General features: G+C 59.7%; 75 protein-coding genes and 5 pseudogenes (1 of these 80 cut by a window edge). 41 read left to right on the top strand and 39 right to left on the bottom strand.

The features are described 5' to 3' along the window. From ACWKWE_RS20990 to ACWKWE_RS21020, 7 genes are all read left to right on the top strand, one after another. Positions 1–1,178 carry the 3' portion of a sensor histidine kinase gene (locus ACWKWE_RS20990; protein WP_483851577.1) on the top strand. It extends 250 nt beyond the left edge of the window, so the window shows 1,178 of its 1,428 coding nt (coding positions 251–1,428); the start codon falls outside the window, past its left edge; it ends in the stop codon at positions 1,176–1,178. Next, positions 1,175–1,795 (top strand): response regulator transcription factor, encoded by a 621-nt coding sequence (locus tag ACWKWE_RS20995; RefSeq protein ID WP_166597051.1) that lies wholly within the window; start codon positions 1,175–1,177, stop codon positions 1,793–1,795. Before ACWKWE_RS20990 ends, ACWKWE_RS20995 begins: the two co-directional genes overlap by 4 nt. 234 nt (positions 1,796–2,029) lie before the next feature. Continuing rightward, positions 2,030–3,658: a methyl-accepting chemotaxis protein gene (locus tag ACWKWE_RS21000; RefSeq protein ID WP_483851578.1), complete on the top strand. Its 1,629-nt coding sequence runs from the start codon at positions 2,030–2,032 to the stop codon at positions 3,656–3,658. 10 nt (positions 3,659–3,668) lie between these two features. Further along, positions 3,669–6,014, top strand: coding sequence for a putative bifunctional diguanylate cyclase/phosphodiesterase (locus ACWKWE_RS21005; protein WP_483851579.1), 2,346 nt, complete (start codon positions 3,669–3,671; stop codon positions 6,012–6,014). Between the two features lie 156 nt (positions 6,015–6,170). Continuing rightward, complete coding sequence (locus ACWKWE_RS21010) at positions 6,171–6,536, top strand: response regulator transcription factor (protein WP_483851580.1); 366 nt, start codon at positions 6,171–6,173, stop codon at positions 6,534–6,536. Positions 6,537–7,066: 530 nt separating this feature from the next. Beyond that, positions 7,067–8,065, top strand: a complete 999-nt coding sequence (locus ACWKWE_RS21015; RefSeq protein WP_483851581.1) for a response regulator — start codon at positions 7,067–7,069, stop codon at positions 8,063–8,065. 3 nt (positions 8,066–8,068) lie between these two features. Continuing rightward, a complete protein-coding gene (locus ACWKWE_RS21020; RefSeq protein WP_166597046.1) occupies positions 8,069–9,025 on the top strand; it encodes a sensor domain-containing diguanylate cyclase in 957 nt (318 codons plus the stop codon). Between the two features lie 165 nt (positions 9,026–9,190). On the opposite strand, the gene ACWKWE_RS21025 is transcribed toward ACWKWE_RS21020, so the two are convergent. The 9 genes from ACWKWE_RS21025 to ACWKWE_RS21065 all read right to left on the bottom strand — a co-directional run bounded on the left by ACWKWE_RS21025 (position 9,191) and on the right by ACWKWE_RS21065 (position 17,156). Further along, complete coding sequence (locus tag ACWKWE_RS21025; RefSeq protein ID WP_166597045.1) at positions 9,191–9,985, bottom strand: ABC transporter ATP-binding protein; 795 nt, start codon at positions 9,983–9,985, stop codon at positions 9,191–9,193. Between the two features lie 34 nt (positions 9,986–10,019). Then, positions 10,020–10,808 (bottom strand): ABC transporter permease, encoded by a 789-nt coding sequence (locus ACWKWE_RS21030; RefSeq protein WP_166597044.1) that lies wholly within the window; start codon positions 10,806–10,808, stop codon positions 10,020–10,022. After that, the gene (locus tag ACWKWE_RS21035) at positions 10,805–11,716 is read right to left on the bottom strand and encodes an ABC transporter permease (protein WP_483851582.1); all 912 of its coding nucleotides are present in this window, start codon (positions 11,714–11,716) and stop codon (positions 10,805–10,807) included. Before ACWKWE_RS21035 ends, ACWKWE_RS21030 begins: the two co-directional genes overlap by 4 nt. Positions 11,717–11,720: 4 nt before the next feature. Further along, positions 11,721–12,839 (bottom strand): ABC transporter substrate-binding protein, encoded by a 1,119-nt coding sequence (locus ACWKWE_RS21040; RefSeq protein WP_483851583.1) that lies wholly within the window; start codon positions 12,837–12,839, stop codon positions 11,721–11,723. Positions 12,840–12,873: 34 nt separating this feature from the next. Next, positions 12,874–13,785: a TauD/TfdA dioxygenase family protein gene (locus ACWKWE_RS21045; RefSeq protein ID WP_483851584.1), complete on the bottom strand. Its 912-nt coding sequence runs from the start codon at positions 13,783–13,785 to the stop codon at positions 12,874–12,876. Between the two features lie 322 nt (positions 13,786–14,107). Further along, entirely contained in the window at positions 14,108–14,869 is a 762-nt protein-coding gene (locus ACWKWE_RS21050) for a hypothetical protein (protein ID WP_483851585.1), read from the bottom strand. 274 nt (positions 14,870–15,143) lie between these two features. Beyond that, positions 15,144–16,034: an SMP-30/gluconolactonase/LRE family protein gene (locus tag ACWKWE_RS21055; protein ID WP_483851586.1), complete on the bottom strand. Its 891-nt coding sequence runs from the start codon at positions 16,032–16,034 to the stop codon at positions 15,144–15,146. A 68-nt stretch (positions 16,035–16,102) separates the two neighbouring features. Further along, positions 16,103–16,924: an NAD-dependent epimerase/dehydratase family protein gene (locus ACWKWE_RS21060; protein WP_483851587.1), complete on the bottom strand. Its 822-nt coding sequence runs from the start codon at positions 16,922–16,924 to the stop codon at positions 16,103–16,105. A gap of 16 nt (positions 16,925–16,940) precedes the next feature. Next, complete coding sequence (locus tag ACWKWE_RS21065; RefSeq protein WP_483851588.1) at positions 16,941–17,156, bottom strand: hypothetical protein; 216 nt, start codon at positions 17,154–17,156, stop codon at positions 16,941–16,943. Positions 17,157–17,325: 169 nt separating this feature from the next. On the opposite strand from ACWKWE_RS21065, the gene ACWKWE_RS21070 reads away from it, so the two are divergent. The 6 genes from ACWKWE_RS21070 (at position 17,326) to ACWKWE_RS21095 (ending at position 24,486) form a co-directional block, all read left to right on the top strand. Beyond that, positions 17,326–18,270, top strand: coding sequence for a substrate-binding domain-containing protein (locus ACWKWE_RS21070; protein WP_483851589.1), 945 nt, complete (start codon positions 17,326–17,328; stop codon positions 18,268–18,270). Positions 18,271–18,353: 83 nt separating this feature from the next. Further along, a complete protein-coding gene (locus ACWKWE_RS21075; RefSeq protein ID WP_483851590.1) occupies positions 18,354–19,865 on the top strand; it encodes a sugar ABC transporter ATP-binding protein in 1,512 nt (503 codons plus the stop codon). Between the two features lie 4 nt (positions 19,866–19,869). Then, a complete protein-coding gene (locus ACWKWE_RS21080; RefSeq protein ID WP_341964628.1) occupies positions 19,870–20,829 on the top strand; it encodes an ABC transporter permease in 960 nt (319 codons plus the stop codon). Positions 20,830–20,904: 75 nt separating this feature from the next. After that, positions 20,905–21,996, top strand: coding sequence for an alcohol dehydrogenase catalytic domain-containing protein (locus tag ACWKWE_RS21085; protein WP_166597035.1), 1,092 nt, complete (start codon positions 20,905–20,907; stop codon positions 21,994–21,996). A 217-nt stretch (positions 21,997–22,213) separates the two neighbouring features. Then, a complete protein-coding gene (locus tag ACWKWE_RS21090) occupies positions 22,214–23,746 on the top strand; it encodes an FGGY-family carbohydrate kinase (protein WP_483851591.1) in 1,533 nt (510 codons plus the stop codon). 2 nt (positions 23,747–23,748) lie between these two features. After that, on the top strand, positions 23,749–24,486 hold the full coding sequence (locus ACWKWE_RS21095; RefSeq protein WP_341959934.1) for an SDR family oxidoreductase: 738 nt from the start codon (positions 23,749–23,751) through the stop codon (positions 24,484–24,486). Between the two features lie 159 nt (positions 24,487–24,645). On the opposite strand, the gene ACWKWE_RS21100 is transcribed toward ACWKWE_RS21095, so the two are convergent. After that, entirely contained in the window at positions 24,646–25,662 is a 1,017-nt protein-coding gene (locus tag ACWKWE_RS21100) for a LacI family DNA-binding transcriptional regulator (RefSeq protein WP_483851592.1), read from the bottom strand. A 249-nt stretch (positions 25,663–25,911) separates the two neighbouring features. Here ACWKWE_RS21100 and ACWKWE_RS21105 point away from each other — a divergent pair, with 249 nt between their 5' ends. Continuing rightward, complete coding sequence (locus tag ACWKWE_RS21105) at positions 25,912–27,117, top strand: MFS transporter (protein ID WP_483851593.1); 1,206 nt, start codon at positions 25,912–25,914, stop codon at positions 27,115–27,117. A gap of 3 nt (positions 27,118–27,120) precedes the next feature. After that, positions 27,121–27,591 carry a metallophosphoesterase family protein gene (locus ACWKWE_RS21110; protein ID WP_483851594.1) on the top strand — a complete coding sequence of 157 codons (471 nt, stop codon included), beginning with the start codon at positions 27,121–27,123 and terminating at the stop codon, positions 27,589–27,591. A gap of 140 nt (positions 27,592–27,731) precedes the next feature. Here the strand turns inward: ACWKWE_RS21110 and ACWKWE_RS21115 are convergent, their stop codons facing one another. Then, entirely contained in the window at positions 27,732–28,523 is a 792-nt protein-coding gene (locus ACWKWE_RS21115; protein WP_166597029.1) for a substrate-binding domain-containing protein, read from the bottom strand. A 347-nt stretch (positions 28,524–28,870) separates the two neighbouring features. Between ACWKWE_RS21115 and ACWKWE_RS21120 the strand changes: the two are divergent. After that, positions 28,871–29,548: pseudogene (locus tag ACWKWE_RS21120) on the top strand (PAS domain-containing protein); the annotation flags it as partial. 105 nt (positions 29,549–29,653) lie between these two features. Then, positions 29,654–30,088, top strand: a pseudogene (locus tag ACWKWE_RS21125) (methyl-accepting chemotaxis protein); the annotation flags it as partial. A 200-nt stretch (positions 30,089–30,288) separates the two neighbouring features. On the opposite strand, the pseudogene ACWKWE_RS21130 reads toward ACWKWE_RS21125, so the two are convergent. The 3 genes and pseudogenes from ACWKWE_RS21130 to ACWKWE_RS21140 form a co-directional block, all read right to left on the bottom strand. Then, positions 30,289–31,060, bottom strand: a pseudogene (locus tag ACWKWE_RS21130) (methyl-accepting chemotaxis protein); the annotation flags it as partial. 39 nt (positions 31,061–31,099) lie between these two features. Beyond that, a pseudogene (locus ACWKWE_RS21135) lies at positions 31,100–32,119 on the bottom strand (methyl-accepting chemotaxis protein); the annotation flags it as partial. Positions 32,120–32,350: 231 nt separating this feature from the next. After that, complete coding sequence (locus ACWKWE_RS21140; protein ID WP_166597026.1) at positions 32,351–32,845, bottom strand: phage infection protein; 495 nt, start codon at positions 32,843–32,845, stop codon at positions 32,351–32,353. A gap of 388 nt (positions 32,846–33,233) precedes the next feature. Between ACWKWE_RS21140 and ACWKWE_RS21145 the strand changes: the two genes are divergently transcribed. Continuing rightward, the gene (locus ACWKWE_RS21145; RefSeq protein WP_166597025.1) at positions 33,234–34,412 is read left to right on the top strand and encodes an acyltransferase family protein; all 1,179 of its coding nucleotides are present in this window, start codon (positions 33,234–33,236) and stop codon (positions 34,410–34,412) included. 6 nt (positions 34,413–34,418) lie between these two features. On the opposite strand, the gene ACWKWE_RS21150 is transcribed toward ACWKWE_RS21145, so the two are convergent. After that, positions 34,419–35,693 carry a TIGR03862 family flavoprotein gene (locus tag ACWKWE_RS21150; RefSeq protein WP_483851595.1) on the bottom strand — a complete coding sequence of 425 codons (1,275 nt, stop codon included), beginning with the start codon at positions 35,691–35,693 and terminating at the stop codon, positions 34,419–34,421. A gap of 307 nt (positions 35,694–36,000) precedes the next feature. Beyond that, positions 36,001–36,918, bottom strand: a complete 918-nt coding sequence (locus ACWKWE_RS21155; protein WP_483851596.1) for a histone deacetylase family protein — start codon at positions 36,916–36,918, stop codon at positions 36,001–36,003. 139 nt (positions 36,919–37,057) lie between these two features. Here ACWKWE_RS21155 and ACWKWE_RS21160 point away from each other — a divergent pair, with 139 nt between their 5' ends. The 3 genes from ACWKWE_RS21160 (at position 37,058) to ACWKWE_RS21170 (ending at position 39,205) form a co-directional block, all read left to right on the top strand. Continuing rightward, positions 37,058–37,633 carry a GNAT family N-acetyltransferase gene (locus ACWKWE_RS21160; protein ID WP_483851597.1) on the top strand — a complete coding sequence of 192 codons (576 nt, stop codon included), beginning with the start codon at positions 37,058–37,060 and terminating at the stop codon, positions 37,631–37,633. Positions 37,634–37,748: 115 nt separating this feature from the next. Beyond that, positions 37,749–38,618 (top strand): acyl-CoA thioesterase II, encoded by an 870-nt coding sequence (gene tesB / locus ACWKWE_RS21165; protein ID WP_166597022.1) that lies wholly within the window; start codon positions 37,749–37,751, stop codon positions 38,616–38,618. Then, positions 38,615–39,205, top strand: coding sequence for an HAD family hydrolase (locus ACWKWE_RS21170; protein ID WP_483851598.1), 591 nt, complete (start codon positions 38,615–38,617; stop codon positions 39,203–39,205). Before tesB ends, ACWKWE_RS21170 begins: the two co-directional genes overlap by 4 nt. Positions 39,206–39,330: 125 nt before the next feature. Here the strand turns inward: ACWKWE_RS21170 and ACWKWE_RS21175 are convergent, their stop codons facing one another. The 5 genes from ACWKWE_RS21175 to ACWKWE_RS21195 all read right to left on the bottom strand — a co-directional run bounded on the left by ACWKWE_RS21175 (position 39,331) and on the right by ACWKWE_RS21195 (position 44,058). Next, on the bottom strand, positions 39,331–40,320 hold the full coding sequence (locus tag ACWKWE_RS21175) for an alpha/beta hydrolase (RefSeq protein ID WP_483851599.1): 990 nt from the start codon (positions 40,318–40,320) through the stop codon (positions 39,331–39,333). 4 nt (positions 40,321–40,324) lie between these two features. Further along, positions 40,325–41,212 (bottom strand): KPN_02809 family neutral zinc metallopeptidase, encoded by an 888-nt coding sequence (gene ypfJ, locus ACWKWE_RS21180; RefSeq protein ID WP_341959908.1) that lies wholly within the window; start codon positions 41,210–41,212, stop codon positions 40,325–40,327. A 141-nt stretch (positions 41,213–41,353) separates the two neighbouring features. Continuing rightward, positions 41,354–41,719, bottom strand: a complete 366-nt coding sequence (locus ACWKWE_RS21185) for a hypothetical protein (RefSeq protein ID WP_483851600.1) — start codon at positions 41,717–41,719, stop codon at positions 41,354–41,356. Then, complete coding sequence (locus ACWKWE_RS21190; protein WP_483851601.1) at positions 41,719–42,684, bottom strand: hypothetical protein; 966 nt, start codon at positions 42,682–42,684, stop codon at positions 41,719–41,721. The genes ACWKWE_RS21185 and ACWKWE_RS21190 overlap by 1 nt, the downstream gene beginning before the upstream one ends. 180 nt (positions 42,685–42,864) lie before the next feature. Continuing rightward, complete coding sequence (locus tag ACWKWE_RS21195) at positions 42,865–44,058, bottom strand: MFS transporter (RefSeq protein ID WP_483851602.1); 1,194 nt, start codon at positions 44,056–44,058, stop codon at positions 42,865–42,867. Between the two features lie 111 nt (positions 44,059–44,169). On the opposite strand from ACWKWE_RS21195, the gene ACWKWE_RS21200 reads away from it, so the two are divergent. Continuing rightward, positions 44,170–45,108 (top strand): LysR family transcriptional regulator, encoded by a 939-nt coding sequence (locus ACWKWE_RS21200; protein WP_483851603.1) that lies wholly within the window; start codon positions 44,170–44,172, stop codon positions 45,106–45,108. A gap of 59 nt (positions 45,109–45,167) precedes the next feature. Here the strand turns inward: ACWKWE_RS21200 and ACWKWE_RS21205 are convergent, their stop codons facing one another. The 3 genes from ACWKWE_RS21205 to ACWKWE_RS21215 all read right to left on the bottom strand — a co-directional run bounded on the left by ACWKWE_RS21205 (position 45,168) and on the right by ACWKWE_RS21215 (position 49,024). Continuing rightward, positions 45,168–46,460, bottom strand: a complete 1,293-nt coding sequence (locus ACWKWE_RS21205; protein WP_483851604.1) for an MFS transporter — start codon at positions 46,458–46,460, stop codon at positions 45,168–45,170. Positions 46,461–46,649: 189 nt separating this feature from the next. Beyond that, the gene (trmA, locus tag ACWKWE_RS21210) at positions 46,650–47,735 is read right to left on the bottom strand and encodes a tRNA (uridine(54)-C5)-methyltransferase TrmA (RefSeq protein WP_483851605.1); all 1,086 of its coding nucleotides are present in this window, start codon (positions 47,733–47,735) and stop codon (positions 46,650–46,652) included. Beyond that, positions 47,732–49,024 (bottom strand): NCS2 family permease, encoded by a 1,293-nt coding sequence (locus ACWKWE_RS21215; protein ID WP_166598422.1) that lies wholly within the window; start codon positions 49,022–49,024, stop codon positions 47,732–47,734. The genes trmA and ACWKWE_RS21215 overlap by 4 nt, the downstream gene beginning before the upstream one ends. A 352-nt stretch (positions 49,025–49,376) precedes the next feature. Here ACWKWE_RS21215 and ACWKWE_RS21220 point away from each other — a divergent pair, with 352 nt between their 5' ends. The 8 genes from ACWKWE_RS21220 (at position 49,377) to ACWKWE_RS21255 (ending at position 58,383) form a co-directional block, all read left to right on the top strand. Beyond that, positions 49,377–49,901 carry a (2Fe-2S)-binding protein gene (locus ACWKWE_RS21220; protein WP_483851606.1) on the top strand — a complete coding sequence of 175 codons (525 nt, stop codon included), beginning with the start codon at positions 49,377–49,379 and terminating at the stop codon, positions 49,899–49,901. Continuing rightward, the gene (locus ACWKWE_RS21225; RefSeq protein ID WP_483851607.1) at positions 49,898–50,884 is read left to right on the top strand and encodes an FAD binding domain-containing protein; all 987 of its coding nucleotides are present in this window, start codon (positions 49,898–49,900) and stop codon (positions 50,882–50,884) included. Before ACWKWE_RS21220 ends, ACWKWE_RS21225 begins: the two co-directional genes overlap by 4 nt. A gap of 11 nt (positions 50,885–50,895) precedes the next feature. Then, a complete protein-coding gene (locus ACWKWE_RS21230) occupies positions 50,896–53,103 on the top strand; it encodes a xanthine dehydrogenase family protein molybdopterin-binding subunit (protein WP_483851637.1) in 2,208 nt (735 codons plus the stop codon). A 240-nt stretch (positions 53,104–53,343) separates the two neighbouring features. Then, entirely contained in the window at positions 53,344–54,285 is a 942-nt protein-coding gene (choX, locus tag ACWKWE_RS21235; RefSeq protein WP_166598419.1) for a choline ABC transporter substrate-binding protein, read from the top strand. 176 nt (positions 54,286–54,461) lie between these two features. Then, positions 54,462–55,397 carry an alpha/beta hydrolase gene (locus tag ACWKWE_RS21240; RefSeq protein WP_483851608.1) on the top strand — a complete coding sequence of 312 codons (936 nt, stop codon included), beginning with the start codon at positions 54,462–54,464 and terminating at the stop codon, positions 55,395–55,397. A gap of 355 nt (positions 55,398–55,752) precedes the next feature. Then, positions 55,753–57,192, top strand: a complete 1,440-nt coding sequence (locus ACWKWE_RS21245; RefSeq protein WP_483851609.1) for a cytochrome ubiquinol oxidase subunit I — start codon at positions 55,753–55,755, stop codon at positions 57,190–57,192. Between the two features lie 3 nt (positions 57,193–57,195). After that, on the top strand, positions 57,196–58,203 hold the full coding sequence (gene cydB / locus ACWKWE_RS21250; RefSeq protein WP_483851610.1) for a cytochrome d ubiquinol oxidase subunit II: 1,008 nt from the start codon (positions 57,196–57,198) through the stop codon (positions 58,201–58,203). A 12-nt stretch (positions 58,204–58,215) separates the two neighbouring features. Continuing rightward, positions 58,216–58,383 carry a DUF2474 domain-containing protein gene (locus ACWKWE_RS21255; protein WP_166598415.1) on the top strand — a complete coding sequence of 56 codons (168 nt, stop codon included), beginning with the start codon at positions 58,216–58,218 and terminating at the stop codon, positions 58,381–58,383. A 290-nt stretch (positions 58,384–58,673) separates the two neighbouring features. On the opposite strand, the gene ACWKWE_RS21260 is transcribed toward ACWKWE_RS21255, so the two are convergent. Together ACWKWE_RS21260 and ACWKWE_RS21265 are read right to left on the bottom strand one after the other, a co-directional pair. Continuing rightward, on the bottom strand, positions 58,674–59,798 hold the full coding sequence (locus tag ACWKWE_RS21260) for a methyltransferase (protein WP_483851611.1): 1,125 nt from the start codon (positions 59,796–59,798) through the stop codon (positions 58,674–58,676). 157 nt (positions 59,799–59,955) lie between these two features. After that, positions 59,956–60,180, bottom strand: a complete 225-nt coding sequence (locus tag ACWKWE_RS21265; protein ID WP_256665454.1) for a helix-turn-helix domain-containing protein — start codon at positions 60,178–60,180, stop codon at positions 59,956–59,958. Positions 60,181–60,538: 358 nt separating this feature from the next. On the opposite strand from ACWKWE_RS21265, the gene ACWKWE_RS21270 reads away from it, so the two are divergent. Next, positions 60,539–61,315: a ferredoxin--NADP reductase gene (locus ACWKWE_RS21270; protein ID WP_166598412.1), complete on the top strand. Its 777-nt coding sequence runs from the start codon at positions 60,539–60,541 to the stop codon at positions 61,313–61,315. A gap of 171 nt (positions 61,316–61,486) precedes the next feature. On the opposite strand, the gene mscL is transcribed toward ACWKWE_RS21270, so the two are convergent. Then, a complete protein-coding gene (gene mscL, locus ACWKWE_RS21275) occupies positions 61,487–61,936 on the bottom strand; it encodes a large-conductance mechanosensitive channel protein MscL (protein ID WP_166598411.1) in 450 nt (149 codons plus the stop codon). Positions 61,937–62,206: 270 nt separating this feature from the next. Here mscL and ACWKWE_RS21280 point away from each other — a divergent pair, with 270 nt between their 5' ends. Both ACWKWE_RS21280 and radA read left to right on the top strand, forming a co-directional pair. Further along, positions 62,207–63,754: a catalase gene (locus tag ACWKWE_RS21280; RefSeq protein WP_166598410.1), complete on the top strand. Its 1,548-nt coding sequence runs from the start codon at positions 62,207–62,209 to the stop codon at positions 63,752–63,754. Positions 63,755–63,848: 94 nt separating this feature from the next. Next, the gene (radA, locus tag ACWKWE_RS21285) at positions 63,849–65,219 is read left to right on the top strand and encodes a DNA repair protein RadA (protein ID WP_166598409.1); all 1,371 of its coding nucleotides are present in this window, start codon (positions 63,849–63,851) and stop codon (positions 65,217–65,219) included. A 157-nt stretch (positions 65,220–65,376) separates the two neighbouring features. Here the strand turns inward: radA and ACWKWE_RS21290 are convergent, their stop codons facing one another. After that, positions 65,377–65,745, bottom strand: coding sequence for a PilZ domain-containing protein (locus tag ACWKWE_RS21290; protein ID WP_401149774.1), 369 nt, complete (start codon positions 65,743–65,745; stop codon positions 65,377–65,379). Between the two features lie 193 nt (positions 65,746–65,938). On the opposite strand from ACWKWE_RS21290, the gene ACWKWE_RS21295 reads away from it, so the two are divergent. The 3 genes from ACWKWE_RS21295 to yjiA all read left to right on the top strand — a co-directional run bounded on the left by ACWKWE_RS21295 (position 65,939) and on the right by yjiA (position 69,341). After that, a complete protein-coding gene (locus ACWKWE_RS21295; RefSeq protein WP_166598407.1) occupies positions 65,939–68,008 on the top strand; it encodes a carbon starvation CstA family protein in 2,070 nt (689 codons plus the stop codon). 26 nt (positions 68,009–68,034) lie between these two features. Beyond that, positions 68,035–68,232 carry a YbdD/YjiX family protein gene (locus tag ACWKWE_RS21300; protein ID WP_166598406.1) on the top strand — a complete coding sequence of 66 codons (198 nt, stop codon included), beginning with the start codon at positions 68,035–68,037 and terminating at the stop codon, positions 68,230–68,232. A gap of 137 nt (positions 68,233–68,369) precedes the next feature. Then, entirely contained in the window at positions 68,370–69,341 is a 972-nt protein-coding gene (yjiA, locus tag ACWKWE_RS21305) for a GTPase (RefSeq protein WP_166598405.1), read from the top strand. Between the two features lie 181 nt (positions 69,342–69,522). On the opposite strand, the gene glyA is transcribed toward yjiA, so the two are convergent. Both glyA and ACWKWE_RS21315 read right to left on the bottom strand, forming a co-directional pair. Beyond that, complete coding sequence (gene glyA / locus ACWKWE_RS21310) at positions 69,523–70,776, bottom strand: serine hydroxymethyltransferase (RefSeq protein ID WP_166598404.1); 1,254 nt, start codon at positions 70,774–70,776, stop codon at positions 69,523–69,525. 249 nt (positions 70,777–71,025) lie between these two features. Beyond that, on the bottom strand, positions 71,026–74,865 hold the full coding sequence (locus ACWKWE_RS21315) for a bifunctional diguanylate cyclase/phosphodiesterase (protein ID WP_483851612.1): 3,840 nt from the start codon (positions 74,863–74,865) through the stop codon (positions 71,026–71,028). A gap of 415 nt (positions 74,866–75,280) precedes the next feature. Here ACWKWE_RS21315 and ettA point away from each other — a divergent pair, with 415 nt between their 5' ends. Continuing rightward, positions 75,281–76,945, top strand: a complete 1,665-nt coding sequence (gene ettA, locus ACWKWE_RS21320) for an energy-dependent translational throttle protein EttA (RefSeq protein ID WP_166598403.1) — start codon at positions 75,281–75,283, stop codon at positions 76,943–76,945. Positions 76,946–77,175: 230 nt separating this feature from the next. Here the strand turns inward: ettA and ACWKWE_RS21325 are convergent, their stop codons facing one another. Next, complete coding sequence (locus tag ACWKWE_RS21325; protein ID WP_166598402.1) at positions 77,176–77,673, bottom strand: GreA/GreB family elongation factor; 498 nt, start codon at positions 77,671–77,673, stop codon at positions 77,176–77,178. 90 nt (positions 77,674–77,763) lie between these two features. Then, positions 77,764–78,123, bottom strand: a complete 360-nt coding sequence (locus tag ACWKWE_RS21330; protein ID WP_166598401.1) for a hypothetical protein — start codon at positions 78,121–78,123, stop codon at positions 77,764–77,766. Positions 78,124–78,353: 230 nt separating this feature from the next. On the opposite strand from ACWKWE_RS21330, the gene ACWKWE_RS21335 reads away from it, so the two are divergent. Together ACWKWE_RS21335 and ACWKWE_RS21340 are read left to right on the top strand one after the other, a co-directional pair. Continuing rightward, positions 78,354–79,562: a multidrug effflux MFS transporter gene (locus ACWKWE_RS21335; RefSeq protein WP_483851613.1), complete on the top strand. Its 1,209-nt coding sequence runs from the start codon at positions 78,354–78,356 to the stop codon at positions 79,560–79,562. Between the two features lie 674 nt (positions 79,563–80,236). Further along, a complete protein-coding gene (locus ACWKWE_RS21340) occupies positions 80,237–80,929 on the top strand; it encodes an ArsR/SmtB family transcription factor (protein WP_166598399.1) in 693 nt (230 codons plus the stop codon). 91 nt (positions 80,930–81,020) lie between these two features. On the opposite strand, the gene ACWKWE_RS21345 is transcribed toward ACWKWE_RS21340, so the two are convergent. Then, complete coding sequence (locus ACWKWE_RS21345) at positions 81,021–81,974, bottom strand: adenosine deaminase (protein ID WP_166598398.1); 954 nt, start codon at positions 81,972–81,974, stop codon at positions 81,021–81,023. Between the two features lie 239 nt (positions 81,975–82,213). Here ACWKWE_RS21345 and ACWKWE_RS21350 point away from each other — a divergent pair, with 239 nt between their 5' ends. Continuing rightward, a complete protein-coding gene (locus tag ACWKWE_RS21350; RefSeq protein WP_483851614.1) occupies positions 82,214–83,305 on the top strand; it encodes a calcium:cation antiporter in 1,092 nt (363 codons plus the stop codon). A gap of 84 nt (positions 83,306–83,389) precedes the next feature. Here ACWKWE_RS21350 and ACWKWE_RS21355 read toward each other — a convergent pair whose 3' ends face one another. The 6 genes and pseudogenes from ACWKWE_RS21355 to ACWKWE_RS21380 all read right to left on the bottom strand — a co-directional run bounded on the left by ACWKWE_RS21355 (position 83,390) and on the right by ACWKWE_RS21380 (position 90,113). Next, positions 83,390–84,745 (bottom strand): 8-oxoguanine deaminase, encoded by a 1,356-nt coding sequence (locus ACWKWE_RS21355; protein WP_483851615.1) that lies wholly within the window; start codon positions 84,743–84,745, stop codon positions 83,390–83,392. Between the two features lie 226 nt (positions 84,746–84,971). Continuing rightward, positions 84,972–85,657, bottom strand: a pseudogene (locus ACWKWE_RS21360) (SDR family oxidoreductase). 522 nt (positions 85,658–86,179) lie between these two features. Continuing rightward, positions 86,180–86,773 carry an IMPACT family protein gene (locus ACWKWE_RS21365; RefSeq protein WP_483851616.1) on the bottom strand — a complete coding sequence of 198 codons (594 nt, stop codon included), beginning with the start codon at positions 86,771–86,773 and terminating at the stop codon, positions 86,180–86,182. Between the two features lie 35 nt (positions 86,774–86,808). Further along, positions 86,809–87,468 carry a TetR/AcrR family transcriptional regulator gene (locus tag ACWKWE_RS21370; protein WP_166598393.1) on the bottom strand — a complete coding sequence of 220 codons (660 nt, stop codon included), beginning with the start codon at positions 87,466–87,468 and terminating at the stop codon, positions 86,809–86,811. Positions 87,469–87,552: 84 nt separating this feature from the next. Beyond that, positions 87,553–88,932, bottom strand: coding sequence for a uracil-xanthine permease family protein (locus tag ACWKWE_RS21375; protein ID WP_483851617.1), 1,380 nt, complete (start codon positions 88,930–88,932; stop codon positions 87,553–87,555). A gap of 260 nt (positions 88,933–89,192) precedes the next feature. Next, positions 89,193–90,113 carry a LysR family transcriptional regulator gene (locus ACWKWE_RS21380; RefSeq protein ID WP_166598391.1) on the bottom strand — a complete coding sequence of 307 codons (921 nt, stop codon included), beginning with the start codon at positions 90,111–90,113 and terminating at the stop codon, positions 89,193–89,195. 136 nt (positions 90,114–90,249) lie between these two features. Between ACWKWE_RS21380 and aptA the strand changes: the two genes are divergently transcribed. Beyond that, complete coding sequence (gene aptA, locus ACWKWE_RS21385) at positions 90,250–91,596, top strand: omega-aminotransferase AptA (protein ID WP_166598390.1); 1,347 nt, start codon at positions 90,250–90,252, stop codon at positions 91,594–91,596. Positions 91,597–92,009: the final 413 nt, after the last annotated feature.

Here is a 92,009-nt window from a genome sequence, read left to right on the forward strand (position 1 = left end):
CGATCACCGGCTTTCTGGCCCTGAAAAACAAAGCCTCCAAAGAGGCACTGCAAACGCAGGTTCGCTTGCTGCACCGCAGTGAAGTTCTGCTCGCGGGTGCTCAGCGTTTGAGCCTGACGGGCAGTATTGGCTTGAAGATGCCGAGCGCCGAAATGTGTTGGTCCGACGGCGCGCGGCGCATTTTTCAGGTGGATGAGGAGCTGAACCCCTCCTTGGAGTACGTGTTCAGTCGCGTTCATCCCGAGGACATTCATGGCTTCAAAGGCTTGATTCATGAGGCGTACGTTCAGCACGCCCCCGTTGATACCGAGTTTCGTCTGATCATGCCGGACGGCTCCTCCAAGTTCCTGCGAATGCTGGCTCAGCAGATCCATGACGCTTCCGGTGATTGTGAATACGTCGGCGCGTTGATGGATGTCACTGCGACCAAACTGGCTGAAGAAGCCCTGCACCGCTCCCAGGCTCAGTTGGCGCACGTCACCCGTGTGACGATGTTGGGGGAGATGGCGGCGTCTATCGCCCATGAGGTCAACCAGCCGCTGTCGGCGATGACCACCAATGCCGAGGCCGGGTTGCGTTGGCTTGATCGCGAGGTCCCGGATGTGGCGGAGGTGCGAAGTGCCATTGAGCGGATCAAGGGTGAGGCCCATCGTGCCAGCGAAGTCATCCGGCGTATTCGTGTTTTGTCACGCAAGACGGACCCCCGGCATGTCTCCACGAATTTGCAGGATGTCCTGGTCGAATCCATCGCGCTGGTGCGCAGGGAGCTCATGCGGCATCGCGTGATTCTCGACCTGAAGCCGGTGCAGGGGAGTGTGGAAGTCAAAGGGGACCGGGTGCAGTTGCAGCAGGTCATTATCAATCTGCTGATGAACGCCATGCAGGCCATGGCAGGCATGCATGGCAAGAACAGGACGCTGGCCGTGCACTTGACGGCTACGCCACAAGCCGATGTTTTGCTCAGCATTCAAGACAACGGGCCGGGTATCTCGGCCGCGAACCTCGCCAGCTTGTTCATTCCGTTTTTCACCACCAAGCCGGAAGGGATGGGCATGGGGTTGTCCATATGCCGTTCGATTATCGAAGCCCATGGCGGACGCATCTGGGTCGAAAGTGAGTTGGGGCATGGCGCGACGTTGAGTTTTTCGCTCCCCGCCAGTGAGCCCATTCGCTCATGAGTGCGGCTGAGATCACTCCGGTCGTTTTCGTCGTGGACGACGATCCTGCCATTCGGGTGGGGGTCGACAGTTTGTTGCGGTCCATGGGCATGCGGGTGCACACCTTCGCATCCGGGGCCGAGTTTCTGCAGCACCCGTTCGAAGACGTGCCTTCTTGCCTCATTCTCGATGTGCGCCTGCAGGGCGAGAGCGGCCTGGATTTTCAGGTGCGCCTCACGGAAATGAAGGTGCCGCTGCCCATCGTCTTTGTCAGTGGGCACGGCGATATCGCCATGTCGGTCAAAGCGATGAAGGCAGGGGCGCTGGACTTTTTAGTGAAACCTTATCGCGAGCAGGACTTGCTCGATGCCGTGACGCTGGCGTTGCAGAAAGACGCCAGGCGGCGCGAGGCGGGCAAGACGAGCAGCCAGTTGCAGGCTCGCCATAAAACGCTGACGGCTCGTGAGCAGGAGGTCATGGCGCTGGCCGTCACGGGACTGATGAACAAGCAAATCGCTGCAGAGATCGGGCTGAGCGAAATCACGGTCAAAATTCACCGGGGGCATGCCATGAAAAAAATGCAGGCCCGGACGTTCGCCGATTTGGTGAAAATGTCGCAAGCCCTCGAAGCGCGCTGATTTCCGCAGCCTGAGTCACATCAGCCGCCGCCCCTCGTATCCTTTCAAAATGCCGATCTTTCATCCGAACGGATGACCTCATACGTGAGTATGAGCGGGCCAACCTGATGGCTAATCGGTATTACTCATCAGCAGTGCTATTTTCCCCGCCGTTCCTGGAAATCCGTTTTCAGGCCGCCATCAATTCGTCAACCCAATGCCTAAAGCGCACCTGGACGATAAGGGGATACGCACGTGCTTTTGAGGACAATCAGCATTGGAACCCGCGCAGCGATCGGGTTCGCGATCATCACGCTGGCCATGTTGTTCGTCGGCGTCTTCAGCCTGATGCAAATGGCCAGATTGGACAGCGCGACTAATCGGGTCAATGACGTCTGGATGCCTGGCATCATCTCGGTTCAGAAGCTGTCGCTGAGTATCAATACGCTGCGCCTTGAAGGGCAGCGTCTTCGTGGCTCGAACGACCCTCAGGTGCGTGACAAGAGCAAGGCGTCGATCCGTCGCGTAGAAAAGGATCTCGACGATCAACAGGCTGAGTATCGCGCTCGTCAGGTGGGCCCGGATGAAGCGGTTTTGCTGGATTCGATCAAGGTGTCGCTCGACCGCTACATACCGGCATTGGACGAGGTGATTTCCCTGATCGACGCTCAGGTGCCTGATCAGGATCAACTTGAGCGTCTGAACACGACGCTGGCCACTCTGGGCGCTGACCTGACCCGCCACATGGATCAACTGGTGAAGGTTAACGAAGCAGGCGCGAATGCCGTTGCCCGGCAGAGCCGCGAGCTGTACGGCAATATGCAGTTGATCGTCGGTCTGGTCCTGACGCTGTCAGTGGCGGTTACGGTGGCGTTGGCCTGGCTGTTGACTCGCAGTATCGTCGGGCCGATCCGGGAGGCGGTGGCCGCGGCCCAGATGATCGCCCGTGGTGATCTGAGTGGCCGCATCGATGACGCCGGGGCGGACGAGCCAGCCGCGCTGCTCCAGGCCATGGGCGACATGCAACAGCACCTACGCTCGACCATCGAAGGCATCGGCGTTTCGGCCAGTCAACTGGCCGCTTCAGCTGAGGAAATGAGCGCCGTCATGGGCCACAGCTCCCAGGGTTTGCAGCAGCAATGTGCGCAGATCGAACAGGCAGCAACGGCAGTCACGGAAATGAGCAGCGCTGTTGACGAAGTCGCTCATAACGCCATCAGCACATCGGAATTGTCGCAAGCGTCCGATCATCAATCGCAGAAAGGCCACGAACAGGTCAGCGAAACCATCGCGCTGATTCAAGGGCTGGCGCAGGAGGTGCTGCAAGCTTCCGCTGAGGCCGAGAGTCTGTCGCGCTATACCGATCAGATCAGTTCAGTGCTGGGCGTGATTCACAGCATTTCCGATCAGACCAACCTGCTGGCGCTCAACGCGGCCATCGAGGCGGCCAGGGCCGGGGAGGCGGGGCGCGGGTTTGCGGTGGTCGCCGATGAAGTTCGCTCGCTGGCCAGGCGCACGCAGGCCTCGACCCTGGAGATCGCGACCATGATCCAGAGCATTCAGTCCGGGACCGGCGCCACAGTGTCTGCGCTGCAAAGCAGCGCCGCTAAAGCCGGGCAAACACTGGACCGCGCACGTGCCGCGGGGCATGCGCTGGAGCAGATCACGCTGGCCATTTCCAAGATCAACGAGCGCAATCTGTTCATCGCCTTGGCCACCGAGCAACAAGCGCTGGTGGCGCGGGATGTGGATCGCAGCCTGCTGACGATTCGTGATCTGTCGACCCAGTCTGCCGCCGGTGCCACACAAACCAGCAGCGCGAGCGGCGAGCTGTCGCGGCTGGCCATCAACCTCAACGGCATGATTGCCCATTTCGCGCTATGAGCGACGTGACATGACCGATTTCGTCGCAACGAATAACCCTCAACGCATTACCTGTTTGCTCCCGCCGGAACCCGAGCCCGCTTCGGCCAAGGCGGGCCATGACCCCGTTCAGGCGTGGCCGTGGGTGCTGCTGGCCGTGGCGATTGTGGGATTGCTCTGCGGTTTGCTGGGGTTGCTGTACCAACAGGCGCAGCGCCAGGCGATGTCGGACGTTGGCAACCTGAATCGCATCCTTGAGTCGCGGCTGAACGGCACTTTCTATGAAGCGCAAAGCGGCCTGCAAAGCATCGCGTCGCGCATGGATGAGGGGCCGCTTCATTCCGAGGGGAGTCCGGCGGTTCAGGCATGGCAGTTGCGCGGGCTGGTGCGCAGATTCCCGGCCGCGGGCCATTTCGATGTGCTTGGGGCGGATGGGCGGTTTTTGTTCGACTCCGACGGCAGCAGTTCAACGTCGCCGTCGTGCACCCAGCAATTTCGCGACTCGCTCCAGCACAAGACGCCTGCCGATTTGAAAGCCATGTCGATGGTGTTGGGCAGCGATGCGCGCAGGGAAATGTTGTACATGGCGGTGCCCATCCTGGACGCCCAGCAGCGGCTGACGGGATGGATTGCGGCGAGTCAGCCGCTGAAAAATATTCTCGAAGCCATCAACCAGCTGGACGTCGGCCCTCATGGCGTCATTACGTTGCGTCGAGCAGATCAGTCGGATGCGGTGTTACGTGTGCCCGCGGCCAAGCCGCATGTCTCTCCATACCCTGCCGACGACATCGACCGGCTCATGACGGAGGGCGCCCGAGAGGGCACGGTCGTCATGCGGTCTCGGGTGGACGGGGTCAGACGGCTGTACGGCTTCAAGCGGATCGGCAATTTCCCGCTGGTGTTGGTGGTGGGTCTGGCGGGGCAAGACTATTTGCTGGGATGGAAGTACACCGCCATTGCTTCTTCTTTGGTCTGTGGTGCGTTGTACCTGCTGATTCTCGGGCTGACCTTGCGCTTGCGGACCAACCGAATTCGTCGCCAGCACGTCGTCGATGAACTGCGCGACAGTGCTTACCACGATGATCTGACCGGGTTGCCCAATCGGCGTTACCTGCTGGAGCGGGTGAACCGCGCCATCAAGGATTGCGGGCGCGGCCAGCGGTTGACCCTGATTTATCTGGACCTGGATCACTTCAAGGTCATCAATGATTCGCTTGGGCATGTGGCGGGCGACTCAATCATTCAGCATCTCGCCCAGCGTCTTGTGGCGCTCAAGCCCTCGGTGGACACCGTCGCGCGGCTCAGCGGCGACGAGTTTCTGGTGCTGGTGGACGAAGACGACCACATGCTCCTGAACGAGTTGGTAGGGCGCATGCTGCGTGCGCTTCAGCAGCCGCTCGAATTGGCGGGCTACAACCTGTCGATGACCGCTTCAGCGGGCATCGCATCCCACATCGCCCATGGCCATGATTTCGGCTCACTGCTCAAGGCCGCCGATACCGCGTTGACGCAGGCCAAACGCAACGGGCGTAACACGTGGGTGTTCTACGAGGCTGCCATGGGGGCGCGGGAACTGCGTTATTTGCATGTCCAGACCGAACTGCGTCAGGCCTTCGAACAAAAAGAGTTGCAGGTCCACTACCAGCCCCAGATCGAGCTAAAAACCGGCGCCGTTATCGGGGCCGAGGCCTTGTTGCGCTGGAACCACCCCGGCGAAGGACCGATTGCTCCTGACGAGTTCATTCCCGTGGCCGAATCCAGCGGGTTGATACTTCCGATCAGCCGCTGGTTACTGAGCGAGGTCTGCCATCAAGCGGTGGCGTGGCAAGCGGCAGGTTTCGGCGAACTGACGGTGGCGATGAATTGCTCCGCCGTCCAGTTCCGTCAAGGCAGTATGGTTCAAGAGGTCCAGAGGGCGCTGTATGACAGCGGCCTGAAACCGGAACTGCTGGAGCTTGAGCTGACGGAGTCGATCCTGATCGAAGATTCCGCACGGGTGCTGGAAACCGTTCAGGGGCTGAAGGCGTTGGGCGTGCGCATGTCCATCGACGACTTTGGCACCGGCTATTCCAGCATGGCGTATTTGAAACGCTTTGCTGTGGACAAGCTGAAAATCGATCAGTCCTTCGTGCGGGGTCTGCTGAAGAACCCACACGATGCCGCCATCGTGCAGGCGGTGATTACGCTGGGGCACAGCTTCGACATGAAGGTGATTGCAGAGGGCGTGGAAGACGCTGCCATTCTCGCGGCATTGACAGCGAAGGGGTGCAACGAAGCACAGGGTTATCATTATTCCAAGGCACTCTCAGCGCCGGATTTCGACCTCTTCATGCAAGGTCGAATCGAAGCCAACTTTCTTGCGGAGCGTTGGGTGTAAGTGACATGCCCTCGCCTTGGCGCGTTTAATCTCTCATGGAATGGCTTTGATCTATTGCGGTCATACATTTGTATACTTCACCCACGTGGCCCGGCTGGGTAACGTGGTTTCCCCATTTGTCTCCTCATACGATTTACATCGGCATAGGTACTCCGTTTGTCCAGTTCTTCTCTGGTCGCCGTTGTCGATGATGACGCCGCCGTTCGCGATAGCCTCGACAGTCTTGTTCGTTCTCTGGGTTTTCAAGTCGCTGTCTTTTCTTCGGCCGAGGAGTTCCTGAGCACTGCTGAGTTGATTAACGTCGGCTGCCTGATTACTGACGTGCAAATGCCAAACATGAGTGGTGTTGAACTCCACGAGTACCTGACGGCAAAGAATATTCATATTCCCACCCTCTTCATCACGGCTTTTCCCGAAGAAACAGTGCGCAAGCGAGCCATGACCGGCAGTGCGCTGTGTTTCCTGGCCAAGCCTTTCCAGGCGCATGTGCTGATCGACCACTTGAGTCGGGCACTGAGCTGAGCCCCACGCCTCACACCGCGAGTGGCCGTGCTTCGGGGCAGTCAGCATCGGTGCGCACTGTCCTGGTTCACGTTGGTCGATATCACTCCACGACGTGGTGCGCGAGGCCGGGTAGGGGCAAGGACCTGGGCGTGAACCGCACCTTGGCGGGCGAATAACGCGGAACGCGTCGCAACTTAGAAATCTGACGCCTGTCGCCAACTCTTTGAAGTTAGAACAAAAAACCGTGACGGCCGCGCTTCAAAAAGTGGCGTTGAACCGCGTGAGTTAGATGGCGCGAGTAAATATTGACGCCATTTAATTAACGCGCGCTATCGCGCTGCTTAATCCCATGAAAAGCACTATCAGTGAGCACAGATATTGCATACTGCCATTACTTGCCGAAATGGGTGAAGATTCGACTCACTTTCTCTGCCAACAATCGGGTTGAGCGAATATTCGCTCGCGGCGGACATAAGTGAGTTACACGATGGGTTGCACAGATATTCCGGGCCATGCCTGAAACTCTTTTGCCGTGAGATTGAAAAGCAATGCCCACGATTCCCTTGTTGATTTGCGACGACTCCAACATGGCGCGCAAACAGCTGATCAGGGCCTTACCTGCCGATTGGGGGGTGTCGGTCACGACAGCGACCAATGGACATGAAGGCCTTGAAGCCATTCGCCAGGGGTTGGGTCAGGTGGTGTTACTCGACCTGACCATGCCGGACATGGATGGGTATCAGGCGTTGGCCGCGATTCGTGCGGAAAATCTTCGGGCCAAAGTCATCGTGGTGTCGGGCGACGTTCAGGAAGAAGCCGTGCGCCGCACGCTTGAACTGGGCGCCCTCGCGTTTCTCAAGAAGCCCGCCGATCCGGTCGAGTTACAGCTGACCCTCCAGCGCCTCGGGCTGCTGGATCATCCCGTCAAGACAGTTGCTGTTACGCCCAAGATCGAACAGACAGCCATCAGCTTTCAGGACGCCTTCCGCGAAACCATCAACGTTGCCATGGGCCGTGCCGCTGCTTTACTGGCGCGCGTGCTCGGCGTGTTCGTGCAACTGCCGGTGCCCAACGTCAATATGCTAGAGGTGGGGGAGTTGCACATGGCGCTCGCGGACGCCCAGGCCAGTGATCGGCTCACAGCGGTGTGTCAGGGTTACATCGGCGGGGGGATCGCCGGGGAAGCGCTGCTGATGTTTCACGACTCGGAAATCGGCGACATGGCGCAGTTGATGAAGATCCAGGACAGTGATTATTCCGAAAAGGAAATGCTGCTGGACCTGTCGTCGATCATCATCGGCGCCTGCCTGAGCGGCATTGCCGAGCAGATCGACATCGCGTTCTCCCAAGGGCATCCGCAGGTGCTCGGCGCTCAGAGTGGCATCGACGAGCTGATTCGCATCAACCAGCAACGCTGGAAGAAAACCCTGGCCGTGGAAATCAGTTACAGCCTGGAAGGCCACCATATTCACTTCGACTTGTTGATGTTGTTCACCGAAGACTCGGTAGAGCGGCTGTCGCGCAAACTCGCCTACCTGATGAGCTGATTCATGAACGATCGTATCGACATCAAAGAGCTGCATTGGCTGCTGACCATCACCCAGAGCATCGACGTCGGCGTGGTGGTGCTGGATCACGAGTACCGGGTCCAGGTGTGGAACACCTTCATGGAAAACCGTTCTGGCGTGTTGCCCTATGAAGCCGCCAACCGCTCGTTCTTCGAGCTGTTCCCGGAGGTGAATCGGGACTGGATGAAGAACAAGATCGACAGTGTGATTACCCTGGGAACTCCTGCGTTCACGATCTGGGAACAGCGGCCGTACCTGGTGCGTTTCAAGAGCTACCAGCCGATCACCGGGCAAGAAGATTTCATGTACCAGAACACCACGATGTTCCCGCTGCGCTCCACAAGCGGCGAAGTGTCTCATGTGTGCCTGGTGATCTACGACGTCACCGACGTGGCGACCAACCGCCTGCAATTGCAGCGCGCCAACAGCGAACTGCAAAAGCTGTCCAGTACCGACCGGCTGACCGGGCTGTACAACCGGGGTCATTGGGAAGAGGCGTTGCGGCTGGAATACGCCCGCCACGTGCGTTACGGCTCGTCGGCGGCGCTTGTGATGTTCGACATCGATCACTTCAAGCGGGTCAACGACACCTACGGTCACCAGTGCGGCGACAAGGTGATTCAGCGTGTGGCCGATGTGATTCGCGAGCACATTCGCGACTCCGATATCGCCGGCCGTTACGGCGGCGAAGAGTACGCGGTGCTGTTACCCGACACCGATAAATACGGCGGCGGGATGTTTGCCGAGCGATTGCGATTGGCGGTGGAAGCACAGGAAATCCTGCACGAAGGCGAAGTGATTCGCTGCACCATCAGCCTCGGCGTTGCCGACATGAACACCCCGCTCAGCGAACACAAGACCCTCATCGAATGGGCCGATCAGGCGCTGTATGCGTCGAAGAAGAACGGGCGTAATCAGGTGTCGTTGCATGAGGTGTGAGTCACTGCGACGCTCCCTACCCAAGCCAATGCCCCGGATGTAAACGGAACCTGTGGGAGCGAATTTATTCGCGAGACATAAGCACAGGCGACAGATGTGGGTCGGATGTACCACCGCCTCGCGAATGAATTCGCCCCCACAGAAAAGAGCCGCGTGTGCGCAGGGCTACGACAACTCCGCAAAATCACTCAACACATCATCGCGCAGGGCGATGAAACGGGCGTCGCTGCGGTTGCGCGGGCGGGGCAGGTCGATGTCGACGATGCGCCGAATGCGCCCCGGATGCGGCTGCATGACCACCACCCGATCCCCCAGGTAAACCGCCTCGTCCACGTCATGGGTCACGTGCACCATGGTGATCTTTTCCTGCTGCCAGATGTTCTGCAGCTCACGTTGCAGGCGTGTGCGCGTCAGGGCATCCAGCGCGCCGAACGGCTCGTCCAGCAGCAACACGCTCGGGCGATTCACCAGTCCGCGCGCGATGGCCACGCGTTGCGCCATGCCCCCGGAAATCTGGTGCGGGTAAGACTCGGTGAAGTCCTGCAGGCCCACCAGATGAATATGCTCGCGCACAGTGTCGCGTTTCTGCGCAGGCGTCAGGGGCGCGTTCTTCAACCCTACAGCGACGTTCTGTTCAACCGTCAGCCACGGAAACAAACGGTGATCCTGAAACACGATTCCGCGCTCCAGCCCTGTGCCCTTGATCGGCTTTTCGTCCAGCAGAATGCGTCCGTCAAACTCCTCATCCAGACCGAGGATCAGCCGCAACAATGTCGATTTTCCGCAACCGCTGGCGCCGACGATGGTGATGAATTCGCCGGGCGCGATGTCCAGCTGAATGTTGTCCAGCACCTGCAATTGGGTGTCGCTGCTGGCGCCGGAGAAGCGTTTGCTGATGTTCTCCAGACGCAGCCCGTTGCCTTGCTGGGTGGGGAGAGGGAGCGCTTGACTGGCGGACATTGGGGAATTCCTTTGAAAGTGTGAAAAGGGAAAACTAGCGCGGCGTGATGCCGTAGAGCCGTTGCATGCGTCGTTCGAGTCGGCGGGCGAGGACGTTCAGCCCCCAACCGACCAGACCGATGATCACCATGCCGAACAGCACAAGGTCCATCATGAAATGCTCGCTGCCGTCGATCAGCGTGTTGCCGATGCCGTCGCCGGACACCAGCAGGTATTCGGCGCCTATGGTGGCGAGCCACGAGTACACCAGCGCCAGGTAAATCCCGGTAAAGATCGAGGGCAACGCGGCGGGGAGCATGACGCCGATCACAGTCTGCCAGCGGCTGAAGCCGTACACCTTCGCCACCTCCAGAAACGCATTCGGCACGTTACGCAAACCGTCGCAGGTGTTGACCACCACCGGCACCAGCGCGGCGAGGGAGAGGAACACGACTTTCGCGACGTCGCCCAATCCGAACCACACTGAGATCAGCGGAATCCAGGCGAACAGGGAAATCTGCTTGAAGGTGTTGAAGCTTGGGCCGACCACGCGCTCGAAAATCCGCGAAAAGCCCAGCAAGCAGCCGAGGATCAACCCGAGCACCGTGCCAATGAAAAACCCGCTGAGGTTGCGCGCCAGACTCGACGAAATCGCCCGCCAGAATTGGCCGGAGGTCACCTGATCCCACGCCGTCACTGCGACCTTTTGTGGCGAGACCAACAGGCCTGAATCGCTCCAGCCCTGATTGGCCGCGAGCCACCAGATTGCGACGCCGACCACGGGCACGACCCAGCCGCGATAACGGTGTTGGCGAGGAACGTGTGTTGCCGTCAACGAACTCATAGCACCCTCACTGGCGTCACTGCCCGACCTTTGTTGAGACGACGCTCAATGACTTCGAACGCCCGGTCGATCAGCAGCCCGACCGTGCCGACCACGACCACCGCCGCCATCACCAGATCCAGCTGAAACAGCTGACGCCCGTAAGCGATCAGGTAGCCCAACCCTTCGCTGGAAGCCAGCAGCTCGACGACCACCAGCGACAGCCAGGCTTTGGTGAATCCCAGTCGCAGGCCGGTGAAAATGGGTGCGACAGCGGAAGGCAGCACGATGTCGGTGACGATCTGGCGCCGACTGAAGCCGTAAGCCTGTCCCACTTCCAGCAGGCGTTTGGGCACCTGATGAAAGGCCTGCAGTGTGCAGAGGGTGACCGGGACCAGCGCGGCGTGGGCGATCAGCACGTACTTCAGCGGCTCGCCGATGCCGAACAGCAGCAGCGCGAAGGGCATCCAGCCCAGCACCGGAATCTGCACCAGCGCGTTGAACGTCGGCAGCAGGTAATCCTCGACGGTTTTGGACAGGCCCATCATCAGACCCAGTGTCACGCCAAGGCCCGAGCCGATGAGAAAGCCCACCAGCACCCGTTGCAGACTCGCCGACGCGTTAAGCCACAGGTCGCCCGTGCTGAACAGATCCGTCAGTGTTTGCCAGACGTATGCCGGGGGCGGCAGGACTTGCTCGGACAGCCAGCCACGCTCGGTGCCCACGTACCAGAGACCGAGCAGTGCGATGGGCAGCAGCCAGGGCAGGGCAAGGTTCACGGCACGGGTTTGCCACGCCGGGGATGAGCGTTTGGCGGCCGCCACACGCCGTGGGGCGCGGGCGGGAAAGTTAGGCAGGCGTTCGACCGGCGCCAGCTTTTTCGCGGGCGCCCGGTCTTGGTCGAGTAAAGGTGCGGTGGCTCTGGCCATGACCTCAGCCTCCGTTGTTGACGGTTTTATCCGATGACGCCGTGGCCGTGTTCGCCGTGGCTTTGCCGTCTGCGCCGTAAGCGGTCCAGTAGCCTTGCAGCCCCTTGGCTTTCAACGCTGTTTCCAGGTATTTGGTTTCGAACCAGCCGTCGATGGTCACCGGACGTCGGATCATCTTCTCTTCCTTGGCCTGATCGGCGACGGCCTGATAACGCGCCTTGAGGAAGTCATCCACCAGCGGCGAGGCGCTGTCGCGCAGGGTGATGTGGCCGAAGTCCGCTTTGAGCGAGGCCAGCGGCTCATTGGTCTTGGCCCACTCGTTCAACACGGCGTCGCGGTTGCTTTCGTCGGACTCCCACTTGGCCGCATCGACCAGCGTGTTGACGACTTTTTGCACGTTGTCCGCGTGTTCCTTTTCATAGGCGCCGCGAACCACCAGCGCGCACTGCCGGGTGTAGCGCACGTCGTTGTTCGGGTTATCGAAAATGATGTCCACCAAGCCCTGATCCCGCAGCTTGAACAGCTCACGGCCGCCGAACGCGGCATCGACGCCCTTTGACGCCAGCGCGGCCTGACTGCTGCCGCTGTCGAGGTTGATCACTTTCAAATCGCGTTCGGTCAGGCCGTGGTCCGCCAGCAGATTGATCGACACCAGATGGCCGTTGGTACCACGGAAGACCGCGACTTTCTTGCCCTTGAGGTCTTCAATCGTCTTGATGTCGGAGCCCTTCGGCACCGCGAGATACACGTTCGAGCGCACGCCGATGGCGGCCAGCAGCTTGGTGTCCAGACCGTTGGCGCGACCGACGACTTGCGGCAGGTCGCCTTCGTAGGCGAAGTCCAGTTGCTGGTTCGACAGCGCTTCGTTGACCGCCGGACCCGCGCCTTTGAAGAAGAACCATTGAATCTCGGTGCCCGTGCCTTTGAAGGCTTTTTCCAGCAGTTGCTGGTTGCGCACGATGCCCAGCGGCGAGCCGCTGAAGGTCACGGGATCACCGCCCCCCGCGCTGGCCACGCCGATGCGCAAAACGTCGGCCTCGGCCAAGGGCATCATCAGCAGCGCCGCCAGTGCGGTAGCTACGCTTTTTGTGCTGAATACAGATGTTCGCTTGGCCTTTGCCATGACGGTTCTTCCTTAAAAATGGGGGGAGCGGGAATCAGGCGGCCAGGTGCTTTTTGTCGGCTTCTGTTCGCGGGGAGAGGGTGTCGGGCGTCGGCTTGATCGCCTGGCTGGAGCGCCCATCGACGCCCACCGGAATGTCGCCCGCCACGGTGGTGCGGCGCACGATGCGCTGTTCCTGGCCGTAGTCGTTGATCGCGATGTGCTGGGTGGCGCGGTTGTCCCAGATCACCACGTCGCCTTCGCTCCAGCGCCAGCGCACGGTGTTGTCGACCTGGGTGATGCGGTCGTGGAACAGGCGGATCAGCTGTTTCGAATCGTTGCTGCTGACGCCCTGAATGTGTTTCACGAAGTGGCCGAGGATCAGGCTGCGCTCACCGGTTTCCGGATGGACGCGCACCAGCGGGTGCTCGGTTTCGTAAATCTCGGCGGTGAACTGTTCGCGGTAACGCTTCACGCCCGCTTCGCCAGTGTCCTTTGGCGTCACATAGTCGTAGACGTTGGTGTGCAGGGCACGCAGGTTGTCGGCCAGCGCTTTCAGCGGCTCAGGCAAATCGGCGTAAGCGGCAGCGGTGTTGGCCCATACGGTGTCGCCCCCGTACGGCGGAATGACCACGCCCCGCAGGATCGAAACTTTTGGGTAGTCGGCGACGAACGTGACGTCGGTGTGCCAGGAGTTGGCGCGGGTCTCGCGGGAATCAAGGTTGAGAATCGCGTGGCTCTGCTCGGCGGAGCGGACGGTTGGGTGTGGCACTTGATCGCCGAAACGACGGGAGAAACTTTCGTGCTGGTCGTCGTTGAGGAACTGTTCGCGGAAGAACAGCACCTTGTGTTTCAGCAGTGCCTGATTGATGAACTCGAAGTCTTGCGCGGAAATGTCACCGGAAAGTTTGATGCCGCTCAACTCGGCGCCAATTTTCCCCGCCACGGGTTTGATCTGAATCGCCATGTCCTGAACTCCTGTTTAGGTTGCTGTGGCTCAGATCATAAAGATATAAATCAGCGATCCGCTAATCACTAATTGTCATAAATATAGAAGGAGAGTTTATGCGAGGTGTTTATGAAGATAACCAGACTTCATAAGCTTATTCAAAAGTTGGGCGCGATGAGTTCTGGCTCACCGCGGTAGAAAACTGTGGGAGCGAATTCATTCGCGAATACCTTACAGCCGATAAAGATGCGTGGGCTGTTACGACGCTTCGCGAATGAATTCGCTCCCACAGGGAGATTCATGTTCATGCCCTGACCCGGGGTGTCGCTTGGTTCAGCGATCAGGTTTGCGGCACATCGTCCTGCACATCCGGGCCTTTCAACGTTCCCAACGACTTGCGCAGCCGGCTCGCCAGCGAGCTGCTGCCATGCACGTTGTGGTAGTGAAAAACCGCCGTCGCGCGCAGGGCGTCTTCGGCAACGGGGAGGTTGGTGTGCAGCGAACGATAGCCCCAGAACAGGTACAGATGGCCCGGCTGCATGGCAATCCGGGTAAACGCCTGAGCGTCGCGGCGGAGTCGGTTTTTCAGGTAGCGCTGTACCCAGCGGTTGTCCACCAAAACCTTGTCGACGAGGTTGCGCAGGTAGCTTTGGCGCAGCGGCCGACGATTGGGCAGCATCAGCAGGTCGCCGCGCTCTCCCGTGTCCGGCATGCACACCGGCAGGATCGTGGTCAGGACGAACGAGTCGTAATGGAAAATCAGCGATTCGCGACGCCCGCCGTTGCCCGTGAGGCAGCGCAATGTCTGAGTCAACGTCGTGTCGCTGGAACGCTCTCCCGTGGCGCCTGCAACGATGCGGCGACAGAGGTCGATGAAATTCCGTGAATTTCCCCAGTCGGAGAGCGGTGTGCCCGCTACGGGCTGGCGGCCAGAAAGGGCGACATAATCGTTGCCCGCTTCCTCAACGGTGGCCTGTACGAGTGCTTGTAGCTCCATCAATTGCGCCGGACTGGCCCAGTCCGGGAGAACAGCGTATCCGTCACTGTCGATGGCCTTGATCAGGCTGCTGACCTGAGCGTCCGAGAAGGTCGAGTAAGGCATCGCGATAACCTCGTTGCGGGTATCTGAGTCGTTTGATGCCCTCGGACCCAATGCCAGAGATGTACCGATTCAGCGGGCGAGTCGACAGACTAGCAGCTAGCACAGGATTATCTACGTGCGTGGATTAAATATTTCAAAATGTGTGTTTTTTCGAGGATAACGTCGTTTTTCTGTCCGTTTTTGAAACAGATCGACGCAAAAAACCGTTTTGCAGAGCGCTCTCAGGGCGTAACGATTTTGTGTCACATTCTGTGTCGCCGCATGAGCTCAAAGGCTATTCCGGGCCAAAAAACGGCTCTTCAAGCCCTTTGACGCCGGGTTGCAGCGCGAACACCCCACCGGCCAGTGGCTGATCGGAAAGGTCGCCACCGGGACGGATCGAGGTCACGAACAACGTGTCCAGGTCACGGCCTCCAAACGCACACATGGACGGCTTTTTCACGGGAACAGACAGTGATCGATCCAGCGTGCCCGCCGGGGTAAAACGGTGGATGACCCCTTCGTCATTGCCGCAGATCCAATAGCAGCCGTCAGCGTCCACAGCGGCGCCATCGGGGCGACCGGGATAGAGGTTCATGTCCACGAACAGACGACGATCACGGGGCATCCCGGTGTCGATGTCGTAATCGAACGCCCAGATTTTCTGCACGTTAGGGTGAGAATCCGAGAGGTACATGATCTTCCCGTCGGGGCTGAAACCCAGGCCGTTGGGAACAATCAGGTCAGTGATTCGAGGCGTGAGCGGTTCGCGCTGATCGCGGCTGTAGCGATACAGCGCGCCGACCGACGACGCAGCGGCCATGTCCATGACCATCGTGCCCGCCCAGAAACGGCCTTGACGGTCACAGCGCCCGTCGTTGAAACGCATATTGGGGCGAGGGCGTTCGACGTCGATCAGTCGTTCGGACGTGAGCGTTCCATCCTCTGCGGGGCGAATCCGAAACAGGCCATCTTCCATACCCGCGAGCCAGGTGCCGTCGCCGTAACTGGCGATGCAGGCGAGCATCTGCGGCGCTTCCCAGCTGTCCGTGCGCTGGTCATCCAGCCGATAGCGATGGAGTTTTTTCGCTGGAATGTCCACCCAATAAAGCGCGTTGTCACGGGCGCTCCAGACCGGGCACTCGCCGGTGGCGTTGCGCGCGTCGAGGATCAGCTCAGCCTGCATCGGGAATATTCCAGAAGGTTGAAGAAGGGGCGAACGGCCAACGTCGGGCTGGCCGTTGCAGGGGGAAATCACTGATCGCCGAAAGGTCCGGACGCCACGAACGCGCCGCCCTGATACACCATCGCTGGGTCATCGGCAGCCGGCGCCGGTTGCGCCTCGACCTTGGCGCGGAACTGTTCGGAGCTGTCTTTGGGTTGGTAGTCCAGGTGATTGGCCAGACGGTTGTCCCACCAGACCTTCGCGTTGTTGGACGCGCCGTACACCACGGTGTGACCGACATTCGGCGTGAACAGACCGCGCTCGATCAGCTGGGTCAAGTCGTCGTAGCTCAGCCAACTGCTCAGCATTCTGCGGTTCTGCGCTTCCGGGAATGAAGAGCCGATCCGGATACTCACCGTTTCGATGCCGTAGCGATCGAAATAGAAACTGGCCAAGTCTTCCCCGTAGGATTTCGACAGGCCGTAGTAACTGTCTGGCCGCTTCACAGCGCTGGCGTCGATGGTTTCGTCCTGGCGGTAGAAGCCGATCACGTGGTTGGAGCTGGCGAAGATCACCCGTTTCACGCCGTGCCGACGCGCCGCTTCGTAGAGGTGATAGGTGCCGCAGATGTTCGGGCCGAGGATGTCTTCGAACGAGTGCTCAGTGGACACACCGCCGAAATGCACGATGGCATCGACGCCTTCGACCAGTTGATGAACGGCGGCTTTGTCCGCGAGATCGCAACGCTGCACTTCTTCGTGAGCGCCAGCAGGGGCCATGTCCGCAATGTCGGAGAGGCGAATGATCGTGGCGTAGGGGCGCAGGGTTTCGCGCAACACTTTGCCGAGGCCGCCAGCCGCGCCGGTGAGCAGCAGGCGATTGAAAGGGGAGTGGGCGTTGGATTCGGTCATCGTGAGAAGCCCTTGTTTACGATTTGTTGTTATTGATGTCGTAAGTTGTCGTATGACATAGCGAGGGATTATCGGCAGGGGTAACGAAATTTGTCAAACCGCCTGCCGGTTGCTCCGTTCTCTGGTTGTCGTACTGGTCTCTTTCCGACATGAAATCCGGACTAGGCAAAGATTCAGCAAACCATTCTTCCCAATCAACGTCGTCGATTTCGTCGTCTACATCTTCGCCCATCCTCCCATCCTCCCCGTTTAGCGCGTCCAATCGCGAAGCGGGAAGAGTAGTCGGCTGCGCATTTACTGTCTTCTTCATCCAGTTGCTAACCCCCATTTTCTCTGCTAATTTCAAAAATGTTAACGATGACATTTCCGCTTAAACAATAAAAACAACGGGATTTTTCGCTATGACAACTCGCCTCAAGAAAGGCTTTTCCACCGTTCTTTGCTCCCTCGCCGTGGCTGTGGCGTGCGCCGGTTCCTTCTCCGTTCAGGCGGCTGACGCCAAAAGCCGCCCGCTGAAAATCGGTGCCTCGTTCCAAGAGATCAACAACCCCTATTTCGTGACCATGAAGGACGCCCTTCAGGACGCCACCGGCAGCATCGGTGCGACGTTGTTGGTCACAGACGCACGCCACGATGTTTCCAAGCAGATCAGCGACATCGAAGACATGCTGCAAAAGGGCATCGACATCCTGATCATCAACCCGACCGATTCGGTGGGTGTGCAATCCGCCGTGAAGCAGGCCCATGACAAAGGCGTCGTGGTGGTGGCGGTCGACGCTCAGGCGGACGGTCCGCTGGATTCCTTCGTCGGTTCGAAGAACTACGACGCGGGTGTTCAGGCCTGTGAATACCTGGCCACGAACATCGGCGGCAAAGGCGGCGTCGGCATTCTCGACGGCATCGCCGTGGTGCCGATCCTCGAACGCGTTCGCGGTTGCAAGGACGCACTGGCCAAGCACCCGGACATCAAAATCGTCAGTATTCAAAACGGCAAGCAGGAGCGTGATCAGGCACTCAGCGTGACCGAGAACATGCTTCAGGCGCAGCCGAATCTGAAAGGCCTGTTCAGCGTCAACGACAACGGCTCACTCGGCGCTCTCGCTGCCATCGAATCCAGCGGCATGGACGTCAAGCTGACCAGCGTCGACGGCGCGCCGGAAGCGGTAAAGGAAATCCAGAAGCCGAACAGCAAGTTCATCGCGACCTCCGCTCAATACCCGCGTGACCAGGTGCGTCTGGCCCTGGGCATCGCACTGGCCAAGAAGTGGGGCTCGCAAGTGCCCAAGGCCATCCCCGTCGACATCCTGCTGGTGGATCAGGCCAAGGCGAAGACCTTCAGCTGGTGACGGAACCGTCGCTGTTCGCCTGACGTTTTTCAGGTCGGGCGAACAGCACGGGTCTGAGCAATTTCTGCTTTGACGAGGTGCCCATGAGCTGCCTTCTGCAACTGGAAAACATCTGTAAAAGCTACCCCGGCGTGCACGCGCTCAAGTCGATCAACCTGTCGGTCGAGCGCGGCGAGATTCACGCGTTGCTGGGGGAGAACGGCGCGGGCAAATCCACGCTGATGAAGATCCTCGCCGGTGTCGAGCATCAAGACAAAGGCAGCATCCTCATCGACGGCGCCGAACAGCATTTCGCGACCTACAACGAAGCCATCGCGGCGGGCATCGGCATCGTGTTTCAGGAATTCAGCCTGATCCCGTACCTCAACGCGGTGGAAAACATTTTCCTTGGTCACGAAATCGTCAACGGTTTCGGCCTGCTGCGCAAAGGCGAGATGCGCGAGAAAGCCATCGCGCTGTTCGACCGGCTCGGGGTGAAGATCAACCTCGATTGCTCGGTGCAGCACCTGAGCGTGGCCGAGCAGCAGTTCGTCGAGATCGCCAAGGCGCTGGCCCTCGAAGCGCGCCTGCTGATTCTCGATGAGCCGACCGCCACCCTGACGCCGTCCGAAGCCGAACTGCTGTTCGACATCATGCGCGAGCTGAAAAATCAGGGCGTTGCGGTGATCTTCATCTCCCATCACCTGGAGGAAATCTTTCAGGTCTGCGACCGCATCAGCGTCTTGCGCGACGGCGCCAATGTCGGCGCGCTGACCGTGGCCGACAGCGACATCGACACCCTCGTCGAGATGATGGTCGGGCGTCGTCTGGAAGCCAGTTTTCCGCCCAAACCCACCCAGCCGCGCGGCGCTGTAGTGCTGCAAGTGCGCGACATTCAGCTGACCCGCAACGGTCCGCACAACAGCTTCAACCTGCACAAAGGCGAGATTCTTGGTTTTGCCGGTCTGGTCGGTTCCGGGCGCACGGAGCTGGCGCTGGGCGTGATCGGCGCGCTGCCGGTGGTGAGCAAGGAGGTGCTGTTGCGTGGCCAGCCAGTCAACCTCAGCGACCCTGCCCATGCGCTCGCCAATGGCATCGGCCTGCTGCCCGAGAGTCGCAAGAGCGAAGGGCTGATCGTCGATTTCAGCATTCGCGAAAACATCTCGCTGAACAACCTGGGCAAGTACGAAAGCGCCGCGCACTTGCTCGACCGGCACAAGGAAGATGCCACCACCACCGAGCTGATGAAGCAGCTGTCGATCAAGGCGCCGACCTGCGAAAGCCGCGTGCTGAACCTCAGCGGCGGCAATCAGCAGAAGGTGGTGATCGCCCGCTGGATCAATCACCACTGCGACATTCTGATCTTCGACGAGCCGACCCGTGGCATCGATGTGGGCGCGAAAGCGGAGATCTACACCCTGATGCGCAAACTCACCGAACAAGGCTTCGCGATCATCATGATCTCCTCGGAACTGCCGGAAATCATCGGCATGTGCGATCGCGTGGCCGTCTTCAACAAGGGCGCCATCGTCAACGTGCTGCAGGCGAGCGACATCAATCCCCAGGAAGTGATGCGCCATGCCACCGGGAGTCTGAACAGTGAACACGTCCATTAAAACCATGACTGCACAACCCAACCGCATGAAGCTCAACTTCGCTCAACTGATCCGCTCACCGGCGTTTTACCCCTTCGTCGGGCTGGTGGTGGTGACGGTCTTCATGATCTTCGCCAGCGACAAATTCCTCACCGGCGCGAACCTGGAAAACATCGCGAGACAGGTGTCGATCAACGCGATCATCGCCGTGGGCATGACCTGCGTGATCCTCACCGGCGGCATCGATCTGTCGGTGGGGCCGGTTATGGCGCTGTCCGGCACGCTGACCACGGGCTTGATGGTCGCAGGCGTTCCGGCGCCGATTGCGATCCTCATCGGCTTGCTGATCGGCGTGGGTTTTGGCGTGGGCAACGGCATCTTTGTCGCTTACCTGAAAATGCCGCCGATCATCGTCACCCTCGCGACCATGGGCATCGCCCGCGGCCTGGGTTTGATGTACACCGACGGCTACCCGATTTCCGGGATGCCGGACTGGTTCGCCTGGTTCGGTCGCGGCACGTTATTCGGCATTCAGGTGCCGATCCTGATCATGCTGCTGACCTACTTCTTCGCGTGGGTGCTGCTGCAGCACACGCGCATCGGGCGCTACGTCTACGCCATCGGCGGCAACGAGGAAGCGGTGCGCCTGTCCGGCGTGCGGGCGTCGCGCTTCAAGCTGCTGGTGTACTCGATCAGCGGGCTCACGGCGGCGATTGCCGGTCTGGTGCTGTCGTCGCGTTTGATGAGCGGCCAGCCGAATGCCGGGGTCGGTTTCGAGCTGGACGCCATTGCCGCCGTGGTGTTGGGCGGCGCGTCGATTGCCGGTGGTCGCGGCGTGATCATCGGCACGCTGGTCGGGGCCATGCTGTTGGGTGTGCTCAACAACGGTTTGAACATGCTCGGCGTGTCGCCTTACGTGCAGAGCGTGATCAAGGGCGGAATCATTTTGCTGGCGATTTTCATCAGTCGGCAGCGGCATAAATAAACCGATTTTGAACATTCATACCGGCTCCCACACAAGAGCTGCGTACACATGACTTCTCTGAACAGGTGAACCGACATGGAACAAAACACAAAAACCACCATGCAAGCCGTCGTCTGCCACGCGCCAAAAGACTACCGTCTGGAGCGCATCACCAAACCGGTGGCGCGCATCAACGAGTTGGTCATCCGCATCGGCGCCTGCGGCATCTGCGCCAGTGACTGCAAATGCCATTCGGGCGCGGCGATGTTCTGGGGCGGCGAAAGCCCGTGGGTCAAGGCGCCTGTGGTGCCAGGCCACGAGTTCTTCGGCTACGTGGATTCAGTGGGCGAGGGCGCTGAAGAGCACTTCGGCGTGAAGGTCGGCGACAAGGTCATTGCCGAGCAGATCGTGCCTTGCGAGAAGTGCAAATTCTGCAAATCCGGCAAGTACTGGATGTGCGAAGTGCACAACATTTTCGGCTTCCAGAAAGACGTGGCCGAGGGCGGCATGGCGCAGTACATGCGCATCCCGAAAACCGCCATCGTGCACAAGATTCCCGAGTCCGTTTCGCTGGAAGACTCCGCACTGATCGAGCCGATGGCCTGCTCGATTCACACCGTCAATCGTGGCGACGTGCAGCTCGACGACGTGTTGGTGATTGCCGGGGCGGGCACGCTGGGTCTGTGCATGGTGCAAGTCGCCGCGTTGAAGACGCCGAAGAAACTAGTGGTCATCGATATGGTGGATGAGCGTCTGGAACTGGCGAAGAAATTCGGCGCCGACGTGGTGATCAACCCGAGCCGCGACAACGCCCGCGAGATCATCAATGGCCTCACCGACGGCTACGGCTGCGACGTGTACATCGAGACCACTGGCGTGCCGGTCGGTGTGACCCAAGGCCTGGACCTGATTCGCAAACTGGGGCGTTTCGTCGAGTTCAGCGTGTTCGGCGCCGAGACCAGCGCCGACTGGTCGATCATCGGCGACCGCAAGGAACTGGACGTGCGCGGCGCCCACCTGGGGCCGTATTGCTACCCGATTGCCATCGACCTGTTCGAGCGAGGGCTTGTGACCTCCGAAGGCATCGTCACCCACGACTTTGGCCTGGATGACTACGCTGAAGCGTTCGAACTGGCAAATTCGACCAAGTCGATCAAGGTGCTGCTCAAGCCGGTGGCAGGCGCCTGAGATCGGGGCGCGCCTTACACCGCTTCGCGAATGAGTTCGCTCCCACAGGAGAATGGCGATCCTCCCGTGAGAGCGAATGTGCCCGCAATTACATCGGTACGAATGTGCCCGTCAGGTTGGAACGCGATCCCCCTGTGGGAGCGAATTCATTCGCGATGACATCGGTACAAGCGCCGAAGATCCTCCGATTTACCCAATAACAAGAGAGCGCACGAAGATGAAATACGTCATTGGGGTCGACATCGGCACCCAGAGCACCAAGGCATTGCTGGTGGATGCTCAGGGCCGGATCGTCGCGCAGCACAGTCACGGCTACAAAGTCGATACGCCCAAACCGCGCTGGGCCGAGCAGTGGCCGCAGGTCTGGCTCGATGCGGTGGAAATCTGCGTCGCCGCCTGCATGACAAAAAGCGGCGTGCCGAAAGACAGCGTCAAATCCCTCTGCGTCAGCAGCCTGTATGGCGGCTCCGGCATCGCCGTCGATGCGCAGATCAAACCGCTTTACCCCTGCCTGATCTGGATGGACCGCCGCGCCGAAGAACAGGTTGCGTGGGTCAATCAGAATGTCGATCTCGAACGCCTCTACGCGATTACCGGCAACTCGGTGGACAGCTACTACGGCTTCACCAAAATGCTCTGGCTCAGAGACAAACAACCCCAAATCTGGGCCGACACCTGCTACCTGCTGCCGCCTAACAGCTACATCAATTACTGCCTCACGGGTGAAGTCGCGGTGGATCACAGCTCGGCGGGCAACATCGGCGGCGTCTACGACGTCGAAGCGCGAAGCTGGTCGGCGGAGATGCTCGACGCACTGGGTATTCCTCAGTCGATGATGCCCGAACGCCTCGTGCATTCCGGTGACGTGGTCGGTGACCTGCTGCCGGAATGGGCCGAACGTCTGGGCCTGCAAGCCGCCATCCCGTTGCTCGGCGGCGGCGTCGATGCAGCGATGGCGACCTTCGCGGCGGGCGTCACCCAAGCGGGCAACCACGTCGCCATGATCGGCACCAGCATGTGCTGGGGCTACCTCAACCAGCAGGTCGATGCGCGCCATGGTCTGGTGAGTTTTCCCCACGTCTTCAACGGCGCGAAAGACCTCTACATCTTTGGCGGCGCGATCACGGCAGGGGCTTCGGTCAGCTGGTTTCGCGAGCAGTTCTGCCAAGCCGAAGAACAGCAGGGCCGCGAGACCGGCGAGGACAGCCACGCCATCCTCGAACGTGCCGCGACGAAGATTCCCGCAGGCAGCGACGGCGTGCTGTTCCAGCCTTATCTGATGGGCGAGCGCAGCCCGGTATGGGACCCGAAAGCCAGCGGCAGCTTCGTCGGCCTGACCCTGTTCCACAGCCGCATTCATCTCTATCGCGCAGTGCTCGAAGGCGTGACCTTCGCGTTGCGGCACAACATCGAGGCGGGCACCAAAGGCGCGCAATCGCTGGACCCGCAGCTGATCGTGGTCGGCGGCGCGAGCCATTCGGACCTGTGGATGCAGATCATCGCCGACGTCACCAACTTCCCGGTCTACACCATCGTGCAGGAGGTCGAAGCTGCCCTCGGCGCGGCGCTTCTGGCTGCCCACGCGGTGGGGTTGGTGGACGACGCGCAAGTGCACAAAGGCTGGGTTCAACTGGAACGTCGCGCCGAACCGCAGGCGGAAAACGTCGCGCTGTACTCGCGGCTTTTCGCCGATTACGTGGCGCTGTACCCGGCGCTCAAACCGATCATGCATCGCCTTCAGGGAGCGTGAATGTGAACACCGCACAGTTTGATTTCAGCGGCCAGCGCGTGCTGGTGACCGGCGCCACCAGCGGCATCGGTCGCGAGGTCGCGCAGCAACTCTTGGCCAGTGGCGCCGAGGTGTATGCCTTGGGGCGCGACGCGACGGCGTTGCTGGACATGGCCGATCAGGGCTGCCACGTGTTGCGAGTGGATGTGGCAGACCATGCACTGCTGGCCTCGCTGCTTGCGGAGTTGCCGGTGATGAACGGGCTGGTCAACTGCGCGGGCATTTCCATCCTCGAAGCGGCGACCGAGGTCAGCGCAGCGGCCTTCGATCAGGTCATGGCGGTTAATGTGCGGGCGTCGGCGATGGTGGCCGGAAGCGTGGCCAAGGCGATGATTGGCGAGGGTGTGAAAGGCAGCATCGTCAACGTGTCGAGCCAGGCGTCATTGGTGGCGTTGGACGATCACCTGAGTTACTGCGCCTCCAAAGGCGCGATGGACGCCATGACCCGTGTGCAGTGCGGCGAGTGGGGCAGGCACGGGATTCGGGTCAACAGCGTCAACCCGACCGTGACCCTCACGCCGATGGCGCAAATGGCCTGGAGCGAGCCGAGCAAGCGTGACCCGGCCCTGGCCGCGATTCCGTTGGGGCGGTTTGCTGAAACGGCGGAAGTGGCGGCACCGATCCTGTTTCTGTTGAGTGATGCGGCGTCGATGATCAGTGGGGTGTCGTTGCCCATTGATGGGGGGTATACCAGCCGGTAGACGTTTTGACCCGATTGGGAGGCCGGATGCTGATCCTGTGGGAGCGAATTCATTCGCGAGACGGGTGTACAGCCGATACATCTGCGTCGGATGTACTGGCCTGTCGCGAATGAATTCGCTCCTACAGGTTTTGTGTTCGGCATAGTTTGGCGGGGAAACTCAGCCCGCCGCGCCATTCTCCAATTCCCCGACAATCACCACCTTCGCCTTCGGCAAGAACCGATCCTGAATCCGCTCCAACAGCAGCTTCACTGCACCGCTCCCGGCCCGCGACGCATCGTGAGCGATACAGGCAATCGGAATGCCGAAAATGTCCGCGAAGGGCAGCCGGTCGATGCCGCAGATGGGCAGGCTGTCGTGGGCGATGCCGCGATCTCGCAACGCACGCATGGCGCCGAGGGTGATCAACTGGTTGAAGCCGAAAATCGCATCTGGCGCGGCGTGTGTGCTGAGGTAATCCAGAGTGCTCCGGTGCGACGGCTCAAGGGTGTAATCGCCCGTGAACACATCCAGCTGCACGTCTTTGCCACTCTCGGCCAGCGCCGCTTTCACGCCCTTCAAACGTTCTTCGGAAATCCGCGAATGAGCAGGGCCCGTCAGCACCAGCAACCGTTGTAATTCCGGGCTCTTCGCCAATAGATAGCGCGCGCCTTTCAGGCCGCTGTGGAAGTTATCCAGCACCACATGGCTGAACGGGCTGCCATGCAGTGCGCGGTCCAGTTGCACCACCGGAATGTCGCCGTTGCTCAAACGGCTCAGGTATTGAGGCTGGTATTCGGGCTCGTCCGACACCGGTGACAACACGATGCCCGCCACGCGATAACTGAGCAGCGTGTCCACCGCCTTGCGCTCCAGCTCTTCCGAGCCATCGGTGTCCACCAGCATGATCGTGTAGCCGTGCTTCTTCGCCTCGCGGGAAATGGCCTTGATCATCTCGCTGTAAAACGGGTTGTCCACCGACGCCGTGATCACGCCGATGATCATGCTTTCGCTGCGTTTCAGGCTGCGGGCGAAGGCGTTGGGCACGTAGTCAAGCTCGTGGGCGACTTCGAGGATGCGTGCCAGCGTGGCGGGCTTCACCAGATCGGGTTTGTTCAGCGCACGGGACACGGTGACCGGGGTCATGTTCACGCGGCGGGCAATGTCGGAAATGGTGACAGGGGTCTTTTTGCTCATGAACTTCGGGCAGCCTTGGATCGGGACAACACGCGGGTGACGTCGGCAGTGTCTGATTGCGCAAGGCTAGCACGATGAGGGGCGGCAGAGGTCACACGACTGGAAGGAATGTTATCGTTTTCATCGCTGGCCTGACCGGTTCATCCGGACTGTTGGCCGCATCACGATGCTTTCCTGAGGGAAAGCTTTTCGACGTTTTGTATGCAATCTGTCCATAATGTGTGTCCGTTTCTTTCGATTGGAGGGTTCATGACCTCGCCCGCATCGCCGTCTTCCCGTGACTTCTTCATCGCCGCTGCGGCCTTGTTGATCACCATGGTCGGCACTACGCTGCCTACCCCGCTGTACGCGATCTATCAGGAACGTTTGGGGTTCGATGCGAGTTGGTTGACGATCATTTTTTCGATCTACGCCGCCGGTGTGATCGCGGCCTTGTTGGCCGTGGGGAGTTGGTCCGATCAGTTGGGGCGTCGGCCGCTGCTGTTTGCCGGGCTGTGCATGGGGGCGATCAGTGCGCTGATTTTTCTGTTTTCCGACTCGATTGGCGGGCTGCTGATCGGGCGCCTGTTTTCGGGTTTTTCAGCGGGAATCATGACCGGCACCGCGACGGTTGCCGTGATCGAGCTGGCGCCGAAAACCTGGAAAAACGCCACGCTCATGGCGACGGCGGCCAACATGCTGGGTCTGGGACTCGGGCCGATGCTGGCGGGCTTCACGTCGCAGCACCTGGCTGATCCGCTGCATCTGATTTTCTATGTCCACCTTGCGTTGTTGCTACTGGCAACACTCGGCATCGCGCTGATTCGGGAAACGGTACAGCGTCCCCCGCAACGCCGATTGACCATCCAGAAACCCTCGGTTCCGGCCTCGGTGCGCGGGGTGTTCATCTCGGCGTCGATTGCCGGGTTGGCGGGTTTCAGCGTGGCCGGGCTGTTCACCAGCATGGTGCCGTCGGTGATGATCCACATCATGGGTATCCACGGTGGTTTGCTGATTGGTGCGGTGAGTGGGCTGTTTTTCGTGGCGTCGATCATCGGTCAGGCATCGCTGCAGTGGCTCCCCAAACCGTCGCCCATGACGCTGGGCTGTGTGGGTCTGATCCTGGGGATGATCTGCCTGGGACTCGGCATCGCCACGGCGCAGGTGCTGCTGTTGGTGGGCGCGGGTCTGTTTGCGGGCATTGGGCAGGGCATGATCCTGCGTGCGGGCATGGGCGCCGTGACGGCCAGCAGCCCGCCGCATCAGAAGGCCGCAGTGACGTCGGCGTTTTTCGTGGTGCTGTACATCTCGATTTCCGTGCCGGTGGTCGGCGTCGGGTTCAGCGTGCGGGCGTTTGGCTTGCCCCATGTCGGCGAGTTTTTCGCGTCGCTTGTGGCGTTGGTGGCCGTGGTCGCGATGATCTGCATGAAGCGTGTGCAGGCCCGCCAGACCGCTGTGGCCTCCCTTGGAGGGTGAGCGATGGGCGTTAAAGTTGGCCTGATCTCAGACACCCACGGGCTGCTGCGGCCTCGAGCGTTGGAGGCGTTGCAGGGGTGCGACTACCTGATTCATGGCGGCGACATCGGCAAGCCGGAGATTCTTGAGGCATTGAGGAAGATCGCGCCGCTGACCGTCGTGCGAGGCAACAACGACACCGACGACGCTTGGGCTGCGGACGTACCGTTCGAGGCGGTGCTGCGGATTGGCGACGTCGGGATTTACGTCACCCACATCCTCGCCGACGTGCCTGAAACGCTGCCGCCGGACATCCGGGTCGTCGTCACCGGCCACTCCCACAAGCCGCTGCAACAGCTGCGTCACGGTGTGCTGTTCATCAACCCCGGCAGCGCAGGGCCTCGGCGCTTCAAATTGCCGATAACGGTCGGCGTGTTGCACATCGACGGGCTTGAGGTGCGCGGGGAGTTGATTGAGCTGGATTTGGGCCAGTGAAAAATGAAACCTGTGGGAGCGAATTCATTCGCGAGACGTGTGTACAGCCGATAAATCTGCGTCGGATGTACTGGCCTATCGCGAATAAATTCGCGCCTACAGGGAAATCACTCAGATGATGAACCCCAGCCCGCCTTCAATCACTTCGCAATCGGGTCCAACCCACTCGCCTTGATCGCGGGTGCAGCCGCCGACGAACTCAGAAACTCCAGAAACTGCCTGGCCTGTTCCGGGTGTTTGCTTTTGGCGACCACGCCCGCGGAGTAAAGGGTCATCTGCTGCGCTTGATCGGGGATCAGGCCGATGATGTCGATGCCGTCCACCGGCTTCAATTCGCTCAGTTGCTGGAAGCCGATTTCCGCGTCGCCGCGTGCGACCACTTCACCCACCGGTTCGGCCGGGATCATGCGGCTCTTGCTTTGAATGCGGTCAGCGATATGCATCTGATTGAACAGCACGCGGGACAGGTAAACGCCACTGGCGCTGTCGGAATAAGCGATGCTCTTGGCGTCTAGCAGGGTCTGCTTGAAGGCTTCCATGGTGCTGATGTCAGGGTGCGGCGCGCCATGTTTCACGGCCATGGCGATGTAGGATTTGCCCAGGTCCACGCGGCTTTTCGGATCGACCTGGCCATCTTTAATGAGCTTGTCCAGCGCAGCGCCCACCATCAGCACCACGTCGGCGGGTTCCTGGCGAGCGAGGCGGTTCGGGATGGCCTGTGGGGTCGCGCCCATCGACGGCGCGACCTCGCCTTGCAATTTCACGCCCACGCGTTGTTCGTAGTCCGGGGTGACAGCTTTGAAGGCGCCCATGATGCCGCCGGAGCTGAGAATGGTCAGTTGGACAGGGGCCGGAGGGGTGGCCGCCTGGACGAAAGCCGCTGGAATAAAAGTGACGGCGGCGCTCAACAGATAAGGCAGAATTTTTTTCATGAAAATGAACCTGACAGTTTGAAAAGTGGCTCTGACGAAATAAAAGCAGCGCGGGCAGTATGTGGCAATTGTGCGATGAGTAAATCCCTTTGTTGCGATCACCGTTTCACAGACGGCATTTTCGGGCGCAGGTTCATTCGCCCGAGACGGGCTGAAAAACGCTGCTTCGCCGCGTTTAAGCTCAAGAAACCACGGGCCAGGCCGATGCTGAGGACGATCCCCTTCATCTCTCTGGAAGTTCGTCTTTCATGTTCAATAAACGTCTGAAGCAAGAGTTGGCCGCGCTGCGTGAAGAACTTTCATCGGTGGAGCAGGTGAGGAGCAGTCTGGACAGCGAAATGCTGTGCATGCGCCTGGACGCGCAGGGTCGTATCGAGTCCGTCAATAACAACTTTGAAAAGGAAATGCATTACCGCAGCGCTGATCTTGTCGGGCGTTCCATCGAAGAGTTGGCCCCCGCTCACGTCAAAAGCCTTGATATCTTTCAGCGCGTGAAATCCGCCATCAGCCGAGGCGAGCATTTCAGCGGCGCCTTGCGTCTGCTGCGTGGCAATGGCCAAGAAGCCTGGCTGCGTTCGATCGTGCAACCCGTACGCGATGGCAGTGGAAAGGTGGCGTATTTCACGATCCACTCCAAAGATCTGACGCGCACCATCGAAAACTCCCGCGAGCACGAAAACCTGATCGAAGCGCTGCAGCGCTCCACCGCCGTGATCGAGTTCAACCTGAATGGCGAAGTGCTTGCCGCCAACGAGCGTTTCCTGGGTTCGATGGGCTACTCGCTCACGCAGATCCAGGGTCAGCACCACCGCATCTTTTGCGACCCCCAAGAATCCAGCTCTCCGGAATACCAGACATTCTGGGACAAACTGCGCCGTGGCGAATTCGTCACCGGTCGTTTCAAACGCGTGGACAGCCGGGGGCGTGAAGTCTGGCTCGAAGCGTCGTACAACCCGATCACCGACGCCCATGATCGCCTGTACAAAGTGGTGAAATTCGCCACGGTCATCACCGATCAGGTCAACCGGGAAAATGCGGTGGCCGAAGCCGCCAACATTGCCTTCAGCACCTCGCAGCAAACGGACAGCAGCGCGCAGAAAGGCGCAGCGGTGGTTCAGCAGACGGTTGAAGTCATGCGAGAGCTGGCCGGACACATGGAACAGGCCGCTGATCGCATCTCGGCGCTGGACAAGCAATCCCAACTGATCGGCTCCATCATCCAGGCCATCAGCAGCATCGCCGACCAGACCAACCTGCTCGCCCTCAACGCTGCCATTGAGGCGGCCCGGGCCGGCGAACAAGGCCGTGGGTTTGCCGTGGTCGCCGACGAAGTCCGCCAGTTGGCCTCGCGCACCAGCAAAGCCACCGAAGAAATCGTCGGTGTGGTGAAGCAGAACCAGGTACTGGCTGAACAGGCCGTCAACGTGATCATCAGCGGTAAGCAACAAGCGCAGCAGGGCCTGGAGCTGGCAGGTGAGGCCGGGTCGGTGATCGTGGAGATTCAAGACGGTGCGCAACGGGTGGTGAGCGCGGTGGGGCAGTTTGCCAATCAACTGTCGAGCTGATTCGTCAAAACGGTTAAAGCGCTGCCGTTTTTATTAGAAATCGGCGTTTCGTCTTTAAAATCGTTAAAAAGCCGCGTCGGATGCGTACATCCGACGCGGCTTTTGGGCTCAGACGCGGAAATGGCTGACCAGCATTTGCAGCTGATTGCCCAGTCGGGCCAGTTCGACGCTGGACGCGGCGGTTTCTTCGCTGGCAGCGGCGGTCTGTTCGGACACGTCGCGGACGTTGAGAATGCTGCGGCTGATTTCTTCAGCGACCGAGCTTTGCTGTTCGGCAGCGGCGGCGATCTGCTGGTTCATCGCCTGAATGCTGGACACCGTCTGGGTAATGCTTTCCAGCGACGAGCCTGCCTTGCGGGTCAAGGTGACGCTGCTGTCCGTGAGTCCACGGCTGCTGAGCATAATGTCCGACACCTGACGGGTACCGCTTTGCAGGGCGGCGACCAGGCTTTCGATTTCTTCGGTCGACTGTTGCGTACGCTGTGCCAGGCCGCGCACTTCGTCTGCCACGACCGCGAAACCACGACCGGCCTCACCCGCGCGTGCGGCTTCGATGGCCGCATTGAGGGCCAGCAAGTTCGTCTGTTCCGCCACGGACTTGATCACGTCCATCACTTTGCCGATCTTGTCGCTTTCCTGCTCCAGTACGCCCATGGCGTCGGAGGAACGAATCACTTCGTTGGCGAGTTTTTCGATCTGGGCGATGGCTTCGCCCACGACTTTGTCGCCGTCACGGGCTTGCTTGTCAGCATCCGAAGCAGCGACAGACGCCTGTTCGGCGTTGCGCGCGACCTCGTGCACGGTGGCCGACATCTCATGCATGGCAGTGGCCACCTGATCGGTCTCGACCTTTTGGCTGTTGACCCCGGCGCTGGTCTGCTCCGTCACCGCCGACAGCTCTTCGGCCGCGCTGGCGATCTGGGTGACGCTGTCGCGAATGCCGCCAATCAGGTCACGCAGGGTGGTGCCCATCCGTTGAATCCCGGTTTGCAGCACACCCAGTTCATCACGGCGAGTCACTGTCAGCGTATGGGTCAGGTCGCCGGAGGCAATGCGATCGACCACGGCTAATGTTTCCTGGAGCGGTCGGGTGATCTGGCGGGTGATGATCAGCGCCGCCAGTGCACCGAAGATCAGGGCGAGCAAGGTGCCGCCAATCTGCAGCGTGCGAGCCTGTTGGGTGTCCGCCGCGCCAAGCGAGGTTTGCAGATCAACCAACTGCTGGCTCAGTTTGACGATGGCTGCGCCTTCATCGGTCATTTCTGCCCGCGTCGAGTTGATGGTGTCGTTCGCCACCTTGAAGCCCTGTACCGAGCTGCGATAGCCGATCAACGCGCTTTCGAGCTGTTTCAGGCGATCGCCCTGAGTCGCGCCGAACGTGGCGTTGAGCTGATCCAGCCCGCTGATTGCAGCATTCAGTTGGCGTGCAGCGGCGTCTTCGGTTTTGGCGGTGGGGTTGCCGGTGTAGCCGCGCACTTCGTAGCGCACCAGCATGACGTCTTCTTTGGCTTTGATCGCTGCCTGGTACTGAGCAAAGCGGCGTTCGTCGGTCGGATCGAGCTTCATCACGTCATCGTTGATGGCGGCGATCAGCTCTGCGGCCTTCACCGCATCGGTTCCCATGTCAGCGCGGACTTTGGCGCTGGTCTTGTACGCCTCGCGCATTTTGCTGAATGACGCGTCGTAGGCACGAATCTGCTCGCCCAGCGCCTTGATCGGCGGGACGTTCAGCGGATTGACGAACGTGCTTTGCAAAAATTGTTGCTGCGCTTTGAAGGCGTCAAGAGCGGTCTGCACGTTCTGCGCCACGGCTTCGTCGCCATTGCTCAGCATGTATTGCAGACGCGTGATGCGCATGTCGGTCAGTTTGTTGTTGAGCTTCATGATGTCGGCAACGCGATCGCTGCGGAAGGTCATGTTGCCCAGGCTGGTCCAGCCGATGAGGGCGAGCAAGGCAGTAAAAACAAGCACGATGCCGAACCCTAAGGCCAGCTTTTTATTAACGCTGATATTCGCGAACCAGCTCTTCATCTCAATTCTCCACAGTCCATTTTTCGAGTCGTCAGCTGGAGAATTGTTGTTATGGAGCCCAGCGAAACAGTCAGGTGCAAGGTTTCATCGGCCGAAAGCCGGAAATCTGAAACGGATGCGGGGAGATTGAAGGTAATTTCCTACACAGATAGGTAAAAAAACTACGGTTCAGAGGGGGGGCTGGAAAGATTAAGCCCGGCAGAAGCCGGGCTGGGGAGGGCAGTGCGGCTATCAGCTCAGGCGATTGGCACCTACACGGTCAGCGCCGTCAGCAGCGATGCGACCCAGTTGAGTTTTTTCTGAGCCATTCTCGGCGACGCGGTTGGCACCTACACGGTCAGCGCCGTCAGCAGCGATGCGGCCCAGTTGAGTTTTTTCTGAGCCATTCTCAGCGACGCGGTTGGCGCCTACACGGTCAGCGCCGTCAGCAGCGATGCGACCCAGTTGAGTTTTTTCGGAACCGTTCTCAGCGACGCGATTGGCACCTACGCGGTCGGCGCCGTCAGCAGCGATGCGACCCAGCTGAGTTTTTTCGGAGCCATTCTCAGCGACGCGGTTGGCGCCTACACGGTCAGCGCCGTCGGCGGCAACGCGATTGATGTGAGTATGGGACGAGCCGTTTTCAGCGACGATTGGCGCGTTGATGTGTTTGGCGGCCGGCAATGCGAAAGCGCCAGTTGCCAGTACGGAGAAGGCCAGACCAAGGATCAGTTTGTTGGTTTTCATGAGGGTTGCTCCAATTCGTCTAAGTGGTAACTCGGTATGGAGGCAATGTTACGCGGCGCGGGATTATTAAGAAGTCAATACGATTGGTAGCGATCATCGCCGGTATTGATAGTTGGGGTATGACCATCCCCGAAAGCTAATGGGCCATCTTTAGAGGAACGCAGCTACGTCACTGGTAGAGCCATTTTATTGGCGTTTTCAGACCATTCCTTCTGAGTGTGACCGGTAAGTCATTGCTGCCGAACGCTGGCGTCAACATTCCCTCGTTCGGGTGTATCAGGCATGAAATATTTCAACTGTTGAGAGCGCAGCGGAAAACATACCGTGTTCTGGCTCCAACCTCGGTCGACGGGGGCGGGATTTCTCCAACCAGAACGGAAGTAGCGTTATGAAACCTGTTCAGCGATTCACCACACTCGACAGTTTCAGGGGGATCTGCGCGCTGCTGGTCGTGTTCTTCCACCTGCACGTTGTCGACACCTTCATTCAATTGCCCTTCTTCCGACGTGATGAGGTTCTGCTCAATTTCTTCTTTGTCCTCAGTGGGTTCGTTCTTGCTCACACCTATGGCATGAAGCCAAACCTCTCATTCAAGTCCTTCGTCATTTCGCGGGTCTTTCGCCTCTACCCGCTGCACTTGTTCATGCTCGCGTTCTTCATTCTTTTCGAAACGGCGCGCTGGATCGCTTATCACCAAGGTTTTGGCCTGAACAACAAGCCGTTCACCGGGACATTCGCGCTGGATGAGATCCTGCCCAACCTCCTGCTGGTTCAAGCATGGACGAGCTACACCGAAACCATGTCGTTCAACTACCCCTCCTGGACGATCAGCATCGAGTTCTACATCTACATGCTGTTCGGGGCGCTGTGCATGTTCTCCATGCGTAATCGCTTTTTGCTGTTTGCCAGCGTTTCGGTGGTCGCCTTTATCCTGATCTTTTCGGAAAACGCGCCGTTGGTCGATCGCGCGATGCTCGGGTTGTCGTGCTTCTTCGCAGGCAATATCACGTACTTGGTGTACTTGCTGATTCGCGATAAATGGTCCCTCAAACCGTGGCTGGTGACGGTGTTGGAATGCGCCATGATGTACGCCACGTACTGGATCGTGATGAACGACTTCGACAATCGCTCACCCATCGGGAGTCTGGCGTTCTGCGTGTTGGTGCTGCTGTTCGCGTTCGAAGGCGGGCAGGTGTCAGCGCTGCTGAAAACCGGTGTTTTCGTGCTGCTCGGCAAACTGTCGTACTCGATCTACATGACCCACGCAGCCGTCATTTTCTTGCTGTCGACGGTCTTCATCATTGGCCAGAAACTGACCGGTTTCGAGATGGCGCCGATGATCGCGGGGCAGCGCTTCATGGACACGGGGTCGATGTTGGCGAACAACCTCTTTGTGGTGGGCGTGACGGTGCTGACCGTGGTGGTGGCGGGCTTCGCTCACAACTACATCGAAATGAAGGGCTACGAACTGGGCAAGCGGGTGTTGGGCAAACCTGCGGCCAAGGCGCCGGTGGACAAGCCGGAGTCGGCGAACGGACTCAAGCCGCAGATTGATCGGGTGGCGTGATTTCTTCTACAAAGGTTTCGCGGTGGGCTGGGCGCGCAACCACTCCACCATCCCCAGCCCCGCTGCCCGCCCGCTGGCAAAACAGGCGGTCAGCAGATAACCGCCGGTGGGCGCTTCCCAGTCGAGCATCTCCCCGGCGCAGAACACGCCAGGCAATGAGGTGAGCATCAAGCGTTCATCCATCGCCTCGAACGTCACGCCGCCCGCCGCGCTGATCGCCTCGTCAAGCGGGCGGGGTTTGATCAGCGTCAGCGGCAGGCATTTCACGGCATTGGCCAATAAGGTCGGATCAGCGAATGCTTCGGCAGGGGCCAATTCCCGCAGCAACGCCGCCTTGACGCCGTCGAGCCCCAGCTGGCTGTGCAAGTGTTTGGACATCGAGCGCGAGCCGCGGGGTTTGCTCAGTGCTTTCTGCACGTCGCTCAGGCGCTTGCCTGGCAGCAAATCGATCTCGACGGTAGCGACGCTGCTGCGATTGATCGCCTCGCGAATCTGCGCCGACAACGCATACACCAGACTCCCCTCGACACCCGTCTGCGTCAGCACACACTCGCCCAATCGCAGCGTCTGGCCCTGCAAACCCATGGCGATGTTTTTCAGCGGGGCGCCTGCGAATTTGCTGCGCAGCACTTCGCTCCAGGCGGGCACTTCAAACCCACAGTTTGCGGCTTGAAGGCGGGAGGTCTGCACACCTTGCTGTTCGAGCAGGGGCATCCAGGCGCCGTCCGATCCCAGTCGCGCCCAACTGGCGCCCCCCAAGGCGAGCAATGTCGCGGCGGGACGGATCGCGATCTCGCCCTCTGGACTATTGATGCGCAGGCTATGTTCCGCATTCCAGCCCAGCCAGCGATGCCGGGTGTGGATCACTACGCCGCCATCGCGCAAACGCTTGAGCCAGGCGCGCAGCAGAGGCGCGGCTTTCATGTCGGTGGGAAATACGCGGCCGGAGCTGCCAACGAATGTTTCGATGCCCAGCCCATGAATCCACTCGCACAAGTCGTCGGCACCGAAGGCCCGCAACAGGGGGGCAATGTTCGGAGCGCGTTCGGCGTAGCGCGACAGAAACGCCGGGTACGCCTCGGAGTGAGTGATGTTCATGCCGCCAACACCGGCCAGTAGAAATTTGCGTCCGACCGAAGGCATGCCGTCGTAGAGATCGACCTTGAAACCGGCCTGGCTCAGCACTTCGGCGGCCATCAACCCGGCCGGGCCACCCCCGATGATGGCGACGGCGTGTGCGGAGGAAGAAGAGGCTGAAATCATGGTCAACGTGCGGATCATCGAAGTGGGTCGCGCATTCTACCCGAGGCCTGTGACGAACGAACGGCCTGTGGAAAACTTTTGAGCGAAAAACGTACAGCGCTCTGCGAGGCTTATGAAATGTGGGCTCTGTGGCCTTGCGCTCAGGTTATCCACAGGTGGTTCCACAGCGGATGTGGGTAAATACTGACGGTACGGGTTGTCTCAGATTTCTGTAGGAGCGAATTCATTCGCGAGCGGTGATGCACCCACACATCTTCTTCGGATGTACCGCCGCCTCGCGAATAAATTCGCTCCTACAGCGAATGTGCAGTGGCAGGCGAGTGGGTCATAAGCCTTCCGACACCCAGACCCGCTGCGCGCTGTGATGCAAAATCCCGTGCCGCCGCGCCAGTGCTTCGCGATCCTTGCTGTACCCGCCGCCAATCACGCCCATCACCGGAATGTCTCGGCCCAGGCAATGGCGCATCACTGCTTCGTCGCGCCGGGCCACGCCGTTGTCGGTCAGCTTCAGGTAGCCAAGCGCATCGTCCTTGTGCACATCGACCCCTGCGTCATAAAGCACCAGGTCGGGCTGGTAGAGCGGCAGCAGGTAATTGAGCGTGTCATCGACTACTTTCAGGTATTCATCGTCGCCCATGCCCATTGGCAGCGGAATGTCCCAATCGCTCTGGGCCTTGCGCGCGGGGAAGTTTTTCTCGCAGTGCAGGGAAACGGTGATCGCGTCCTCAGTGTGTTCGAGAATCCGAGCCGTGCCGTCGCCCTGGTGCACGTCGCAGTCGAAGATCAACACGCGGTCGACGCGACCGCTCTGCAGCAGGTAATGGCTGATAATGGCCAAGTCGTTGAAGATGCAAAACCCGGCGGGGTAATCGTAATGCGCATGGTGCGTGCCTCCGGCGAGATGACAGGCGAGCCCATGCTGCAGGGCTTTTTCTGCCGTGAGCAGCGAACCGCCAACGGCGCGCACCGTACGTCGGGCCAGGTCTTCGCTCCAGGGCAGGCCCAGACGGCGCTGATCCTCGCGGGAAAGGTCGCCGTCCATGTACCGCCGAATGTAGGACGGGTCATGGGCGAGCGCGAGAATGTTGTCAGGGCAGACCAGCGGGCGGAACAGTTGAGCATCCGTGGTGAGGCCGCTGTCGATAAGGTGGTCGTGCAGCAGACGGAATTTGTCCATCGGGAAGCGATGGTCGGGCGGAAACGCCGGGCTGTAATCTTCGTGGTAGATAAGCGGCAGGGACATAGTGCGTACGCATGGGGTTCGAGGGGGAATCTTGCCAGTTATGCCTGTTCTGGCACAGCGGTTTGGCCGGGACGGCCACGGTTGCACTGGCAGGTTATTCTGGCGAGCCATTTGAGAAGCGGGGCAGGGGAGATGTTCAATGGAGCCGATACTTGAGCTCAACAGCGCACGCTTGTTGATGCGTCAGTGGCGGGACGATGATTTGCCGGCTTTCGCGCAGATGTGCGCCGATCCACAGGTGATGCGTTATTTCCCGCAACCGCTGACGCGTCTGGAAAGCGCCAAGATGATCGGGCGTATTCGCGGCCATTTCGCTGAGTACGGCTTCGGTCTGTGGGCGCTGGAGCGCAAGGACACCGGGCAATTCATCGGCTTCACCGGGCTGAATGTGGTGGGCTTCGACGCCCCGTTCAGCGGCGTCCAGCATCCTGCGGTTGAAATCGGCTGGCGACTGGCTCGGGAACATTGGGGCCTTGGTTACGCCAGCGAGGCCGCGTGGACGGTGTTGGGCTGTGGGTTCGAGCACGTCGAACTGGACGAGATCGTCTCATTCACCGCCGTCAGCAATCTGCCTTCGCAAAAGGTCATGCAAGCCATCGGGATGCAAAACGATCCGGATGATGATTTCGACCACCCCAACCTCCCGGAAGGCCACCCGCTGCGGCCCCACGTGCTGTATCGCATCAATCGCCAACAATGGCTCGCCACGTTGTGATGGGCGGGAACCCCGCCGCAAACATCTGTATCATTCTGCCCAACCTCCACGTTCACCGTCGCTCGGCGTCGGTGGCTGGACCGGCGTGAAATGACTGTGTGTGAGGAACCTCTGAATGAGCCATGTGCTGGATGATCTGGTGTCGCTGTTGAGCCTGGAGCCGATCGAAGAAAACCTCTTCCGTGGGCGCAGCCAGGACCTTGGCTTTCGCCAGCTGTTTGGCGGTCAGGTGCTGGGGCAGTCGTTGTCGGCGGCGAGCAAGACGGTCGAGGATGAACGCCACGTTCACTCGCTGCACGGTTATTTCTTGCGTCCGGGCGATGCGCAATTGCCTGTGGTTTATCAGGTTGATCGCGTGCGCGATGGCGGCAGTTTCAGCACCCGCCGTGTGACGGCCATCCAGAAGGGCCACCCCATCTTCACCTGTAGCGCGTCGTTCCAGTACGACGAAAAAGGCTTCGAGCATCAGAGCCAGATGCCGCAGGTGGTCGGCCCGGAAAATCTGCCGTCGGAACTTGAGTTGGCGCGTCAACGCGAGCACCTGATTCCCGCTCACATGAAAGACAAGCTGCTGTGCCCCAAGCCCATCGAGTTCCGCCCTGTCACCGCCCTCGATCCTTACAACCCGCAGCCCACCGAAGCGGTGAAATACGTGTGGTTCCGCGCCGACGGCACGCTGCCTGACATCCCGGCCCTGCACCGCTACATGCTTGCCTATGCGTCGGACTTCAATCTGCTGACCACGTCGCTGCTGCCTCACGGCAAGACGGTCTGGCAGAAAGACATGCAGATCGCCAGCCTCGACCATTCGCTGTGGTTTCATGGCGAACTGCGGGCCGATGAGTGGCTGCTTTACGCGATGGACAGCCCGTGGGCCGGCAATGCGCGCGGGTTTTCCCGTGGCAGCGTCTACAACCGCGCGGGTCAGCTCGTGGCCTCGGTGAGTCAAGAAGGTTTGATCCGACACCGCAAGGATTGGGCATGAGCCTGTCGCAGTTGCGCCATTGGGTGTTCGACATGGACGGCACGCTGACCATCGCCGTGCACGACTTTCCGGCAATCAAGCGCGCCTTGGGTATTCCGCTGGAGGACGACATCCTCACCCATCTGGCGGCGCTACCCACCGAAGAGGGTGCGGCCAAGCATGCGTGGCTGCTTGAGCATGAGCGAGAGTTGGCCGTGGCGTCGAAGCCTGCGACCGGTGCCGTCGAGTTGGTGCGTGAGTTGGCAGGGCGTGGCTATCGGCTGGGCATCCTGACGCGCAACGCACGGGAACTGGCCCACGTCACGCTGGAAGCCATCGGCATCGCCGACTGTTTCGACGTCGAAGATGTGCTGGGGCGGGACGAAGCGCCGCCGAAGCCTGATCCGGGCGGACTTCTGAAGTTGGCCCAGGCCTGGAACGTCGAGCCTTCGCAGATGGTGATGGTGGGCGACTACCAGTTCGACCTGGCGTGCGGCAAAGCAGCGGGCGCGCATACCGTGTTGGTCAACCTGCCGGAAAACCCCTGGCCGGAACTGACCGATTGGCATGCGGATGATTGCGTGGCGTTACGGGCGATGCTCAGCTAGCGCGAAAGCTGCTTGAAATACACACAACCTGTAGGAGTGAGCTTGCTCGCGATAGCGGGGTATCAGCCACCGTGTGTATGACTGACGCTCCCTGATCGCGAGCAAGCTTTTGGCGGGGGCGGCGATCAATTCCCTTTGAACAACGCCGCCTGTCCCTCTGGCGAGGTGAACATCGCGTCGCCGTTGTGGCCCACACCTTTCACTTCCACCAGCCGTTGGTTCATCCCTTCAGGATGACGCTTGGTCAGGTAATCGAAGAAATTGTGCCCCCGCACCAGGCGAAACGGCCCTTGCGCCTCGGCACCGCAATCCTTGTCCAGCGCCGGGTGATTCGGGTCGGTGTCCTGATCGCCCAGCAGGTAGGTGATGTCACGCTTCACGTACGCCGCTTCCAGCTCCGCCACGGTGTCCTTGCCTGCATAGGCCGGCAGTTTGTTCATGCCGTATTTCCAGGTGTCGAACCCCGGGCAGCTCGCCGTCGTCACCGGCAATGGCCGGGTCGCGTCGAAATAGGCGTAAGACGACGGGTTGGCGATCACGTAACGCAACTTGATGCCTTCCTTCTTTAGCAGCGCGTCTTCCTTGCCGCCGATCATCGCGTAGCGCTGCACCACCTGCGCACCACCCGAGTGACCGGCGATGACGATTTCTTTCAGGTTCGGAAACAGCTTGCTGTCGCTCAGGCGCTTGAGGATATGGTCGATGACCACGAATGAACTGACGGGCTTGGCACCCAGCGACTTGTCGCCCGCCATCCAGTCGTTGGCGTGCCAGCGCAACACCGTTTCCGGCAAGTGGTGCGCGGTGATGTCCTTCTCATCGAGGAACTGCGGCGCGATCAGCAGGGTTTTAGGCCGCTGCTTGGACTGGTTGGCAGCCCGCTCGACGCTGCGCAAGTACGTCTGAGCGTTGCGCAGGCGACCATGAAAAATGATGACCACCCGCTGAATATGCGGGTTCGGGCTAACCCAGCTCTGGCTCAGGCCCAGCGTGGCTTGAGACGTTCCATTGATCAGCAGCCGGTCGGGGCTGATGGATTTGACCGCCTGATCCGCAGCATGAGCCGTCGCGCTCATCAGGGTGCCCAACAACAGGATCGAAAGCGGTTTCATCATGTGATCAGAGGCTCTTGGCGGCGAAGGTATCGCATTGGTTGATTTGTCCCTGGGCAAAACCTGTCTTGAACCAGCGAACCCGCTGGGCAGACGTCCCGTGAGTGAACGAGTCGGGTACTACACGCCCTTGGCTTTGTTGCTGCAAACGGTCGTCGCCGATGGCATTCGCCGCATTCAGCGCCTCTTCAATATCACCCGGTTCGAGCCAGTTCAAACGCTTTTGCGCGTTGTTGGCCCAAACACCGGCGAGGCAATCCGCCTGCAACTCCTGACGCACCAACAGACCGTTGTCACCCTCCATGCGCATGCCACGCTGGCGGGCGGCGTCAACTTTAGCTGAAACCCCCAGCAAGGTCTGCACATGATGGCCAACTTCATGCGCAATCACGTAGGCCTGGGCAAAATCCCCTGCGGCTTTGAAGCGCTGGCTCATCTCGCGGAAGAAATCCATGTCCAGATAAACCTTCTGATCGGCCGGGCAATAGAACGGGCCGCTGGCGGATGACGCAAAGCCACACGCAGACTGCACCTGACCCCGGAACAGAATCAGAGTCGGGTTTTTATACTGCCGACCACCCTGCTGGAAGATCTGACCCCATGTGTCTTCAGTGTCACCCAGAATGGCTCGCACGAAATCCGCCTGCTCGTCGTTGGCCGGAGGCGCCTGTCGCGTCTGAGGGCTGACAGAGGTGGTCTGTTGGCTGCCGACCTGACCGGCGATCTGCCCGAGAATCTGCATCGGGTCCTGCCCGGTCAACAGCCCAATGGCGACGATGATCACAATCCCGCCAAGCCCCAGCCCCTTGCCCCCGATGCGCATCCCACCCCCGCCACCGGAGTCATCGCGTGCATCGACGACGTTGTCACTGCGACGTCCCTTTTTCCAGAGCATGGAAGAATCCTCTTTTAGTCGTGTAGGAAGTGTAGACGCCGGGGGAGGTACGGCGTCTGACTGCTGGGACTAAGAGGGCGAAGCGGGGGGAATGGTTCAGGGGGTGCTCGGTGATTGCGGAGCATTTCCTAACCTTGCTGACTATCGAGAGCTTTCAATGGCGTAACACAGTGCAGCTAGGGCGCCGCCGTTGATGAAAAGCCAGATATGAAGTCCCCAGATATGTCGCCTCAAACGGAAGGGGATCCTGAGGTGAGCGTCTTGGGTAATGTCACCTCGGCGGTACATGATTCTCGGCATGTACATAATTGCGAAAATGATGCTGAGTCGCATCTGTCGACCTATCACGCCGCCTTGCCACAGGTTTCGGGTGTTTGTAACACCTTGGCAGTCGGACAAATGCTCTTCAAGTACATCAATATTCTTGTACGTGAACCATCCCATTGCCATGAGATTGATCCACGAGGAAATGAGCCAAGCCAAGCCCAGGACGACAAAAATCGGCATTACGGCCTCCATTCGTAGATCATTTCGCCAATGTGTTCACCACCCCACTCACCTGCAGAGCCTGCAGCGTATCCGCCTATAGCAGACGCGACGATACCGCATCCAATCGCGCCCAAACCGCCGGTTGGTACTCCGAACACGACCATGCAAAGCGGTGTAAGGGTGGCCATTCCAATAGTGCCCCCTATCAGGCCGCCGCTAATGCCGCCGACCAGCTTCGACCCTTCGACATACTTCGCCTTCCTGCACATTTCCTCCCGCTCCATCGAACATGCTTCCTTGATCTCCAGATGCGTTGACCACGCATTCAACCCGATCCCGATCGGCGTCCCCATCCTCAGCAACCTCGAAGCCTTGGCAATATGCGCCAGCCGTTGCGAATAGCCACGTATCTCGGGGTTGTGCAGATAGCTTTTCGTCGAAACCCCCAACATTTTCTTGATTGACCCGTTATTGCGCATACCCGTGCCCCAGTGGGCGATGCCTTTGAGTTGGGTGGCGAGTTTGACGAAGTGCACGCGGCGTTGGTTGATGAATTCCTGCCGTGCGATGGGGGTGCCGCGTTTGAGGGCGAGTTGATACAGCTGCTCGATGTCTTTTAACGTGGCTTCAACACCTTTGAGGTGCTTTTCCCAGCTCCCGGTGGCGGCACCGATGCCCAATGATCCGTAGCCCAGCATGTGCTGTAACAGGTCGTAATTCTTGACGATGTCCTTGTCCGCTTGATGCTGAAAGAGCGAATGGTGAGTGCCGTATGCGAGTCGCATCATCTCCGCCTCCTCAGGCGTCACTCGCGACGTCGATTCGTCGGCGACGACCATGAGCTGCCCCGGCATGACCATCGTGTTGCGGACGTGAGCGTTAAGCTGGTCGAATTTCGCCCCACCGCCGACCTGCGCCTTGATGACGGGGTAGTGCTGAACCTGATCGTTGATGAACACATACGGCTTGCCTGCGACTGCCATTTTCCTGTCCCTGAACGTGCATGAAAGCGCGAGGATAGGAAAAGGGCAGCGGGCTTTTCGAGGGGCTGGGGCGGGGTTACAGAGAATTCAGAACGGCCCTACTTTGGGCGTGATTCTTTCCTACAAGACTGGGTCATAAAGTGGGCTGCGCGAGGTGTTTTCCTCGCGCGAACCACGCGGTTATCGCTGACCGCGCATCATCAACAGCGCCACGATAACGCCAAGGGCGGCGAGGGTCGTGGCGATGATCCCGAGCGAACCCAGCCCGTAATGATGAATGCCCAAGCCGCCAAAAATGGCACCAAGGCCGATCCCAGCGTTGGCCGCCGAGATGTTCATTGACGCTGCCAGCGCTTGCGCCTTGGCGCCAGCCGTCATCACACGCACCTGGCAGACCGGGAACAGCGCGGTGTAGGCGACGCCCCAGATGATCAGCGACGCGACCAGCCAGGGCGTGTCCGCCGCCAGCGTCACTGCTGCGAGCATTCCGAACCCCAGCACCAGCAGAAACAGCACCATCGCCCCCAACGGCCGACGGTCCACCATGGCGCCGCCCAGATGGTTGCCGATCATGCCGACGGCGCCGAAACCCATCAGCCACCAGCCGACATGACTCGACGGAATATTCGCAAGACGTTCGAGGATGTCGGCCAGGTAGGTGTAGGCCGTGAACATCGCGGTAAAGGTCAGCACCGACAGCAGGATGTGCGCCAGGAACCGAGGCTGACGCAAGATGGCGGTCTGTTTCTCGCCTTCGTCCGCAACGGGGGCGCTGGGCAGTGTCGGCATCATCAGGTGCATCAGAATGCCGATGATCAGCGAGAGTCCCGACAGCACCCAGAAGCTGCCACGCCAGCCAATCAGGTCTGCTGCCACGGTGCCCAGCGGGATGCCGAACACCAGCGCCGCCGAGATGCCGAGGTAGACCTTCGACACGGCTTTGCCCGCGTTGCCGGGACCGGCCAGTTGCCCGGCGGTTTCGCTGGCCGTGCCCCAGAACACCGGAAGCGCCAGCGCTGGAATGAAGCGGGCGATGGCCAGCACCCAAATGTTGGTCGAAACAGCCGCCAAGGCGTTCGACAAAGCGAAGACGATCAGAATCAGTGTGAACAGTTTTTTGCGCTCCACGCGAGCCAGCTTGGCCGTCAGCACTGGGCCGAACAACATCACCGTGAAGGCAAACAGCGTGACGACCTGACCGGCAACGGTGATCGAGACGTTCAAATCCTGCGCGAGCGCAGGCAGAAGTCCGACGATGACAAACTCGGTGGTTACGATGATGAAGGCCGCGATGGCCATGATCAGGATCTGCACGCCGGATCGCGAGGACTCGTACGGCAGCGCGTCGGCGTTGGCCGTTGAGGGGGAAGACATGGTGAAACTCCAGAAAAAAGTATGGCGCTAGCCTATTGGAGAATTTATGGTCTATTCCGGTCATTTTTTCTGAAATGATGTGAAACAGGTTCACTAATCGCGGGGTCGCTGATGTTTTCTTCCGAACGCCTCAAAGGCATCGACGTGTTTGTCATCGTCGCCGATCTGGGCAGTTTCACCGCCGCTGCCGAGCGCCTCAATCTCAGCAATTCTGCCGTGAGCAAAAGCATCGGTCGGCTGGAAAACCGACTGGGGACGCGGCTGTTCAACCGCACCACTCGACGCCTGTCTTTGACTGATGCGGGACTGACGTTTTACCAGACCTGCACCGCCGTGCTCTCGGACCTTGAAGAAGTCGAGCAGGTGCTGCATTCCGAGCATGATGAGCCTCAGGGCAAGGTGCGCATCGATTTGCCCGCGGCCTATGGACGGTTGCACGTCCTGCCTTTGATTCTGGACTTCGTCAAACAGCACCCGAGATTGATGCCGCACATTTCGTTCGCGGACCGCTTCGTCGACCCCGTGCACGAAGAAATCGACATCGTGGTGCGGATTGGCGGGCCAGACGCGTGGGCGTCCAGCGTAGGACATCGCTATTTTGGCAGTCAGCGACTGGTGTTCTGCGCGTCCCCCGAATACCTGGCCCAGTTCGGCATACCGGCGTTTGAGCACGACCTCGAAGCGCATCGGTGCCTGGGCTATTCGATGCATGCGGGCACGATCAGCCCTTGGTATTTCAAGGGGCGGCAATCCGGCGACATGGAGCGCAGAATCATGCACCCCCACGTGGCCGTGGGCGATGGGGAAGGGGTGGTGATGGCAGCGCTGGCGGGGTTGGGTATTACGCAGTTGCCCACGTGGCTGGTGCAGCGTCATCTGGATTCGGGGGCGTTGGTGGAAGTCCTGCCAGACCTGGCTACCGAAGGTATGCCGATGAATCTGGTCTGGCGCAGGAACCGGGAAAATCTGCCGAAAGTGCGGGCGCTGCTGGATTATCTGACTGCCCGACTGACGCCGTCGGGCAGCACGCGGTCAGCAACCGTCGATTAGCCCTTGGCGCTTGATCCGACGTCTCGCGGTCAAGCGCTCCTACAGGCAAACGCGCGTCATCACACCCGCGCGGTCTGCTTCTCGGACACTTCCACAGGCGATGCATCGGCGAAATGGTTCACCTGCCGCAGCGCTTTGAAACCCAACATCCAGCTGCCCACGACGCCCAGGGTGCACAGCCCGCCGAGGATCGCGGCAGGCACAGCGCCGAACAGTGAGGCGCTGCTGCCTGCACGGAATTCGCCCAGCTCGTTGGAGGAACCAATGAACAGCATGTTCACGGCGTTCACTCGGCCGCGCATGTCGTCCGGCGTGGAGAACTGCACCAGCGTCGAGCGGATGTAGACGCTCACCATGTCCGCTGCACCGGCGCACATCAGCGCGATCAGGGAGAGCCAGAACAGCGTCGACAGGGCGAACACCAGGTTAGCGACGCCGAACACCGCCACGGCAATGAACATCACCATACCGACGTGGCGATCGAACGGACGCGCCGCCAAATACAGGCCGGTGGTCACTTCGCCCAGGCTCATCGCACTGCGCAACGCGCCCAGCCCTTGAGGACCGAGGTGCAGCACTTCGTGGGCGTAGATCGGCAGCAACGCCACTACGCCGCCGAGCAGCACGGCGAACAGGTCGAGGGAAATGGTGCCGAGAATGATCGGGCGAGAACGAATGAAGGCGATCCCGGCGGTGAAGCGTTTCCAGGCGGTGGATTCAAGGATCTGCTTTTTACCGGCGTACAGCACCGGCACGCGAATCAGCAACAGCACGCCTGCGATGAAGCTTGCCATGCACACGGTGTAGGTCAGCCCGCCACCGCCTGCCGCGTAAAGACCGCCGCCGACCAAAGGCCCGGCGATGGTCGCGATGCGCATGATCATGCTGTTCGTCGCAATCGCCGACGCCAGTTTTTCCCGAGGCACGACTTGCGGCAGCAGGCTTTGCAGCGCCGGACCGGTGAACGCCCGGGCACAACCGAACAGGGCCAGCGTCGCGTAGATCAGGCGGGTGTCCTGGTGGTGGGTAACGGAAAACAGCATCAGCATCAGGCTGCACGTGGCCTGCACGGTCCAACTGATGGTCAGGATCAGTTTGCGGTCGTAGCGGTCGATCAGGTCACCGGCTGGCATCAGCAGCAACAGCATCGGAATGAACTGCGCCAGTCCCACATACGCCAGCGAAATCGGGTCGCGGGTCATGTCATAGACTTGCCAGGCCACGACAACGGCTTGAATTTGCATGGCGAAGACGGCGGCAAGGCGGGCGGTCAGGAAGGCAAAAAAGCCGGGCTGCTTAAGGGCACTTCCAGAAACGGCGTCGGAAGGTGAGGCGGACGAATCGGAACTCAAGGCAGGACATCCATCGAAGCGAAAGACGGCCGACTGTTATACACCGCCAAGGAGGTATATGCCGCTTACTGTCAGAAATTTAATGATGGATGGTAGGGAATAGGCGCGTTTTGTGGGCTGTCGCGAAAGGCTCATCGCAGATAATCGTTCCCACGCGGAGCATGGGAACGATCAAAGCAACGATCAGGATTACCGACGAACCAGCAACACACCCGATTCCATATGGTGGGTGTACGGAAACTGGTCGAACAGTGCACAGCGCTCCACCCGGTGGGTGTCGTGCAGTTGGGCGATGTTGGCGGCCAGGGTTTCCGGGTTGCAGGAGATGTACAGAATGCGTTCGAAACGTCGGGTCAGCTCGCAGGTGTCCGGGTCCATCCCGGCGCGGGGCGGGTCGACGAACACGCTGCCGAAGTCGTAGCTTTTCAGATCGACACCGGCCAGACGGCGGAACGGACGCACGTCGTTCAGCGCCTCGGTCAGCTCTTCCGCCGAGAGACGCACCAGCGACACGTTATCCACACCGTTGTCAGCCAGGTTGCTGAGGGCCGCGTTGACCGACGTCTTGCTGATTTCGGTCGCGAGCACCTTGCGCACGCGGGTCGCCAGCGGCAGGGTGAAGTTGCCGTTGCCGCAATACAGCTCCAGCAGGTCATCGTCCCGGTCGCCCAGTGCGTCGTACGCCCAGCTCAGCATTTTCTGGTTCACCGTGCCATTGGGTTGAGTGAACGCGCCTTCCGGCTGGCGGTAGCTGAACGTACGGCCGGCCACTTCCAGTTCCTCGGTCACGTAATCACGACCGATCACCAGGCGCTGGCCTTTGGAGCGCCCGATCACGCTGACGTTGAGGTCCGCCGCCAACTGCTCGGCTTCAGCCTGCCAGGCGTCATCCAGCGGGCGGTGATAGCACAGGGTGATCATGCCGTCGCCTGCCAGCGTGGTCAGGAAATCCACCTGGAACAGCTTGTGATTGAGCGTCTTGCTGGCTTCCCAACGGTCCCGCAGCACCGGCATCAGCGCGTTGATCTGCTGGCTGGCGATGGGGAATTCGTTAATCAGGATCGGGGTGTATTTGTCGCCTGGCGCAAACATCGCGTAGTGACGCACGCCCTCGTCGCGCCATAGCCGGAACTCGGCGCGCAAGCGGTAATGCTCGCGCGGAGAGTCGAACACTTGCGGCTCGGGTGCATCGAAGGGCTGCAACAGCTCGCGCAGGCGCTGGGCCTTTTCATCGAGCTGTCGGGTGTAGTTGGCAGGGTCGAACGCAGCACTCATGGATAAAAGCCCAACTTGATCACAAACAGAATCGACAGTACGACCAAGGCCGAATTCAGCTCACGGGCCCGGCCCGACAACAGCTTGATCACGGTCCAGGAAATGAAACCGAAGGCGATGCCGTTGGCGATGGAATAGGTGAACGGCATCGCCAGCGCGGTCAGCACCACCGGGGCGGCTTCGGTGATGTCGTCCCAGTTGATTTCCGCCAGACCCGAGGTCATCAGCACGGCAACGAACAGCAACGCCGGAGCGGTGGCAAACGCCGGAACGCTGCCCGCCAACGGGGCGAAGAACAGCGCCAGCAAGAACAGCACAGCGACGACGATGGCGGTCAGACCGGTGCGGCCCCCGGCACTGACGCCTGCTGCCGACTCGATGTAACTGGTCGTGGTTGACGTGCCCAGCAGCGAACCGGCCATGGCGGCGGTGCTGTCGGCGATCAGGGCGCGGCCCATCTTCGGCATGTGGCCGTCCTTGCCCATCAAACCTGCGCGCTTGGCGACGCCGATCAGGGTGCCGGAGTTGTCGAACAGGTCAACGAACAGGAAAGAGAAGATTACGCTGACCAGACCGATGTTCAGCGCGCCCGGAATGTCCAGTTGCAGGAACGTGGGGGCCAGCGATGGCGGCATCGACATCACGCCACCGAACGGCGAAAAACCGAGGACGATGGAGATAACGGTGACCGCCAGAATGCCGATCAGCACCGCGCCGCGCACTTTCAGGGCATCAAGGGCGACGATCAGGGCAAAACCGAGCGCGGCGAGGATTGGCGCAGGCTTGGCCAGATCACCCAGGCCGACCATGGTCGCCGGGTTGCTGACGACGATGTCGGCGTTGTGCAGGGCGATCAGCGCCAGGAACAAGCCGATACCGGCGGCAATAGCCGAGCGCAGCGGCAGCGGGATGCTGTTGATGATCCACTCGCGGATGCGAAAGATCGACAGCAGGAAAAACATCACGGCCGAGATGAACACCGCACCCAGCGCGACTTGCCAGGTGTGACCCATGTGCAGCACGACGGTGTAAGTGAAGAAGGCGTTCAGGCCCATCCCCGGCGCCAGCGCGATCGGGTAGTTGGCGATCAGGCCCATGACCGTGGAACCGATGGCGGCCGCCAGGCAGGTCGCAACGAAGATGGCGCCCTTGTCCATGCCCGTCGCGCCGAGGATGCTCGGGTTGACGAACAGGATGTAGGCCATGGCGAGGAACGTCGTGACCCCGGCCAGAATTTCGGTACGCACATTGGTGTCATGTGCCTTGAGTTGAAACAGCCGCTCCAGCATGTATGGCTCCCCGGTGGCGCAATGCGCCTTTAATGAATCGACTAGTGACAGCAAAGCACAGCCGTTGAAACGGCTCGTATAAATTCACTGCACAAAATCTGCCAGTCGCAAAAAAGCCGCGCATCATACCAGCAGCTTTGCGGGATGGGGGCGGGAGCCCGTCGGGGGACGGTATTTGTCAGGATTGCCCCTCCGTTCGCCGCCGCGTTGAGGCTCAAACCGTCTGGCCGTCGATGATCGAGCGCCCCGACGCTCACTCATCACATTCCCTGAACGATTGCGAAACACCACACGTCGTAAACCAGAGACGCAGATTCACTGCGCTGATGCGTAACAACCGTGAGGCTTTCCCATGAGTGCGACGAACCCACAGGCCTTCGCAGAGCATTCCATTGCCCTGACGCTCAACGGCCAACCCCGGCAATTGAACGTGCAACCCTGGACCACGTTGCTTGACCTGCTGCGCGAACAGCTCGATCTGGTCGGCACCAAAAAAGGCTGCGACCACGGCCAATGCGGGGCGTGCACCGTGTTGCGCGACGGCAAGCGCATCAATGCCTGCCTGACGCTGGCGATCATGTGCGACGGCGCCGAACTCACCACCATCGAAGGGTTGGCCGAAGGCGACACCCTGCACCCGATGCAGCAGGCGTTCATCAAACATGACGCCTTTCAGTGCGGCTACTGCACGCCGGGCCAGATCTGCTCGGCCGTTGGGTTGGCCAACGAAGGGCGCGCGCACACCGAAGACGACATCAAAGAGCTGATGAGCGGCAATCTGTGCCGTTGCGGCGCCTACAGCAACATTCGTGCGGCCGTCGTTGAGGTGCTGCCTCAACTCGACGCCGCACCCGGTCAGGGAGGGCGCCAGTCATGACCCCGTTCAGTTACAGCAAGCCAGCCGATGTGGCTCAAGCCATCAACCTTGCGGGACCCGCCAGCCGCTTCATCGCGGGCGGTACCAACCTGCTGGACTTGATGAAGGAGAACATCGCCCACCCCGAGCACTTGATCGACATCACCGGACTGCCGCTGAAGGACGTCCGCGAGACGCCCGAAGGCGGCGTCATGATCGGCGCGCTGGTCAGCAATGCCGACCTGGCCTGGCACCCGTTGATCGAAACCCGTTACCCGCTCCTGTCACAGGCCGTACTCGCTGGCGCGTCGCCTCAGCTGCGCAACATGGCCAGCACCGGCGGCAACCTGTTGCAGCGCACCCGTTGCTACTACTTCTACGATTCGACAGTCCCCTGCAATAAGCGCGAGCCGGGTTCTGGCTGTCCTGCGAAACAAGGCTTGAACCGGATTCACGCGATTCTGGGCGCCAGCGACGACTGCGTGGCGACTCACCCGTCAGACATGTGTGTCGCGCTCGCGGCGCTTGAAGCGGTGGTTCATGTCGAAGGGCGCGCCGGGAAACGCACGATCGAATTCGCGGATTTTCATCGCCTGCCGGCCGACTCTCCCAAACGGGACAATCAGTTGGCGGACGATGAGCTGATCACTGCCGTTGAACTGCCCCCTGCGCAGTTTCAGCGGCACAGCCATTACCTGAAAATCCGTGATCGCGCGTCCTACGCGTTCGCGCTGGTCTCTGTGGCCGCCGCGCTGGAGCTCGACGGCGATGTTATTCGCGAGGTGCGATTGGCTTTGGGCGGCGTGGCGCACAAGCCGTGGCGCGACAAAGAGGTCGAGCGCTCGCTGATCGGCCAACCGGTCTCACGGGAAAACTTCGTGGCGGCCGCCGACGCCATGCTGCGCGACGCTCAGCCGCTTGAGCACAACGCCTTCAAGATCAAACTGGCACGTCGCGCTATCGTCCGTGCGCTCAGCGACGCCGCCGTGGGAGGGAATGCCTGATGAACGCCAAAATGTTTCCACCCGGTCGCGTCTCGCCCGTGGGCCAGCCACTGGACCGAGTCGATGGCGTGCTGAAAGTGACAGGCCAGGCCCGTTACGCGGGTGAATACCCGGAAAAGGGCCTGCTTCATGGGAGCGTGGTCTCCAGCACCATCGCCCGAGGGCGCGTGATCAACATCGACACGTCGCAGGCGCTGCAAGTGCCGGGCGTCGTGGCTGTGATCGATCACCTCAATCGCCCGCACGTCGCCAGCTATGACAAGGATTACGAAGACGCCGACTCGGCAGAGGGGTCGCCATTTCGGCCTCTTTATAACGATCGCGTGCTCTACAGCGGCCAGCCGTTGGCGCTGGTCGTGGCCGACTCGCTGGAGATTGCGCGCCATGCCGGTTCGCTGATCCGCATCGAGTACGAGACCGAGGCTCACCAGACGAGTCTGCTCGCCGTCCAAGGCAGCGCTCATACGGCCCCGGCGGAAACCCCGAAACCGAGGGGTGATTTCGACGCAGGAATGGCCAGCGCGGCGTTCACCATGGACGCCCGTTACAGCACCCCCAACGAACATCACAACCCGATGGAGCCCCACGCCTCGACCGTGCTCTATCAGCCCGACGGCAGCCTGCACATCCACGACAAGACCCAAGGCCCGCAGAATTGTCAGGACTACCTGCACAAGGTGTTCGACCTGGACAAGTCGAAGATCCGCATTTTCGCCGCGTTCGTGGGCGGTGCGTTCGGTTCAGGTTTGCGTCCGCAATACCAATTGCCCTTGGCGGTGATGGCGGCGCTGCAGCTCAAACGCTCGGTTCGTGTGACCTTGACCCGCCAACAGATGTTCACCTTTGGCTACCGCCCCAACACCTTGCAGCACCTGCGACTCGGTGCGACCAAAGAGGGCCGGCTGGTGGCAGTGGGGCACGACGTCATCGGCCAGACCTCGCGCTTTGAGGACTTCACCGAACATGTCGTCGAGTGGAGCGGCATGCTGTACCAGTGCGACAACGTACAACTGACCTACAAACTCGCGCCGCTGGACGTCTACACCCCGCTGGACATGCGGGCGCCGGGCGCGACTTCGGGCATGGTCGGGCTGGAATGCGCGATGGACGAGCTGGCCTGCGCTGCCGGAATCGATCCTGTGCAACTGCGCGTGATTAATTTCGCCGAGCGCAATGGCAACGAGGACAAACCCTATTCCAGCAAGGAACTGATCGCCTGCTATGAGCAAGGCGCAGAGCGCTTCGGCTGGCATCGACGCAATCCCGAACCGCGCAGCATGCGCAACGGCCGGCAGTTGGTGGGCTGGGGCATGGCGGGCGGGGTGTGGGAGGCGATGCAGATGAAGGCCAGCGCCAAGGCCAGCATCGACGCCAATGGCAAGTTGACCGTGAGTAGCGCTACCACCGACATCGGCACCGGGACGTACACCGTCATGGTGCAAATCGCGGCCGAAGCCGCCGGGGTCAAGCATGACGACGTGACTTTCGTCCTGGGCGACTCTTCGTTGCCGACCGCGCCGTTGCAGGGCGGCTCGTTCACCGTGTCATCAGTGGGCACGGCGGTACAGCAGGCATGCCGAGGCGTGCGCACCAAACTGCTGGACGCTGTGCGCATGGCCCATCCGCAATTCGCGGTGGTGGACATGGAAGACATCGCGTTTGGCGACGGCTACCTGATCATCCAGGATCAGCGATTTGCCTACGCCGACATCGTCCGAGAGTCGTCCCACGAGACGCTGGACGTGCAGATCGACGCCGAACCCGACGAGAAGCGCAATGGCTACGCCACCGCGACGCACTCGGCAGTGTTTGTCGAGGTGCTGGTCGATGAAGACTTGGGCAACATCCGAGTGAATCGCGTCGTCAGCGCGGTGGCGGCGGGGAGGGTGGTCAATCCCAAAACGGCGCGCAGCCAGATTCTGGGGGGCGTGGTGTGGGGCATCAGTCAGGCCATGCAAGAAGAGACTCAGACCGATCACACTCTGGGCCGGTTCATGAATCACAGCCTGGCGGAATACCACATCCCCGTGAACGCCGACATTGGCGAGATTGACGTGCTGTTCGTTGAAGAGAACGACGAGATCGTCAACGAGTTGGGGTCCAAGGGCGTCGGGGAAATTGGCATCGTCGGTGTCGCGTCCGCGATTGCCAATGCCATCTATCATGCAACGGGCAAGCGCGTGCGCGAGTTTCCGATCACCTTGGATAAAGTGCTCTGATCATCCGCAAACCCTGTAGGGGCTCGCTCCTACAGGCACTCGTCATGCTGCTGTCAACCTGCCATCTTTCTCAATGTCGCCACAGTGCAAGCACAGGTCGCGCTGGTGCGTTTCGTGGGCAGGGCGGCTGCGTAATTTGCATCAACGCGGCAGCAACGCATTGTCGTGGGTCTTCAAGGTTTAGAAACAAACTGCCAAAAAGAGCTGATTAAAAATAACGAGCCGACCCGAGGAGCACGCATGAAGAAGTTTATTCGTCAGATCAGTTGTGGTGTGTTGATGCTGAGCAGCACGGCTTTGATGGCGGCCGAGCCAGCCAAGTGTCAGAACGTGCGGATGGGCGTGGTCAACTGGACTGACGTGATCGCGACCAGCGCGGTGGCTGAAGTGTTGCTGCAGAACCTGGGTTACGACGTGAAGCAAACCAGTGCCGCGCAACAGATCGTTTTCGGCGGTTTGCGTGATGACCGTCTTGACGTGTTCCTGGGTTACTGGAAACCGGCGATGGACAAGAACATTGCACCCTTCGTGTCGGCCAATCAGGTCAAGGTGTTCGACACCCCGAGCATGAACGATGCCCAGGCCACGCTGGCCGTGCCGCAATTCGAAGCGGACGCGGGCCTGAAAACGTTCGCAGACATCGCCAAATTCAAGGACAAGCTTGGCGGCAAGATCTACGGGATCGAGCCAGGCACCGGTGCCAATGCCAACATCAAGGGCATGATCGAAAAGGACCAGTTCGGCCTCAAAGGTTTCCAGCTGGTTGAATCGGGCGAAGCCGGGATGCTGGCCGCTGTGAAACGCGCCGTGGATCGCAAGGAGTGGGTGGTGTTCGTGGGTTGGACTCCGCACCCGATGAACATCAACATGAAGATCGCGTACCTGACCGGCAGTGAAGATGTGTTCGGCCCGAACGAAGGTGCAGCGACAGTCTCCGTCGTGACTGCGCCGGATTACGCGACCCGTTGCCCGAACGTCAACAAGCTGATGAGCAACCTGAAATTCACCGCGGCGCAGGAAAGCCAGATGATGGTGCCGATCATGGACCGCAAGGCCCCGAACGACGTCGCCAAGGCCTGGCTCAAGGATCACCCGGAAGACACCAAGCGCTGGCTGGATGGCGTGACCACGTTTGACGGCAAAGACGCAGCGGCGGCTGTGCAAGTGGCTGTCAACAAGTAAGCGCAGTGAGTCGGCGCTGTTGATGTCACCCTGTAGGAGCGAATTCATTCGCGATGTGGCCGTCCATCCCATGAAAATGCGTTGGATGTACTGGCCAATCGCGAATGAATTCGCTCCTACAGGTTTTGTGTTCATACCAACCCTGTCCCCCGGCGTCAGACGGGCTGGAGCCGCGGATGCCTACTGAATATCCCCTCTCGCCAGAAATGGCCCTCTTCATTGAGAAGACCCTGAGTTTCAGCGTCGACTCGCTGGAAATTCCCGCTCAACGCCGCGCCTACTCGCGCATGTGCGAGGCCTTCACCCCCACCCGTCCGGCCGACCTTGAGGTCAAGGATTTCCAGCTGGCCGGGGTGGACGTGCGCTGTTACCGGCCCCATCGCATTTCTGTCGAACATCCCGCCCCATGTGTCATGTACCTGCACGGCGGGGGCTGGGTGGTCGGGGATCTGGATTCCCATGATTTTCTGACTGCGACCTTGGCGGTTGACCTCAACGCGGTGGTCATCGCGGTCGATTATCGGTTGGCCCCCGACCACCCGTTCCCGGCCGGTTTCGAGGATTGCCTGGAGGTCTGGCACGCTTTGCAGATTCAGGCGCAACGGCTGGACATCGATCCTCAGCGCATCGCCATTGCCGGAGACAGCGCTGGGGGAAATCTCGCCGCGGCCGTGTGCCTGGCCCTGCGCGATTCGGGACAGCGGCAGCCCGTAGGGCAAACCCTGATTTACCCAGGACTGGGCGGGGCCGACGACCTCCCATCGCGCACGGAATGTTTCGATGCGCCGTTGCTCAGTACAGTGGATCTGGGGTTTTACCGGCAGTTGTATTTGAGCGAGGGCGAACGTTCACCGTATGCAATGCCCCTCAATGCGACGGACTTCCGTGGCCTGGCGCCAGCGTTCATTGCCGTCGCCCAGTTCGACCCCTTGCGCGACGACGGCGTGTGTTACGAACGGGCCTTGCGCGAAGCAGGCGTTGCTACCGAGTTCGACCCGGGACTGGGGCTCGTGCACGGCAGCCTGCGGGGCAAGGGGCAGGTGGCGGAAGTGGACGCGCTGTATCGACGGTTGGTCAGCGCGCTGTTGGGGTTTTTGCGTCGTTCGTTGTGAACTCCTGCACTCTCACGGCCTGCGCCGCGCAGATGCGAAAGCACATTTATCCCGCGTCTGATCCGCTTTCTCCCCTTCTGCACTGCCCTCCCGGGTGAGGCAACTCGTCACGCGACAAATGACCACGCGGAGCATGTGCCGAAATGGGACTACTCTTTCAGCGTCGGCTGACCTGAATCAATTTCTCACACTCCAGCGATTGACCGGGCGGCTTGACATCACTCCCGCGTGGTCGTTTGCCTGAGCGCGAAATCAAAAAGAACAACGGCACGCCGTCGTACTCAATACACCGTGGGGGCAGTCGCTGAAGGCCCCGTGTGTCTGCAGCCGGTTTCACCTGATTAGAGGAAGACCTATGTTCGGTTTAGAGGCACTCGATCTCGCCCGAATTCAGTTTGCGTTCACTGTTTCGTTCCACATCCTGTTCCCTGCCATCACCATCGGTCTGGCGAGTTTCCTCGCGGTGCTCGAAGGTTTGTGGCTCAAGACCCACGATGACACCTACCGAGACCTCTACCATTTCTGGTCGAAGATATTTGCCGTCAACTTTGGCATGGGCGTGGTCTCCGGGCTGGTCATGGCGTACGAATTCGGCACCAACTGGAGCCGATTCTCCGATTTCGCTGGCGCGATCACCGGGCCGTTGCTGACCTATGAAGTGCTGACCGCCTTCTTCCTAGAAGCCGGTTTCCTGGGCGTGATGCTGTTTGGTTGGAACCGCGTTGGCCGTGGCCTGCATTTCTTTGCGACCGTGATGGTGGCCATTGGCACGCTGATTTCCACCTTCTGGATTCTCGCCTCCAACAGCTGGATGCAAACCCCGCAGGGCTTCGAAATCATCGATGGCCGGGTGATTCCGGTGGACTGGCTTGCGGTGATCTTCAACCCGTCATTCCCCTATCGCCTCATGCACATGGCCATTGCAGCGTTCGTCGCGACTGCCTTCTTCGTTGGCGCCTCGGCCGCCTGGCACTTGCTGCGCGGCCGTGACAACCCGGCCATCCGCCGGATGCTGTCGATGGCGATGTGGATGGCGCTGATCGTGGCGCCGATTCAAGCAGTGGTGGGCGATGCCCATGGCTTGAACACGCTGGAGCACCAGCCTGCCAAGATCGCGGCCATCGAAGGACATTGGGAAAACGTGGGCAACGAGCCGACGCCGCTCATCCTGTTCGGCATTCCGGACATGAAAGAAGAGCGCACCAAATACGCCATCGAGATTCCGTACCTCGGCAGCCTGATCCTGACCCACAGCCTGGACAAACAGATCCCGGCGCTGAAGTCGTTCCCGCCTGAGGACCGCCCCAATTCGCTGATCGTCTTCTGGTCGTTCCGGGTGATGGTGGCGCTGGGCATGCTGATGATCTTCGTCGGCCTGTGGAGCGCCTGGCTGCGCTGGCGTGGCGGGCTGTACACCAATCGCCTGTTTCTGCGGCTCGTGATGTGCATGGGGCCTGCCGGGCTGATCGCGATGCTCGCGGGCTGGTTCACCACGGAAATCGGTCGCCAGCCCTGGGTGGTCTACGGGCTGATGCGCACCGCCAACGCCTCGTCTAACCACAGCGTGGGGCAGTTGACCCTGACCCTGGTGCTGTTCGTCGTAGTGTATTTCATGCTGTTCGGCACCGGCTTCGGCTACATGATGCGCCTCGTGCGCAAAGGGCCGAAGACCCATGAAAGCGCCGACACGCCACACGGCGGCCCCGGCCAGAAACGCACTCCAGCACGTCCTCTCTCCGCCGCCGACGAAGGCAGCGAAGAAGGCCACAAAGACAGCCTGCGGGAAGGGAACTGAGCCATGGGTATCGATCTTCCACTGATCTGGGCCGTGATCATCATCTTCGGCATCATGATGTACGTCGTCATGGACGGCTTCGATCTGGGTATCGGGATTCTCTTTCCCTTCATGAAGGATAAGACCGACCGCGACGTCATGATGAACACCGTTGCGCCGGTCTGGGACGGCAACGAGACCTGGCTGGTGCTGGGCGGCGCAGGATTGTTTGGTGCGTTTCCACTGGCCTATTCGGTCGTATTGGAGGCCTTGTACCTGCCGCTGATCCTGATGCTTATCGGGCTGATTTTTCGCGGTGTGGCCTTCGAGTTTCGCTTCAAGGCGACCGACGCCAAACGCCATCTTTGGGACAAAGCGTTCATTGGCGGCTCGCTGGTGGCGACGTTCTTCCAGGGCGTGGCGCTGGGCGCGTTCATCGACGGGATTCCGGTGGTCAACCGCGCCTATGCGGGCGGCGGGCTGGACTGGTTGACGCCGTTTTCGCTGTTCTGCGGCCTGGCGCTGATCGTGGCCTACGCCCTGCTTGGCTGCACTTGGCTGATCATGAAAACCGAAGGGCCCTTGCAAAAGGCGATGCACGATCTGGCGCGACCGCTGGCACTGGCAACCCTGGTGGTGATGGGGATCGTCAGTCTGTGGACGCCGTTGACGCACCACGAAATCGCTGACCGCTGGTTCAGCCCTTCGAACCTGATCTGGTTCATGCCGGTTCCGGCGTTGGTGCTGGTGACGATGTACGGGCTGTTCAAGGCGGTGGAACGCAACGCGCATTACACGCCGTTCCTGCTGACGCTGGTGCTGATCTTCCTTGGCTACAGCGGGCTCGGTATCAGCCTGTGGCCAAACATCATCCCGCCGTCGATCTCGATCTGGGACGCTGCCTCGCCACCGCAAAGCCAGGGCTTCATTCTGGTGGGCACGCTGTTCATCCTGCCGTTTATCCTCGGGTACACCTTCTGGAGCTACTACGTATTCCGCGGCAAGGTCACCCACGAAGACGGCTACCACTAAGGGGACATGACGATGAGCACCAAGGGGTCTCTGGGGGAGGACGACGGGGCGGAGAAAAAGCCGCTCTGGCAGCGAGTGGGCTGGCTGGTGGTGATTTGGTCAGGAAGCGTGCTGGCGCTGTTCATCGTCGCCACGTTGTTGCGGATGTTCATGACAGCGGCGGGGATGAAAACCCATTAGATCAGTCGCGCCTCTTCAACCTGTGGGAGCGAATCCATTCGCGAAAGGGCCGTGCGGACGCTGAAATGTGTCGTCAGGAATACCGTTTCGCGAATAAATTCGCTCCCACAGGTGTTCGGGAACACCGCAAAATTCGGGTCTGACGCTGTTGCAACTGTGGGAGCGAATTCATTCGCGAAGGTGGGTCAGTCAACGCAGCTTCATCGACCGAACGGGCCTCTCGCGAATGAATTCGCTCCTACAGGAGGGGGCGATCATCCGCGAGGAGGGCGATCACCAAGGCCGATTGTTTACTTCCGGGCCTTGAGAATCACGAACTTCGGCGTAGCCGCCACCTGTTCCACGCCCCGAAACAGTCGCGCCAGCTTGGCGTGATACCCCAAATGCCGGTTGCCGACGATGTACAGCGCGCCGCCGGTGACCAGCGCCGAACGCGCCTGCTGAAACATGCGCCAGGCCAGAAAATCCCCCACCACCTGCTGCTGGTGAAACGGCGGATTGCACAGCACCACGTCCAGCGAATCCGGTTCCTGCCCTGCGAGGCCGTCAGCGGCACGAATCTCCACCTCACGCTCACCCAACGCCAGTTGCCAGTTTTCCTGCGCGGACTGCACCGCCATGAACGACTCATCCACCAGCGTGTACTGCGCGTCGGGGTTGGCCAGCGCACTGGCAATCGCCAACACGCCGTTGCCGCAGCCGAGGTCCGCCACGCGAGCCGAACCGAGGCCGGTCGGCAGGTAAGGCAAGAAGGCGCGGGTGCCGATGTCCAGACCGTCGCGGCAGAACACGTTGGCGTGGTTGATCAGTTCGATCTTCGGTTCGTCCAGCGTGTAGCGGGTCGGGAACGGGGAGGGCTGAAAGCCTTTCGGCTCGGGTGCGCAGAACAGCAGGCGCGCCTTCTTCACCGCCAACGACGCCTGCACCTGCCCGATGTAATCCTCCATGAGCTCACCCGCCGAGCGCGGCAAGTGTTTGATCATGCCTGCAGCCACTACCTTGGCGTCCGGCGCCAGTTGGCCTTGCAGGCGAATCAGTTGTTCCTCCAGCAAAGCCAGGGTTTTCGGGACGCGGATCAGCACCCAGTCGAACGGGCCTTGCAGCGGTTCACTGGCTGGAATCACCGGCACGGCGTCGTAGGCCTGACCATTGCGCACCAGGTTCTTTTCCAGCGCCTGTACGCCGAGGAATGAATCCGTGCTGCTGAACACTGCCGCGTGGGGCGCCAGGCTGGCGGCCAGTGCGCCAAAGTTGTCGTTGAGGATCAGCACGCGGGTTTGCAGCGTCAGGCCATGCTCGGCAAGGTGGTTGAGCAAGTATTCGTCAGCAGCGTCGAACGCCTGCAGCGGTTCATCCGACTGCTCCGGCTGGCGAATCAGGTCGAGCTGGGCGAAAGGCGTGGTAAGCAGGGGCATGTGCTGGGAATTTCCGTTCGTTGGCACGCGATGGGCGGCGAAGCGCAGGTGACCGATGCACCATTGCCACCTGACTCGCGAAAGCCGCGATTTTACGTGTTTTTCTCGCGGCCTGGCACCCGGCCTTTTCAGTAAAACCGAGTGGGTATCGGGCGCCTCACGACTGAAATACCCCATGCAGAGCGGCTTGAACCACCGCCGAGGTCTTGTTGCTGACCCCCATTTTTCGAATCGCGCTACCAATGTGGAAATTCACGGTGCGGATTTTGACGTCCAGAATCATCGCGACTTCGGCTGCGGTCTTGCCTTCTGCCGACCATTTGAGGACTTCGATTTCCCTAAGCGTCAATCCGCTGTGCAGCAAAGCGACGGCTTTGCTCATCTGTATCAGGTCCAGTCTCAAGTGTTCCATCACAAGCCTCCATGACCGATCAAAATTGAATGCCGTTTTAATGGGAGTCTAGGTAAGGAATCCTTAGGTGATTTCTATCGTCGGCCGCACGGCTGACGAGTGGGGGACGCTTTCTTTTTAGGCGAATTTGGCAACGCGCATGTAATCAATCGGTTACGTGTCGCTCTTTTCAATTCGCAACGCTGATCGCGATAGCTTCAATCGCGAAATGCTCTAACAAGCGTCGGTGGCACAGACAGGGATACCACTACAAACCCACGGTGTTTATCGAGGCCGGTTTGCGGGAAACTGGGCGCACTTGATTGAGTGACAGGAGCCAGGAGCGCCCATGACCGCCAGTGCAGAGAAATTCACCCGGCAGACGCTGCTCGACGTGACCCCCTTGACCCCCAGCCTGTTCACCCTGCGCACGACGCGCGATCCGGGTTTTCGCTTCGTCGCAGGACAATTCGCACGTCTGGGCGTGACAAAGGCGGACGGCAGCACGGTGTGGCGGGCGTATTCGGTGGTGTCGTCGCCCTTCGACGAGTTTCTCGAATTCTTTTCCATCGTCGTGCCCGGTGGCGAGTTCACCAGCGAGCTGAGCCGGTTGCGCGAGGGCGACACGCTCATGGTTGAAAAGCAGGCGACGGGCTTCCTGACGCTGGATCGCTTCAACGATGGCCGGGACCTCTGGATGCTCTCGACGGGCACGGGCGTGGCGCCGTTTCTGTCGATCCTGCAGAACTTCGAAGTGTGGGAAAAGTTCGAGCGCATCATACTGGTGTACAGCGTGCGTGAGGCCGCAGAGCTGGCGTATCAGGAACTGATCGCCGAACTCACTCAGCGGGAATACCTGGCCGAGTACGCCCACAAGTTTCAGTTCATCGCCACGGTGACGCGTGAAGCGCATCCCGGCGCGCTCAATGGCCGGATCACGACGCTGATCGAAAACGGTGAGCTGGAAAAGGCGGCGGGGGTCGAGCTGTCGCCTGAACATTCACGGGTGATGATCTGCGGCAACCCACAGATGATCGACGACACCCGCGCCTTGCTCAAAACCCGCGACATGCGCCTGGCCCTGACCCGCAAGCCGGGGCAGGTGGCGGTGGAGAATTATTGGTAGGGATGTACGCACGGTCTTTGAGGCGAACGATATTTTGTGGGAGCGAATTTATTCGCGATGCGGTGTATCAGCCGATGAAATTCCATCGTTTGTACCCACGTCTCGCGAATGAATTCGCTCCCACAGATGATTCAGCAGGTCGTGTGACCGATGTCAGGCAATGTTGAGGGGTTAAACCAACCGATCAGGATTCACCGGCAGTGGCGCGGCAGGCTTGTTGTTCTGCTCTTTCAGCAGGTCACGAATCTCGGTCAACAGGGTTTCCTGTGGGGTAGGCGCAGGCGGAACCGAAGGGGCCTTGGCTTCTTCACGTTTCAGGCGGTTGATGGCCTTCACGCCCATGAAGATTGCGAACGCCACGATGATGAAATCGATCACGGTCTGAATGAATTTGCCGTAAGCCAGCACTACCGCTGGTGCCGTGCCCTCGGCACCTCTGAGGGTGATCGCCAGGTCACTGAAGTCCACGCCGCCAATCAGCAGCCCCAGGGGCGGCATGATTACATCGCCGACGAACGACGAAACGATCTTGCCGAATGCCGCGCCAATAATGATACCGACGGCCATATCGACCACGTTTCCTTTGACGGCAAAGGCTTTGAACTCGCTTAGTACGCTCATGGTGTATTCCTTTGTTACAGATGAGGGTGGTGAATGCAGTGTATGTCAGCTACCTGCATCTCGCGTAATCCATTCAATCGACCGGTTCTGGTCGCGTTAGTTTTGCCGAAAGTGTCGATTCAAGGGTCTTGTGTTTGTAAGTTGCTGATTTTAAGAGAATTTTCCATATTCATTTCTGCGAGTGACGATTGCGCCTTAATCGATGGGAGGTGCTTTAGCCTTCTAGGGCGCCCATGAATGCGCTCAGAAAACCCAAATGGAAGTGAATCTATGCCAGCCTCGATTGTTTCAACCGCATTGTCGAAAACGACCCGTCTGTCCCTTATCGCCACTAGCCTGTTTTTGGTCTCAGTCTCCGCCTCGGCTCACACCCTCACCCGTGATAACGGCGCGGCCGTCGGTGACAACCAGAATTCGCAAACCGCAGGCCCCACCGGCCCGGTTTTATTGCAAGACGTCCAATTGATTCAGAAGCTGCAGCGCTTTGACCGCGAGCGCATCCCGGAGCGTGTCGTTCATGCACGCGGAACCGGGGCTTACGGCGAGTTCACCGTGACGGACGATCTCGGTGACTTGAGCAAGGCCCAGGTATTCCAGAGGGGCGAAGTCACCCCGGTGTTCGTGCGTTTTTCTTCCGTGGTGCACGGCAATCACTCGCCCGAAACTCTGCGCGACCCAAGAGGCTTCGCTACCCGGTTCTACACCCGCGAAGGCAACTGGGACTTGGTCGGTAACAACCTCCCGACCTTTTTCATCCGCGACGCGATCAAGTTTCCGGACATGGTCCACGCCTTCAAACCTGACCCCCGAAACAATCTGGACAACGATGCCCGACGCTTCGACTTCCTGTCTCACGTGCCCGAGGCCACACGGACTCTGACTGAGCTGTATTCCAACTACGGTACGCCGGCGAGCTACCGGGAGATGGACGGCAACAGCGTGCATGCCTACAAGCTGGTCAACGCGAGCGGCCAGGTGCATTACGTGAAGTTTCAGTGGAAAAGCCTGCAAGGCATCAAGAATCTCAGGCCCGCTGAAAGCGCCAAGGTTCAGGCAAGCGACTTCAGTCACATGACCCGTGATCTGGTGAGCCAGATCCGCCAGGGCAATCACCCGAAATGGGACCTGTACGTGCAAGTACTCAAGCCTGAAGACTTGCCAACGTTCGATTTCGACCCCCTCGACGCGACCAAAATCTGGCCCGCCGTTCCCGCCCGTAAAGTTGGGCAAATGGTGCTGAACCGCAACCCAAGCAATGTGTTTCAGGAGACCGAACAGGTCGCGTTGGCACCGTCGAACCTAGTGCCGGGCATCGAACCATCGGAAGATCGCCTACTGCAGGGAAGAGTATTTTCCTACGCTGATACCCAACTCCATCGCCTGGGGGCGAACGCACGTCAGCTGCCCGTCAATGCGCCGAGGGTTCGGGTCAATAATGGCAATCAGGACGGCGCCCTCAACAGCGGCCGAACCATTTCCGGTGTGAATTATCAGCCAAGCCGTCTGCATCTTCGTCAGGAACTGCCCGAGGCGCGCTACAGCCAGTTGCCGCTTGAAGGCACGACCCAGCAAGCGCGCATCCAGCGCGAACAGAACTTCAAACAGGCCGGTGAGCTTTACCGCTCGTTCAGCAAGCAGGAGCGCAAGGACCTGATCCAGAGCTTCGGTGCTTCACTGGCCACTGCCGATGAAGTGAGCAAGCACATCATCCTTTCCTTCTTGTACAAGGCCGATCCATCTTACGGCAAAGGGGTGACCAAGGTGGCGCGGGGCGATCTTGTCCACGTCAAACGTCTGGCCGCCCAGCTCTCGGACTGACCTGCGAATCGGGGGCACTACGTCCCCGATCAGCAACGTCTCGGGGCTCACAAACTGCGTTATGATTGCCGACTTTTGATCATCGGGAGGGGTTATGGCCAAGGCCAAACGCATGTATGGCTGCACCGAGTGCGGCGCGACCTTTCCCAAATGGGCCGGGCAATGCGGCGAATGCGGCGCCTGGAATACGCTGACCGAAACCATGATCGAAAGCGGCGGCGCGGCGGCGCCAGCGGGCCGTGGCGGCTGGGCCGGGCAGCAGGCACAGATCAAGACCCTCGCTGAAGTCAGCGTCGAAGAAATTCCCCGTTTTTCCACCAATTCAGCCGAACTCGACCGCGTGCTCGGCGGCGGTCTGGTGGACGGCTCGGTGGTGTTGATCGGTGGTGACCCCGGCATCGGCAAGTCGACGATCCTGCTTCAAACCCTCTGCGCCATCGCCGAGCGCATGCCCGCGCTGTACGTCACCGGCGAGGAATCGCAACAACAGGTCGCCATGCGCGCCCGCCGTTTGAGCCTGCCCCAGGACAAGCTGCGGGTCATGACCGAAACCTCCATCGAAACCATCATCGCCACGGCCCGCGTCGAACAGCCGAAGGTCATGGTGATCGACTCGATCCAGACTATCTTCACCGAGCAGCTGCAATCCGCACCCGGCGGCGTGGCACAGGTGCGGGAAAGCGCGGCGCTGCTGGTGCGTTACGCGAAACAGAGCGGGACGGCGATCTTTCTCGTCGGCCACGTGACCAAAGAGGGTGCACTGGCCGGCCCTCGCGTCCTCGAACACATGGTCGACACCGTGCTGTATTTCGAGGGCGAATCGGACGGACGTTTGCGTTTGCTGCGGGCGGTGAAAAACCGTTTCGGCGCCGTCAACGAGCTGGGCGTGTTCGGCATGACCGACAAGGGTCTGAAAGAAGTCTCGAACCCGTCAGCGATTTTTCTGACCCGCGCGCAGGAAGCGGTCGCAGGCAGTGTGGTCATGGCGACGTGGGAAGGCACTCGCCCGATGCTGGTCGAGGTGCAGGCGCTGGTGGATGACAGTCACCTCTCCAATCCGCGTCGCGTGACGTTGGGGCTGGATCAGAACCGGCTGGCGATGCTGTTGGCGGTCCTGCATCGTCACGGCGGAATTCCTACGCACGATCAGGACGTTTTTCTCAACGTGGTGGGCGGGGTGAAAGTGCTGGAAACGGCATCGGACCTCGCGTTGATGGCCGCGGTGATGTCGAGTCTTCGCAATCGGGCCTTGCCGGGGGATTTGCTGGTGTTCGGGGAAGTGGGGCTGTCGGGCGAAGTGCGGCCTGTGCCGAGCGGCCAGGAGCGTTTAAAGGAAGCGGCCAAGCACGGCTTCAAACGCGCCATCGTACCCAAGGGCAATGCCCCAAAAGAATCGCCGCCGGGGCTGACCGTGATCGGCGTGACCCGGTTGGATCAGGCGTTGGATGCGTTGTTTGAGGAATAAAGGACGATCAATCCAGCTCGTCAGACGTACGTAATACCTGTGGGAGCGAATTCATTCGCGAGACATCAGTGCAATCGATAGAAATGTGTCGAATGTACCGACCAATCGCGAATGAATTCGCTCCCACAGGGTTCAAGGTTATTCAGGTCTGGCAGCGTCACACTTCAATCAACGCCGCCAATTCCCGCTCCAGTTCAGCATGATCCGCCAGGTTCAGCTCGATCAGCCGCCGTAAATGCGTCACCGAATCCAGCCCGATGTGCTCACACACGAACCCCAGATGATTATGGTCGTCGTGGGTCAGCCGCACTTCCATTCGCACATCGATATCGACGTTGAGGTGAATGTCGACAATGAATGGCTCGTCCGGATTGCCCTGCCACGGCGATGGCCGTTCGATGAGCAGCCCTTTGAGCGACAGGTCGATCAGGTGCACCGGCCAGCTTTTCGGGCCTTGGGTCAGTTCGGTCTTGGCATCGAACGAGATACGTTTAAAACGTCGACGGTCTTCGTGGGCATCTGTCATGACGCGACTTCTCCTAGGCTCTGGCGGCCAGGTTTCGTGGACCCGAGCGCCGATCATTCCGCCCCGAGGGCGACAGCTGCTCTGACTATAGGCCAAATCCCGCGCTAGACCATCGTGGGGGGTGGCCTTTCGCTCCAGCAGCGCTAAACTCTGGGTGCTGCTCAAAACACGTCCACTCTGCTGGAACTCAAAAATGAAAAATAATAATAGTCTGCTGCGCCATGTGCCCTGGCTGATCGTTGCGATTCTCGGGGCCTGGGCCCTTGGAGTGGTTGCATTGCGTCGGGGAGAAGCAATCAACGCACTCTGGATCGTGGTCGCCGCGGTCGCCATCTATCTGGTCGCTTATCGCTACTACAGTTTGTTCATCGCCAGCCGCGTCATGCAGCTGGACCCGACTCGGGCCACCCCTGCGGTGCTGAACAACGACGGTCTGGACTACGTTCCGACCAACAAACACATCCTTTTCGGTCACCATTTTGCAGCCATTGCAGGCGCAGGTCCGCTCGTCGGTCCGGTGCTGGCGGCGCAAATGGGCTACCTGCCCGGCACCCTCTGGCTGATCGCCGGTGTGGTCCTGGCCGGTGCGGTGCAGGATTTCATGATCCTGTTCCTGTCCACACGCCGTAATGGCCGGTCGCTCGGCGACATGGTCCGCGAGGAAATGGGCCGTATCCCCGGCACCATCGCCTTGTTCGGCTGCTTCTTGATCATGATCATCATCCTCGCGGTGCTGGCGCTGATCGTGGTGAAAGCCTTGGCCGAAAGCCCTTGGGGCATGTTCACGGTCATGGCGACGATCCCGATCGCGATGTTCATGGGCGTCTACATGCGGTTCATTCGCCCGGGCCGCATCGGTGAAATCTCCATCGTCGGCGTTGTGCTGTTGCTGCTGTCGATCTGGGTCGGCGGTCAGGTGGCGGCCAGCCCTGAGTGGGCGCCGCTGTTCACCTTCACCGGCGTGCAGATCACCTGGATGCTGGTGGGCTACGGTTTTGTTGCGGCGATGTTGCCGGTCTGGCTGGTCCTCGCCCCGCGCGACTACCTGTCCACTTTCCTGAAAATCGGCACCATCATCGCGCTGGCCATCGGCATCCTGATTCTCGCGCCTGAGCTGAAAATGCCGGCCTTGACCCAGTTCACTGACGGCACCGGCCCGGTCTGGAAAGGCACCCTGTTCCCGTTCCTGTTCATCACCATCGCGTGTGGCGCCGTGTCGGGCTTCCACGCGCTGATCTCTTCGGGCACCACGCCGAAGCTGCTGGATAACGAAGTCAATGCCCGTTACATCGGCTACGGCGGCATGCTGATGGAGTCGTTCGTGGCCATCATGGCCATGGTCGCTGCCTCGGTCATCGAGCCAGGCGTGTACTTCGCCATGAACAGCCCGGCCGCCATCGTTGGCAGTGACGTCAACGCTGTCGCGCAAATGGTGAGCAGTTGGGGCTTCGTGATCACACCGGATCAACTGGTGGCGACCGCCAAAGACATCGGCGAGAACACCATCCTGGCCCGTGCCGGTGGCGCGCCAACATTGGCCGTGGGTATCGCGCAGATCCTGCACCAGGCGTTCCCGGGCCAGAACACCATGGCGTTCTGGTACCACTTCGCGATTCTGTTCGAAGCGCTGTTCATCCTGACCGCTGTCGATGCCGGTACCCGTGCCGGACGCTTCATGCTGCAAGACCTGCTGGGCAGCTTCGTGCCCGCACTGAAACGCACCGAGTCCTGGACCGCCAACGCCATCGGCACCGGTGGCTGCGTGGCCTTGTGGGGTTACCTGCTTTATCAAGGCGTGATCGATCCGCTGGGTGGCATCAACACCTTGTGGCCGCTGTTCGGCATCTCTAACCAGATGCTGGCCGGGATTGCGCTGATGTTGGCGACAGTCGTGCTGATCAAAATGAAACGTCAGCAATACGTCTGGGTGACCATCCTGCCAGCCTCTTGGCTGCTGATCTGCACCGTGACCGCAGGCTTCATCAAGCTGTTCGACCCAAGCCCTGCCGTTGGCTTCCTGGCCCTGGCCAAGAAATACAGCGCAGCGGCAGATGCAGGTCAGATCCTCGCCCCGGCGAAAAGCGTCGAGCAGATGCAGCACGTGATCTTCAACGCGTACACCAACGCGGCGCTGACCTCGCTGTTCCTGTTCGTGGTGTTGAGTATCCTGTTCTACGCGATCAAAGTCGGTCGCGAAGCGTGGGTCAAGAAAGAGCGTACCGACAAGGAAGCGCCGTTTCAGGCCTTCCCTAAAACCCATTGAGTACGCTGTGAGGCGAGGAGCTGCACATGTTCAATGACCTGAGTCGTCTGGGTAAATATCTGGGTCAGGCTGCGCGCTTGATGGTCGGCATGCCGGACTACGACAACTATGTCGAGCATATGCAGAACACCCACCCCGACAAACCGGTGATGTCGTACGAGGCGTTCTTTCGGGAACGCCAGGACGCGCGTTACGGTGGTAAGGGCGGGCCTAAGTGTTGTTGATCCGCTGATCGATTAACACGTTCCTTGTAGGAGTGAGTTTGCTCGCGATGATGTTGTGCCAGACACGTTGATGTATCTGACACAATGCCATCGCGAGCAAGCTCACTCCTACAGTCATTTTTGTGCTGGAGATTTTTGTGTTCACACCCATCCCCGTCACCGTTCTGAGCGGTTTCCTCGGCGCGGGCAAGACCACGTTGCTGCGTCACCTGCTCAAGGAAGAGCACGGCTTGAAAATCGCCGTGATTGAAAACGAATTCAGCGATGCCGGGGTCGACACCCAGTTGCTCGGCAGCGAGCCGGTGCAGGTGATGACCCTGTCCAACGGCTGCGTGTGCTGCACCATCCACACCGACCTGACCAAAGCGCTGGTTTTGCTGCTGGAGCGACTGGACAGCGGCGAGATCAAGTTCGACCGTCTGGTGATCGAATGCACCGGCCTCGCTGACCCGGCGCCGGTCGCACAGACTTTCTTCATCGACGAAGAACTGCGTGAGCGTTACATCCTCGACGGCATCATCACTCTGGTGGACGCGGCTCACGCCGACACCCATCTGGAACAGACCATCGCCCAGGCCCAGATCGGCTTTGCCGACCGTCTGCTGGTGAGCAAGACCGATCTGGTGGACGCGGCCACGTTCAAAGCCCTGAGCGAGCGGCTGACCCGTATCAACCGCCGGGCGCCGATTCGCGTGGTCGAGCACGGCAAGATCGATCTGGCCGAACTGCTGGATGTGCGCGGTTTCAACCTGAACGCCGACGTCGGCGGCATGGTCCTGCGCCCGGCAGCCCCCGCAGGTCGTGGCATCGACCGCATCAGCAGTCTGGTCTTGCGCAGCGACAAGGCGCTGGACATCGACAAGCTCAGCACCTTCATGAACGACCTGCTGGAAGAGCACGGCAAGCAATTGCTGCGTTACAAAGGCGTGCTGAATATCGCCGGTGAAGACCGCAAGCTGGTGTTTCAGGGCGTGCTCAAGCTCTATGGTTTTGATTTCGACGTGGAGTGGGGCACGGACGAGAAGCGTGAGAGCGTGATCGTGTTCATTGCCGACGATCTGCCAGAAGACAAGATTCGGGAAGGGTTTGCGAAGGTCGCGGCGCAATAAGGCAGTACGCCGAACCCTGTGGGAGCAAATTCATTCGCGATTCGGTCGTACAGCCGATAGATGTGTATTGGATGTACCGTCCAATCGCGAATGAAGTCGCTCCCACAGGTTTGATCGCCGACCGTCAGACATAAAAAAGCCCGGCTCAAGCGCCGGGCTTTTTCACATCAAGCAACCGCTATCAAGCGCCGTAAACCGGCAGCTTGGCGCAGATGGCTTTGACTTTCTCGCGAACGCCGTCGATTACGGCTTCGTTGTTCAGGTCAGCCAGGATGTCGCAGATCCAGCCTGCCAGTTCCTTGCACTCTGCTTCCTTGAAGCCGCGAGTGGTCACAGCCGGGGTGCCGAAGCGCAGACCGGAGGTGACGAACGGGGAGCGTGGATCGTTCGGCACGGAGTTCTTGTTCACGGTGATGAACGCACGACCCAACGCAGCGTCAGCGTCTTTACCGGAGATGTCCTGCTTGATCAGGGACAGCAGGAACAGGTGGTTCTCGGTCCCGCCGGACACCACGTCAAAACCGCGCTCGATGAACACAGCGGCCATGGCCTTGGCGTTTTTCACCACTTGTTGCTGGTAAGCCTTGAACTCAGGCTGCAGTGCTTCCTTGAAGCAGATCGCTTTAGCCGCGATGACGTGCTCCAGAGGACCGCCTTGACCGCCTGGGAAGACAGCGGAGTTCAGCTTCTTCTCGATGTCGGCATTGGCGCGCGCCAGGATCAGGCCGCCACGTGGACCGCGCAGGGTCTTGTGGGTGGTGGTGGTCACGACGTCAGCGAAAGGCACCGGATTCGGGTAGACGCCCGCTGCGACCAGACCGGCCACGTGGGCCATGTCGACGAACAGGTAGGCGCCGACTTTGTCAGCGATAGCGCGGAAACGCGGGAAATCCAGCACCTGCGAGTAAGCCGAGAAACCGGCCACGATCATTTTTGGCTTGTGCTCGACCGCCAGACGCTCGACTTCGTCGTAGTCGATCAGGCCGTTGCCGTCGATGCCGTATTGAACGGCGTTGTACAGTTTGCCGGAGGACGAAACGCTGGCACCGTGGGTCAGGTGACCGCCGTGGGCCAGGCTCATGCCCAGAATGGTGTCACCAGCGTTCAGCAGGGCCAGGTAAACGGCGCTGTTGGCCTGCGAACCGGCGTGCGGCTGGACGTTGGCGTAATCAGCGCCGAACAGCTCCTTGGCGCGGTCGATGGCCAGTTGCTCGACGATGTCGACGTACTCGCAACCACCGTAGTAACGCTTGCCTGGGTAGCCTTCGGCGTATTTGTTGGTCAGCACCGAGCCTTGGGCTTCCATGACAGCCGGGCTGGTGTAGTTTTCCGAGGCGATCAGCTCGATGTGCTCTTCCTGGCGCTTGGCTTCTTGTTCCATAGCGGCATACAGGTCGGAGTCGTACTTGGCGATAGTCAAATTACGGCTGAACATGGCGGTCCTCGGGGATCGGGCAGTAGAAAAGGGGGGCATTCTACAACATCGCGTTTTATCTGGCATATGAAAGGCGGTCATGCGGCAGATGAGCGGATTACAGCTTCGAGCTTTAAGCCTCAAGCTGATCGCGTAACGGCTTCTGTTTTTGCCATGTGCTTTTATTTGCTCCGACCTTCAAGCCATATAGTGCGAGCACCGCAGGCCTGCTTCTGCTCGCAGCTTGCAGCTCAAAGCTCGCGGCTGCTTCTAGTCCAGCATGAAGAGCGCGTCATTGCTGAACTGGGCTTCGAACCGCGCGGGAGGCATCGGGCGGCCGAACAGGTAGCCTTGCACCTCATCACAGCCGTGCTCGCGCAAGAACTCCAACTGCTCGTAGGTTTCCACGCCCTCTGCGATCACCGCCAGGTTGAGGCTGTGGGCCATCGCGATGATGGCGCGGGCGATCTGCGCGTCTTGTTCACCCGAAGGCAAGCCGTCAACGAACGTGCGGTCGATTTTCAGCACATCGATCGGGAACTGCTTGAGGTAGTTCAAGGACGAGTAGCCGGTGCCAAAATCGTCCACCGCAATGCTCAGGCCCAGACGCTTGAGCCCGGCGAGAATCTGCATGGCCTCGCTGACCTCGCGCATCAGGATGCTTTCCGTCAGCTCAAGCTCCAGACAGGCCGGGGACAGGCCGGTCTCCTGAAGGATGTTGGCGATGCGCATGCCGAGCTGTCCATCGGAGAACTGACGTGCGGAAATGTTGACCGAGACTTTCGGCACGCGGACTTTCGCCAGGTGCCATTCGCGCAATTGGCGACAGGCTTCTTTGATGACCCATTCGCCGACTTCGACCACCAGCCCCAGTTCTTCGAGCACCGGAATGAAATCGCCGGGCGGCACCAATCCGCGGGTCGGGTGGCGCCAGCGGAGCAGGGCTTCGGTCCCGGTCAGACGCTTGCCGTCGCCACTGAACTGCGGCTGGTAATACAGCGTGAACTCTTCCTGCTCCAGCGCATGGCGCAGATCGCTTTCCAGCTCCAGACGCTCCAGAGCGCTGGCGTTCATGTCCGCCTGATAGAACTGGAAGTTGTTCTTGCCGCGCTCCTTGGCGTGATACATCGCGGTGTCGGCGTTCTTCATCAACTGGCTCAGCTCATTGCCATCCTGAGGACTCAGGGCAATGCCGATACTGGCCGTGACGAAGAACTCGCGGCCTTCCAGTACGAAGGGCTTCACCAGACTGGCGAGGATCTGTTCGGCCACATGGATGGCGCGGGTCAGCGCCGCCTGCTGCGTGGCGCCGGGTTGCAGCAGCAACGTGAATTCGTCCCCGCCCATGCGCGCCACTGTGTCGTCTTCGGCGACGCACCCCAGCAGCCGCGCGGCCATTTCCTTGAGCATGCGGTCCCCGGCGGCGTGACCCAGGGAGTCGTTGATGGGTTTGAAGCGATCCAGGTCGAGAAACATCAGCACGACCCAGGCGTGCTGGCGCTCGGCATGCTGCAAGGCCGTGTGCAGACGGTCTTGGAACAGCGTCCGGTTCGGCAGGTGCGTTAGGGCGTCGTAATACGCGAGGCGATGAATGCGCTGTTCGCTGGCCTTGCGCTCGCTGATGTCACTGAAGAAGCACACGTAGCTGGCAAGGTCGCCTTCATCATCGAATACCGCCGTGATGCCGACCCATGCCGGATAATGCTCGCCGTCCCGACGCTTCAGCCACAACTCACCCTCCCAGCTGCCGCGCTGGTGCAACTGCTTGAGGATGTAACCCATGTGGGCTTCCTGTTGGTCCTCGACGGTCAGCATCATCGGCAGTTGATCGAGTACCTGGGAAACGGCATACCCGCTGACCCGACTGAATGCGTCGTTGGCCTGCACGATGTAGCCCGCAGGGTCGGTGATCAGGATCGCCGAGGTCGAGTGTTCGAACACCGTCGCCGCCATGCGCAGGTCTTTTTCCGCCCGGCGCTGCTGACTGATGTCACGGCCTACGCCGAGAATGCCTTCGAAGGCACCGGCCTCGTCCCACAACAACACCAGACGTAACTCAACGGGGATTTTGCGTCCATCCGCCCGCAGACAGTCGAACAGGTACAGCTGCGTGGTCACTTCGTTGCGCAGCTCCGTCAATGTCTCGGGCTTGTTGAGCGCCTTGCCGATGCGGTTCAGCAGGGCCTGAAGACTCGCCAGTTGTTGAGGGTTGGCGATGATCGAATTCCAGCCGTTCTGCAGAATCCAGTCGGCGCTGTAGCCCAACACGGCGTTGACCGACGGGCTGACGTAATTGGGGCGCAGCTTCTGATTGGTGGAGAAAATCACGTCGCTGATGCTTTCCGCGAGCATGCGATAGCGCTGTTCGCTGTCACGCAGAGACTGGCTGGCCTCGATCTGTTCGGTGATGTCCTTGGCGACGCCGATGATGCGCGTCACACGACCATTCTGGTCTGGCGCCAGGGCTTGTTCGCGGATATCAAAGCGCCGCCAGCGACCTTGGCGATCCCGGAAGCGCAACTGGCATTCCGTGAGGTCTCGACGGCCTTCTTCAGTGCGGGTCAGGCGCAGTTGTTCATAAGGGTCGGTGTCATCAGGGTGCAGCAGAATTTCCCAGAAATACTCGCCCATCTGCTGCAAGTCTTCCTTGCTGTAGCCCAGGGTCTGGCCCAGATGGTGGTTGCTGTAGATCATGCGACGGCTGACGACGTCCTGCACGTAGAGGTGATCGGGAACCGTGCGCACCACGTCCGACCAGAAGCTTTCGCGCTCCAGCAGCGCCAGCTCGGTCTGTTTGCGGTTGGTGATGTCGTTGATGTTCAGGATGACGGCGTTGAAGTCCTCTGGCTGCTCGGGCAACCGAACCACCAGCCAGAGGTGATGATCCTGGCCATCGGCGTTGGGCAGCACAATCTCCAGTTCCAGTTGAGGCTGGCGATCCAGCACCGCACTGATCAGTTGCACACCGATGCCGTTGCGCGACCGTGGGCAACCCTCGATCAGTTGCTGCCAGACACGCGCCGAAGAGTCGGCATTGAGCAGCGTGGCCGCAACCTGGTTGACCTCGGTAATGCGTAGCTGATGCAACAGGCCGCTCAACTGGTCCGGATGGTTGATCAGGCGTTTGTGCAATTCATCGCTGGTGGTCAGTTGCAGGTGCTTCAAATAGTCCGGCAGACCGGACAAGTCCAGCACGCACAGCGCGACGCCGGTGCCTTCAAAGATGTCCTTGTAGCGGCGACGACTCTCGTGCAATTGCAATTGGCGGCGACGCAGGCTGCGCAGGGCCAGCAGCGGAAGGATCGAGCACAACAGCGCGATCAGGCATTTGGCGACGAGCGGGGCGATCAGCGCCTGACGGGTTTTGCTGGCGTCGAACAGACCGCGCAATTGCCAGTCGCTATTGGTCAGGGGTTCGAGGAGGACTGTCTGGGCCGCGCTGTCGGTCCGATTGTCGTCCGCAGGCTCCGCCTCATAGATGACGTGCTCGGTGGTGCGGTTCTCCAGCCGCCACGTCGCGCGAAAATCCTGATCACTTTGCCGAGTCAGGTTTTTCATCACCTGCGGGTCGAGTCGGATGGCCCAATGGCATTCTTCCCGGTTTCCTGGCTGGCGTACGAACAGGTAGAGCGTCGAGCCGTCCAGTGAGTCAGCGTAATAATAGGTGCGACCGTTGATGCGCTCGCGCTGTTCAGTCAAAAAACTGACATCTGCACTGTTGTTGGCGCTGTCGCTGAGAATATTGGCGTCTTCATCAAGCCACGCCACGCTGCGCATTCCCGGCAGTGCCAAGCGCAGGCGTTCCAGGGTTGCCGACCGTTGATCGGCCACGGGCGGTTCGCCTTTGGCATCGTCCAGAATGTTGAGGGCCACCTGCGCACTGAGCGCCATGTTCAAGCTCAGACGGTCGGCCAGCTGAATGCTGTAGTCCACGCTACGCTGGCGTTGGCGGTCCTGAGTCTGCTGAAATTGTTCGACCAGTTGCCATATCAACAGCGCGAGCATGAGCAGCACCAGCACTGCCAGCGCACCTTTGGGCGAGCTTCGAAAAGCTGCGGCCGTCGCGCTTTTGGGTGAGCGCAACGGGGAAGTGGGTGTTGGTGTGGACAAACTGGTGATCCTGACTGCTGGACTGAATCAGCGTGTGCGAAATGCACTATAAGCCTGACGCCCAAATGGCGGCTAGCATGCCCTGAGTTGTGGCTAAGTGCCAGCCCTTAAGGCCCGCACGGTTTGCCCTCTCGACTGCATTCGGGTAGCTTTGCGCCACGCGCGATGTGCCCGAATCTGCAAGCCGGTTTTCTGCAAATGGCTGCAATGCTTGCAAACTTTGCTCCAGCTTGACGACCGATACTCGGAAGTTTTGTCGCAACGCTTCTGTTCGTGCCTTATTCATTCAAGGCCCGGATGCGTCGCACGACAAGTCGCAACGCTAAATAAACGTTTTTTTTGCGACGAGGCACCGGGTTTGCGCGGCAAACCGGGCTCGCGCCTTTATTCACAGTCCTAACCAGGTTTTCATTCCATGGCTCAATACGTCTTCACCATGCATCGGCTGAGCAAAGTTGTTCCGCCGAAGCGGGAAATCCTGAAAAACATCTCCCTGTCGTTCTTCCCGGGCGCCAAGATCGGTGTCCTCGGCCTCAACGGCTCGGGTAAATCCACACTGCTGAAAATCATGGCCGGGGTCGACACCGAGTTTGATGGCGAAGCGCGCCCGATGCCGGAACTGAACGTCGGTTACCTGCCGCAAGAGCCGCAACTGGACCCGACCAAGACCGTGCGTGAAGTGGTCGAAGAAGCCGTCAGCGTGATCAAGGACGCTCAAGCGCGTCTGGATGAGGTCTACGCGGCGTACGCTGAGCCGGACGCCGACTTCGACAAACTCGCGGCCGAACAGGCCAAGCTCGAAGCCATCCTGCAGGCCAGCGATGGCCACAACCTTGAGCGTCAACTGGAAGTCGCCGCCGATGCGCTGCGTCTGCCAGCCTGGGATGCCAAGGTCGAACACCTGTCCGGTGGTGAAAAGCGTCGCGTGGCCCTGTGCCGCCTGCTGCTGTCGGCGCCTGACATGCTGCTGCTCGACGAACCGACGAACCACCTGGACGCCGATTCCGTTGCCTGGCTCGAACATTTCCTGCACGACTTCCCGGGCACTGTGGTTGCGATCACGCACGACCGTTACTTCCTGGACAACGTCGCCGGCTGGATTCTGGAGCTCGACCGCGGCGCGGGGATTCCTTACGAGGGCAACTATTCGGGCTGGCTGGAAGCCAAATCCGATCGTCTGGCCCAGGAATCCAAGCAGCAATCGGCCCACGAAAAAGCCATGAAGGAAGAACTGGAGTGGGTGCGCAAAGGCGCCAAGGCTCGTCAGTCCAAATCCAAGGCCCGTCTGCAACGCTTCGAAGAAATGCAATCGCAGGAATTCCAGAAGCGCAGCGAAACCAACGAGATCTACATCCCGGCCGGTCCACGTCTGGGCGACAAGGTCATCGAATTCAAGAACGTCAGCAAGGGCTACGGCGATCGCGTGCTGATCGACAACCTGTCGTTCTCCATGCCCAAAGGCGCCATCGTCGGCGTGATCGGCGGTAACGGTGCCGGTAAATCGACACTGTTCCGTATGCTGATGGGCAAGGAACAGCCGGATTCGGGTTCCATCGAAATCGGTGAAACCGTGCAACTGGCGTGCGTCGATCAGAGCCGCGACGATTTGGACGGCAGCAAAACCGTGTTCGCGCAGATTTCCGACGGTTCCGATCAGATCAAGATCGGCAACTACGAAATCCCGTCGCGCACCTACGTCGGACGTTTCAACTTCAAGGGCGGCGATCAGCAGAAGTTCGTGAAGGACCTGTCCGGTGGTGAGCGCGGTCGTTTGCATTTGGCGCTGACGCTGAAAGAGGGCGGCAACGTTCTGCTGCTCGACGAACCGTCCAACGACCTCGACGTCGAAACCCTGCGTTCCCTGGAAGAAGCCCTGCTGGACTTCCCGGGCGCCGCCATTGTGATTTCTCACGATCGGTGGTTCCTGGACCGTGTGGCGACTCACATCCTGGCGTACGAAGACGACTCGCAAGCAGTCTTCTTCGAAGGTAACTACACCGAGTACGAAGCCGACCGCAAAAAACGCCTCGGCGATGCTGCTGCCCAGCCGCACCGTGTGCGACACAAGAAACTGGCCTGATCCCTTGGGGTCGGTGTCATAAAAACGGAGCCTTCGGGCTCCGTTTTTTATGGGAAAAAATCTGCGGCACTCATTTTTCGGCAGGTGCCAGGGTTTCACTGGGAGCGAATTAGTCGCGAAGAATAGGCCAGACGATAGATACGCATCGGCTGTGAGCCCTTATCGCGAATGAATCGCTCCCACAGGGTTATCCATCGCCGCGTAATTCGGCGCCCATGGCTCACCCTTACTCAAACATCTGCATCGATCCGCACCACTTCAATCACCTGATCTCCCGCCGGACGCTTCCACGTCACCTCATCCCCTTCGTGCGCGCCCAGCAACGCCTTGCCCAGCGGGGAGGCCCAATTGATCAACAGAGCCGCCGCGTCGGCCTGATCCTCTCCCACCAACTGCACCCGTTGCTGACGATCCTCCTCATCGGCGAACGTCACCCAACAGCCAATCTGCACCTTGTCGGTGGTGTTTGCCGCCGAGACCACCTGCGCGCTCTGCACCCGTTGATTGAAGTAACGCAGGTCACGCTCGATATCGGCCAGACGCTGTCTGTCTGCCGCCTCGCCCAGTGCCGACTGCGTGCCGTGCTCTTCCTGCAACGCCGCGACGTGGGCTTGCAACTGAGCAAGCCCACGGGCGGTGACGTAATTGGGATGTGTGCTGACGTGACGCTCCACCGGCTGGCTGGCCTGCGCAGCGGCATGGTCTTCATTGACGAAGGCCCGACTCATGGCGTGCTCCCTTTCGTGACTGACTGCCTACGCGTTGGGCCATGTTGGCATCCCGTAAGTTTCGCGAAATGCCTGGCAGCGACACAGGCATCAGTGGGAGCGATAGGCCTTGGCGGCGTCCTGGGTTTTCTGTTGGTCCCAGGCTCGATCACGATCATTCCAGATGCTGTCCCGGCCCTGGTCCTGAACATTGCGATTGGCCAACTGGCCCTGACATTGATTGAAACCGTCGCTCCAGCCTTGCGCATAAATCGTATCGCGCAAGTAACGCTGCACATCCTTTTTGTATTGCCCCTTCATGGGGTCGATGGATTGACGACCGCTGCCGCAACCATCCTGAAACCCGTCAGCGAAAGCAGGCGGATAGCCTTCAGACACTAACTGGTCGTGGGTAGACTGACATCCGGCCACCACTAAACAGCACCACAGCACAACCCAGCGCGTATTCATTTCCGTATTCCTCGACTTATGTAAAAAGTCTAGAAGCGGATTCGTAAGTTATTTGTAAAAGGCGTGTGATAAATCCATTAACCGATGCTCGGTCAGCCCTGATTAGTTCCCGATTTCCGCCTGACGGCCGCCATGGGTGAAAAAACTTCTGGTAATTTTTTTCTAGACAACCTGAAAAACAGCCAAGGTTGTTAAACTGCCGAGCTGCGTAAAACGGCTTAGGAAGATTGATGAACCTTAGAACGATCCTTATTCTCGGCGCCCTCAGCGCATTTGGCCCGATGGCCATCGACTTTTATCTTCCTGGCTTCCCCGCGATGGCGTTGGCATTCGGGACTGACGAGAAGCACGTCCAGATGACCCTGGCGTCCTACTTTCTCGGGCTGAGTATCGGGCAACTGGCTTATGGCCCGATTGCTGACCGTTTCGGGCGACGCATCCCGCTGCTGTTCGGAGTAGGGCTGTTCACGCTGGCTTCTCTGGCCTGCGCCTTTGCCCCTGGGCTTGAATGGTTGATCGCCGCCCGCTTCGTACAGGCCTTGGGCGGCTGCGCGGGAATGGTGCTGTCTCGCGCAATCGTCAGCGACAAATGCTCCCCGGTGCAGTCCGCCAAAGTATTTTCGCAACTGATGCTGGTGATGGGATTGGCGCCCATTCTGGCACCGATGCTCGGCGGCCTGCTGGTGAACGTCTACGGTTGGCAAGCCATCTTCCTGACGCTGACCCTGTTCAGCGCACTCACGGCGCTCGCCGTTGCGCTTGGATTGCCGGAAAGCATGCCCCCCGGGCATCCGCGCTTACCACTTTCGGGCGCATTGGGGTCTTATTGGGCGCTGTTCGGCGACCGGATCTTTCTGGGCCACGCCTTGACCGGCGGGATTGCGATGGCCGGTATGTTTTCTTACATCGCGGGATCTCCTTTCGTCTTTATCAAACTGTATGGCGTTCCTGCTGAGCATTACGGCTGGTTGTTCGGCACCAATGCCGCAGGTTTCATCCTGGTGGCGCAAGTCAATGCCCGCCTTGTGGGGCGTTTCGGTCCGGCATGGCTGCTGTCCCGTGCGGTCTGGCTTTATTGCAGCGCAGCCGTCGTGCTGCTGACGATTGCCTCGCTGCACACTCAACAACTGTGGCCGTTGTTGATTCCGCTGTTCATTTACATTGCCAGCCTGGGCTGCATCATTCCCAATGCCTCCGCGTGCGCAATGGCCGGACAAGGCAAGCGTGCCGGAAGCGCGTCGGCTCTTCTCGGTTGCCTGCAATTCAGCGTGGCAGCGGGTGCTGCGTCGTTAGTGGGGTTTCTCCACGACGGCACAGCGGTTCCAATGGCGACCGTCATCACGCTGTGTGGTGTGTTGGCGGTAGGGTTGGCGATGGTGACCCGCCGCGCTCAGCAAAAACGTGATGCGGCGATGCCTCACGCCGACGTCCGCATTTGAACCCTGCACTGCGACGCACGGCGCGTCGCAGTCAGGCGGCCCTGATCCAGAGTGTCGGACGTCTCCGAACCTGTTTGATCGTGTCCGGTGCGTAGAAAAATCGAAACTAATAGGTTGCCTTTTACTACTTTAAAAAAGACATTTCTTACAGCTCCGCTTCTGTAAAAATAAAACAGCTGATTTTTCAATCAGAGAATCTCGTGGTCAGAGTTAGACTAATGGATGTTTTTTTTGAGAGGTATCGGAGAGTTTGTTGTAGGCAATTACCGTGGTCGTCGGATGAGACGTTTGCGTGAATCGGCCTGAAAGCCCCGCGAGTCGTGCATGCTGACGCTTGGTGAATGTTTGTTGGGCACGCCACACAGGGGAGCCTTTGCGTCACTTTTTGCTGACAATACTGACAAACTTCAGTATCAAGTATCCGCGAGCCGATTCTCTCGGGTGATGCAACGCTTATACTATGCCACCACTGTGAATCCGATTTAATGACAAGACATTGAACCTGTTGTGGTCGCGCGGACGAATCTGTATTGCCACACGACTTCTGTTGCACAGAGTTTTCAAGATATGACGTAAATCAAGGCCATCATTCGGTCATGGCAACACTGTTGGCTGCTTACGATATGTGGCGACCCGGCCACCGTTATACGAATGTTTCAACAGGGAGTGAAAACATGGAACATGCACCTTGCATCAGCCAGATTGCCGCACTGCTGGCGGACCCGAAACGCAGCGCGATCATGTGGGCATTGTTGGATGGGGCCTCTCGGGCGGCGGATGAACTGGCACTGCTGGTGGGGCTATCCACGTCATCGGCCGGCGCGCATCTCGCACGGTTGGCGTCCGGTGGCTTGCTCAGGCTGGAAACGCGAGGCAAAAAGCGATATTTCCGGCTGGCTGCACCGGAGGTCGGCACCGCAGTTCAGGCGTTAGCCAGTGCATCGGTGATCAGCGCGGAAGTCATCAGCCGCAGCGTCGCACAGCCGTTGCCGCAGCTGCCTTTACGTCGAGCCAGCGTGTGCTCCGATCATTTGGGCGGAGAGTTGGCGACAGCGCTGTATCAACGGTTACTCGGTGCTGGCTGGATCGAGCAATGCGATCAACGGCTGGAAGTCACCAGTGTTGGCATTTCCCGGTTCGCCGAGCGGGGCATCTTCGTTCCAGCGCTTGCTCTTCGGCAGCGCGAAACCGTGTGCGCCTGCATCGATTGCAGTGATGTGCACCCGCATCTTGGCGGGGCATTGGGAGCCGGGCTGCTGCAGCTATTCATGCAGTTGGGCTGGTTGCGTGCTACGGAAGAGGCGTGCACGTTGCAGGTTTCTTCAAACGGGCAACGGGAAATCAGCAAGATAGCGGCAGCGGCTTGATCAGGCGGAAGGAGGGAAACGCTTTCAAGGGGCGGCAGGCTAACGATCAAACCGTGGGGGCGACACGATTCGCCCCCCACGAATTACCCGTTCAGGGTTTTACCAGCCGTGCATCCAGGCTGTTCTGAGCCAGGCGTTTCGCCTGGTCTTGCGTCATCCCCAGGTGTTCATGCAGCGCGTGGAAGTTTTCGGTTACATAGCCGCCGAAATACGCCGGGTCATCGGAATTGACGGTGACCTTCACGCCTCGTTCCAGCATGTCAAGAATGTTGTGCTGGCTCATGTGGTCGAATACGCACAGTTTGGTGTTGGACAGCGGGCAGACGGTCAGCGGAATCTGCTCGTCGATGATCCGTTGCATCAATCGCTCATCTTCAATCGCCCGTACGCCGTGATCAATGCGCTGAATTTTCAGCAGATCGAGCGCTTCCCAAATGTATTCAGGGGGGCCTTCCTCTCCAGCGTGCGCCACGGTCAGGAAGCCTTCGCTGCGCGCGCGGTCGAACACACGTTGAAACTTGCTCGGCGGGTGACCCATCTCTGAACTGTCGAGACCGACGGCAACGAAGGTGTCGCGATAGGGCAGGGCCATGTCGAGGGTTTTCTGGGCGTCGTCTTCACTCAGGTGCCGCAAGAAGCTCAGAATCAGGCCGCTGCCAATACCGAGTTGCTCTTTGCCATCTTTCAGTGCTTTCGAAATCCCGTTGAGGACCACTTCGAAGGGGATGCCCCGATCAGTGTGGGTCTGTGGATCGAAGAAGGGCTCGGTGTGAATCACGTTCTGCGCTTTGCAGCGCTGCAGGTACGCCCACGTCAGATCATAGAAATCCTCCTCGGTGCGCAGCACATCCGCGCCTTGGTAATAGAGGTCGAGAAACTCCTGGAGGTTGTTGAAGGCATAGGCCTTGCGCAGCGCTTCAACATCCGTCCAAGGCAGGGCGATCTTGTTGCGTTCGGCCAGCGCGAACAGCAGTTCAGGCTCCAGCGAGCCTTCCAGATGCAGGTGCAATTCAGCCTTGGGTAAGGCGTTCAGCCAGTCGTACATGTGCTTTTTCTCATCAGGTGCAATGGCCGGCATTCTACAGAGTCATGCGCATCGACTGGTTAAAAACCTGACCGAAAGGTTCAGGTCCGGACGGCAACGATCATGCTCCCGTACGGAATCGGGCTGCAGTGCGTGACACACGTGTCTTGAAACCTTTATTTACAACAAGCACTCTCATCGCCGTGAGCACTAATCACTCCATGGATGTGCGGCCTCGGTCGCGAGGACAAGAGGCAACGATGGGCACGATTCTCAAGCAAGAAAAGTTTCTTCTGTTAGCGGCGATCGCGACCTGTTTCGCCTACCCGTTCGAGCACCAGTTGCTCAGCCACGGCAACACCGTCGCGCTGATCGCGGGAATTGTCCTGGTAGCCTTTATCGTCTGTGCTTCGATGCGCGTGGCGCACCACGCCGAACTGCTGGCGGAAAAGGTCGGGGACCCTTACGGCACCATGATCCTGACCCTATCGGCGGTCCTGGTCGAGGTCGTCATTCTGGCGATCATGATGAGCAACGAACCCTCACCGACGCTGGTGCGGGATACCATTTATTCGGCGGTCATGCTCGACATCAACGGCATTCTCGGTCTCGCCGCGTTGATGGGTGGGCTCAAGCATGGAGAACAGTCTTACAACGATGACTCCGCACGCTCCTACAGCGTGATGATTCTGACCGCGATGGCCGTGTCGATGGTCGTGCCCGAGTTCATCCCCGAGTCGAACTGGAAGGTGTACTCCGGCTTCACGATCGGCGCGATGATCCTGCTTTACGCGCTGTTCCTGCGCATGCAAGTGGGGCCGCACAGTTACTTTTTCAGCTACAGCTATCCCGATAAGAAGCGTCGCAAGGATCAGCCGGAGCACGCCGTCGAAGAAGTGAACCTGTCGCTTTCCATCGGCATTCTGGTGTTTGGTGTGGTGATCATCGGCGCGTTGGCGGAGGTCATGTCCAAGACCGTAGACCTTGGCCTGGAAGGCAGCGGGGCGCCGCCAGTCATGACCGCGATTCTGGTGGCCGCGATTTCCGCAGCGCCCGAAATCCTTACCGCCTTGCGTGCCGCGTTGGCCAACCGCATGCAGTCGGTGGTCAACATCGCGCTGGGTGCGTCATTGTCGACGGTGATCCTGACGGTTCCCGTGATGGAAGCGATGGCGCTGTACACCGGCCAGCCATTCCAGATGGCAATGACGCCGGTGCAAACCGTGATGATCTTCGTCACCTTGATGGTGAGCGCCATCAACCTCAACGACGGCGAAACCAATGCCATCGAAGGCATGACTCACTTCGTGTTGTTCGCAACGTTTGTGATGCTGTCGTTGATGGGCTTATAGATGATCTGTAGCAGCAAGGCTTGCTGGCGATAGCGTCTTCAAAATCACTGCCGCCGGCAAGCCGGACTGCTACAGCGTGTCACCTCACCCTTTGATCAACTCCGCTGCCGCCTGCCGGTGATCGGCGATCAAACCTTTCAGATCCAGCCCCTCGACCTGCCCATCGATCACCCGCCATTCGCCGCCAATCATCACCCGGTCCGCACGATCAGCCCCGCACAGCAGCAAGGCTGACAGCGGGTCATGGCTGCCGGAAAAACGCAGCTCATCCAGCCTGAACAGCGCCATGTCGGCCTGTTTCCCTACGGCCAGTTCGCCAATGTCGCTGCGGCCCAGCAGTTGCGCCGACCCTCGCGTCGCCCAGCCTAATGACATCTCGGGGGTGATCTTCTCGGCGCCATAACGCAATCGTTGCAAGTACAACGCCTGCTTCGCTTCGAGAATCATGTTCGATCCGTCGTTGGACGCCGAGCCATCGACGCCCAAGCCAATCGGAGCGCCCGCTGCGCTTAGGTCGAGCGTCGGACAGATCCCCGACGCCAGGCGCATGTTCGAACTCGGGCAATGGCAAATACCGGTTCCCGCTGCGCCCAGCCGGGCGATTTCCTGCTTATTGAAATGAATGCCGTGAGCGAGCCAGGTCCGCGGTCCGAGCCAACCCACGCTGTCGAGATAATCCACCGTGCGCAGGCCAAAGCGTTGTAGGCAAAAGTCCTCTTCGTCCAGCGTCTCGGCCAAGTGAGTGTGCAGGCGAACGTCGAGTTTTTCAGCCAATGCAGCGCTTTCGGACATGATCTCGGTGGTCACGGAAAATGGCGAGCAGGGCGCCAGCGCGATCTGGATCTGCGCACCTTCGCCACGCTCGTGATAACGCTCGATCAGCCGCTGACTGTCCTCCAGAATCACCTGCCCCTGCTGGACCGTTTGCTGTGGCGGCAGGCCTCCATCGGCCTCGCCGAGACTCATCGACCCTCGCGTCAGCATCGCTCGCATGCCCAACTCCCGCACAATCTCGACCTGGACATCGATAGCCTGCTCCAGACCGTCCGGAAACAGATAATGATGATCGGCGGCAGTCGTGCAGCCGGACAGCAACAGTTCGGTCAGTGCAACCTTGCTCGCCAGCGCCAGCTTTTCCGGCGTGAGTCGTGCCCATACCGGGTACAGGGTTTTCAGCCATGGAAACAAAGGCTGATTGACCACTGGCGCCCAGGCACGGGTAAGGGTTTGGTAGAAGTGATGGTGGGTGTTGATCAGCCCCGGCAACAGCACATGTTCGCGGGCATCGAAGACCTGATCGCACGGCTGGGCAGGCGATTGGCCCGAGGCGAGCATTTCGACAATCATACCGTTCTGCACCACCAGCCCACCTCGGGCATCGAGGTCATTGGCGGTAAACACGGCGAGGGGAGTTTTCAACCAGATGCGGATAGCGGGCATGGGCCGGCTCCTCTGAAAAGTGGATTCAGGTAGCCAGCTCAGTTTTGCCCTGTCTGCTGATCCAGGGTCGCCGCGCCGTTGGATCGGGCGCGAGGCGAAGGGGAGTTTAGGTGCGTCCGTTGAGGCGATGCAAGATGCCGTGTGTGGAATCTTCAGCAGCACATTGCCTGCGGCGTTATTGAATTCACCGCCGCCGGCAAGCCGCACGGCTACATAAGCGAAGCGATTACCAAGGAATCGATTCCCCTTTGTAATTCACGAAATGGTGCCCACCTTTCCCGGCGAACCATTCCAATTGCTCAACCATTCCGCGAACGCTGGTTTCCACGTCGATGTCGGCGCCTTCGCCGCCCATGGCGGTACGGACCCAACCCGGATGCATGGACAGCACGGTAGGTTTGTTGTCGCCCAGTTGAGTGACGAAGGTGTTGGTCATGGAGTTGAGCGCCGCCTTGCTCGCTTTGTAGAGCGCCATTTCGGGGGCGTCAGGCATGGTCACGCTGCCCAGGACCGAGCTCATGAAAGCAATGACGCCCGTGTCCGGCCGGATTTGGTCGACGAAGCGTTTGGCCAGCCGAATGGGTGCCACGGCGTTGGTCAGGAACAACTGGCCCAGTTCGCCCGCGGTGGCATCGGTAGGAGAGGGGTGCAACGGGCCCATGATGCCGGCGTTGACGAAGAGAAGGTCATAAACCTGACCCTTGAGATTGTGAGTGAGGACCTCCAGCGAGGACTGCTCATCCATGTCCAGCGTCTGGATATGCACGCGGGGGTGGCTTTCAGGTCATCGGCCTTGAGCGCATCACGAACGGTGGCCGTAACGTCCCACCCTTGTTCAGTCAGACGTTGCACCAGCCCAAGGCCCAGGCCACGAGAGGCGCCAATGATGAGCGCAGTTTTTTTGGCAGACATGAATGTCACTCCTTGAAGAACTAAACGGGCAGGGTTAGCAGAGTGGACCGCACGCAGAGCCAGGAATTTATTTTTCCGGCGTAACGGTCCGCTGACTCTGGCGATCCCTGTGGTGGTGGCCGAACCTCCAGCGGTTGTCGCGAACAGAACAGTGTTGCAGCGTAGTGTCAATTTGGTTCAGTTTTCTTGTACAAAAAATGACCAAATCCCGCTGAGCAAGATAGCTTCGGCATTGTGGACAACGTTGCACGTGTTATCCACAGGTTGCTCCACAGTTAATGTGCGCAAGCTCAAACAGTGGGTATAAGGGCCGTGCGCGTAGGACCCCGTCGCGATAAGGCGTGCTAACCCCCTGTTTTTTGGCCGTTTTACGCAGTGGATAAGGGAATTGTGCGAAAAATGATCAGAATCGTGCGCGCTATATAAATCAAGGCCTGCAGCTGGATATGCTCAGTTTGTCCACAGCCGGATGCACAGTAGATGTGGGCAACGATCTGTGCTCGCTCCTCAAGCCCACGCATGTCATTCAGCGCCATCCTCGCGCAGAACAATACGCCCGCGACTGATGTCGGACAGCTGACGTTGAAACGTCTGAATGTGATCCGGGCCCAGTGCGACCGAGAGATCCACACCTACCGCCGTGAACTGCTCGTCCTGTAGCAGCCCGTTGAGTTCAGCCAGTCGCAGCTTGACCAGCGTCAGTTCGCTGAAGGTGCAGTCGAAGTGGAGCAAGACACGGTTGACCAGCGGCAGGCGCTCCGCTTGTTGCAGGCATTTGTTTGCACCGCCACCGTACGCTCGGGCCAGGCCGCCAGTGCCCAACTGAATGCCGCCGTACCATCGAATCACCAACACCACGACTTGATCGAAATCCTGCGCCTCGATGGCCGCCAAAATGGGGCGCCCCGCCGTGCCGCCGGGCTCGCCGTCATCCGTGCTGCGGTACTGCGCGCCTAGCTTCCAGGCCCAGCAATTGTGCGTGGCATTATGGTCACTGTTTTGCTCGATGAAGGCTTGAGCGTCGGCGGGGCTGCTGATAGGCGCAGCAAAGGTGATGAAGCGGCTTTTGCGAATTTCCTCGCGAAATTCGCAAGGGCCGATGAGGGTCGAAGGCATGACGGTTCCAGCTGAAATCAGGACGTTTCGTACATTCAGATCGGAGGCGTCAGCCCACAACCTTTGAGAATGATGCGAATCAGGTTGGTGCCGGCATCGTCCATGTCTTGCTTGGTCAGGCGCGAGCGTCCGGTCACCTGGCAGATTTGCGTGGCGAAATCGGCGTAATGCTGAGTGCTGCCCCACAACAGGAAGATCAGGTGCACCGGATCGATCGGGTCCATTTTTCCGGCATCGATCCACGCTTGAAACACCGCGGCCCGTCCCTGGAACCAGGCCCGGTAATCTTGACTGAAATACTCATTCAGGCATTCGCCGCCGCTGATGATTTCCATCGCAAAAATGCGCGAGGCCTGTGGCTGGCGGCGGGAAAACTCCATCTTCGCGCGAATGTATTGAGCCAGCGCCTGAGCGGGATCGTCCTCGACCTTCAGGTTATTGAACGTGCTGTCCCACAGCTGAATGATGCTGCTCAAGACCGCGATGTACAGCCCCAATTTGTTGGTGAAGTAATAATGCAAGTTAGCCTTGGGCAGCCCGGCGTTCTGCGCAATGGTGTTCATGCTGGTGCCTTTGAACCCGTGACGAGCGAACTCGTCTTCGGCAGCCTTCATGATCGCTTCTTCATTCTTTTGACGAATTCGGCTCGCCGGTTTGGCGGCGCTGACGCTGTGAGCGGGGACTTCAAGGGCCATGTGCGGTTCCAGACGGATCATTGGGTGCGACGGGGTGAACAGATAACGCACCAAAGGCGATCCGACAAGCGTTCATGGTGGAAATTAGTGCCCAAGTGCCTCCATTTCCTTTTCAGCGCGAACCTCCTTGCTTTCTGGCAGCACGAGGCACATGACGATGGCGGTCAGGCCGCCGCTGGTAATCGCAGAGTCGAACAGGTTTCGCACCAGCATCGGTAGATGTTGCAGCAATGCCGGTTGAGCGGCGATGCCCAGCCCAACGCCGAACGAAGTGGCGATGATCAACATGCTGCGTCGATCCAGCGGGGCTTGCGCGAGGATGCGCACGCCCGCAGCGGCAACGCTTCCGAACATCACCAACGTCGCACCACCCAGCACAGGTTTTGGAATTTGCTGAAGAATCGCACCGATGACTGGGAAAAGACCGAGCAAAAAAAGAATCGCTCCGATGTAGAGACCGACGTAGCGGCTGGCCACGCCCGTCAGCTGAATCACCCCGTTGTTCTGCGCGAACGTGGTGTTGGGGAACGCACTGAACGTCGCGGCGATCATGCAGCTCACGCCATCCCCCAATACACCACCTTTGAGACGTGCAATGTAGGTCGGGCCTTTGATCGGTTCGCGGGAGAGCATGCAATTGGCAGTCAGATCGCCGACGGTTTCGATACTGCTGATCAGATAAATCAACGCGACGGGCAGGAAGGCCGCCCAATCGAAGTTGAAACCGAACCGAAAGGGCATAGGAATACTGACCAACGCGACATCGCTTATGGAATGAGGGACCAGCTTGCCGCTGAACCAGGCTGCGACACTGCCCACTGCCAACCCGATGATAATTGCCGACAGCCGCACCCAAGGCGTACTCGAACGATTGAGCAAAATGATCACCAACAACACGAATGCGCCCAGCATCAGATTGACCGGTTCGCCAAAATCAGGAGCATTGAAGCCGCCGCCCAGGTCGGTCACACCCACCTTGATCAGGCTGACGCCGATCAGGGTGATGACGATCCCGGTCACCAGCGGCGTGATGACCCGGCGCAACTGGCCAATGAAACGGCTGAGCACGATCTGCACGACAGCGCCGAAAAAACACACGCCGAACACCATGGCCATGATGTCTTCGGGGCTGCCCCCACGTTGCTTGACCATGAATCCTGCGGACAGCACGGCACCGAGAAACGCGAAGCTGGTGCCTTGCAAACAAATCATCCCGGCGCCGATGCCGAACGGACGACGCGCCTGAATGAAAGTGCCTACACCCGACACCATCAACGCCATGCTGATCAAGTAAGGCAGGTAGGCACCCAGTCCCAATGCGGACCCAATGATCAGCGGCGGCGTGATGATGCCGACAAATGCCGCCAGTACGTGCTGAGCAGCAGCCAGAATGGCCGGCGCAGGTTTCGGGCGGTCGTTGAGGCCGTAGATCAGATCGTTATTGTCTGGCGCTTCAGGTTGCATGCTGGACTCTCGGGTTTTGTGTCTGGCCTGTTCGATAAGTCTGGCCCCGGCGAAACATCGCGAACCCGCAGGCGTGAGCAGACTCGTGATCGGGAGCGTTCAGCTATCGAACCTCTATTGAAAGCCTCGTTGCAAAAACCTGTCCACATGATCAGATACGGTTTCTTTTTATTTCGATAAACCTATAAAAATCAGACGATTAAAATTTTATTGGCGATTTTTAAGGGGATGCATATGGCTTCGGTTGCGGCGTTGCTGCCTCATCGTGTGGCGGCCAGGCTCTCTAGAAAGCTTTCCAGCACCAAATGCGGGCGGCGACCTTTGCGCGTCACCGTCACCAGACTCAAATCGTAAAAACGCGACAGAGGTTTCAGGGCTCGCAGCCGACCCTGTTGCACCCAGAACGTTGCATAGTGATCTGGCAAGTAGCCAATGTAACGGCCGGTGAGGATCAGGAACGCCATGCCCTCTCGGTCAGACGCGCTGGCAGTGCATTTCAGCGCCTGATAGTGCGCCTGGATATCTGCCGGCAGGCGAAAGGTCGGCGCGATCGCTTCCTGGTCGGCCAGACGTCCATCGCTAAGTTGCGCGTCGTCTACATAGAAGAGGGGATGACCAACGGCGCAATACAGCAACGAGCGCTCGCTGTAGAGCGACTGATATTCAAGGCCTGACAGCGCGTTGGCTTGGGGAACTACACCCACGTGCAAGCTGCCATCGAGCACGCCTTGTTCAACTTCGTTGGGCGCGACCATACGGATATTGATGTGCACGTCCGGACCGAGCTCCTTGAGCTCCGACAACGCATGGGTGATCCGCATATGGGGGAGGGTGACCAGGTTATCGGTCAGCCCAATGTTCAGCTCACCCCGTAAGTGTCGGTGAAGGCCGTTCACCTCTGTGCGAAAACTCTCAAGTGCGCTCAAGAGTTGTAGCGATGACTGATACACCTCACGGCCTTCTTCCGTCAGCGAAAACCCTGCCCGGCCACGTTGGCAGAGGCGCAATCCGAGCCGTTGCTCAAGATCACTCATCTGCTGACTAATGGCAGAGCGGCCAATGCCCAAGCTACTTTCGGCGGCAGAGAACCCACCCGCTTCGACTACGCTTCGAAAGATTCGCAACAGGCGGATATCGAAGTCGCTGACTTGCGCCAAAGGATCGGAACGGCGTGTGCTCATTGTTTAGTGGTCCATGAACTAAAGATCATAAAAGCGGGGTTTTAGCGACTTTATGCCCGTGGCAACGTAGCTGCAACCCGGCCCGGCTTCAGGGCTTTTGATGACCGACCACCCACGTCCTTGTGAGGTTATTCCAATGAACATGCCCGAATCGTCCGATATGTCCTTGGCCAGTCAGCTCAAGCTCGACGCGCACTGGATGCCCTACACCGCAAACCGCAATTTCCAGCGCGATCCCCGATTGATCGTTGCGGCAGAGGGCAGCTATCTGACAGACGATAAGGGCCGCAAGATCTACGATGGACTTTCTGGTCTGTGGACCTGTGGTGCCGGGCATACGCGCAAGGAAATTCAGGAAGCCGTCTCGAAACAGCTGGGCACGCTGGATTACTCGCCGGGCTTCCAGTTCGGCCACCCACTGTCTTTCCAGCTTGCCGAAAAGATCACAGACCTGACGCCGGGTAACCTGAACCATGTGTTCTATACCGACTCGGGTTCCGAGTGCGCCGATACTGCCGTGAAAATGGTGCGAGCCTACTGGCGCCTTAAAGGGCAGGCGACCAAAACCAAAATGATCGGTCGTGCCCGTGGGTACCACGGCGTGAACATTGCGGGCACCAGCCTGGGTGGCGTGAACGGTAACCGCAAGATGTTCGGTCAATTGATGGACGTTGATCATCTGCCTCACACGTTGCTCGCGAGCAATGCCTATTCTCGAGGCATGCCAGAGCAAGGCGGGATCGCATTGGCCGACGAAATGCTCAAGCTGATCGAGCTGCACGACGCCTCGAACATCGCAGCGGTCATCGTGGAACCTATGGCGGGCTCGGCGGGCGTGATCGTTCCGCCGCAGGGCTATTTGAAGCGCCTGCGTGAAATCTGCGATCAGCACAACATCCTGCTGATCTTCGATGAAGTGATCACTGGCTTCGGTCGTACTGGCTCGATGTTCGGTGCCGACAGCTTCGGTGTGACCCCGGATTTGATGTGCATTGCCAAACAAGTCACCAACGGCGCGATTCCGATGGGTGCGGTGATTGCCAGCAGCGAGATTTACCAGACGTTCATGAATCAAGCGACGCCTGAGTACGCCGTGGAATTTCCTCATGGCTATACCTACTCCGCGCATCCGGTAGCGTGCGCTGCAGGTCTGGCGGCACTGGATATCCTCCAACGCGAGAATCTGGTGCAGCAGGTGGCCGAGACAGCCCCGCATTTCGAAAACGCGCTGCACGGTTTAAAAGGCAGCAAAAACGTGATCGACATCCGCAACTACGGTCTGGCTGGCGCCATTCAGATCGCCGCACGGGATGGTGACGCGATTGTCCGTCCGTTCGAGACCGCGATGAAACTGTGGAAGGCGGGTTTCTACGTGCGCTTCGGTGGCGACACCTTGCAGTTCGGGCCAACCTTCAACAGCAAACCCCAGGATCTGGACCGCATGTTCGACGCAGTGGGCGAAGCGCTCAATCAGATCGACTGAGTCTTCTTTCAGTTCTTCACAGGCGCAGCTTCGGCGATCAAGGCGTCTGAGGTTATGGCGCGGCACCGCGATAAAGTGAGTGGCTATATATAGAAGACGGCATGGCCGCGGCTGACAACTGGGTGAGCGATGGCCGTGGGTGGGCCATCTACACGGCCTCTTGCAGCTCAAAACGTGAAACTTCCAGCTAATTTCAAATTAGGGGTTGACGCCCCTCCGGATGTGTCTATAATTCGCCCCACTTCCGGCGCAGTCGGAACCGAAAACTCCTTGAAGATCAAAGAGTTACAGGTTCAGGATAGCGAGGAAATGCTTCGGTTCTGGTGTTCGAATCGACAGCGGTGAAAAAGGTGGTTGACAGCAAGTTGTAACGCTGTAGAATTCGCCTCCCGCTGACATGAGACGCCAAGTCG

The organism is Pseudomonas salicis, from assembly GCF_057128705.1.

Excerpts from the sequence above, each read along its gene's own strand:
- ACWKWE_RS21020 (WP_166597046.1), top strand. The coding sequence starts at position 8,069 with ATGAACGATCGTATCGACATCAAAGAGCTGCATTGGCTGCTGACCATC.
- ACWKWE_RS21075 (WP_483851590.1), top strand. The coding sequence starts at position 18,354 with ATGAGCTGCCTTCTGCAACTGGAAAACATCTGTAAAAGCTACCCCGGC.
- ACWKWE_RS21015 (WP_483851581.1), top strand. The coding sequence starts at position 7,067 with ATGCCCACGATTCCCTTGTTGATTTGCGACGACTCCAACATGGCGCGC.
- ACWKWE_RS21280 (WP_166598410.1), top strand. The coding sequence starts at position 62,207 with ATGCCAGCCTCGATTGTTTCAACCGCATTGTCGAAAACGACCCGTCTG.
- ettA (WP_166598403.1), top strand. The coding sequence starts at position 75,281 with ATGGCTCAATACGTCTTCACCATGCATCGGCTGAGCAAAGTTGTTCCG.
- ACWKWE_RS21085 (WP_166597035.1), top strand. The coding sequence starts at position 20,905 with ATGGAACAAAACACAAAAACCACCATGCAAGCCGTCGTCTGCCACGCG.
- ACWKWE_RS21045 (WP_483851584.1), bottom strand. The coding sequence starts at position 13,785 with ATGGCGATTCAGATCAAACCCGTGGCGGGGAAAATTGGCGCCGAGTTG.
- ACWKWE_RS20995 (WP_166597051.1), top strand. The coding sequence starts at position 1,175 with ATGAGTGCGGCTGAGATCACTCCGGTCGTTTTCGTCGTGGACGACGAT.
- ACWKWE_RS21375 (WP_483851617.1), bottom strand. The coding sequence starts at position 88,932 with ATGCAACCTGAAGCGCCAGACAATAACGATCTGATCTACGGCCTCAAC.
- aptA (WP_166598390.1), top strand. The coding sequence starts at position 90,250 with ATGAACATGCCCGAATCGTCCGATATGTCCTTGGCCAGTCAGCTCAAG.
- ACWKWE_RS21220 (WP_483851606.1), top strand. The coding sequence starts at position 49,377 with ATGAGTGCGACGAACCCACAGGCCTTCGCAGAGCATTCCATTGCCCTG.
- ACWKWE_RS21200 (WP_483851603.1), top strand. The coding sequence starts at position 44,170 with ATGTTTTCTTCCGAACGCCTCAAAGGCATCGACGTGTTTGTCATCGTC.
- ACWKWE_RS21090 (WP_483851591.1), top strand. The coding sequence starts at position 22,214 with ATGAAATACGTCATTGGGGTCGACATCGGCACCCAGAGCACCAAGGCA.
- ACWKWE_RS21025 (WP_166597045.1), bottom strand. The coding sequence starts at position 9,985 with ATGTCCGCCAGTCAAGCGCTCCCTCTCCCCACCCAGCAAGGCAACGGG.
- ACWKWE_RS21170 (WP_483851598.1), top strand. The coding sequence starts at position 38,615 with ATGAGCCTGTCGCAGTTGCGCCATTGGGTGTTCGACATGGACGGCACG.
- ACWKWE_RS21050 (WP_483851585.1), bottom strand. The coding sequence starts at position 14,869 with ATGCCTTACTCGACCTTCTCGGACGCTCAGGTCAGCAGCCTGATCAAG.
- ACWKWE_RS21270 (WP_166598412.1), top strand. The coding sequence starts at position 60,539 with ATGACCGCCAGTGCAGAGAAATTCACCCGGCAGACGCTGCTCGACGTG.
- ACWKWE_RS21345 (WP_166598398.1), bottom strand. The coding sequence starts at position 81,974 with ATGTACGACTGGCTGAACGCCTTACCCAAGGCTGAATTGCACCTGCAT.
- ACWKWE_RS21265 (WP_256665454.1), bottom strand. The coding sequence starts at position 60,180 with ATGAGCAAAGCCGTCGCTTTGCTGCACAGCGGATTGACGCTTAGGGAA.
- ACWKWE_RS21155 (WP_483851596.1), bottom strand. The coding sequence starts at position 36,918 with ATGTCCCTGCCGCTTATCTACCACGAAGATTACAGCCCGGCGTTTCCG.
- ACWKWE_RS21055 (WP_483851586.1), bottom strand. The coding sequence starts at position 16,034 with ATGCAGGCTGAGCTGATCCTCGACGCGCGCAACGCCACCGGCGAGTGC.
- ACWKWE_RS21140 (WP_166597026.1), bottom strand. The coding sequence starts at position 32,845 with ATGAAAACCAACAAACTGATCCTTGGTCTGGCCTTCTCCGTACTGGCA.
- ACWKWE_RS21335 (WP_483851613.1), top strand. The coding sequence starts at position 78,354 with ATGAACCTTAGAACGATCCTTATTCTCGGCGCCCTCAGCGCATTTGGC.
- ACWKWE_RS21380 (WP_166598391.1), bottom strand. The coding sequence starts at position 90,113 with ATGAGCACACGCCGTTCCGATCCTTTGGCGCAAGTCAGCGACTTCGAT.
- ACWKWE_RS21160 (WP_483851597.1), top strand. The coding sequence starts at position 37,058 with ATGGAGCCGATACTTGAGCTCAACAGCGCACGCTTGTTGATGCGTCAG.
- trmA (WP_483851605.1), bottom strand. The coding sequence starts at position 47,735 with ATGAGTGCTGCGTTCGACCCTGCCAACTACACCCGACAGCTCGATGAA.
- ACWKWE_RS21040 (WP_483851583.1), bottom strand. The coding sequence starts at position 12,839 with ATGGCAAAGGCCAAGCGAACATCTGTATTCAGCACAAAAAGCGTAGCT.
- ACWKWE_RS21350 (WP_483851614.1), top strand. The coding sequence starts at position 82,214 with ATGGGCACGATTCTCAAGCAAGAAAAGTTTCTTCTGTTAGCGGCGATC.
- ACWKWE_RS21030 (WP_166597044.1), bottom strand. The coding sequence starts at position 10,808 with ATGAGTTCGTTGACGGCAACACACGTTCCTCGCCAACACCGTTATCGC.
- ACWKWE_RS21190 (WP_483851601.1), bottom strand. The coding sequence starts at position 42,684 with ATGGCAGTCGCAGGCAAGCCGTATGTGTTCATCAACGATCAGGTTCAG.
- ACWKWE_RS21065 (WP_483851588.1), bottom strand. The coding sequence starts at position 17,156 with ATGGGCGAAGATGTAGACGACGAAATCGACGACGTTGATTGGGAAGAA.
- tesB (WP_166597022.1), top strand. The coding sequence starts at position 37,749 with ATGAGCCATGTGCTGGATGATCTGGTGTCGCTGTTGAGCCTGGAGCCG.
- ACWKWE_RS21340 (WP_166598399.1), top strand. The coding sequence starts at position 80,237 with ATGGAACATGCACCTTGCATCAGCCAGATTGCCGCACTGCTGGCGGAC.
- ACWKWE_RS21370 (WP_166598393.1), bottom strand. The coding sequence starts at position 87,468 with ATGGCCCTTGAAGTCCCCGCTCACAGCGTCAGCGCCGCCAAACCGGCG.
- ACWKWE_RS21195 (WP_483851602.1), bottom strand. The coding sequence starts at position 44,058 with ATGTCTTCCCCCTCAACGGCCAACGCCGACGCGCTGCCGTACGAGTCC.
- ACWKWE_RS21115 (WP_166597029.1), bottom strand. The coding sequence starts at position 28,523 with ATGAAAAAAATTCTGCCTTATCTGTTGAGCGCCGCCGTCACTTTTATT.
- ACWKWE_RS21355 (WP_483851615.1), bottom strand. The coding sequence starts at position 84,745 with ATGCCCGCTATCCGCATCTGGTTGAAAACTCCCCTCGCCGTGTTTACC.
- ACWKWE_RS21080 (WP_341964628.1), top strand. The coding sequence starts at position 19,870 with ATGACTGCACAACCCAACCGCATGAAGCTCAACTTCGCTCAACTGATC.
- cydB (WP_483851610.1), top strand. The coding sequence starts at position 57,196 with ATGGGTATCGATCTTCCACTGATCTGGGCCGTGATCATCATCTTCGGC.
- ACWKWE_RS21005 (WP_483851579.1), top strand. The coding sequence starts at position 3,669 with ATGACCGATTTCGTCGCAACGAATAACCCTCAACGCATTACCTGTTTG.
- ACWKWE_RS21035 (WP_483851582.1), bottom strand. The coding sequence starts at position 11,716 with ATGGCCAGAGCCACCGCACCTTTACTCGACCAAGACCGGGCGCCCGCG.
- ACWKWE_RS21300 (WP_166598406.1), top strand. The coding sequence starts at position 68,035 with ATGTTCAATGACCTGAGTCGTCTGGGTAAATATCTGGGTCAGGCTGCG.
- ACWKWE_RS21100 (WP_483851592.1), bottom strand. The coding sequence starts at position 25,662 with ATGAGCAAAAAGACCCCTGTCACCATTTCCGACATTGCCCGCCGCGTG.
- ACWKWE_RS21295 (WP_166598407.1), top strand. The coding sequence starts at position 65,939 with ATGAAAAATAATAATAGTCTGCTGCGCCATGTGCCCTGGCTGATCGTT.
- ACWKWE_RS21325 (WP_166598402.1), bottom strand. The coding sequence starts at position 77,673 with ATGAGTCGGGCCTTCGTCAATGAAGACCATGCCGCTGCGCAGGCCAGC.
- glyA (WP_166598404.1), bottom strand. The coding sequence starts at position 70,776 with ATGTTCAGCCGTAATTTGACTATCGCCAAGTACGACTCCGACCTGTAT.
- choX (WP_166598419.1), top strand. The coding sequence starts at position 53,344 with ATGAAGAAGTTTATTCGTCAGATCAGTTGTGGTGTGTTGATGCTGAGC.
- ACWKWE_RS21110 (WP_483851594.1), top strand. The coding sequence starts at position 27,121 with ATGGGCGTTAAAGTTGGCCTGATCTCAGACACCCACGGGCTGCTGCGG.
- ACWKWE_RS21330 (WP_166598401.1), bottom strand. The coding sequence starts at position 78,123 with ATGAATACGCGCTGGGTTGTGCTGTGGTGCTGTTTAGTGGTGGCCGGA.
- ACWKWE_RS21150 (WP_483851595.1), bottom strand. The coding sequence starts at position 35,693 with ATGATCCGCACGTTGACCATGATTTCAGCCTCTTCTTCCTCCGCACAC.
- ACWKWE_RS21215 (WP_166598422.1), bottom strand. The coding sequence starts at position 49,024 with ATGCTGGAGCGGCTGTTTCAACTCAAGGCACATGACACCAATGTGCGT.
- ACWKWE_RS21105 (WP_483851593.1), top strand. The coding sequence starts at position 25,912 with ATGACCTCGCCCGCATCGCCGTCTTCCCGTGACTTCTTCATCGCCGCT.
- ACWKWE_RS21240 (WP_483851608.1), top strand. The coding sequence starts at position 54,462 with ATGCCTACTGAATATCCCCTCTCGCCAGAAATGGCCCTCTTCATTGAG.
- ACWKWE_RS21290 (WP_401149774.1), bottom strand. The coding sequence starts at position 65,745 with ATGACAGATGCCCACGAAGACCGTCGACGTTTTAAACGTATCTCGTTC.
- mscL (WP_166598411.1), bottom strand. The coding sequence starts at position 61,936 with ATGAGCGTACTAAGCGAGTTCAAAGCCTTTGCCGTCAAAGGAAACGTG.
- ACWKWE_RS21070 (WP_483851589.1), top strand. The coding sequence starts at position 17,326 with ATGACAACTCGCCTCAAGAAAGGCTTTTCCACCGTTCTTTGCTCCCTC.
- ACWKWE_RS21230 (WP_483851637.1), top strand. The coding sequence starts at position 50,896 with ATGTTTCCACCCGGTCGCGTCTCGCCCGTGGGCCAGCCACTGGACCGA.
- ypfJ (WP_341959908.1), bottom strand. The coding sequence starts at position 41,212 with ATGCTCTGGAAAAAGGGACGTCGCAGTGACAACGTCGTCGATGCACGC.
- ACWKWE_RS21060 (WP_483851587.1), bottom strand. The coding sequence starts at position 16,924 with ATGACCGAATCCAACGCCCACTCCCCTTTCAATCGCCTGCTGCTCACC.
- ACWKWE_RS21255 (WP_166598415.1), top strand. The coding sequence starts at position 58,216 with ATGAGCACCAAGGGGTCTCTGGGGGAGGACGACGGGGCGGAGAAAAAG.
- ACWKWE_RS21185 (WP_483851600.1), bottom strand. The coding sequence starts at position 41,719 with ATGCCGATTTTTGTCGTCCTGGGCTTGGCTTGGCTCATTTCCTCGTGG.
- ACWKWE_RS21365 (WP_483851616.1), bottom strand. The coding sequence starts at position 86,773 with ATGCCTTCGACCCTCATCGGCCCTTGCGAATTTCGCGAGGAAATTCGC.
- ACWKWE_RS21225 (WP_483851607.1), top strand. The coding sequence starts at position 49,898 with ATGACCCCGTTCAGTTACAGCAAGCCAGCCGATGTGGCTCAAGCCATC.
- ACWKWE_RS21245 (WP_483851609.1), top strand. The coding sequence starts at position 55,753 with ATGTTCGGTTTAGAGGCACTCGATCTCGCCCGAATTCAGTTTGCGTTC.
- ACWKWE_RS21260 (WP_483851611.1), bottom strand. The coding sequence starts at position 59,798 with ATGCCCCTGCTTACCACGCCTTTCGCCCAGCTCGACCTGATTCGCCAG.
- radA (WP_166598409.1), top strand. The coding sequence starts at position 63,849 with ATGGCCAAGGCCAAACGCATGTATGGCTGCACCGAGTGCGGCGCGACC.
- ACWKWE_RS21145 (WP_166597025.1), top strand. The coding sequence starts at position 33,234 with ATGAAACCTGTTCAGCGATTCACCACACTCGACAGTTTCAGGGGGATC.
- ACWKWE_RS21175 (WP_483851599.1), bottom strand. The coding sequence starts at position 40,320 with ATGATGAAACCGCTTTCGATCCTGTTGTTGGGCACCCTGATGAGCGCG.